General features: G+C 46.6%; 112 protein-coding genes, 3 rRNA genes, 1 pseudogene and 1 riboswitch. Of the genes and pseudogenes, 93 read left to right on the forward strand and 23 right to left on the reverse strand.

The genetic code is table 11. From position 1 onward, the window contains the following. The first annotated feature begins 383 nt into the window (after positions 1-383). The 7 genes from coxB to MKY92_RS03000 all read left to right on the forward strand — a co-directional run bounded on the left by coxB (position 384) and on the right by MKY92_RS03000 (position 6,350). Positions 384-1,436 (forward strand): cytochrome c oxidase subunit II, encoded by a 1,053-nt coding sequence (gene coxB / locus MKY92_RS02970; protein WP_047840266.1) that lies wholly within the window; start codon positions 384-386, stop codon positions 1,434-1,436. A gap of 32 nt (positions 1,437-1,468) precedes the next feature. Next, positions 1,469-3,358: a cytochrome c oxidase subunit I gene (gene ctaD, locus MKY92_RS02975; protein ID WP_047840265.1), complete on the forward strand. Its 1,890-nt coding sequence runs from the start codon at positions 1,469-1,471 to the stop codon at positions 3,356-3,358. Continuing rightward, the gene (locus MKY92_RS02980; protein ID WP_047840264.1) at positions 3,355-3,981 is read left to right on the forward strand and encodes a cytochrome c oxidase subunit 3; all 627 of its coding nucleotides are present in this window, start codon (positions 3,355-3,357) and stop codon (positions 3,979-3,981) included. Before ctaD ends, MKY92_RS02980 begins: the two co-directional genes overlap by 4 nt. A gap of 3 nt (positions 3,982-3,984) precedes the next feature. After that, positions 3,985-4,305: a cytochrome C oxidase subunit IV family protein gene (locus MKY92_RS02985; protein ID WP_036613178.1), complete on the forward strand. Its 321-nt coding sequence runs from the start codon at positions 3,985-3,987 to the stop codon at positions 4,303-4,305. A gap of 108 nt (positions 4,306-4,413) precedes the next feature. Continuing rightward, complete coding sequence (gene ctaG, locus MKY92_RS02990) at positions 4,414-5,337, forward strand: cytochrome c oxidase assembly factor CtaG (RefSeq protein WP_339301664.1); 924 nt, start codon at positions 4,414-4,416, stop codon at positions 5,335-5,337. 35 nt (positions 5,338-5,372) lie between these two features. Continuing rightward, positions 5,373-5,837, forward strand: coding sequence for a DUF420 domain-containing protein (locus tag MKY92_RS02995; protein ID WP_105601398.1), 465 nt, complete (start codon positions 5,373-5,375; stop codon positions 5,835-5,837). A gap of 141 nt (positions 5,838-5,978) precedes the next feature. Then, positions 5,979-6,350 carry a hypothetical protein gene (locus MKY92_RS03000; RefSeq protein ID WP_339299073.1) on the forward strand — a complete coding sequence of 124 codons (372 nt, stop codon included), beginning with the start codon at positions 5,979-5,981 and terminating at the stop codon, positions 6,348-6,350. 111 nt (positions 6,351-6,461) lie between these two features. Here the strand turns inward: MKY92_RS03000 and MKY92_RS03005 are convergent, their stop codons facing one another. Next, positions 6,462-6,791 carry a hypothetical protein gene (locus MKY92_RS03005; RefSeq protein WP_339299075.1) on the reverse strand — a complete coding sequence of 110 codons (330 nt, stop codon included), beginning with the start codon at positions 6,789-6,791 and terminating at the stop codon, positions 6,462-6,464. A 232-nt stretch (positions 6,792-7,023) separates the two neighbouring features. Here MKY92_RS03005 and MKY92_RS03010 point away from each other — a divergent pair, with 232 nt between their 5' ends. The 10 genes from MKY92_RS03010 (at position 7,024) to rrf (ending at position 18,616) form a co-directional block, all read left to right on the forward strand. After that, entirely contained in the window at positions 7,024-7,737 is a 714-nt protein-coding gene (locus MKY92_RS03010) for a hypothetical protein (protein WP_339299076.1), read from the forward strand. A gap of 89 nt (positions 7,738-7,826) precedes the next feature. Continuing rightward, positions 7,827-8,216, forward strand: a complete 390-nt coding sequence (locus MKY92_RS03015; RefSeq protein ID WP_036613231.1) for a GntR family transcriptional regulator — start codon at positions 7,827-7,829, stop codon at positions 8,214-8,216. A gap of 15 nt (positions 8,217-8,231) precedes the next feature. Continuing rightward, positions 8,232-9,128, forward strand: a complete 897-nt coding sequence (locus tag MKY92_RS03020) for an ABC transporter ATP-binding protein (RefSeq protein WP_339299077.1) — start codon at positions 8,232-8,234, stop codon at positions 9,126-9,128. Positions 9,129-9,148: 20 nt separating this feature from the next. Continuing rightward, entirely contained in the window at positions 9,149-10,051 is a 903-nt protein-coding gene (locus MKY92_RS03025; RefSeq protein ID WP_036668607.1) for an ATP-binding cassette domain-containing protein, read from the forward strand. Beyond that, on the forward strand, positions 10,044-11,339 hold the full coding sequence (locus MKY92_RS03030; RefSeq protein ID WP_339299079.1) for an ABC transporter permease: 1,296 nt from the start codon (positions 10,044-10,046) through the stop codon (positions 11,337-11,339). Before MKY92_RS03025 ends, MKY92_RS03030 begins: the two co-directional genes overlap by 8 nt. 79 nt (positions 11,340-11,418) lie before the next feature. Continuing rightward, the gene (locus MKY92_RS03035; RefSeq protein WP_339299080.1) at positions 11,419-11,697 is read left to right on the forward strand and encodes a hypothetical protein; all 279 of its coding nucleotides are present in this window, start codon (positions 11,419-11,421) and stop codon (positions 11,695-11,697) included. Positions 11,698-11,879: 182 nt separating this feature from the next. Then, on the forward strand, positions 11,880-13,100 hold the full coding sequence (locus MKY92_RS03040) for a TraB/GumN family protein (protein ID WP_339299081.1): 1,221 nt from the start codon (positions 11,880-11,882) through the stop codon (positions 13,098-13,100). Between the two features lie 534 nt (positions 13,101-13,634). Then, a 16S ribosomal RNA gene (locus MKY92_RS03045) occupies positions 13,635-15,187 on the forward strand. Positions 15,188-15,496: 309 nt separating this feature from the next. Beyond that, a 23S ribosomal RNA gene (locus MKY92_RS03050) occupies positions 15,497-18,424 on the forward strand. A 75-nt stretch (positions 18,425-18,499) separates the two neighbouring features. Beyond that, positions 18,500-18,616 (forward strand): 5S ribosomal RNA (gene rrf / locus MKY92_RS03055). The 16S, 23S and 5S rRNA genes sit together here, the layout of an rRNA operon. 160 nt (positions 18,617-18,776) lie before the next feature. On the opposite strand, the gene MKY92_RS03060 is transcribed toward rrf, so the two are convergent. Together MKY92_RS03060 and MKY92_RS03065 are read right to left on the reverse strand one after the other, a co-directional pair. Next, positions 18,777-19,199: a hypothetical protein gene (locus MKY92_RS03060; protein WP_339299083.1), complete on the reverse strand. Its 423-nt coding sequence runs from the start codon at positions 19,197-19,199 to the stop codon at positions 18,777-18,779. A gap of 379 nt (positions 19,200-19,578) precedes the next feature. Next, positions 19,579-20,934, reverse strand: coding sequence for an MATE family efflux transporter (locus MKY92_RS03065; protein WP_339299084.1), 1,356 nt, complete (start codon positions 20,932-20,934; stop codon positions 19,579-19,581). 162 nt (positions 20,935-21,096) lie between these two features. Between MKY92_RS03065 and MKY92_RS03070 the strand changes: the two genes are divergently transcribed. The 8 genes from MKY92_RS03070 (at position 21,097) to MKY92_RS03105 (ending at position 28,618) form a co-directional block, all read left to right on the forward strand. Next, positions 21,097-21,831, forward strand: coding sequence for a class I SAM-dependent methyltransferase (locus MKY92_RS03070; RefSeq protein WP_339299086.1), 735 nt, complete (start codon positions 21,097-21,099; stop codon positions 21,829-21,831). A 230-nt stretch (positions 21,832-22,061) separates the two neighbouring features. Further along, positions 22,062-22,640: a sigma-70 family RNA polymerase sigma factor gene (locus tag MKY92_RS03075; protein WP_339299088.1), complete on the forward strand. Its 579-nt coding sequence runs from the start codon at positions 22,062-22,064 to the stop codon at positions 22,638-22,640. Beyond that, positions 22,637-23,920: a hypothetical protein gene (locus tag MKY92_RS03080; RefSeq protein WP_339299090.1), complete on the forward strand. Its 1,284-nt coding sequence runs from the start codon at positions 22,637-22,639 to the stop codon at positions 23,918-23,920. The genes MKY92_RS03075 and MKY92_RS03080 overlap by 4 nt, the downstream gene beginning before the upstream one ends. 59 nt (positions 23,921-23,979) lie before the next feature. Beyond that, positions 23,980-24,438: a DUF523 domain-containing protein gene (locus MKY92_RS03085; RefSeq protein ID WP_339299092.1), complete on the forward strand. Its 459-nt coding sequence runs from the start codon at positions 23,980-23,982 to the stop codon at positions 24,436-24,438. Between the two features lie 195 nt (positions 24,439-24,633). Beyond that, entirely contained in the window at positions 24,634-26,379 is a 1,746-nt protein-coding gene (locus MKY92_RS03090; RefSeq protein ID WP_339299094.1) for a methyl-accepting chemotaxis protein, read from the forward strand. Between the two features lie 209 nt (positions 26,380-26,588). Beyond that, positions 26,589-27,266: an NAD(P)H-dependent oxidoreductase gene (locus MKY92_RS03095; protein ID WP_339299096.1), complete on the forward strand. Its 678-nt coding sequence runs from the start codon at positions 26,589-26,591 to the stop codon at positions 27,264-27,266. A 160-nt stretch (positions 27,267-27,426) separates the two neighbouring features. After that, complete coding sequence (locus MKY92_RS03100) at positions 27,427-27,870, forward strand: MarR family transcriptional regulator (protein ID WP_339299098.1); 444 nt, start codon at positions 27,427-27,429, stop codon at positions 27,868-27,870. A gap of 166 nt (positions 27,871-28,036) precedes the next feature. Beyond that, positions 28,037-28,618: an NAD(P)H-dependent oxidoreductase gene (locus MKY92_RS03105; RefSeq protein WP_339299100.1), complete on the forward strand. Its 582-nt coding sequence runs from the start codon at positions 28,037-28,039 to the stop codon at positions 28,616-28,618. 235 nt (positions 28,619-28,853) lie between these two features. Here the strand turns inward: MKY92_RS03105 and MKY92_RS03110 are convergent, their stop codons facing one another. Together MKY92_RS03110 and MKY92_RS03115 are read right to left on the reverse strand one after the other, a co-directional pair. Beyond that, a complete protein-coding gene (locus MKY92_RS03110) occupies positions 28,854-29,765 on the reverse strand; it encodes a site-specific integrase (RefSeq protein WP_339299101.1) in 912 nt (303 codons plus the stop codon). Between the two features lie 79 nt (positions 29,766-29,844). Beyond that, entirely contained in the window at positions 29,845-30,147 is a 303-nt protein-coding gene (locus MKY92_RS03115; protein ID WP_339299103.1) for a hypothetical protein, read from the reverse strand. A gap of 65 nt (positions 30,148-30,212) precedes the next feature. On the opposite strand from MKY92_RS03115, the gene MKY92_RS03120 reads away from it, so the two are divergent. From MKY92_RS03120 to MKY92_RS03140, 5 genes are all read left to right on the forward strand, one after another. Continuing rightward, positions 30,213-30,527, forward strand: coding sequence for a DNA adenine methylase (locus MKY92_RS03120; RefSeq protein WP_339299105.1), 315 nt, complete (start codon positions 30,213-30,215; stop codon positions 30,525-30,527). A 180-nt stretch (positions 30,528-30,707) separates the two neighbouring features. Then, positions 30,708-31,007, forward strand: a complete 300-nt coding sequence (locus MKY92_RS03125) for a hypothetical protein (RefSeq protein WP_339301666.1) — start codon at positions 30,708-30,710, stop codon at positions 31,005-31,007. Positions 31,008-31,019: 12 nt separating this feature from the next. Continuing rightward, positions 31,020-31,340 carry a hypothetical protein gene (locus MKY92_RS03130; protein ID WP_339299107.1) on the forward strand — a complete coding sequence of 107 codons (321 nt, stop codon included), beginning with the start codon at positions 31,020-31,022 and terminating at the stop codon, positions 31,338-31,340. 10 nt (positions 31,341-31,350) lie between these two features. After that, on the forward strand, positions 31,351-31,536 hold the full coding sequence (locus tag MKY92_RS03135) for a LexA repressor (RefSeq protein ID WP_339299108.1): 186 nt from the start codon (positions 31,351-31,353) through the stop codon (positions 31,534-31,536). A 525-nt stretch (positions 31,537-32,061) separates the two neighbouring features. Beyond that, positions 32,062-32,553: a hypothetical protein gene (locus MKY92_RS03140; protein WP_339299109.1), complete on the forward strand. Its 492-nt coding sequence runs from the start codon at positions 32,062-32,064 to the stop codon at positions 32,551-32,553. Positions 32,554-32,678: 125 nt separating this feature from the next. Here the strand turns inward: MKY92_RS03140 and MKY92_RS03145 are convergent, their stop codons facing one another. From MKY92_RS03145 to MKY92_RS03155, 3 genes are read right to left on the reverse strand one after another with little or no spacing between them, the layout of a single operon-like run. Beyond that, positions 32,679-33,527 (reverse strand): hypothetical protein, encoded by an 849-nt coding sequence (locus MKY92_RS03145; protein WP_339299110.1) that lies wholly within the window; start codon positions 33,525-33,527, stop codon positions 32,679-32,681. 19 nt (positions 33,528-33,546) lie between these two features. After that, positions 33,547-34,107 carry a hypothetical protein gene (locus tag MKY92_RS03150; RefSeq protein WP_339299112.1) on the reverse strand — a complete coding sequence of 187 codons (561 nt, stop codon included), beginning with the start codon at positions 34,105-34,107 and terminating at the stop codon, positions 33,547-33,549. Between the two features lie 35 nt (positions 34,108-34,142). Next, positions 34,143-34,859: a hypothetical protein gene (locus MKY92_RS03155; protein ID WP_339299114.1), complete on the reverse strand. Its 717-nt coding sequence runs from the start codon at positions 34,857-34,859 to the stop codon at positions 34,143-34,145. Positions 34,860-35,286: 427 nt separating this feature from the next. Between MKY92_RS03155 and MKY92_RS03160 the strand changes: the two genes are divergently transcribed. The 12 genes and pseudogenes from MKY92_RS03160 to MKY92_RS03215 all read left to right on the forward strand — a co-directional run bounded on the left by MKY92_RS03160 (position 35,287) and on the right by MKY92_RS03215 (position 44,714). Beyond that, on the forward strand, positions 35,287-35,898 hold the full coding sequence (locus MKY92_RS03160) for a restriction endonuclease (RefSeq protein WP_339299116.1): 612 nt from the start codon (positions 35,287-35,289) through the stop codon (positions 35,896-35,898). Positions 35,899-36,358: 460 nt separating this feature from the next. Then, the gene (locus MKY92_RS03165; protein ID WP_339299118.1) at positions 36,359-36,778 is read left to right on the forward strand and encodes a hypothetical protein; all 420 of its coding nucleotides are present in this window, start codon (positions 36,359-36,361) and stop codon (positions 36,776-36,778) included. A gap of 92 nt (positions 36,779-36,870) precedes the next feature. Next, positions 36,871-37,092 carry a hypothetical protein gene (locus tag MKY92_RS03170; protein WP_339299120.1) on the forward strand — a complete coding sequence of 74 codons (222 nt, stop codon included), beginning with the start codon at positions 36,871-36,873 and terminating at the stop codon, positions 37,090-37,092. Between the two features lie 330 nt (positions 37,093-37,422). Continuing rightward, positions 37,423-37,680, forward strand: coding sequence for a hypothetical protein (locus MKY92_RS03175; protein WP_339299121.1), 258 nt, complete (start codon positions 37,423-37,425; stop codon positions 37,678-37,680). A gap of 622 nt (positions 37,681-38,302) precedes the next feature. Continuing rightward, complete coding sequence (locus MKY92_RS03180; protein ID WP_339299122.1) at positions 38,303-38,773, forward strand: hypothetical protein; 471 nt, start codon at positions 38,303-38,305, stop codon at positions 38,771-38,773. 84 nt (positions 38,774-38,857) lie between these two features. Continuing rightward, a pseudogene (locus MKY92_RS03185) lies at positions 38,858-40,038 on the forward strand (IS3 family transposase). A gap of 132 nt (positions 40,039-40,170) precedes the next feature. Next, the gene (locus tag MKY92_RS03190) at positions 40,171-40,590 is read left to right on the forward strand and encodes a hypothetical protein (protein WP_339299123.1); all 420 of its coding nucleotides are present in this window, start codon (positions 40,171-40,173) and stop codon (positions 40,588-40,590) included. Between the two features lie 88 nt (positions 40,591-40,678). Beyond that, the gene (locus tag MKY92_RS03195; RefSeq protein WP_339299124.1) at positions 40,679-40,990 is read left to right on the forward strand and encodes a hypothetical protein; all 312 of its coding nucleotides are present in this window, start codon (positions 40,679-40,681) and stop codon (positions 40,988-40,990) included. Then, positions 40,974-41,261, forward strand: a complete 288-nt coding sequence (locus MKY92_RS03200) for a hypothetical protein (RefSeq protein ID WP_339299125.1) — start codon at positions 40,974-40,976, stop codon at positions 41,259-41,261. The genes MKY92_RS03195 and MKY92_RS03200 overlap by 17 nt, the downstream gene beginning before the upstream one ends. 473 nt (positions 41,262-41,734) lie before the next feature. Then, complete coding sequence (locus tag MKY92_RS03205; protein WP_017690814.1) at positions 41,735-42,046, forward strand: helix-turn-helix transcriptional regulator; 312 nt, start codon at positions 41,735-41,737, stop codon at positions 42,044-42,046. A 164-nt stretch (positions 42,047-42,210) separates the two neighbouring features. Beyond that, complete coding sequence (locus MKY92_RS03210) at positions 42,211-43,245, forward strand: LLM class flavin-dependent oxidoreductase (RefSeq protein WP_051449565.1); 1,035 nt, start codon at positions 42,211-42,213, stop codon at positions 43,243-43,245. Between the two features lie 308 nt (positions 43,246-43,553). Further along, complete coding sequence (locus MKY92_RS03215) at positions 43,554-44,714, forward strand: AI-2E family transporter (protein WP_036614215.1); 1,161 nt, start codon at positions 43,554-43,556, stop codon at positions 44,712-44,714. Between the two features lie 151 nt (positions 44,715-44,865). Here the strand turns inward: MKY92_RS03215 and MKY92_RS03220 are convergent, their stop codons facing one another. Next, complete coding sequence (locus tag MKY92_RS03220) at positions 44,866-45,237, reverse strand: metalloregulator ArsR/SmtB family transcription factor (RefSeq protein WP_100526808.1); 372 nt, start codon at positions 45,235-45,237, stop codon at positions 44,866-44,868. 227 nt (positions 45,238-45,464) lie between these two features. On the opposite strand from MKY92_RS03220, the gene MKY92_RS03225 reads away from it, so the two are divergent. The 8 genes from MKY92_RS03225 to MKY92_RS03260 all read left to right on the forward strand — a co-directional run bounded on the left by MKY92_RS03225 (position 45,465) and on the right by MKY92_RS03260 (position 53,671). Next, positions 45,465-47,813, forward strand: coding sequence for a heavy metal translocating P-type ATPase (locus MKY92_RS03225; RefSeq protein ID WP_339299126.1), 2,349 nt, complete (start codon positions 45,465-45,467; stop codon positions 47,811-47,813). Between the two features lie 196 nt (positions 47,814-48,009). After that, on the forward strand, positions 48,010-48,366 hold the full coding sequence (locus MKY92_RS03230; protein WP_339181680.1) for an SdpI family protein: 357 nt from the start codon (positions 48,010-48,012) through the stop codon (positions 48,364-48,366). 190 nt (positions 48,367-48,556) lie between these two features. Continuing rightward, positions 48,557-49,009: a MerR family transcriptional regulator gene (locus MKY92_RS03235; RefSeq protein WP_339299127.1), complete on the forward strand. Its 453-nt coding sequence runs from the start codon at positions 48,557-48,559 to the stop codon at positions 49,007-49,009. Between the two features lie 229 nt (positions 49,010-49,238). Then, entirely contained in the window at positions 49,239-50,459 is a 1,221-nt protein-coding gene (locus MKY92_RS03240) for an MFS transporter (RefSeq protein WP_062837652.1), read from the forward strand. Positions 50,460-50,477: 18 nt separating this feature from the next. Then, on the forward strand, positions 50,478-50,900 hold the full coding sequence (locus MKY92_RS03245) for a universal stress protein (protein ID WP_339299129.1): 423 nt from the start codon (positions 50,478-50,480) through the stop codon (positions 50,898-50,900). A 162-nt stretch (positions 50,901-51,062) separates the two neighbouring features. Next, the gene (locus tag MKY92_RS03250) at positions 51,063-52,487 is read left to right on the forward strand and encodes an aldehyde dehydrogenase family protein (protein WP_339299131.1); all 1,425 of its coding nucleotides are present in this window, start codon (positions 51,063-51,065) and stop codon (positions 52,485-52,487) included. Between the two features lie 225 nt (positions 52,488-52,712). Then, complete coding sequence (locus MKY92_RS03255; RefSeq protein ID WP_339299133.1) at positions 52,713-52,901, forward strand: hypothetical protein; 189 nt, start codon at positions 52,713-52,715, stop codon at positions 52,899-52,901. Next, a complete protein-coding gene (locus tag MKY92_RS03260; protein WP_339299135.1) occupies positions 52,859-53,671 on the forward strand; it encodes a TipAS antibiotic-recognition domain-containing protein in 813 nt (270 codons plus the stop codon). Before MKY92_RS03255 ends, MKY92_RS03260 begins: the two co-directional genes overlap by 43 nt. A 151-nt stretch (positions 53,672-53,822) precedes the next feature. Here the strand turns inward: MKY92_RS03260 and MKY92_RS03265 are convergent, their stop codons facing one another. Beyond that, positions 53,823-54,320 carry a GAF domain-containing protein gene (locus MKY92_RS03265; RefSeq protein WP_036614172.1) on the reverse strand — a complete coding sequence of 166 codons (498 nt, stop codon included), beginning with the start codon at positions 54,318-54,320 and terminating at the stop codon, positions 53,823-53,825. Positions 54,321-54,505: 185 nt separating this feature from the next. On the opposite strand from MKY92_RS03265, the gene MKY92_RS03270 reads away from it, so the two are divergent. From MKY92_RS03270 to MKY92_RS03280, 3 genes are all read left to right on the forward strand, one after another. Next, positions 54,506-54,802: a hypothetical protein gene (locus MKY92_RS03270; protein ID WP_036614170.1), complete on the forward strand. Its 297-nt coding sequence runs from the start codon at positions 54,506-54,508 to the stop codon at positions 54,800-54,802. A 199-nt stretch (positions 54,803-55,001) separates the two neighbouring features. Further along, positions 55,002-55,574 (forward strand): GNAT family protein, encoded by a 573-nt coding sequence (locus MKY92_RS03275; protein WP_076254763.1) that lies wholly within the window; start codon positions 55,002-55,004, stop codon positions 55,572-55,574. A 272-nt stretch (positions 55,575-55,846) separates the two neighbouring features. Then, positions 55,847-57,352, forward strand: a complete 1,506-nt coding sequence (locus tag MKY92_RS03280; protein WP_339301668.1) for an MDR family MFS transporter — start codon at positions 55,847-55,849, stop codon at positions 57,350-57,352. A gap of 357 nt (positions 57,353-57,709) precedes the next feature. On the opposite strand, the gene MKY92_RS03285 is transcribed toward MKY92_RS03280, so the two are convergent. Further along, positions 57,710-58,171 carry a MarR family transcriptional regulator gene (locus MKY92_RS03285; RefSeq protein WP_017690799.1) on the reverse strand — a complete coding sequence of 154 codons (462 nt, stop codon included), beginning with the start codon at positions 58,169-58,171 and terminating at the stop codon, positions 57,710-57,712. Between the two features lie 345 nt (positions 58,172-58,516). On the opposite strand from MKY92_RS03285, the gene MKY92_RS03290 reads away from it, so the two are divergent. The 3 genes from MKY92_RS03290 (at position 58,517) to MKY92_RS03300 (ending at position 62,756) form a co-directional block, all read left to right on the forward strand. Then, positions 58,517-59,848 (forward strand): MFS transporter, encoded by a 1,332-nt coding sequence (locus tag MKY92_RS03290; protein WP_339299137.1) that lies wholly within the window; start codon positions 58,517-58,519, stop codon positions 59,846-59,848. A 207-nt stretch (positions 59,849-60,055) separates the two neighbouring features. Further along, complete coding sequence (locus MKY92_RS03295) at positions 60,056-61,405, forward strand: hypothetical protein (RefSeq protein WP_339299139.1); 1,350 nt, start codon at positions 60,056-60,058, stop codon at positions 61,403-61,405. A 49-nt stretch (positions 61,406-61,454) separates the two neighbouring features. Continuing rightward, positions 61,455-62,756 carry a hypothetical protein gene (locus MKY92_RS03300; RefSeq protein ID WP_339299141.1) on the forward strand — a complete coding sequence of 434 codons (1,302 nt, stop codon included), beginning with the start codon at positions 61,455-61,457 and terminating at the stop codon, positions 62,754-62,756. A gap of 71 nt (positions 62,757-62,827) precedes the next feature. Here MKY92_RS03300 and MKY92_RS03305 read toward each other — a convergent pair whose 3' ends face one another. Continuing rightward, positions 62,828-63,220 carry a type II toxin-antitoxin system death-on-curing family toxin gene (locus tag MKY92_RS03305; RefSeq protein WP_221818669.1) on the reverse strand — a complete coding sequence of 131 codons (393 nt, stop codon included), beginning with the start codon at positions 63,218-63,220 and terminating at the stop codon, positions 62,828-62,830. Position 63,221: 1 nt separating this feature from the next. After that, positions 63,222-63,515, reverse strand: a complete 294-nt coding sequence (locus tag MKY92_RS03310) for an AbrB/MazE/SpoVT family DNA-binding domain-containing protein (protein WP_105405851.1) — start codon at positions 63,513-63,515, stop codon at positions 63,222-63,224. A 194-nt stretch (positions 63,516-63,709) separates the two neighbouring features. On the opposite strand from MKY92_RS03310, the gene MKY92_RS03315 reads away from it, so the two are divergent. The 3 genes from MKY92_RS03315 (at position 63,710) to MKY92_RS03325 (ending at position 66,206) form a co-directional block, all read left to right on the forward strand. Further along, entirely contained in the window at positions 63,710-64,441 is a 732-nt protein-coding gene (locus MKY92_RS03315; protein WP_339299142.1) for an ABC transporter ATP-binding protein, read from the forward strand. A gap of 21 nt (positions 64,442-64,462) precedes the next feature. Then, complete coding sequence (locus MKY92_RS03320) at positions 64,463-65,710, forward strand: ABC transporter permease (RefSeq protein ID WP_339299143.1); 1,248 nt, start codon at positions 64,463-64,465, stop codon at positions 65,708-65,710. A 112-nt stretch (positions 65,711-65,822) separates the two neighbouring features. Further along, positions 65,823-66,206: a hypothetical protein gene (locus MKY92_RS03325; RefSeq protein ID WP_339299145.1), complete on the forward strand. Its 384-nt coding sequence runs from the start codon at positions 65,823-65,825 to the stop codon at positions 66,204-66,206. Positions 66,207-66,382: 176 nt separating this feature from the next. Here MKY92_RS03325 and MKY92_RS03330 read toward each other — a convergent pair whose 3' ends face one another. Beyond that, a complete protein-coding gene (locus MKY92_RS03330) occupies positions 66,383-67,651 on the reverse strand; it encodes an NAD(P)/FAD-dependent oxidoreductase (RefSeq protein WP_339299146.1) in 1,269 nt (422 codons plus the stop codon). Positions 67,652-67,846: 195 nt separating this feature from the next. On the opposite strand from MKY92_RS03330, the gene MKY92_RS03335 reads away from it, so the two are divergent. From MKY92_RS03335 to nadE, 3 genes are all read left to right on the forward strand, one after another. Beyond that, the gene (locus MKY92_RS03335; RefSeq protein ID WP_339299148.1) at positions 67,847-69,541 is read left to right on the forward strand and encodes an ATP-binding protein; all 1,695 of its coding nucleotides are present in this window, start codon (positions 67,847-67,849) and stop codon (positions 69,539-69,541) included. Positions 69,542-69,764: 223 nt separating this feature from the next. Continuing rightward, a complete protein-coding gene (locus MKY92_RS03340) occupies positions 69,765-70,199 on the forward strand; it encodes a BrxA/BrxB family bacilliredoxin (protein ID WP_017690788.1) in 435 nt (144 codons plus the stop codon). A 139-nt stretch (positions 70,200-70,338) separates the two neighbouring features. After that, positions 70,339-71,148, forward strand: a complete 810-nt coding sequence (nadE, locus tag MKY92_RS03345; RefSeq protein WP_221818675.1) for an ammonia-dependent NAD(+) synthetase — start codon at positions 70,339-70,341, stop codon at positions 71,146-71,148. Positions 71,149-71,308: 160 nt separating this feature from the next. On the opposite strand, the gene MKY92_RS03350 is transcribed toward nadE, so the two are convergent. Further along, the gene (locus tag MKY92_RS03350) at positions 71,309-72,124 is read right to left on the reverse strand and encodes an alpha/beta fold hydrolase (protein WP_339299150.1); all 816 of its coding nucleotides are present in this window, start codon (positions 72,122-72,124) and stop codon (positions 71,309-71,311) included. A 250-nt stretch (positions 72,125-72,374) separates the two neighbouring features. On the opposite strand from MKY92_RS03350, the gene acpS reads away from it, so the two are divergent. Both acpS and mutY read left to right on the forward strand, forming a co-directional pair. Further along, positions 72,375-72,773 carry a holo-ACP synthase gene (gene acpS, locus MKY92_RS03355; protein WP_339299151.1) on the forward strand — a complete coding sequence of 133 codons (399 nt, stop codon included), beginning with the start codon at positions 72,375-72,377 and terminating at the stop codon, positions 72,771-72,773. A gap of 29 nt (positions 72,774-72,802) precedes the next feature. Continuing rightward, complete coding sequence (gene mutY, locus MKY92_RS03360) at positions 72,803-74,170, forward strand: A/G-specific adenine glycosylase (protein ID WP_339299152.1); 1,368 nt, start codon at positions 72,803-72,805, stop codon at positions 74,168-74,170. A 266-nt stretch (positions 74,171-74,436) separates the two neighbouring features. On the opposite strand, the gene MKY92_RS03365 is transcribed toward mutY, so the two are convergent. Further along, positions 74,437-75,048 carry a superoxide dismutase gene (locus tag MKY92_RS03365; protein ID WP_150364015.1) on the reverse strand — a complete coding sequence of 204 codons (612 nt, stop codon included), beginning with the start codon at positions 75,046-75,048 and terminating at the stop codon, positions 74,437-74,439. A gap of 420 nt (positions 75,049-75,468) precedes the next feature. On the opposite strand from MKY92_RS03365, the gene MKY92_RS03370 reads away from it, so the two are divergent. The 8 genes from MKY92_RS03370 (at position 75,469) to MKY92_RS03405 (ending at position 82,384) form a co-directional block, all read left to right on the forward strand. Beyond that, a complete protein-coding gene (locus MKY92_RS03370; protein ID WP_017690782.1) occupies positions 75,469-75,894 on the forward strand; it encodes a GNAT family N-acetyltransferase in 426 nt (141 codons plus the stop codon). A gap of 347 nt (positions 75,895-76,241) precedes the next feature. Then, positions 76,242-76,826 carry a signal peptidase I gene (gene lepB, locus MKY92_RS03375; protein WP_339301669.1) on the forward strand — a complete coding sequence of 195 codons (585 nt, stop codon included), beginning with the start codon at positions 76,242-76,244 and terminating at the stop codon, positions 76,824-76,826. 171 nt (positions 76,827-76,997) lie between these two features. After that, complete coding sequence (gene queG, locus MKY92_RS03380; RefSeq protein ID WP_339299154.1) at positions 76,998-78,878, forward strand: tRNA epoxyqueuosine(34) reductase QueG; 1,881 nt, start codon at positions 76,998-77,000, stop codon at positions 78,876-78,878. 15 nt (positions 78,879-78,893) lie between these two features. Beyond that, positions 78,894-79,925, forward strand: a complete 1,032-nt coding sequence (locus tag MKY92_RS03385) for an HD domain-containing phosphohydrolase (protein ID WP_017690779.1) — start codon at positions 78,894-78,896, stop codon at positions 79,923-79,925. A gap of 165 nt (positions 79,926-80,090) precedes the next feature. Continuing rightward, positions 80,091-80,354 carry a YneF family protein gene (locus tag MKY92_RS03390; RefSeq protein ID WP_017690778.1) on the forward strand — a complete coding sequence of 88 codons (264 nt, stop codon included), beginning with the start codon at positions 80,091-80,093 and terminating at the stop codon, positions 80,352-80,354. 97 nt (positions 80,355-80,451) lie between these two features. After that, positions 80,452-81,045: a GTP cyclohydrolase I FolE gene (folE, locus tag MKY92_RS03395; protein ID WP_036668229.1), complete on the forward strand. Its 594-nt coding sequence runs from the start codon at positions 80,452-80,454 to the stop codon at positions 81,043-81,045. 189 nt (positions 81,046-81,234) lie between these two features. After that, positions 81,235-82,089 carry a lipoate--protein ligase family protein gene (locus MKY92_RS03400; protein ID WP_339299155.1) on the forward strand — a complete coding sequence of 285 codons (855 nt, stop codon included), beginning with the start codon at positions 81,235-81,237 and terminating at the stop codon, positions 82,087-82,089. A gap of 70 nt (positions 82,090-82,159) precedes the next feature. Beyond that, entirely contained in the window at positions 82,160-82,384 is a 225-nt protein-coding gene (locus MKY92_RS03405) for a hypothetical protein (RefSeq protein WP_036614132.1), read from the forward strand. 146 nt (positions 82,385-82,530) lie between these two features. On the opposite strand, the gene MKY92_RS03410 is transcribed toward MKY92_RS03405, so the two are convergent. Continuing rightward, complete coding sequence (locus MKY92_RS03410) at positions 82,531-83,811, reverse strand: Fe-Mn family superoxide dismutase (RefSeq protein WP_339299156.1); 1,281 nt, start codon at positions 83,809-83,811, stop codon at positions 82,531-82,533. A gap of 151 nt (positions 83,812-83,962) precedes the next feature. Next, positions 83,963-84,988, reverse strand: coding sequence for an alpha/beta hydrolase (locus tag MKY92_RS03415; protein WP_237178465.1), 1,026 nt, complete (start codon positions 84,986-84,988; stop codon positions 83,963-83,965). 359 nt (positions 84,989-85,347) lie between these two features. Here MKY92_RS03415 and MKY92_RS03420 point away from each other — a divergent pair, with 359 nt between their 5' ends. Both MKY92_RS03420 and thiC read left to right on the forward strand, forming a co-directional pair. Further along, a complete protein-coding gene (locus MKY92_RS03420; RefSeq protein WP_221818682.1) occupies positions 85,348-86,091 on the forward strand; it encodes an IclR family transcriptional regulator in 744 nt (247 codons plus the stop codon). A gap of 148 nt (positions 86,092-86,239) precedes the next feature. Next, a riboswitch (TPP riboswitch) is annotated at positions 86,240-86,353 on the forward strand. 390 nt (positions 86,354-86,743) lie between these two features. After that, complete coding sequence (gene thiC, locus MKY92_RS03425; protein WP_339299158.1) at positions 86,744-88,561, forward strand: phosphomethylpyrimidine synthase ThiC; 1,818 nt, start codon at positions 86,744-86,746, stop codon at positions 88,559-88,561. A 534-nt stretch (positions 88,562-89,095) separates the two neighbouring features. Here thiC and MKY92_RS03430 read toward each other — a convergent pair. The 4 genes from MKY92_RS03430 to MKY92_RS03445 all read right to left on the reverse strand — a co-directional run bounded on the left by MKY92_RS03430 (position 89,096) and on the right by MKY92_RS03445 (position 92,434). After that, positions 89,096-89,782: a hypothetical protein gene (locus tag MKY92_RS03430; protein ID WP_339299159.1), complete on the reverse strand. Its 687-nt coding sequence runs from the start codon at positions 89,780-89,782 to the stop codon at positions 89,096-89,098. A gap of 175 nt (positions 89,783-89,957) precedes the next feature. Next, on the reverse strand, positions 89,958-90,125 hold the full coding sequence (locus MKY92_RS03435) for a hypothetical protein (protein ID WP_221818684.1): 168 nt from the start codon (positions 90,123-90,125) through the stop codon (positions 89,958-89,960). 466 nt (positions 90,126-90,591) lie between these two features. Next, entirely contained in the window at positions 90,592-91,410 is an 819-nt protein-coding gene (locus MKY92_RS03440) for a zinc ribbon domain-containing protein (RefSeq protein WP_339299161.1), read from the reverse strand. Between the two features lie 73 nt (positions 91,411-91,483). Further along, entirely contained in the window at positions 91,484-92,434 is a 951-nt protein-coding gene (locus tag MKY92_RS03445; RefSeq protein WP_339299162.1) for a YafY family protein, read from the reverse strand. Between the two features lie 84 nt (positions 92,435-92,518). Between MKY92_RS03445 and MKY92_RS03450 the strand changes: the two genes are divergently transcribed. The 5 genes from MKY92_RS03450 to MKY92_RS03470 all read left to right on the forward strand — a co-directional run bounded on the left by MKY92_RS03450 (position 92,519) and on the right by MKY92_RS03470 (position 96,070). Beyond that, on the forward strand, positions 92,519-93,214 hold the full coding sequence (locus tag MKY92_RS03450) for a response regulator transcription factor (protein WP_339299164.1): 696 nt from the start codon (positions 92,519-92,521) through the stop codon (positions 93,212-93,214). Continuing rightward, complete coding sequence (locus MKY92_RS03455) at positions 93,207-94,295, forward strand: HAMP domain-containing sensor histidine kinase (RefSeq protein ID WP_339299165.1); 1,089 nt, start codon at positions 93,207-93,209, stop codon at positions 94,293-94,295. The genes MKY92_RS03450 and MKY92_RS03455 overlap by 8 nt, the downstream gene beginning before the upstream one ends. 99 nt (positions 94,296-94,394) lie before the next feature. Further along, the gene (locus tag MKY92_RS03460; RefSeq protein WP_339299166.1) at positions 94,395-95,258 is read left to right on the forward strand and encodes a M15 family metallopeptidase; all 864 of its coding nucleotides are present in this window, start codon (positions 94,395-94,397) and stop codon (positions 95,256-95,258) included. A gap of 28 nt (positions 95,259-95,286) precedes the next feature. Next, on the forward strand, positions 95,287-95,847 hold the full coding sequence (locus MKY92_RS03465; protein WP_339299167.1) for a VanZ family protein: 561 nt from the start codon (positions 95,287-95,289) through the stop codon (positions 95,845-95,847). Between the two features lie 13 nt (positions 95,848-95,860). Then, positions 95,861-96,070: a hypothetical protein gene (locus tag MKY92_RS03470; RefSeq protein ID WP_339299168.1), complete on the forward strand. Its 210-nt coding sequence runs from the start codon at positions 95,861-95,863 to the stop codon at positions 96,068-96,070. A 138-nt stretch (positions 96,071-96,208) separates the two neighbouring features. On the opposite strand, the gene acnA is transcribed toward MKY92_RS03470, so the two are convergent. After that, positions 96,209-98,923, reverse strand: a complete 2,715-nt coding sequence (gene acnA / locus MKY92_RS03475; protein WP_076216727.1) for an aconitate hydratase AcnA — start codon at positions 98,921-98,923, stop codon at positions 96,209-96,211. Positions 98,924-99,300: 377 nt separating this feature from the next. On the opposite strand from acnA, the gene MKY92_RS03480 reads away from it, so the two are divergent. The 14 genes from MKY92_RS03480 (at position 99,301) to MKY92_RS03545 (ending at position 115,289) form a co-directional block, all read left to right on the forward strand. Then, complete coding sequence (locus MKY92_RS03480; RefSeq protein ID WP_036614248.1) at positions 99,301-100,305, forward strand: amidase domain-containing protein; 1,005 nt, start codon at positions 99,301-99,303, stop codon at positions 100,303-100,305. Between the two features lie 137 nt (positions 100,306-100,442). Continuing rightward, complete coding sequence (locus MKY92_RS03485) at positions 100,443-101,543, forward strand: D-alanine--D-alanine ligase (RefSeq protein WP_036614110.1); 1,101 nt, start codon at positions 100,443-100,445, stop codon at positions 101,541-101,543. Between the two features lie 30 nt (positions 101,544-101,573). Beyond that, complete coding sequence (locus MKY92_RS03490) at positions 101,574-101,897, forward strand: hypothetical protein (RefSeq protein ID WP_036614107.1); 324 nt, start codon at positions 101,574-101,576, stop codon at positions 101,895-101,897. Between the two features lie 155 nt (positions 101,898-102,052). Continuing rightward, a complete protein-coding gene (uvsE, locus tag MKY92_RS03495) occupies positions 102,053-103,054 on the forward strand; it encodes a UV DNA damage repair endonuclease UvsE (protein ID WP_339299169.1) in 1,002 nt (333 codons plus the stop codon). A gap of 98 nt (positions 103,055-103,152) precedes the next feature. Beyond that, positions 103,153-104,025 (forward strand): inositol monophosphatase family protein, encoded by an 873-nt coding sequence (locus tag MKY92_RS03500; RefSeq protein WP_036614103.1) that lies wholly within the window; start codon positions 103,153-103,155, stop codon positions 104,023-104,025. 137 nt (positions 104,026-104,162) lie between these two features. Next, positions 104,163-104,453, forward strand: a complete 291-nt coding sequence (locus MKY92_RS03505; protein ID WP_338590718.1) for a hypothetical protein — start codon at positions 104,163-104,165, stop codon at positions 104,451-104,453. 203 nt (positions 104,454-104,656) lie between these two features. Next, positions 104,657-105,979 carry a stalk domain-containing protein gene (locus MKY92_RS03510; protein ID WP_339299171.1) on the forward strand — a complete coding sequence of 441 codons (1,323 nt, stop codon included), beginning with the start codon at positions 104,657-104,659 and terminating at the stop codon, positions 105,977-105,979. Between the two features lie 249 nt (positions 105,980-106,228). After that, a complete protein-coding gene (locus MKY92_RS03515; protein ID WP_339299173.1) occupies positions 106,229-108,016 on the forward strand; it encodes a histidine kinase in 1,788 nt (595 codons plus the stop codon). Next, entirely contained in the window at positions 107,991-109,544 is a 1,554-nt protein-coding gene (locus tag MKY92_RS03520; protein WP_339299174.1) for a response regulator, read from the forward strand. Before MKY92_RS03515 ends, MKY92_RS03520 begins: the two co-directional genes overlap by 26 nt. A 220-nt stretch (positions 109,545-109,764) precedes the next feature. After that, entirely contained in the window at positions 109,765-111,048 is a 1,284-nt protein-coding gene (locus tag MKY92_RS03525) for a sugar ABC transporter substrate-binding protein (RefSeq protein ID WP_339181754.1), read from the forward strand. A gap of 145 nt (positions 111,049-111,193) precedes the next feature. After that, entirely contained in the window at positions 111,194-112,096 is a 903-nt protein-coding gene (locus MKY92_RS03530) for a sugar ABC transporter permease (RefSeq protein ID WP_047841423.1), read from the forward strand. A gap of 2 nt (positions 112,097-112,098) precedes the next feature. Then, the gene (locus MKY92_RS03535) at positions 112,099-112,938 is read left to right on the forward strand and encodes a carbohydrate ABC transporter permease (RefSeq protein ID WP_091039044.1); all 840 of its coding nucleotides are present in this window, start codon (positions 112,099-112,101) and stop codon (positions 112,936-112,938) included. Between the two features lie 72 nt (positions 112,939-113,010). Beyond that, positions 113,011-114,252 (forward strand): rhamnogalacturonan acetylesterase, encoded by a 1,242-nt coding sequence (locus MKY92_RS03540; RefSeq protein ID WP_339299175.1) that lies wholly within the window; start codon positions 113,011-113,013, stop codon positions 114,250-114,252. Between the two features lie 620 nt (positions 114,253-114,872). Continuing rightward, on the forward strand, positions 114,873-115,289 hold the full coding sequence (locus MKY92_RS03545; protein WP_339299177.1) for a sensory rhodopsin transducer: 417 nt from the start codon (positions 114,873-114,875) through the stop codon (positions 115,287-115,289). The last annotated feature ends 54 nt before the right edge of the window (positions 115,290-115,343 follow it).

Below are 115,343 nucleotides of genomic sequence, written 5' to 3' on the forward strand. Positions count from 1 at the left end.
CACCAATAAATCGAGTTTTATCACCGAAATTTGGCAAAAATTTTCAAATGTAGAGTGTAATACTTTTGACTGAAATCGTTTGCAAATCAAGTTGCAGAGCGGTTTTTTACATAAAGTGAACAATTTGTGAACATGTGTCCAAAGATTGACAAAATCATACCCTCAACTTATATTTAATAAGTGATTGAAGCATATAGAATGAATTGGAAGAATGCGCAGACATGCCCTGAGCAGGAAATCACGGGAGTACTGGAAGCGTTATTTTTGGAAGCGTTCTGTATGATGAAGAGGATTATGCGTATCGTGCTGAAACGTACCTTTTGTTGCCTTTCTACCGAACGACAACGGTAATCTACGAAAACGTAAAAAAGTGGGGTAGATCAATGATGAAACAGTGGCAGGTTGCAAAGCGAATTCTCCCCTTGCTGGCGGTGTTCTCTTTGCTGCTATCCGCATGCGGGCGGGAAGACTTGTCGGTAATGAAACCTCAGGGTCCTGTAGCGCAAGGCCAATATGATCTGATGAAGTTATCCATCGCGATTATGATCGTGGTGCTCATCATTGTATTTGCCATAGCGGCCTATGTTCTGATCCGGTTTCGTAGACGAGCCGGGCAGACTGAGATGCCCGAACAGGTTGAAGGTAATTTCAAGCTGGAAGTAATATGGACAGCCATTCCGTTATTGCTGGTTATTGTTCTGGCAGTACCGACGGTCCAAACGATTTTTGCCCAAGGCGAAGATCTGTCCAATGACAAAAACGCACTTAAGGTCCAAGTCACCTCGCATCAGTACTGGTGGGAATTCACTTATCCTCAATATGACGTAACCACCGCTCAAGATCTCATCATCCCGACCGGAACCAAAATCGCATTCGAATTAAAAACCGCTGACGTGCTTCACTCCTTCTGGGTGCCGTCACTTGCGGGCAAAATGGACACAAACCCGGATGGAACACTTAACAAGTTCAGTTTCTCTGCACCGAATGAAGGCGTTTACCGCGGTAAATGTGCCGAGTTATGTGGCAGATCACATGCTTTCATGGAGTTTAAGGTAAAAGCAGTGAGTCAGGAATCGTTTGACAGATGGGTGAACCAGATGAAAGCACCCGCAGTCCTTCCTGAAGATACTCAATTGGCCGAAAAGTTCAAAACAAACTGCCTTTCTTGCCACGCTGTTGGTGACCAAGGTGGACCGGTTGCACCTAACCTGACGGGAATAGGCGGCAAGGAATCTGTCGCAGGCATTTTGCTGAATTCTCGCGAGGGACAGGAAGAAGGTAGTCCGGTACTGGATAACATGAAAGAATGGCTCCATGATCCACAATCCGTGAAGCCGGGCAATACCATGCCGAATCCCAAAGATCTTGGGTTGACGGATGAAGAAATCGACGGAATTGCCGAATATCTGGCCAACTACAAATTGGACTATGAATAGAACAGCAAGGACGAAGAAGGGGGTACACAACCTTGGCTCATGCGCATAGCGTCAAGAGGTACAGGGGCTTGATGGATTGGATCACCACCGTCGATCACAAAAAAATCGCCATTCTCTATTTGGTTGCGGGTGGATTTTTCTTTGGAATCGGCGGCATTGAAGCCATTTTGATTCGGATTCAACTGATGAAGCCTATGAATGATTTTGTATCGGCACAGGTCTTCAACGAATTGATTACAATGCATGGAACAACGATGATTTTCCTTGGTGTCATGCCACTTATTTTTGCCATTATGAATGCTGTCGTGCCTTTGCAGATCGGGGCACGGGACGTTGCTTTCCCGTTTCTTAACGCGCTGGGTTTCTGGACGTTCCTGTTTGGTGGATTGCTGCTGAACCTGAGCTGGGTTATGGGTGGAGCGCCGGATGCAGGCTGGACCTCATATACACCGCTTTCGGGCAGTGAGTACAGTGGAACGCATGGTGTGGATTTCTACACCATCGGCCTTCAGATCGCGGGTCTGGGAACGCTCATCGGGGGCATTAACTTTCTCGCAACGATTATTACAATGCGTGCTCCAGGCATGTCCTACATGCGGATGCCGATGTTTACATGGACAACATTTATTACATCTGCCATTATCCTTTTTGCTTTTCCTGCCATCACGGTAGGGCTTGTACTTTTGACGTTTGACCGTATACTGGGAGCGAATTTCTTCGATGTCGCAGGTGGCGGTAATCCCGTACTCTGGCAGCACATCTTCTGGATCTTCGGGCACCCGGAAGTATACATTCTGATTTTGCCGGCATTTGGTATTATCTCGGAGGTTATCCCGACCTTCTCGCGTAAACGGTTGTTCGGATACAGCTCCATGGTATTTGCCACCATCCTGATTGCCTTCCTGGGCTTCATGGTATGGGCGCATCACATGTTTACAACAGGTCTGGGTAATGTAGCCAACGCGCTTTTCTCCATCTCCACGATGTTGATTGCCGTACCTACCGGGATCAAAATCTTTAACTGGCTCTTTACGATGTGGGGTGGACAGATCCGCTTTACCGCGGCAAACCTGTTCGCAGTTGGATTCGTCCCAACCTTCGTTATGGGTGGTGTTACAGGCGTTATGCTGGCATCTGCTCCGGCAGACTTCCAGTTCCATGATACGTACTTTGTTGTAGCCCACTTCCACTACGTTATTGTAGGGGGACTCGTACTTGGATTGTTCTCAGGATTACATTACTGGTGGCCGAAGATGTTCGGACGTATTCTCAGTGAAACACTGGGCAAATGGACGTTCTGGACGTTTATGATCGGTTTCCAATTAACGTTCTTTGTACAGCATTTCCTCGGTCTGATGGGGATGCAGCGCCGGATCGTTACATATTTGCCGAATCAGGACTTTGACCTGCTCAATCTGGTCAGCTCCGTCGGTGCGTTTCTAATGGGTGTTGGGGTTATCATGTTCCTCGTGAACATCGTAATCACAATGAGAAAACCGGCTGGCGCGCCAAACGATCCATGGGAAGACGGCCGTACACTGGAATGGTCTATTCCATCTCCGCCGCCGGAATATAATTTCAAGCAGACGCCGCTGGTACGCGGAATTGATGCATATTGGAAGGAAAAAATGGCAGGACATACGGAGATGACACCGGCAGAACCTGTAGGTTCGATTCATATGCCTTCAGCAACGCCGTTGCCGTTTGTAATGTCAGTAGGTATCTTTATCGCCGGACTTGGCTTGATGTTCAGTAATGATGAATTTGGTAATGCATTTATGAACGTCATTTTTAACAATTATATTGTAGTTATTATTGGTCTCGTAATCACATTTGGTGCAATGGCACTTCGTTCACTTTATGATGATCATGGCTGGCATATTGAACCGGAGGATCAGGATGAGAAGGGGGCTAGAACATGACAACCTCACATGCCGAACCGGTGAACGACAAATTGCCGCATGAACCGGAGAAAGCAACGCTGGAAGGCCGTAACAAGCTTATCGCCTTCTGGTTGTTCCTTGGCGGCGAGACGGTACTGTTCGGTACACTCTTTGCTACCTTCCTGGCTCTTCGTGGCCAAACCAATGATGGACCTACGGCGAATGAACTGTTCCACCTGCCACTCGTAGCCGCTGCAACGTTCATTCTCCTGGTCAGTAGTTTGACGAGTGTATTTGCGATTCAAGCCATGCATAAGGGCAAGCGAGATGCACTGGCGTTGTGGCTTGGCATCACGGTAGTACTGGGTATGGGATTTCTCGCACTGGAAATTTACGAGTTCTACGAGTATGTGAAACATAAAGAATTTGGCATGACCACGAGTGCATTCAGTTCAGCATTCTATACACTGGTCGGATTCCACGGAGCCCACGTTGCTTTTGGTATTGTGTGGATCGGAATCATTATCGGTCAGCTGTTCAAAAAAGGATTGACGGTCGTAACCGCACCTAAAGTATACGTCTCCGCAATGTACTGGCACTTTATTGACGTGGTCTGGGTGTTCATCTTTACGGTCGTGTACCTGCTCGGAAAGGTGGGGTAACACATGTCGGCACAGGATAAGACAGATCAACAGCCTGTGAAACACCGTCACCGGACGGAAGGGCCACAGAAACACGTCGTGGTGTTTATCTTCTCCATTATTCTCACGCTGATTGCGTTTGCGGCTGCTTCTGCCGGAGGGGTCAACACAACCTTTATCATTATTATTTTGCTCGTTATGGCTATTCTTCAAGTATTCGTTCAATTGGGTTATTGGATGCACTTGAAGGACAAAGGGCACTTGATGCCGATTCTGTTCATGGCCTTTGGCTTTTTTGTAGCCTTTACGTGCATCATTATGGCACTTTATTGGGTCTGGTGGTAAAAGAGATGGCGGCGGCGCAATGCCGCCGTCTTTTCCCCTTTTTGGCGTATGAATCTTCACAAAGTAATGATGGCAACAACCAAATCAGGTCACGGGGAGGTTTCCCGTATGCTCGGGTTGCAATATTTTAGCTTCAACGACTTATGGAGTCCGCTTATATTGGCTTTATTTCTGATCATTGCTGCGGCTTATCTGGTGCTTGTGGGACCGTTAAGCGAGCAAATAAAGGATGCAGAACCTGCGACTGCTGCACAGAAAATCATGTTTATTACAGGGCTGTTTGTCCTGTATCTGGCTCAAGCTGGACCCTTTAATCTGCTTGGTCACGTGATGTTTAGCTTCCACATGGTAAGTATGGCGTTCTCCTATCTGGTAGCTCCGCCGCTGATGATGAAAGGTTTGCCGATCTGGGTATGGCGCAAAATCGTACGCTGGTTGCCTACACGCCAGCTATCGTTCCTCGCTCATCCGATCGTTGCGGCAGTGCTCTTTAACGGGCTGTTCTCGCTGTATCACCTGCCGATTGTACATGACTACGTTATGCTGAATTTTACCGTTCACCGGTTGTATTACATTGCACTGTTCATCACTTCCATGCTCATGTGGTGGACATTGCTGAATCCGTTACCAGAAGGCAGACAAGCATCGGGGTTATCCAAGATCGGTTTTATTTTCTTGAATATGGTGCTGCTTACGCCTGCGTGCGGATTGATTATCTTTGCGTCCGAGCCATTGTATCAGACGTACAGCAACCCGGCGGTATGGGCTGAGGCAATGCGGTATTGTGTGTCCGGAGATTCTACGGCATTACTTCGCTCATTCGGTGGGCCTGCCTTCTTCAACTTTTTGTCTTCGGCAAAGGAAGATCAGCAGGTTGGTGGCATTGTAATGAAGTTTATTCAGGAGGGAATCTTTGCCTCCATGCTGGCTTATGTCTTTTTCCAATGGTATCGGAAAGAGAAGCAGGAAGATGATGATGATTCTTATCCTGCTGGGGGCGTAGAGGGGCCACTCAATCCTGCTGCCAAATAATTAAGTCAATGTTCTGACAAGAGGGGGAACACACGATGGATATGTATTTTTGGCTACCAACGATCAGTACTTCTTTCATTGTGATTAGTGCAGTACTGGTGGGGATCGGATGGGTACTGATTATTCAGGGGAAACGTGAGGCTCATCAGTCCGCCATGGTAGCAGGTGCGATTGCAGCTCTGATCTTCTTTGTGATCTATATGTCTCGCACGGTGTTCGTAGGTAATACGGCTTGGGGCGGGGACCCGGATCTGGAGATCTTTTATCGGATATTTCTGATCTTTCATATTATCCTGGCTACCGTGGCAGCGATATTCGGCATCTCCACACTGGTGCTGGGGTTCAAAAAGAAGTTCGGAACACATCGCCGCTGGGGTAAGTTCACGTCCATGATCTGGTTCGGGTCAGCGCTAACAGGTGTTGTCGTGTATGTTCTTCTATATCTCTTATATCCTGGTGGTCATACACGTCCGGTATGGGAAGTTATCCTCGGCGTATAAAAGTATAGATATAACCTCCGGTTACTTGGGCGGCATCACTACTCTCTTCTGAAAATATGAAAATGGACGAATCTAGCAGATCATTCGTCCACGCTTTCCCTCTCATTCGTTCATAGAATGAGTTCGAGAGGGGGAAAAAAAATGAAAAAAATAGTCAACGTCAGTCAAACGTATCCACGTCTTACCGTGTATTCAGAAGAGAATTACAGAGGGAGAAGCCGCATCTATCGTGGCAACACGGGTCTTCGTAACCTGGACAATATTTTGGATGGGGTGGAGAGCCTGCGCTTTTTCTCAACAAGTTCCAATGCAACACTGGTTGTGTTTACACGTCCTAACTTCCAAGGTGGATTCCGGGTCTTCCGAGGCAACACCAACTTGAGAGATTTGGATGATCTGATCCGTGGCAATGACGTGGAATCCCTGATCTCTACGAATCAGCGGTTAACGCTGGCTCAGATTCGTGCAATCCGCAGGGATCGCAGTCTGCCTAGTGGCTACAACCTCGTTTAATCGTAAGACCTCTTCTGTAAACAGGTGCTAGAGAACGGCAAAGGGCTGTACCCGAATTGTGTTTACACAATAATGGGTACAGCCCTTCTTTTGTGTTTTGCCGAATGAAGTCTAATCACCGCCACCTCCACTGTCTCCGCCACCGCTATCTCCACTGCTGTCGTTGCTGCTACCACTATCGCTGTTGTGATGAGAATGTGTGCCTGATGAAGAATCCGAATCATGATGTTTGAGATCCGATGTGTGTCTGGCATGTCGATCGTAGGAGTCATCTCCCATAATGACCGGATATCCCGAAGCAGAGTCCGTATAACCGTTGTTACGGCGAATGCGGTGTCTGCCTTTTTTGGCAGAATGACGATGAGGTTCATCCCGGAGGACCAACCAGATAACGACAATAAGGAAAAGGAGGACAAATCCGATCTCTACCAACCAATCCATAGCTGTAACCTTCCTTTCTTTGATTCGTTACTATAGTTTATTTTAACGTAAATTTGAAAAGTGTCCCATCCCATCTTCCTGATTCAGGAAATTTAGGGGTTGACGGGATGAGAATTTGGTCTGTATACTGTGTATATTGATATATACAGTAAACACAGTGAACACAGTGAACACAGTGAACACAGTAAGGCAAGATGAGTGAGTGAATGACAGGTGAAAGGCAGGCATGCATATGAACGAATGGAAGCAGGCGTGGTGGTTGACCCGTAGCCAGACGAGTAAGGATAAGCTCCAATGGCTATGGTCTGCATTATTCATGATATACACTGGCAGCATGAGCGGTGTGATGTTTTTAGGACAACAACAGACAGATATCATTAATCCAGTAGTGGATTCCTTCTTTTTAATCATGTTGCCATTTCAAGGGTTCATGTTCTGCAGGCGCTCCTTCCGATACATACAGGAGGATTCTTATACGCAGATGCTGGCCTACTATCGTAGAATTCCCATCCCTGAACAAGTGGTGATGTGGTCCAGGCTACAGCAGTCTCTGATGGCGTTTACGTACAATGGAATCTTTTTCTACGGATCGTTATACGTGGTTAACTTTCATGCCGAAGGATTCCGATGGGATCAGTACCTGGCCTTTAGCCTTACCTGTACAGGTTATGGCCTTTTGGTAACAGGATTGTATATTTACGGAGAGTTCCTGAACAGTGGCAAGAAATACTTGCTTCTCAGTACGCTTTTTATACCCATCGCCATTGGTATATCCATACTGATTCGAATGTCAGGCAGTTACGGATTGCGGATTGTAATGGATGGAAGTAAATCATGGGGGCTGCTTTCCCCGATCATGTGGATTGCTCTGGTGGCTGGCGTAGCGGGATTATGGCTGTTTAGTCGCTTGACGCTGAAGAAGCTGGTTCATCGGGATTTGAATTAAAATGAGAATTGAGCTTATGTACGAATACAGGATGAAACCGGCACGGTCAGGTAACAGACTGGAGTGTACCGGAGGGCGAGGTGCAAGATGTGAAAATACCCATTCAAATTAATGAAAATAGCGCTGAACCTTTATACCACCAAATTGAAAATCAGTTAAGATCGTTAATAATTACGGGTCAGTTGGGGGAGGGAACACATTTGCCGTCCATTCGTGAGTTCGCCGGAGCACTGAATTGCAGTGTTATTACGGTTAGACGGGTCTATCAGGATCTGGAGAATGAAGGCTTGCTTCGTACGAAGCAGGGGACAGGTACATTTGTGGCCCAAGTAGAAGCCGGCGATAGAGAAAATTATAGATTAAAGGCCGCACAAGAAGCGATGCAGGCAGCGGTGCAGTCCGGGAAATCGGTAGGCTGTACGGAAGAAGAGATGGAGAGCCTGTTCCGGGAAGTCCTGAAGGCTATTTACGTGAAGTAAGGGAGTGATTCATACGTGGAACCCATAGCAATCCAGTTGAATGGCGTATCCAAAATGCGAAAGCGCAGAGTTATTGGCCCAATTGATCTGACCATCCCGGAAGGGTATATAGTGGCTATTCTCGGTCACAACGGTTCAGGCAAAAGCACTCTTCTTAACATGTTACAGCAAGTGGTGCTGCCAGATGCTGGGCAGATTATATGGTTTGGTCAGGAACATGATGGGCCACTTCCCATTGAACTGAGACAACAGATTGGTTTTGTGGCAGATAACGCTGGTTCAGAAGAGAACCGGATAACAGCACAAGAAGCAGCTTATTTCCGGGCGTACTGGTACCCGCGTTGGGATATGAAGTTGTTCGACCAACTGATTCGTGATATGGAAGTACCTGTTGATGTGAAGCTGAACAAGATGTCCAAGGGAGAACGGCGCAAATTTGAGATTGCAGCTGCAATTGCAGCTCGCCCAAGACTATTACTTTTGGATGAGCCTTCATCAGGACTGGACCCCTTTGCCTGGAAAGTGATGGTTGAGCAGTTCCGTACCTTCATGGCGGGGGGAGACACCACGATTCTGATTGCCACACATATTGCGGACGAAGTCAAAAGACTTGCGGATTACATCGTATTGATGCACCGTGGTCAGTCACTGGGAATGGCCGAGAAAGATATGGTGCTCGATCAGTGGAAGGAAGTCTGGTATGAAGGAGACTTAAGGCCAGAGAGCATCCCTGGTGTTGTGGAATCTTCTTTGGAAGAGGGCGGTCTGGTTCGCGTAATTACAACCCGGGTCAGCGAAGCGCAGGAAAGGCTGGAGCTGTCGAATAACCGAGTATTGAAAATCCGTAACTTGGAATTGGATGAAGTGCTGGCATTCTGGATTGCCGGGTATGCACCCGTACAGTGGAAATAACCGAAGGGAGACGATAAATGATGAATCGATTGGAATTGAAGCAAGTCGTCAAGCAATATGCAGACAAAACAGCCGTTAATGGAGTCACGCTCAATGTAAAAGAGGGGGAGATTTACGGATTGCTCGGAGCCAATGGTGCAGGTAAAACAACAACAATGCGCATGGTGCTCGGACTGATTCACCCGGACGGAGGGAATATCCTTTACAACGGCAAGCCCTATAATACGGAGCTGCAACAGATTATGGGTTATCTTCCGGAAGAGCGCGGATTGTACCCGAAGGTGAAAGTCAGCGAACAGATTAATTACCTGGCACGACTTCGTGGCATGAATGGTAAGGACGCAGATCAGAGCCTCAAGTACTGGCTGAATCGGTTTGAGGTACCTGAGTATTACGATAAGAAGATCGAGGAGTTATCCAAAGGTAATCAGCAGAAAATGGGCTTTATCGCAGCGGTAGTGCATAGACCGCAGATTCTCATTCTGGATGAAGCGTTCAGTGGACTGGATCCTGTAAACGTGGAATTACTCAAGTCCACCGTCAAAGAATTGCGTGACGAAGGTACAGCAATCCTGTTCTCAACACACCGTATGGAGCACGTTGAAGAGTTGTGTCGTCAGATTACTATTCTGCATCGTTCCAACACGGTCGTACAAGGAGAGATCAAGGAGATCAAGAGTCGGTATCCGCGTGAACAGGTATTCCTGGGTACGATTGGTAGTGTGGAAGGACTCGAACAGTTGTCTGGTGTGAAGAAAGTCGAGCGGAATGAGCGCGGTTACCTGATACATATTAGTCAGGTGGAAGCGGCTCAAGAGATTCTGAGAACAGCGATGACTCAAACGACAGTGGAACACTTTGAACTGAAGGAACCAACGCTTAACCAAATCTTTATTCGTGAGGTAGGTGAGTCGAATGAATAAAATGGGAACGATTACGGGTTTTACATTTAAAAACAAAGTTAAAACGAAATCATTCATGGTGACGACCATTGTACTTGCACTTTTAATCTCAATCGGACTCAATGTCCCGTATTTCATTACCTTATTTAATGGGGGTTCCATTGGTGGAACTTCAAGCAGTAATCCTGTAAATATCGGTCTTCTGAGCACAGGGCAGCCTGAAGTTTCGGAGAAACTGGAGAGCTTCTCTGCGGCTCAAGGAGATCAGGCCTATCGATTCATTGCCAGTGGTGACAAAGATGAGGCGGCTCTCAAAGCCGATGCGGAAGCTGGAGTTACTGATGGCTATCTGAAGTTTGAAGCTGTTGCTGGGCAGGAGTTCCCTCAGCCGATTCTATATTCAGCGGAAGACGTATCACCTCAGATCATTGCATCCATTGAAGCGGCATTACAGAGTGTGAAGCTGGATGTGGTTGTGAAGGATGTACTCACAGCGGAGCAGAAGGAACTGATTACAACACCTGTGAAGCTCACGGAGCAAAGTTTGAGTACAGATGAGAGCGGAGCAGGTACTGAGTCTGAAGGTGCAATGAGCCCGATTAACTATATTGTGGTGTACTTGCTGATCATCCTGCTGTTTACCTCAACGATGATGACAGGTAACATGATTGCCTCCGAGATCACAGCTGAGAAGAGCTCACGTATTATGGAGATTCTGATTACGAGTGTATCACCGCTCAGTCAGATGTTTGGTAAAATCATCGGGATTTTCATGGTGGGGATGCTGCAAATCGGGATCTTCGGAGCGGTGGTTGCCGGAAATATCTTGCTGCCGCATAACCGTGCAGTATTAGGTGATTTCAATATGAGTGTAAGTGATGTGAATATTGCGGTTATTGTGTACGGACTCATATTCTACATTCTGGGTTACTTCCTGTATGCCGTGTTGTTTGCTGCCATTGGTTCAATGGTAAGCCGTACTGAAGAACTCGGTCAGGCTGTTCTGCCGATTACGATGTTGTCGCTTGTTTCCTTCTATATTGCGATCTTCAGTATTTCTACGCCGAACATTCTGTTGTTGAAAATCGCAAGCTTCATTCCATTCACGTCGCCGACAGCGATTCTGGTACGGATCGGCGCAGGAGTTGCGCCAACTTGGGAGATTCTAACGTCCTTAGCGATTCTCATTGTATCCATTATCATCTTCGGATGGCTTGCAGCCAAAATCTATCGCACAGGTGTGTTGATGTACGGTAAACGTCCAACCTTTAAGGAATTGTTCAAAGCCATGAAGGCTTATAAGATCTAGGTTGAGTGTTTGAAGGTAGGTAGTGTGTGATGTGTCGGTGGTGTTATATTAAATCGAGTTCAGGAGAGGGTTGACGATCATGCAGCAGTTAAAAGGGTTCTATATACAGTTTTTGAGGGAACCTCTGTGGTTTAAAGCATTGATCCTGACTACACTGCTACTTTCCATTGTATTTAGTAGTTCAGCCTTTTCAGAGCAGGGCTATTACCAAAGCATCGCTAAATTAGCTATCGCTATTTTCTTCGTCGCATATGGAGTGAAGCTACGGGGTAATCGGAAGATTGCTATAGCGTTCTTTTTCCTGGCACTGATCAGTATCTATTTATCATGGAATAGCTTGGATTTTACGAATATCTAACATCAAACATATATGACGGTTTCGTATGTATTGTTTCTTATCTAATGAGTGTAATGCAGGGATAAAGTGCTGCTCCGTTTTTGGAGTGGCACCAATTCCCATCTTTAACCGTAGTATCTAAGTATGTCCATTCTATTAAATGTTGGATTGGCAACTATATTCAATAAAGGAGATTACATAATATGAAGAATTGGAAACGCATGCTCTTATCTCTCACAATCTCTGTAGGTTTGCTCGCATCTTCAGTACCAGCTATGGCTGCTCCACAAGGAACTTCCGTCAAGGTTAATGATCAAGCTGTGAAATATGCTACAGGAGCACCAATCCTGGAGAAAGGTACAACACTGGTTCCACTGCGGACTACGCTGGATGCTATGGACGTGAAGCTAACAACTGCGACAGATGATACGATCACGGCTGTAGTAGATGGCAAAACGATTACACTCAAAAGCAAGCTTACACGGATCAACGGTGTAACGTATGCGCCAATCCGTATCGTTGGTGATGCTGCGGGTTATGAAGTTCGCTGGGATGCTGCAACGCGCACGGTGCTGTTGGTATCCAAAGGTGGAGCAACCGAAACTGCTCAAACCGGTGGACGTGGATTCATGTGGGAAGTTGAAAGTAATGGCAACACGGTCTATCTGGTAGGGTCCATGCATATTGCGGATGAGAGCTTCTATCCATTGCGTCCGGAGTTTGAAGAAGCCTTTGCGGAAGCTGATTATCTCGGGGTAGAGATTGATATTAGCAAAGCCGCTGACGAAGAGCAGCAAAAGCTGGTTCTAAGTCTGGGTTCGTATCAAGATGGAACAACACTGAAAGACCACATTTCCAGTGAAACGTATAGTAAGCTGGGTGATGTATTGAAGAAAAATGGTCTGGAGTCTAACGCCTTGGATGCATTTAAGCCTTGGGTAGTAGAGAGCACACTTGCAAGTTTGAAGTCCACAACGGCAGGATACGAAGCGTCAGCAGGAGTGGATCTGTATTTCATCCAGAAAGCGATCGAGCGCAAACTTCCAGTTATTGAGTTAGAGAGTTATCAATCTCAACTTGGCATGTTTAACGACTTTTCCAAAGAAACACAAGAGGAAACACTGAAAGCAACAATCGAAAACTTCGACGTGTTGGATAACAGTGTGAAAGAAATGGCTGAGATGTGGAAAACGGGTAATGACGAGCAACTGCTTGAACTGACAAACAGCTTCTCCACTAACGAGGAATATAACAAAGCGATGCTGGTTGATCGTAACATTGGTATGGCGGACAAAATCGATGGTTACTTGAAAAACGGCAAAAGTGAGGAATATTTCATTGTTGTTGGTGCGGCACATTACTTGGGTGATCACGGCATCGTGAAACTGCTTGAGGATAAAGGATATAAAGTAGAACGTAAATAAATATAGATTACTATAGAAGGTAACCCTTTTGTCTCGAATATAAGAGTTGAGAGGGTTACCTTCATATATAGAACAAAGACAGATTAAATAAAGAAGATCAAGCTGCAGGTTAATACAATTGAACTTAAGAGTTCATTGTAGATTGAAGGTCCTTAATATGGTTAGATCGTGGATTCGATATATTTTGAAATTAACTCTTTACAAGTGTATGTTCTACATGGTATATTCTATTTCCGGCCAAAAAAACACGAGATACACGGTGCGGCAAGCGAATAAAATAAGCTTCGAAAGAAACTTAAAAAAAGAGCTTGCAAAGTTGGTTCGGACATGATATTATATAAGAGTTGCTGAAGAGAACAATATTCGGTAACGAAACAAGTTTGATCTTTGAAAACTGAACAACGAGTGAGTAAACATTCTGCTTGCAGAATGAACGCAAAAGTCGAGACAAGCCTTGGCTTGAATCGACTGGAGCATAAATGAGATTTTTAATCTCGTCAGATTCAAAATGAGCTTATCGCTCTTTTCAATACTTTATTGGAGAGTTTGATCCTGGCTCAGGACGAACGCTGGCGGCATGCCTAATACATGCAAGTCGAGCGGAGTTGATAGGAAGCTTGCTTCCTTGATACTTAGCGGCGGACGGGTGAGTAACACGTAGGCAACCTGCCCTCAAGTTTGGGACAACTACCGGAAACGGTAGCTAATACCGAATAATTGTTTTCTTCGCCTGAAGGAAACTGGAAAGACGGAGCAATCTGTCACTTGGGGATGGGCCTGCGGCGCATTAGCTAGTTGGTGAGGTAACGGCTCACCAAGGCGACGATGCGTAGCCGACCTGAGAGGGTGATCGGCCACACTGGGACTGAGACACGGCCCAGACTCCTACGGGAGGCAGCAGTAGGGAATCTTCCGCAATGGGCGAAAGCCTGACGGAGCAATGCCGCGTGAGTGATGAAGGTTTTCGGATCGTAAAGCTCTGTTGCCAGGGAAGAACGCTTGGGAGAGTAACTGCTCTCAAGGTGACGGTACCTGAGAAGAAAGCCCCGGCTAACTACGTGCCAGCAGCCGCGGTAATACGTAGGGGGCAAGCGTTGTCCGGAATTATTGGGCGTAAAGCGCGCGCAGGCGGTCATTTAAGTCTGGTGTTTAATCCCGGGGCTCAACCCCGGATCGCACTGGAAACTGGGTGACTTGAGTGCAGAAGAGGAGAGTGGAATTCCACGTGTAGCGGTGAAATGCGTAGATATGTGGAGGAACACCAGTGGCGAAGGCGACTCTCTGGGCTGTAACTGACGCTGAGGCGCGAAAGCGTGGGGAGCAAACAGGATTAGATACCCTGGTAGTCCACGCCGTAAACGATGAGTGCTAGGTGTTAGGGGTTTCGATACCCTTGGTGCCGAAGTTAACACATTAAGCACTCCGCCTGGGGAGTACGGTCGCAAGACTGAAACTCAAAGGAATTGACGGGGACCCGCACAAGCAGTGGAGTATGTGGTTTAATTCGAAGCAACGCGAAGAACCTTACCAGGTCTTGACATCCCTCTGACCGGTACAGAGATGTACCTTTCCTTCGGGACAGAGGAGACAGGTGGTGCATGGTTGTCGTCAGCTCGTGTCGTGAGATGTTGGGTTAAGTCCCGCAACGAGCGCAACCCTTATATTTAGTTGCCAGCACTTCGGGTGGGCACTCTAGATAGACTGCCGGTGACAAACCGGAGGAAGGTGGGGATGACGTCAAATCATCATGCCCCTTATGACCTGGGCTACACACGTACTACAATGGCCGGTACAACGGGCTGCGAAATCGCGAGATGGAGCCAATCCCAACAAAGCCGGTCTCAGTTCGGATTGCAGGCTGCAACTCGCCTGCATGAAGTCGGAATTGCTAGTAATCGCGGATCAGCATGCCGCGGTGAATACGTTCCCGGGTCTTGTACACACCGCCCGTCACACCACGAGAGTTTATAACACCCGAAGTCGGTGGGGTAACCGCAAGGAGCCAGCCGCCGAAGGTGGGATAGATGATTGGGGTGAAGTCGTAACAAGGTAGCCGTATCGGAAGGTGCGGCTGGATCACCTCCTTTCTATGGAGAATCGTTTCCTGCAACGGAAACATTCAAATACGCAGCTTAGCTGCAAAACTACTCACTCGTTGCTCAGTTTTGAGAGCTCAAACTCTCAAACAGCTTGCTTTTGCATGGAGCTTGTTCTTTGAAAACTAGATATCGAAACGAAACAAACGCGAATTAGAACATTCCTTTTTAGCTGAACTTGTGTTAAACAAGTTTCAATAAAAACGGTAGATTGCTGGAGCGAGTGATCGAAATGGAGCGACTTTTGGATTTGGACGTAGTCCAAACCAAGCGGAGCGACAGCTCGAACACGAGCGCAATGGTTAAGCTACTAAGAGCACACGGAGGATGCCTAGGCGCTAGGAGCCGATGAAGGACGTGGCGAACAACGAAACTGCCTCGGGGAGCTGTAAGCAAGCTTTGATCCGGGGGTGTCCGAATGGGGAAACCCAGCTGGGGTAATTTCCAGTTACACCTAACTGAATACATAGGTTAGTGTGAGGCATACCAGGGGAACTGAAACATCTAAGTACCCTGAGGAAGAGAAAACAATAGTGATTCCGTCAGTAGCGGCGAGCGAACGCGGAGAAGCCCAAACCAGAGAGCTTGCTCTTTGGGGTTGTGGGACGTCTCACATGGAGTTACAAAGGAACCGGTTAAGCGAAGAGGTCTGGAAAGGCCCGCCAAAGAAGGTAAAAGCCCTGTAGTTGAAAGTCTGTTCCCTCCGAGACGGATCCCGAGTAGTGCGGGGCACGTGAAACCCCGTATGAATCCGGCAGGACCATCTGCCAAGGCTAAATACTTCCTAGCGACCGATAGTGAAGCAGTACCGTGAGGGAAAGGTGAAAAGCACCCCGGAAGGGGAGTGAAATAGAACCTGAAACCGTGTGCTTACAAAAAGTCAGAGCCCGTTTTAGGGGTGATGGCGTGCCTTTTGTAGAATGAACCGGCGAGTTACGTTCCCGTGCAAGGTTAAGGTGAAGAGCCGGAGCCGCAGCGAAAGCGAGTCTGAATAGGGCGATGTAGTACGTGGACGTAGACCCGAAACCGGGTGATCTACCCCTGTCCAGGGTGAAGGTGCGGTAACACGCACTGGAGGCCCGAACCCACGCATGTTGAAAAATGCGGGGATGAGGTGGGGGTAGCGGAGAAATTCCAATCGAACTCGGAGATAGCTGGTTCTCCCCGAAATAGCTTTAGGGCTAGCCTCGGAAAACAGAGTCGTGGAGGTAGAGCACTGATTGGGTGCGGGGCCCGCAAGGGTTACCAAGCTCAGTCAAACTCCGAATGCCATAGACTTACTTCCGGGAGTCAGACAGTGAGTGCTAAGATCCATTGTCAAAAGGGAAACAGCCCAGACCATCAGCTAAGGTCCCCAAGTGTGTGTTAAGTGGGAAAGGATGTGGAGTTGCACAGACAACCAGGATGTTGGCTTAGAAGCAGCCACCATTGAAAGAGTGCGTAATAGCTCACTGGTCGAGTGACTCTGCGCCGAAAATGTAACGGGGCTAAACACACCACCGAAGCTATGGCTTGATGCTTTGCATCAGGGGTAGGGGAGCGTTGTATAAGGGTTGAAGGTGTACCGTAAGGAGCGCTGGACATTATACAAGTGAGAATGCCGGTATGAGTAACGAAAAGATCAGTGAGAATCTGATCCGCCGAAAGCCTAAGGGTTCCTGAGGAAGGCTCGTCCGCTCAGGGTAAGTCGGGACCTAAGGCGAGGCCGAAAGGCGTAGTCGAAGGACAACAGGTCGAAATTCCTGTACCACCGTAAGCCGTTATGAGCAATGGGGGGACGCAGTAGGGTAGTGACGCGGACTGATGGATGTCCGTCTAAGCAGTGAGGCTGATGTGTAGGCAAATCCGCACATTGTAAGGCTGAGCTGTGATGGGGAGCGAAAATTATAGTAGCGAAGGTCATGATCTCACACTGCCAAGAAAAGCCTCTAGCCAGGTGATGGTGCCCGTACCGCAAACCGACACAGGTAGGCGAGAAGAGTATTCTAAGGCGCGCGGAAGAACTCTCGTTAAGGAACTCGGCAAAATGACCCCGTAACTTCGGGAGAAGGGGTGCCCCGGTAGTGTGAATAGCACGAGGGGGCCGCAGTGAAAAGGCCCAAGCGACTGTTTAGCAAAAACACAGGTCTGTGCGAAGCCGTAAGGCGAAGTATACGGGCTGACGCCTGCCCGGTGCTGGAAGGTTAAGGGGAGTGGTTAGGGAGTAATCCCGAAGCTGTGAACCGAAGCCCCAGTAAACGGCGGCCGTAACTATAACGGTCCTAAGGTAGCGAAATTCCTTGTCAGGTAAATTCTGACCCGCACGAATGGCGTAACGACTTGGGCGCTGTCTCAACGAGAGATCCGGTGAAATTTTAATACCTGTGAAGATGCAGGTTACCCGCGACAAGACGGAAAGACCCCATGGAGCTTTACTGCAGCTTGATATTGAATTTGGGTACGATCTGTACAGGATAGGTGGGAGCCTTTGAAGCATGAGCGCCAGCTTGTGTGGAGGCAACGTTGGGATACCACCCTGATCGTATCTAGGTTCTAACCTGGTACCGTAATCCGGTGCGGGGACAGTGTCAGGTGGGCAGTTTGACTGGGGCGGTCGCCTCCTAAAGAGTAACGGAGGCGCCCAAAGGTTCCCTCAGAATGGTTGGAAATCATTCGAAGAGTGCAAAGGCATAAGGGAGCTTGACTGCGAGACCTACAAGTCGAGCAGGGACGAAAGTCGGGCTTAGTGATCCGGTGGTACCGCATGGAAGGGCCATCGCTCAACGGATAAAAGCTACCCTGGGGATAACAGGCTTATCTCCCCCAAGAGTCCACATCGACGGGGAGGTTTGGCACCTCGATGTCGGCTCATCGCATCCTGGGGCTGAAGTAGGTCCCAAGGGTTGGGCTGTTCGCCCATTAAAGCGGTACGCGAGCTGGGTTCAGAACGTCGTGAGACAGTTCGGTCCCTATCTGTCGTGGGCGTAGGAAATTTGAGAGGAGCTGTCCTTAGTACGAGAGGACCGGGATGGACGTACCGCTGGTGTACCAGTTGTTCCGCCAGGAGCACCGCTGGGTAGCTATGTACGGACGGGATAAACGCTGAAAGCATCTAAGCGTGAAGCCCCCCTCAAGATGAGATTTCCCAGTATGTAAGACCCCTTGAAGACGACGAGGTAGATAGGCTGGGGGTGGAAGTGCAGCAATGCATGGAGCTGACCAGTACTAATCGGTCGAGGGCTTATCCAATAGCAAGTGATAATTCGCATGTTTCGTTTCGAATCTAGTTTTCAGAGAACAACACTCTGAAATGTAAGCTACGCGTTTGGTGGCGATGGCGGAGGGGTTCCACACGTACCCATCCCGAACACGACCGTTAAGCCCTCTAGCGCCGATGGTACTTGGACCGCAGGGTCCTGGGAGAGTAGGACGCCGCCAAGCAATAGGAAGACACACTTGATGATATCGAGTGTGTCTTTTTTGTGTTACTATTTTATACATTGCATATAAAGAATTGAGTGAAAGCCGATAGGTCTTCCCTGCGTTGTATGACATTCCGTAAGTAAACAAATACAGTGTGATTCCTACGACTTAGTATATTTTAATATTGAATTTGGTAATCTCCTCCGCCACCATTAGGTGAGTACCCTACGATTTTATGGTAACCATACAGATTCCCTAAAGTGATGTTTTTCGTTCTCAAGTCTGATGCGATTACTCGTCCACTTCCCTTCAAATTTCCACTCATATCAACAACATTAAATACATATTCCCCAGTCGAACGAGGAAGAAAAGAAAACGTGACATTTCCACTCAAATAGATATCCGTTGAGTAACCTCCATCGAAATACTCTACTATAAGGTTTTGGGCAAAGATAGCAGCTTCTTGTTCCTGTTTTATCTGAGCATCTTGTGAAGGGATTATAGGCATAGACGTTTCATCAGCAAATACTGGTGAAACAGATGCTAGGAGCAAAGCCATGGAAGAGAGAGCTGAAATTGCAGTTTTTTGATATTTCTTCACAATCGAACATCTCCTTTTCATATATAAAAGTCGAGATTGATCATACTCACAGTAGCTTTCCTCACAGTCATTTCCTAGGATAAAAGTGAGGGGAGGTCTGGCGCCGTATATAGTTTGACAAGACAACCATACTCCAATTAACAAATATATACAATTATTTAAAGATAGTTTTATATCCTATTTTTGTTAAATATACACTTTATTCATACATCATTCACATTTTCTATAGCTATAGTGCTCAAGCAACCGTTAATAGCAATGGACGATACGATATTTGGTTCTGATTATATTTGCTTCAAGCATAACAAAGCCCTGCCCGATCTATGTAGACCGAGCAGGGCTTTATCTTTTCTCTATACGTTCATTTAATCCATTATGGCTACTCAGGACGCAACGCGTTTATTCGATCCGTAAGGGATCGTTTTCTATAGTACAGGGCTATGGTTGCGAGAACCAGCATTTCAGACAGCGGTACGGCAAGCCACACACCCGTGACACCAAAGAATGAAGGGAGAATTGCAATCAACGCAATCATGATGATCATTTCACGCGCAGCTGTGATCCAAATGGCCATTTTGGCATTGCCTACAGATTGGAAATAGGTGCTCATGACAAAGTTAACACCCATAAACACATAGGCAAATGTAAATATACGTAATCCGTAAACGGCATTATCCGTTACGCCACTACTGAAGTTTCCAAAGATTTGCACGAAATAAGGTGCACCGATCTGAACAACAACCAGTAACAGCAGACCGCATGCCAGAGCTGTTTTAGTGGCTAAACGTATCGTTTGTTGTACCCGTTTAATCTGGTTGGCACCGTGATAATAGCTTATCAGAGGCTGGGCAGCAGATGCCAGACCCAGGAAAGCCAACAATACAACACCATGAATATAGTTCAATACGGTAAAGGATGCTACACCATCCGTGCCCGCAATGCGGTCCATGGAGATATTGTGAGAGACAGAGAAGACCGACATGCCGAGTTCAGCCAGAAAGCTGGGGAAACCAATGAGTAGAAGGGAAGCCAGCAGTTTGTTGTTCCATTTGAATCGGGTGAATGTGAGATTATTTGTTTTTTTGAAAAAGTGAGTGAACAGGACAAGTAGCGCAAGAGACGCTGATATAATAGTACCGATGGCCACACCGCGTACACCCCATTCGAGTACATACAATGTTATATAATTGATGATGATATTGGCTACAGCAAACGTAATCTGAGCGTACATGGACGTGTTGGGATTACCATCGTTTCGTACAAAGATAGAGAGTGCATTCTCAATCGTGAAAACGAACCCGAACAATAACATGATATTCATATAGTCCGAAGCAAACGGGAATGTCTCAGCGTTAGCACCGAGGGAGTATACTAGCTTGTCTTTGAACGTAAATGCAGTATATCCAATGGCTATCGTAACTAGCATAATCAGCATAATGGATTTTGTGAAAATTTGTTTGGCTGATGTGATATCTTTTCTACCCATAGCGTTTGAGTACAAGGTTGCCCCGCCCATACCGATCCACAACGACATAGCAACAAAAAGTGTGTAAACAGGTGAGGCAATGCCGATTCCCGCCATCGCGGTAGAACCCAGTTTGTGTCCAACCATAATGCCGTCGATAATAAAATTAAAAGCAACTACCAGCATCCCCAATACAGAAGGCACGAGGTAGCTTATAAAAGCTTTACCTACAGATTGCCCTTCCAAGGGATGCGTCCAATTCGTATTCATAATGACCTCCGTTAGTATACTGAATGTTCATTTTGCATTTAATAATACTGAACGTTCGTTCTGTATGATAACACGTCGTGAATTCTCTTGGCAACTTTTGCGTTTAAATATCGTTTATGTGGTAGAGTAGGTGGATATTTATAAAGCGGGAGGATTCTCTTGATGAAACAAAATAAATACGATGAATCTGAATTTTTCAATAACTATAGTAAGATGGCACGTTCCGTTCAAGGGCTGGATGCAGCGGGGGAGTGGCATGAACTGCAGACTCTTTTGCCTGATTTGAAGGACAAGCGTGTGCTGGATTTGGGATGTGGTTTTGGCTGGCACTGCCGGTATGCGCGAGAGCAGCAAGCGAGTTCAGTGATCGGAGTAGATTTGTCTGAAAATATGCTTCAGCGTGCTCGTGAAATGACGGACGATCCGCAGATCCGGTACGAGCAGCTGGCGATTGAAGATATTGATTTTGCACCGGGACAATTCGACGTTGTGATCAGTTCACTTGCTTTGCATTATATTGAAAGGTTAGACACGGTGTACGCTAAGATCAATGATTGTCTCGTAGAAGGGGGCACATTTGTACTATCTACCGAACATCCCATCTTCACCGCTCGTGCTGCGCAGGATTGGCATTACGGACCCACAGGTGAGACTCTTCACTGGCCCGTGGATGATTACCACGATGAAGGGGAACGTGTGGCGAACTTTTTGAATCAGGATGTGGTCAAATATCATCGCACACTGGCAACATATCTCAATGAACTGATTAAGGCGGGGTTTGCTATTCAAAAAGTGGCTGAATCCAAACCATCACCGGAGATGATTGAACAGGTTCCTGGCATGCGAGACGAGAATCGGAGACCGATGTTTCTGATGATTGCTGCGGTTAAAGTATAACGAAGAAAATGATACGTTAGACTAGAGGGCAGAAAGTAACTGAGGAAGTGGTGCGTTCGCCAAAAGCTTACTGATAGAGATTTCAAAATTAGCAAAATTTGAAGGAATCAGCGTGTTCAGCGATGTTGAACATGCTGGTTTTTTATTTTGCTACAATAATAAGAAATAATGTCCAAAACAGGGAACCAAACCACATTAGACTCAGTCATATTAAGTGAGGTGAACAACAGTTGGATGATCAATTACTGGCACAGGCTCAGACCATAGACAATTACACACTTAGCAGCATAATGGATGACTACGGAAATGACGTGTGGAATTACGCTTATTTTCAGACCAAAAGTGCCGAACAGGCAGACGAATTGTCACAGGAGGTATTTATTCGGGCGTACTCGGGGATCGCTCTTTATCGTGGGGATTGCTCACTGAAAACATGGCTGTTGACGATTACTAGGAACACGACTTTTACATATCGAAAATCCAGATTCTTTCGTAGTAGCCTGTGGGGAGAGACGTTACCCATTGAGACAGAGCGTGGGGATTCGAGCCAAAGAGTCATGATTGCAGAGCAGCCTGCACATCCTTCGGCCGAGATGGAAGTGATGCGTAAGGAGCATATCCATGAAATCTGGGATATTGTTCTGGCGTTGCCGAAGAAGTTCCGGGAGATTCTTTTGCTGAATCTGAAATATGAGCTTACGACGAGTGAGATTGCTGAGATATTGAAAATCAGCTCAGGCACAGTAAAATCCAGACTTTCCCGAGGTAAGGACAAGGTACGGAAACAATGGGAGGAGCGAAGCAAATGAGACACAAGGATGAGCAATGGGAGAAGGAAATCCGGAAGGGACCGTTTGCTTCGTCTCCTTTTACGGAGGATCACAAGCGAAAGGTGCTTCAACAGGTGGAGTGGATGAAGAAGTCGGAAGAGGGGAGCAAGGGAGATAGGTCAGAGGACAGTTCCAGGGCATCCAGGCCGTTTAGACCGCAAGTAGGTAACGTGTCACGCAAGCGTCACCCTAGAAGAGGGACTCTTGTTGCCGGCATGGGTGCGTTGGTTATTGCTGCTGGATTGTTCCTATGGATCTGGGATGATGGACAGCTGGTAAAACCCATGATCGAGCAGGTCTATCCGACAGCAGCGTTACAGTTATCCGATGGTTTTAACACGAATCTGCTAACCGACAAAATGAAAAGAAATGTTGCGACTACGATGCGAGATGATCTGGGTAAACAGCTGAAGATTAAGAAAGTGGAAGACTTGCCTGTGTCCGGCAGAATATATGTAGAGGCTGGAAATGAAAGCGAGAAGGAGTATGCACAGATATGGCTTGATGCGACAACAGGAAATCTGCGTGAAGTACAGATGAGACGTGAGATGCAGCCAAGCGAGCTGGAGCACCGTTATCTGCGTCAAGTTCCATCTCTTTTGCAAAGTATAGGCAGCACTCCAACGCTTAAACCTGCATCAGTCCAACGTTCTGTGAGTATGAAGCAAGGGGAATTGGAGCCGATATCACATACGACATTAGCGTTAGAAAATGAGACTGGTAATGGTTATGGGGAGATTGTATGGCAGCAGGACAAGGCTGTATCGATAACAGGCGACCTTAGACCTGATCAAATATCACAGGCAGCGCTGGCGGATGCCAGAAAAGCGATTGAGGCTCTGTCTGGTAAAGCCAATCTTGATCTGGTAAGAGCAAGCCGAAGCAAAGATGATGAACTCGGCAAGGATACAGTCTCCTTTTCCTTTAAAGATAACTACTTTGTCCAGATGACCGAAGGAAAAGAGGGCTTGGGTTATACGGTTGGGGATGCTAATCATTATGAGCAAGACTTTGCAGACTGGGAAGAAATAGAGGCTTATTATCAGGAACTATATAACATACAGGAGTCTCTTCTTAGAGGAGAGGTAGAACCTATAATTAAAAAAATATTTAAAATGGATCTTCAAGCGTATAAACTTCACCGTGATCCTGACCATCCAGGCATGGTCACATTTGAACTGGAGTCGAGCACGGATGTTTTTCAGGTTGAATACAGGGAAGATGGACGGATCAAGATGATCACCAGAGGTGAGTTATAGGGCTTGATCTTATATGTTACAATTTACTTCATAGATGGGATGAGTATAAGGAGATAACGATGAAATATTTGGTAAGTTCATGTCTGGCGGGGGTAGCTTGCCGTTACAATGGAACAGCGAGCCTGGATGTGAAGATTCAGGAGCTTGTGGAGCAGGAGCAGGCTAAGATGGTATGCCCAGAGCTGCTTGGCGGCTTCTCCACTCCACGGGAACCGGCTGAAATTATTGGTGGCACAGGCAAGGACGTGCTGGCAGGCACTGCAAAAGTGATCGAGAAAAGTGGCAAGGACGTCACAGAGCTGTATATCAAGGGAGCCTATCAGACGCTCGAATGGGCGCGAGAATTGAATGTATCGTGTGTGGTACTGAAGGAGTTTAGTCCGTCCTGTGGTACACAGATGATCTATGATGGGAATTTTGCCAATAAAAAGGTAGCTGGAGAAGGTGTCACCTCAGCATTGCTGAGACAAGAAGGATATACCGTTATTTCTGAAAATGAATTTATGGAGCAACTATAGGTCGCACAGATATCGTTTCATATTCACAGAAAAGCCGCTGGATTATATTCTGGCGGCTTTTCTGTTGTCTCCCATTTCTTTTCTCATTAAAAGAATAAAGTCAATTTTCCTGAAATGCTAACAAACAATATGGATACATACGATATAGATATAAGATATATAAGGCTATCTACTATTTAAAGTGGGGGAATAATCATGTCAATTCAGTCTAAGCCAAAATATAAGAAAGGAAATAAACTCAAAAATATGAAATTAACAACAACGATGGTCATCATGACTGTGATTAGTCTAATCGGCTTGTTTACTGTTTTTCTGATTGGAATTTTGGGAATGAACGAAGCAAAAACGGGACAAGGTATCCTCTACAATGACCGTTTCCAGCATCAAACCAATGTTCTTGAATTGAAAAGTAATTTCTATAATATGCGCGCCAATTATACAAAGGTTCTTGATAATGCAGAGTACACCGACAAACAGTACGATCAGGTTCAAAAAGGTAAGAAGAGTATCACGGATGGCTTGAATGAATTTTCAGCAAGAACATTGGATGCCAAAGAAAAAGAGATATTTGCAAATTTGGTAGCAAAGATGGATACATATTATCAGGATATTGAGCAAATCATGGATACCAAAAAGATGTCGGGCACCTACGATAGTGAAGAGAGAGGAAGAATTAACAAAAGCAGTACAGCGATTGTGGAGACGATCACCCTTTTGAGTGCGTATAACGAAGAAGAGTCAGCCAAGCTCTATGCGGATACACAGGAAGTGATTCAGCAGCGAGCATTGGTGCTCGGTTCGGTTCTTTTGCTTTCACTTGCAGCGCTCATTCTGATTTCATTTGTAATGATTCGCAGTATACGTCAACGAATGAAAGCAATTACCCGTTATTGTGAAGAAATAACAAAAGGCAACTTAACGGCATCCTTAGATCCGCATCTAACACAGGGAAATAATGAGATAAGTGTCATCGCACGAGCTATTGGTACAATGACCGATTCCACAACAGATGTCATTCGTGGTGTAATTCAGGAATCTCATCATATCAACCAAGTTAGCGATCTTACCAACCAGAACATGGCTGGTCTGAATGAACGAATTCGTGAAGTATCAGCTACAGTTGAGGAGCTCTCGGCTGCAATGGAAGAGGCTTCAGCCCATACGGAAAATATGAATCATTCGGCTAATGAGATGCAACAGGGGGCTGAATATATATCGGAACGGACATCTAAACAAGCAGAATCCGCCTATGTGACCAGCACGAAGGCTGAAAAGTTGAAGCAGGAAGCCCGCGAATCAAGCAGAGCAGCCATAGACATGGTTGATCATACGAGTAAGAAGATGACAGAAGCACTGGAACGTGCAACAGCTGTAGATCAGATTGGTATATTATCTCAGTCTATTTTGGATGTTACAGCGCAGACTAATCTGCTTGCACTCAATGCCTCCATTGAAGCTGCAAGAGCTGGAGAAGCAGGCAGGGGTTTTGCGGTTGTAGCAAGCGAGATTCGAAAGTTGGCTGATGATTCCAGACAGGCTGCCGATCAAATACAGCAGGTCACGGAAGAAGTTATGCAATCTGTAACCAATCTGTCCTCGAATGCCAAAGAGTTGCTATCCTTTATGTTCAATCAGGTTGGCAAAGATTATAAATTATTGGAGGATACAGCTGAACAGTATTATGTCGATTCCCTTGATCATGCCAATGCCGTTAAAGATCTCAATGCAACCTCACAACAAGTGACTGCGAATATCAAAATACTAGTTGGCTCCATTCACGAGATTGCATCAGCCAGTGAACAATCAGCCGCATCAAGTCAGGAAATCGCAGGACACATGGTCGCTTCTGCTGCGCAATCTGTGGAAGTAGTTAAACAATCTGATCAAGTGAAAGATAGTGCATTAAATCTGAATAAGCTGGTTCAAGATTTCAAGATTTAAAAGGAAAGAGTCGTAGATAATCCACTAGGCCATGTAAGTGCCTAGTGGATTATTGCTGTCTTTCATCCAATACTTACTTTTATAAACCAAGAAACAATAATGTGCGTACTTTTAATTTATACACATAGGACCTAAACTAATACTTGAGATGAAGCTACTTAAACATTATTGTTCAACATAAAAAATATATAAAAAGGACGTGGAGCTCCATGGAAGTTACAGCAAAGTCAAAGACAAAGGAAGACATCTTAAAGGCGTATCATTTCCGGCATGCAACAAAGATATTTGATGATACCCGCAAAATCACGGATGAGGATTTCCAATTTATATTGGAAACAGGCAGATTATCTCCAAGTTCCATTGGTCTTGAGCCGTGGAAGTTTCTGATTGTACAAAATCCGAACCTGCGTAAGCGTCTGTCCGAAGTCTCTTCCGGCGCTCAAAAGCAATTGGCTACAGCAAGCCATTTTGTTGTTATTTTGGCCCGATCAGATGCCAGTTATAATTCTCCTTATGCGGAGTACATGTTGAAGGAAACAAAGGGAATGCCAAATAACGTATATGAGCTAACAAGTGAGGCTTATGGAAAGTTCCAAAATAACCAGAAAATTCTGGATAATCCACGATCATTATTTGACTGGGCATCTAAACAAACTTATATTGCACTCGGCAACATGATGACGGCGGCAGCTCAGATCGAGATTGATTCTTGTCCAATCGAAGGTTTCAGCCGTGAGGGCGTCCACCGTATTATGGAAGAAGAGGGCTTGCTCGAAAATGGCACATGGGGCGTCTCCATGATGGCAGCCTTCGGTTATCGGGCAGAGGAGCCCCAGCGTGAAAAGTCACGACAATCCGTTGAGAAAATCACACAATGGATTAACTGAATTCAGCATGAATCCAACATGAATTCAAAAATAATTAGCTAAGATCTAACATTATAGATAAGGATCAAAGTAGTATCGAAACAGCCCGATATTTTCCACCTGTTAGAAGCATGGAAAGGGCTGTTTTTCTTTTTATAAAAAAGAACTTGATTATACATAGATGTCTATGTATAATGAGGTCATGCCTAAATACAACGCAATTGCACTGATTGCAAGAATCAGGGACCATGTCAACAAACGGATTGTACACGAATTGGAACAGCATGAGGTAACAGGGATTGTTCCTTCTCATGGAGATGTATTGATGTTCTTGTACCGGGAAGAGACGCTGTCGATCAAGATGTTGGCTGAACGTGTTCAACGCACGCAACCAACGGTAACAGTACTGGTCAACAAGCTGGAGAAGCTTGGCTATGTTGAACGTAGCAAGAGTGCCGAAGATAGCCGAGTGACGATGATTCGCCTAACCGAACAGGGGAAGCGACTCGAACCGATCTTTCATCAGGTATCAGAGCATATTAATGACATCATCTATAGTGGCTTGTCCGATGAACAGTCGGAGCAATTGGAGAGCTTGTTATCCATTATTGTCCGAAAGTTATAATGAATGAACTCTTCTGTCTGCAACCCTTCCAGATTTGACTGGGGTGGAGGCAGAGGAGCCCAAATATTTTTTTACTCATATACATAGATATCTATATATATGAGGACGTATCAATGTAATTTATTTTCGCAACCTAACTCAAACCAAACCTGAAGGGATTCACACTATGAAACATCTTATCGTATATGCTCACCCGCACACAGACAGCTTGAATAACGCAATCCTCAATACTGCTGTAGAAGCTCTCGAAGCTCAAGGCCATGAAGTAGTCGTTCGTGACTTATATAAGCTTGGATTCCAACCCGTACTGACTGAAGCCGATACAGCTTCCATGCGCGCAGGACAGACACCACAGGATATCGCTACGGAACAAGAGTTTGTTACGAATGCAGAAGCTATTACATTCATCTATCCGATCTGGTGGACAGGCCTTCCTGCCATTATGAAAGGGTACGTTGACCGTGTATTCGCCTATGGTTTTGCATATGCAGCGGGTGAAGCGGGAATCGAGAAATTGCTGACAGGCAAAAAAGGACTTATCATCAACACACATGGTACACCAAGTGAAATTTATGATCAGATTGGTATGACTGCTGGGTTGAAAGTTACCTCAGACGTAGGTATTTTCGATTTTGTAGGTATTGAAGCCGTAGATCATCTGCTCTTCGGTAGTATTGGATACCTGGATGCACCCGCATATCAAGCCATGTTGGATCAGGTTAAACAGACGGTTACGACCAAATTCTAATGTGGAAGTAGATGTAGATGTAGATTCCAGATTCGCATTCCATATGATACCAGACCGACTCAATTATGAGTCGGTTTGTTTGTTTCGTATGTTTGCAAAATGAATGAAAGGGGGTATAATCGTACCCATAAAACCTCTTTGAAGCGAAAACATGAGTAAAACCAAGTGTTATAAGGATATCCTCGCGCTTATCGAAAGTAGAAAATCACATAAAAATCACATTCTCTGCAAAATGCTATATTTGAAGGACATCTGAGAAATGTTTCATAATTCTTTCCGTCGCATTTTTCTTCATATTTTTCGTAACATGAGTATATATCTTTAGAGTAGTTTTTGCATCATCATGCCCAACTCTCTCCATGATTGTCTTCAAATCTACTTCGGCTTCAGCCAGCATTGAAATATGCGTGTGACGAAAAATATGAGGAGTAGCCCTTTTTGTAATTGATGTTTTTAATAGGAGTCTGTCCATACGTTTGAGAATTTTTTTAGTGATAAAGGGGTAACCATCGCTTCGAGCAAAAACAAAATTTTCATCATGATAATTATCCATAAGTTTCTTAGCAGCTATTCTCTTTGAACGCATACGTTCTAAATGACGTGCAATTCCTCGCATTACATCCTCAATCACATCAAACCTTCGAATCGATCCTTTTGTTTTTGGTGGGGTTAACATATAGTTCTTCACGTTGTTTTTGGGGCAGTATAAAGTTTTTGTCACACGGAGTTCGTTAGTTTCTAAAAAGAAATCTGTATCCTTTAAAGCGCATAATTCCCCAGATCTCAGGCCGCTGAATGCCAACAAATGAAATATTTCCAGATCCATAGGAAGACCTTGCTCTCTAACCGCCAGAAGAAACTCTGCTAATTCATGTTTCTCCAGAATCTTTTCCGCAATAGAGTCGCTTTCTATTTCTTCAACCGTCAAAAGTTTCACTGGAATTACAGTATCAGCAAACGGATTATCTGCTATCATCTTATGTTTAATCGGATACTTAATTATCATTTTAGCTGTCACATCTACGCCCTGGAGTGAGCTTTGAGAGTATCCCTCCTTAAACATTTGATTGAGCATATTCTGATGATGATTATGAGTCAGTTTATTTATTTTAACTTTAGCGTAATATCGTAGCTGTCTAATTATCATTCATATAGCAGTAGCCCCGGTCAATCGTTTGCCGGGGTGACCAAATGCATTCAATAAACAGAACATATGTACTAAATCTTTAATCTTCAGTGAGCTTCAAGTCAATAGTATGTCTACAGTTGGGACATTTTTTTGTAGCAGTGTAAGTTTTCTTTTGATTGATTTCGAGAAGCGAGAGTAGCTGGATTAACAAACTGGGTAGTGAGGCAAACGCAAGTAACAACGTAACGGTGCTCATAGCTGCGGTATCAATTAATGCTTTTTTGTCTTGGAGCATTCCAGTAATAAAGAAGCCTAGTACTATTACAAACACTACAACAAAAGCTATGTACGTTAGCCCCCAGGTAATCTTTAACCATTTCAATAGTTTATTTATTTTCATATTTTCACCTCATTATTTAATACGTATTTTTTTTATAAATAGACTCAATTTAAGGAGGGGCCTACTTGAAGACACCGAGAATATTACACTATCCCGGTAGCAAGTGGAGCATGGCGGAATGGATTATCAACCACATGCCGCCACATACAACCTATTTGGAGCCATTCTTTGGTTCTGGAGCAGTTCTATTCACGAAGGAGCGCAGCCTGATCGAAACCGTGAACGACTTGGATGGTGAAGCTGTCAATCTGTTTCGCATAACCGAGAACGTCCGGAAGACCTGGCACATGCAATCCGATGGACTCCACACTCGAGGCAGGAATATTACGAGAGTTATTACGACTCTGATGATGACCTTGAACGTGCGCGCCGTTTGGTAGTCAGACTCTGGCAAGGTAGGGGAGGTAAACGGCACACCGGACAGGCTGGCGTAGCATGATTGAACCGAATGGTCCTATGCCAGCTAAAGAGTGGATTGAGTTTCCAAACAAAATCAATTGCTGAACGTCTACAGGGGGTGCAAATTGAGTGCCAGCCTGCAGCAGAGTTGCTACTGAGATATCAACGTCCAAAACGTATTGATTTATGCTGATCCGCCTTACATGCATAGCACACGGACAATAACTAGTTATCGGTACGAAATGACGGACCTAGAACATGGAGAACTTCTGGATGTATTGGACGATCATCCAGGTCCGGTTTTACTCAGTGGGTACGCTCATCCATTATACGACGAACGTTTAAAGTACTGGCAGCGTGAGACACGCCGTGCAAAGGCTGAGGGCGGGGCAATCAGGGAGGAATTCCTCTGGATCAATCCTGTCGCTGCCGGACAAGTTGGACAAATGCAATTATTCTGAGGAGCTGATGGGATGGCAATTTCGACGGAAGTTATCTGGCTAATCGATCAGAAGCTTGCAACTTTGATCCGGTCCGGTTGCCGCATCGATCAGATCAAAATGGTATGTGCTGCAGGTACGGAACTGGTAAAACAAGGATCAGTTGAAACGGGTTTTGGCAAGTTGCGGATAGAGCCGAGTAATTTTGTGCCACAGGGTAAGTCATATCTGATCGAAGATCGGTACAGAGGATTTACATGGGTACGAAGTTCAAAAGACAAGGAGAGGAAGCACAGTGACAACGAAAGCAACATTAGAGAAGACCCTCAGCCGTCGGCAAAAGGATGTATATGACTATGTACGGATGTTCATTGAAGACAACGGGTACGGTCCCACGATCCGCGAAATTGTAGATGGGATTATGTTGTCATCTGCTTCAACGGTCCACTCACACATTAATTCACTTATTCGCAAAGGGTATCTGACCCATTCTTCCGGTGGGGTTAGCACCCTGGCACTGACCAAGAAGGGTAAACGGCCAAAGGTCTGACCCAATCAGGTATCCTGAAATGGATCTCTGACCAAGGGATTGAAGAAACTCATGACGCCACGGTATATACGCTGTTGTCAGATTACAGGAAGGCATTCAATCGGGGAGGATCTGCTGTTGATCGATTATCACAAAGTGAAAACAGTAGTGTGGACACCGGAGCTACTCGCTAATCACTTGAAGGCAATAGGGCTGAGCATCCACCTAAACGGCCTGACAAGCTGCAAAAGGCGTTACTGCTCCACAACAGCATAACGGCAACAGTAGGTACTACAAACCTTGAGGTGAATGGTAGGTTTGCAAAGAGATCATAGAGCATTACTTCTAAAGTATGGTTATCTGGAAAACTTGGTAAGAGGCTGGAGCGTAGAGGATTGCGCAGCCGAATGGGATGAATTTTGCAGCAAAGTGATTCTTGAATAATAAATATCCCCCGCAAGCTTGGCGGCCAGGCGGGGGATGTAGTGGATGTTATTTCCTCATTCCTCTTATTATTATATCACAGGATAAAGGGGAATAAGGGGAATGGCGATGGCATGGGGACAAGGGGAACTCTTTGCAAAAGCATCTAAACAGGAAATCCAGCAGACAAAGTTCCTGCTCGATAAATATACAGATATGGTCTCCTTGATGAGAGACTTTGAGCAATTCGAGCAGGATATGCAACAAGTAGGCATCGATGGCGAAGCCGCTCGCCGCATTGATCAAACAGATCTCCATGCGGACAAAACGGCTAACGCTACAATTCTGATTGAAAAGCAACGCTGGGTATATAAAAGATATCAATTTTACATGCACCAGCTTGAGAGGGCTCAACGACTGATTAAAGACGAAGAAGCCCGGAAGGCGGTTGAGTACAGATTCATTCAAGGGTATTCTTACAAAGAGACATTATTATTCTTTCGCCACGGCTTAAGTAGTAGTACAGTCCGCCGTAAACTATTGGAAGGTAGTGAGAGTATAGCCAACACACTTAAGCTTATAGGATTTTTTGAACAAGATGTTACGGAGTTCTAAGAAGTGCAAAGCAAAAGGCGGCAAACCAAGACGAATAATGAGTCTTAGTTTGCCGCCTTCAATTGTAATGATATGCTTCTGTTATTGAATTTAAAAGGATTTTGAGTTCAGAAATTCATCATTTATTAAAAACTATATAATTCTCCGAAGCCTTTAAATGTTGTTATGGTATCCTTACTATTTTCGATAGTGAATTTGATGTAGCAATTAGTGGCTTTTAGCGTTTTCCCAAAAATCTCAACTTTAAAACCAGTTCCTTTTTTTTCTCCATATACATCAGCGTATCCCCAAAGATTATCTCCAAAAAACTTGCTCTCAAAGATTTCATACTTTATAAGAGGCTCAATTTTATCTTTATGATCATTATACTGCTGTAGATTTAAAGTTGCTCTATGGTCAGTAGTGGACAAATTAAATTTACTGCAGAGAGAGGTGAATGTCCGCCCATCTACTCTCTCTGAGAAGCTCCATGTACATTTAGTACTAGGTTGTGGAACAGCTAGTGATTGATTGTTTTGAATTATTACGTTATCATCAGCCTGCTCAATTATTCTGTAACCTTGTTGTTCATTAACTGGCTGTGTTGTAATAATTACTTTCCAAATTCCGTTTATATATTGTATGTGTATAGGAAGACTTATCGTTTCTTTATCTGGAAACTCCAATTCCACAGTATAATTATATTCCTCGTCACTAACCTTTTGTTGATCAATTACTTTGAACGAAAGAGGAATATCTGAAGGGTTTTCGAGAGAAGACTTATATTCTTGTTTCTTCTCTTCTAGACTTGTATAACGTTGATCCTCTGTTAACTGACTAAGTTTGTCATAGTCACTGTTTACTGAAGCTTCAAAGTATTCATTCAATACAGAGTCTGGAGTTTGGTTTGAAGATATATCCGCATATGCTGAATCAGAGTTCATTATCCCCAGAAACAGTATACATGCTAAACTGAAAATTTTCATAACTTGCAAGTGTAATTCTCCTCTCTTATTATCTACTAATTTGTTTTAACATTTCTCTGGTTTCAAAAAGGCAAGCCTCAACCTTTTTATTAGTGATTATTCCGCACTTATCCATGGAGCTATAATATTCAACTGCGCCATCCAATAAATGGTGGAGAAATTCACTCTCCTCTACATGAAAACGCTGAATGACCTCTTCTTCGCTCATATAGTCATAGTCAATTCTCAGAATAATTTCCATTGTCCCCATAGTATCTTTCTTAAAACAAACAAGTATAGGCTCCGATCCATACAGTGATTCCCCATATATGCAACTACTCTTTAGATACTTGTGCATGACAGATAGGTAGCTTCCCCATAAGTCTAGACCCCAGTTTTCAAATCCTATCAATTGCTCCTGACCTCTCTGAATAACAACAGCCATATTAATATCATTACTTTTCAAAGGGCCTACAGTATCAAGGGAGTATCGTTTTGTAAACTGTTCAAGAGTAATAAACAATTTTGTAAACTGTTCTGTTCCATTAGCGGCATAAACTTGTGGAAGAGATTGTTTTGGTGAAATAAGATATGTACGAATGGATGTCATATACCCTCCTGCAATTAAGTTTGTCTCGAGTTAAATTATTCTGATTCAGCGATATTCCAGCCATATGGGTAAAGAGTAACCACTTCATAGTCGCTGTTTACAACCAGTCTATATTTTTTACCATCATATAATCCATCAACTGCAACAGGCCCGCTGGTATTGGCTCGGATTGCTTTTTTATTAGATTCACTATAATTTGCTACAGTTGCAATAATACTTACAATATCTCTCATGCTAGTAGTCTCATAGAAAAAGGAATTTTGCTGGACTGCTTTGTAACCCAATCCAGTCCAATATTTAGGATGATGTTTAGACATTATATGTTCCATTCCGCCGTCTTGAGTTCCAAATTTCAATTCAATATAATCACTTGTTCCAATCAGCCATATATCCTTAATTGTTGAATATCTTGTAACCAAAAATGGAAGCTCGGCCTCAAACTCATTTTCTATCGCTTTCTCAACATAAGCTTCTGTAACTTTGGCATATGTTTTCGAAGTACCATAGAGTAATCTAGCAGCTTGCATAATAATTCTAAAGATATTTGCTGGACGGACTTCGTTTTGAGGTTGAACATTATTTGACTCACGGGAATTTTCAAGTATTTCCAAAGTATCATTCTTTATTTCTTCTGTCACTATTCTTTCTTTTTTGAGATTTTGATCCTCAACACCGCTAGCAAATGCTTGTGGAACAGAAACTGTGAACAATGTAACACAAAGTAGTACTGATAAGAATTTTTTTCTAAACAAGTTATTCTCCTCCTATATGTTTTTCATTTGGGTTATTTACTAAATATCCCTTTGAATATATTACCATCTATAACAAAAATGTAAATATGTAAAGAAGTATATATATATACATTAAATTACTTAATAATCTATTTACACATTGTATTATTAATTTCGGAATAAGTATAAAAAGTGAAATCATAGATTGATTTATTTGGCAGAAAACGAGCGTAACCTGAACACAGATTGACCTTATATTGAGCACCACATGAAGGTTTTTCCGTGATACATTAGGAGTATAGAAAAAGGCGCGAATGAAACGCACGGCTGCACAATGCGGCATATGACTGGGGCGTTCCTCTTCTCGCTTTTTCCTATTCATTGCAGGGAATTAGTCCCAAGTGTCGAAATGTGATTAGGACAATATACATACTTGGGGGAAGAAATAATGGCAAGAAGAAAAAGTAAGGCTAAGCAGGAAGAAGAGTTGTTCCAAGGATTAGCTGGTATGGCGATGTTGGGAGGAATTATTGGAACCTATTCGGTAACAAGATCATGGCAAGTATCATTGGTTGTCGGCTTGCTGGGTGTCGTTGGAGTTATTGTGTTAATGGTCAGCATTCAACGTAAACGAGCTGAACGATTGAAAAGGTCAGGCATAGCTGAAATCGACCAGATGGATGGATTGCAGTTCGAACATTACCTTGGACATTTGTTTCGATCACAAGGATATAAGGCAGAAGTGACAAAAGCTGCAGGTGATTATGGGGCTGATCTGGTCATTTCAAAAGATGGGAAACGGATTGTTGTGCAAGCTAAACGGTATAAGAAGAATGTTGGTTTAAAAGCTGTTCAAGAAGTACAAGGAGCTCGGGCACATTACAAAGCAAATGGAGCATGGGTTGTCACAAACAGTAATTATACTGAACAAGCATATCAACTCGCTAAATCAAACGGGGTAAGACTTATTGCTCGAGATGAATTGGTTGAAATGTTGCTCGCAATGAAAGAAAAATTATCCGCTTCAAAGAAAACGGAAAATGTAAAGACGATCGCATAATAGATTTAACGAGGAATTAAGAGCAAAGTATTTGTTAATTGTGGATATAGAAAGAAAGAGACAATTAGGAACTTTGACTTCAATTTGGGTGCTTCAGTAAAATGGTCTTGTTCTTCCTCTATAGTTACATAGTACGTATGCATTTAAAGCAAATAGCAAGGCGTTTTTGCGGCGACCGTTTCGGGCGCATGCTTTTAGGACGTAACACCAACTTCACACATATCACATTTAAAGTCGTTCCTTCATGGATCGGCTTATTTTCATTGGAGGAATTGAAGTGACCAGCAGAAGACGGAAGAAGATACGCACTCGCCCCAATAAGCAGCCTGAGAAATGCAAAGGTTGTATATGGGGTAGATGGGATGGAGTGAAACAGTTTTGCCCTAAACCTCCTGATTGTTTCGTAAGAAAGGGAAAATCTTCCTAAATGTCGAATTATTAAGAGACTGGGGGGAGTGCTTTGAAAATTAGTGATGTTATAGATTATTCATTAGAATCTATAGCCGGCAGGATCAAGAATGCACCAAGTCAAAAAATCGCTGAACTTGCAAGTAACAATGTCCTAAGAAGTACGTTTGCGATCACAAGTACATTTGCTATTTTAACTGAGGAGTTAAAGAAAGAATTAATATACTTAATTCAGGAAATTTCTCAGACCGAAGTTAGAAAAAAAGATATATCTGCTCTGCGGGTTAAACTCAATGAGTTTATTCTGTCTGAACTTAAGGAGCATGAGAGACATTTGACAAGTTTGAACATCTTCACTAAATTCGCAAGTCCGGAGATCATCAAATTTATTAATAAAGAAATTGATGACACTAAGTCATCAGTGGAACTGAAGCTCAGAGAAAACGACAGTGGCAAATTTATTGGGATTTAACTAAAATAGCACTTTCCGCAATAATAGGCGGTGTTATAGGAGCATATATCAAAAGTGCAATCGGATCCTAGGCGAAGGGAGGTGCAAGAGTTATGGTAAAAGTTAATGCAAATCTTCAAGAAGCAGATGGAAGTTTTGATGAGTACAGCAGTAGAACGTATGATTTGAATGAAGCTCAAGTAACAGCTTTGCTAAACTCAGATATTGTTACATATCCACGTAGTCATGGGAGTAAGAGCAGGAGTTCAGTTAAGACACGAATTGTACAAAAGAATTTTTCATTGTTCGACCCAGAAAAACCAGTTTTGAAATAGTTTTCCAGGTGATTGAATAGGCATCCTTCGGGGTGCTTTTCCTTTATCTCAACCGAATACAAATAGTTCGCAACCAAAATCTCCCAAGCGCGTATATCTTCTCTAGCACTTATTTTGATTGTTAGGGGAGTTAGAGTATGGGAGATACCGTTGAAGTAATCAGTAGAACATCAGCTAATTATCTTCAAATAGCTGTTAATGAATGGATTAACGAGAATCTGGAAGTCACAATAAAGTTGATCCAGTATCAGCTTTCTGGGAATCAGCATGCAGCACTTATCTGGTAACGAATAAGCAAACATATCATACTTAACTAGAAAGGAGTTTTATATGTCTGAGCGCGATATCGTTTATGAGATTCTTAAGATCATTCAATCTGGCAAAGAACCATTCAAGGAAGACATTGGAGCGGATAAAGAGTCCTTCGAAGAATGGATGGAACAAATCCATGATGATAGACTCGCTACCAATATTTCTGTTTATAAGGGTGGCAGAGGCAATAAAATAAGAATGGTCAATGCCAAAGGATCAGAGTTAACCAAAGCAGGTCGTCAGTTAATTGAGCTCAAAGAAGAAGGCAAGATTTAAGGTTGAGGAGGTTATAAAATGGACTTAAAGTACCGAACTTTGATTTACCAGATTTCAAAGTAATCAAACCTGTTAACACGCCAGCAGAAAATACAGCGAGTGAGTTTTACAAGAAAATCGTTAGGATGTTGGTTCTTCCGGTTCTTTTCTCTGCATTGCAGTAAGCAAGAAACTGATTTGAGTAACATGCTGTACTAGATGCACAGGGTCACCATTCTCTAAAATTCCGCTGAACATTATTAAGCTAGGATTTTCATAACTTACATCTGTGATATGGAATGTAAGTGCTTGACCATAAGAAACTAACCTTACCCCTACTTCTTTTGAATCGTCCAAACTCTGATCAGAGACAGATTGGATTAATACCACAGCACCTTAACGGGTGTTTTTCTTTTGCCTTCATATGACAGAATGTGAGCCGCTCTAAGTATCTTAATATAGGAACGTACGTTTGCATGGATCAACCCATTGAAGAGCGGAGAACAGCATCTGAGTGAGCGTACACATGCATATGGTGGTCACCCAAACGTTGAAACTAAATCAACACAAAATAAGGCTACTATAGTTTCAAATTTCTAGCTTTTATGCCGATATGATAATGAGATAGGAGAGGACTAAAAAGATGTTTAGTAAAAATAAAAAAAAAAATGAAGATACTTACCTAGAGAAATATGAAAGATTTAAAAAAAGACACAGAAACAGAACTCTTGACGAATTAAGAACTTTAAAAACTAGAGTTGAAACAAAGGAGAATAGTAATTCAGTTTTGCCATTAATGGTAGGTATACTTTCAGCTGGATTAATTGTTTCTATAGGTTCGGCAGTTTACAAAAGTGAGTATGATGCGTTTTTACTATCACATGATACAGAAAGGTTTCTGAGAGGTGCGGGGCCAATAATATTAGTTATTATAATTGGAATCGGGTTTCTTTATTGGTTATTAGGATTCTTGAACTCAAGGGTAAATAAAGAAAAGTTGATGTTTGTTCGATTAATTGAAGAGAGAGAGCAAAATAAGAAGAAAATTACCGATAATAGACTACAAAAATTAAAAGAAAAATATGAAAATAAAATTAAAAAAACTACCATATAGTGGTATTATCCCCTTTAAGTAGACACTTAAAAAAACCTTCATGTTATCATGGAGGTTCAAGTGATACTTGGAGGGGATATTTTTATGGCGAAAAAAGGGCAAACATTTCAGACGTATACGGAAGAATTCAAATTGAATGCAGTTAGATCCTATATCGAAGGTTCTTCAAGTTACAAAGTAGTCGCTGAACGCGAAGGAATTCGCAACTGTTCACAACTGAAGGTGTGGGTGAAAAAGTGGAAAAACGGGGAAGCGTTCGATGAACGAAAAAACAGTGTGCCCAATCCACTGAAGGGACGTCCCCGTACAGCCTTTGGCAGCGTGGAGGAAGAACGAGACTATCTTCAAGCACAGGTGGATTATTTAAAAAAGCGGTATCCAAATCTAGTAAAGGAGAAGCGCTGAGCCAACGGGAGAACTACGATATCATCGATGAATTGCGCTGCTCGCATGGCATTACACGCCTACTATCGATTACAGGAATACCCCGATCCAGTTACTATAAATGGCGAGCAACCCAGCCGCAGCGAGACGCAAGACAAGATCGTGACCGTGAGATCAAAGAACACATGATGGCTATTCATTTTGAAAACCGAGAGTTTGGTTATCCTCGCATGACAACGGCGCTCTGGGAGGCTGGTCTGAACGTGAATCACAAGAAAGTATGGCGAATCATGCGGGAACTATCGATCCAATCAGTGATTCGCAAGAAGCGGAAGAAGTCCAGCTATACGCCATCTGTGATCTATCCGAATCGCCTGAAGCGCCAATTTCACGCTACAGCACCCCAGCAAAAAATGGTAACGGATATTACCTATATTTCGGATGGGAGCGCATTCGTTTACCTGTCTGTCATTCAAGACTTGTTCAACAACGAGATTGTAGCTTGGCAGTTATCTAAACGGAACGATGTTCAGCTCGTATTGGATACGGTGGAACAATGGACACAAAAAAGAGACGTTTCGGAAGCCGTGCTCCATTCGGATCAGGGCTTCCAGTACACGTCTCAGGCGTACAACTCACGATTAGAAGCATTCGGCGTCAAAGGCAGCCACTCTCGCAAAGCAACCTGCCTGGATAACGCATGCATCGAATCTTTCTTTTCGCATCTCAAGACAGAGAAGCTGTACCTTAACCAGTGTAATTCAGAAGCAGAGATTCGACAAGCCGTGGAAGATTACATTTACAATTACAACTACCGACGCTTTCAAGCCAAACTCAAACAGCGCGCACCGATTGAATATCGATGCGCACTGGCAGCATAGCTTTTTTCATCTGTCTACTTGACAGGGGTATGACCAATAGGTAGTTTTTTAATTTTTTATTGCGGGTGGTGATGAATGGAGAAGGCTAGCTAGATAAAGAAATTTACATTGTAACAGAATGGAGGTATAAACTTGTCCGTTAAAAGCTATCAGAAGATTATTCCGGCTACGGCCATTCAGTTCGAGGGAAACAGCTCGACACATACAGATGAGATTTTCGCTTTTTTTCAGGTGCCAATTTCGATTGACCTTGCGGGTGGCACTGTAAAGCTTCGAGTGATCGTCGATCATTTTGACATTAGGAAAAAAGGACAACCAATAAGAGTATCAGTAAAAAAAAGAGAGGTTTTTGAATCTATTGAAAATACAATCAAGAATATAACAACAAAAGAGCTATTTGAAAGAATATCCAGTGGTAATATGAGGTATGCTCTTGAATTTTTCGATACTATGGTCACCTCTGGACATACAAATTTAGAGGTTAGTGGAATCGCAACACAAGATGCTCCAAAGTTACTTTACCATTGGGAAGTGTTGAAAGGGGTCATATGAAATATACGATAGTGAAAAATCTATAGTAACTAATTTGTTTAGCAAATTTGACGATGGATTCTATAGTCACTTTGTACTCTTCAGAATATTGGAAACGCTGGATAGACAACAGGGAACTGTTTACAATCAAGATGTTGGGAAAGGCTATGTACCTATTGAGAAGTTATATGTAGAAATAACTCCATTTTGTAAAAATGAAAAAGCCTTAAGACAATGTCTAATCCCTTTATTATCGAGCTATTTAATAGATAGCGATATAGGCTGCAGAAGACCAGGGGATGAGAACTATTATGACAAGGTGAGACTTGTGAAAATAACACCTGCCGGTAAGTACTATATTTCGGAACTTGCAGGTACTTTTGAGTATCTAGAGATTATAGTACATGATACCTATTCATAACGAAGCAACTCACTCTGGAATGCTTCAAAATATCAATAGAGTAAAGAGGACTCACTTTGAAAATTTATCAGATAAATGGGAGATGAGATTTCAAATTGTGGAGCAGTTTCTTGCCTATTTAGAAGAAGAAGAGGGGAGAGATGGTAGCTATTTTGCTACCTTAGGAGTCACTAAGTGGGGGAAAATAATACCTGTACTGAGACAGATCTATGATAGGGATAAAGCTGAAATCATAAGAAGGTTAAACCTCCCGATTAGGACGAGAGTTTAGGACATTACTGAAGATTGAATCCTTCGTAGCAAAAAAATATTAAGAACCAAATGGCTTGGCGGCGCTCCTCACAAATATTCTTCATGAGTGAGCAAATAGCAGAGATTATAAAAGCAAGTATTCAAATTAAGAAGAGACCTGATTCGTCTGACCGGTCTCTTTTCTTATGATTCTTCTTCTGAAAGTGATTAGCTATAGGTATCTGAATGCGAAAATGTTCATACTCAATATTTAGTACTCCACCCAAAAATAGCGCCCTAGAAGGTTGCGAAGCTATTTGATATAATTCATACTAGACCAGGCGAAGTTATGACTGCTTTACAGAAAACAAGACATCACCAAAAATTACAAGAAAATCACAATCTCTGCGAACGTTGGCGGATGAAAATGTTAAAACTTATCCAAAAATGGCTATGAGTATAGGCAAACGAACTTAGACGAACACAGACGAATGGAGGTGGGACATCGTACCCATGGAACCTATACTAATATTCAAGGCTTTATCGAACGAGACACGTAGACAAATTCTGTTGTGGCTCAAAAACCCGGAGCAACACTTTCCACCGCTGGAACTATCTCAGCATCCAGATGGTGGCAAGAACGGGATCTGTGTCGGTACGATTCAACTGAAGGCTGGACTGGCTCAGTCGGTTATATCCAGTTATCTGCTGACTATGCTCAAGGCAGGGTTGCTGCTCTCCGAGCGCAGAGGACAATGGACGTATTATCGGCGCAACGAGGAGACGATACGTCAGTTTGCCGAGTACGTACAGAACGAGTTATAAGCCGGATGCCGGAACGGAAGCTAGGATGCATATGCAGGCAGGGATTCCGTCCGGATGTAAACGGCTAGTTTATGAACACATCACATCACCATATCCAATTGCGATTTAATAAATCTATATATCTGGATATACAAAAATATAATCATCGAGGAGATTAAACGATAATGACTACAGAAAATACGGCTTCATCCCATAAAGAACACATTAACGACGTTAAGCTTTCCATCTTGGATCTGGCTCCTGTCGTTGTGGGTGCAACACCCGCTGATGCACTGCGCAACAGTCTCGATCTGGCACAGCATGCAGAGCGTTGGGGATACCACCGTTACTGGGTAGCTGAACATCACAACATGCCGGGTATTGCTTCATCCGCAACTTCGGTTGTTATTGGATATCTGGCTGGTGGAACCAAAACGATTCGTTTGGGTTCAGGAGGCATCATGTTGCCTAACCATGCACCGCTTGTCATCGCTGAGCAGTTCGGCACATTGGAATCCTTGTATCCTGGCAGAATTGACCTGGGACTGGGTCGCGCACCAGGTAGTGACCGCCGTACATCGCTTGCACTACGCAAAGATCTGAACAGTGGGGAAGATTTCCCTGAGTTGTTGGCAGAGCTTAGAGCATACTTTGATGCTTCGGCGACGTCTTATCATGCACCTGTTCGCGCAGTTCCTGGAGAAGGATTGAATATTCCAATTTACCTCTTGGGGTCCAGTGATTTCAGTGCACGTCTGGCAGGTCAGCTGGGATTACCGTTTGCTTTTGCCAGCCACTTCTCGCCCGATTACACCCGTATTGCACTAGAGACGTATCGAAACAACTTCCAACCATCTGATAGCTTGAAGGAGCCACATGTGATTGTTGGTGTTAACGCAGTTGTTGCGGATACAGACGAGGAAGCAGCATGGCTGGGTACAACGATGCAACAGCAATTCCTGAACATTATTCGTGGCACAACTGGATTGGTACAGCCTCCGGCAGAGATGGAAGGCAAATGGACGGACCGCGAGAAGGCTGGTGTTGAGCAGACGCTGAAAGCAGCTGTTAACGGTTCTCCAGAAACGGTACGTGGACAGCTGGAATCCTTCATTCGGCAGACGCAGGCAGATGAGCTGATTATTACGTCGATGATCTATGATCATAAGGCACGTCTGCATTCCTATGAATTAATTGCACAATTGGCGGGAAAAGCTTAATCTCCATTTTCAGCGTTAAAGCTGGCTTAATCGTAGGGTATAGCTATAAATTTACGGTTCGTCTCCCAGTGAGGCGAGCCGTTTTTGAATAGGGAGAATTTGCAAATGATTCGTGTGGGGCAGAAGATTCATTTTGGGGTAAAATGACTTTACCGGTTTAATTTGAAACGGTTAAACAGCACCATACGTATAAATCCAGAGTGTTATACATATGTTGGCTTGTACAAGGTATTTTTTTCGTGTGTGGGCATTTATTTAGCTTTATAGTTTAGTTTTGATTAAGGGTCATAAGAGAGGACGACACGCCTATGGAGCAACCTGAGCAACCCCGCGTTTGGCCGGAGCGGTTCAAGCGATTTTTTCTTAACAACAAGTTTGTCCTGTTTCTACTGATTCTGCTGTTGGTGGGACTGAACGTGATGGTTCTGACCAAAGTATCTTTTGTTCTTCATCCGCTCGCGGTACTCATCAAAACCATTGTGTTACCTATTATTCTGTCAGGCATACTCTATTATCTGCTGAATCCGATTGTGGATGTGATGGAGAGGTGGAAGATTAAGCGTGGCTGGTCCATTCTGATCCTGTATCTTGCGATTGGAGGCATTCTGACGGTCGTTGTGCTGGCAGTCATTCCAGTTGTGCGTAACCAGATTGTAGGACTAATTGAAAACTTTCCAACGTACAGTGAGACGGTAAAACAGCAGTTTGAGGAGCTTACGGGCAGTAAATTGTTCGGTCAGTTCCAGGAGACGGTGAATCTGAATTCGCAGGACTGGTGGGGAACAATCTCCCAAAAGGCTACTGAAATTCTGAACTCGACCTGGACCAAATTGGGCGGATTCCTCGGAGCTTTCACGGAGACCGTGCTGTCCATCGTAACGGTTCCGTTCATTCTGTTCTATCTGCTGAAAGACGGCAAGAAGCTGCCAGCGAAAATTCTGTCTTTCCTGCCGATCAAGAGCCGTACGGGCGCAATGCATGTGCTGGAAGATATCAATCACCAGATCAGTTCATTCATTCGTGGACAGATTATCGTCAGCTTCTGCATCGGTATTCTGCTCTACATCGGTTATATGGTCATTGGTCTGGATTATGCACTGATTCTTGCAATTATCGCCTCATTCACGAGTGTTGTTCCGTATCTGGGACCTGCAATTGCGATTACACCAGCATTGATCGTGGCACTCGTCACTTCCCCGGTGATGCTGCTGAAAATGGTTGCCGTATGGACGATCGTACAGTTAATTGAAGGTAAATTCATCTCACCACAGATCATGGGTAAAACGCTGAAAATCCATCCTATCACGATTATCTTTGTCATTCTGACTTCGGGTAATCTGTTTGGAGTCGTGGGCATTCTGCTCGCTGTTCCAGGATACGCGGTGCTGAAAGTATGTGTATCGCATATCTTCAACTGGTTCAAGGACAGATCGGGCCTTTACGATCCAAACAAGAACAATCTTTTATAACCAAAGTGGCAAGTTCCAATGGATAGTTAATCAGAAGATTTAGTCACTTTTTATTTTGTACAAAACGGTACCCTTACCAAGAAGAACCCCCGTCCATCGGCAAATAGCCGAGAGGCGGGGGTTCTTCTTCATGAACAAGCTTGGCTGCTGCCTAGCTGTGTTTAATATGCTGGAGCGTTTGCAGGAAAATCTGCTCAATATGAGTATCATCCAGAGAGTAGTACACCGTCTTGCCTTCCTTGCGCCGCTTGACGATCCGCATATTGCGGAGAGAACGCAGCTGATGTGAAATGGCCGACTGTCCCATGTCGAGCAGAACCGTCAGGTCATGAACACATAATTCCTTCTGTAACAGCGCATCAATAATACGTAGACGTGTGGGGTCGCTGAATGCCTTGAACCAATCTGCCATCTCGGAAGAGGTCTCCCGATCTATGAGTGAAGTGCGAATCGTCTGCACGTCGGCTTCAGTACCTGAGCAGGCTGCATCACATTCGCTTGGTGCTTTAACCGGTTGTTCCATTTCCTATCACCGCCTATGTTAACAACTATAGCTCTATTATATCCAAAACCCGCCTAAAGCGAAATGATTACTATTAGCATAATCTGTATGGAAAATCAACAATGATTGTTGACACTCATGTTTAGGCGTGCATATAATAGGGGTAACCAAACATATGAATGAGTGCTCATATATTGAACACAATTGAAATATAACATCGTTTTTGTACTGCAAAGGGGAGAATTCACATGGGAACCGGACAGGAACAGGTGAAAAGGGAACTGCTGCTTGATGGACTGGATTGTGCGAACTGCGCATTAAAAATCGAGAATGGCGTCAAAAAAATTAAGGGCATTAACGAATGCTCTGTCAATTTTGTTACCAAGACATTATCGTTACACACCACTTCCGACATGGATGAACAGGTAGTGGAAGAAGCAAAACGCAAAGTGCTTCGGCTGGAGCCGCATATTCGCGTTTCGGAAAAAGGAAAACACGTGAATGGACATGTGCAATCCCATACAGGGAGTGCAGCTGGTGCGCATAATCACAGTCATGACCATACCGGACATGATCATGGACATTCACATTCACATGGCAAACACTCGCATACTCATGATCACTCAGATTCAGAGGAACACACACATGGTCATGTGCATGAGCACGGAAGTCATGCTGGACATGATCACAGCCATACCCATGATGATGCCCATGCAGGCCACTCGCATGAACATGGTGCAGGACAGACAAAAGTGTTGCTTGCTCGTCTTGCTGCAGGTTCTGTGTTGCTCGCAGCCGCAATCTGGTCGCCGCTGGAGGGCTGGGCACAGTTTACTTTATATGCGCTCGCTTATCTGATCGCCGGGGGAGATATCGTGCTCCAGGCGTCCAAAAACATCATCCGCGGTCAGGTGTTCGATGAATACTTCCTGATGTCCGTCGCTACCTTGGGTGCCTTTGCGATTGGAGAATATCCCGAAGGGGTAGCGGTCATGCTCTTTTATCAGCTCGGGGAGCTGTTTCAGGGCATGGCGGTTAATCGGTCACGCAAGTCGATTCAGTCACTGATGGACATTCGCCCGGACTACGCGAATATCCTGACGGGTTCGGGTGACGAAACCCAACGTGTATCTCCGGAAGACGTAAGGATTGGTGATCGTATTGTCGTGAAAGCAGGAGAGCGAGTACCGCTGGATGGTATCGTTAGAGCTGGGCGTTCCATGGTGGACACTTCTGCTCTGACAGGTGAATCGGTACCTCGTGAGCTGGAGCCCGGAAGTGATGTACTGAGTGGATTTGTGAACAAAAATGGTATGTTGACGATTGAAGTTACCAAAACGTTTGGTGAATCAACGGTATCCAAAATTTTGGACCTGGTGCAGAACGCGAGCAGCCGGAAAGCGAAAACAGAACATTTTATTAGTAAATTCGCCCGATATTACACACCAGTTGTTGTTATCCTTGCAGCCGTGATTGCATTTGTTCCGCCGTTAATACTTAGTGGTGCAACATTTGCCGATTGGATCTATCGTGCATTGGTCTTCCTGGTTATCTCATGTCCTTGTGCGCTGGTGGTCTCTATTCCACTTGGATTCTTTGGCGGCATCGGAGCAGCTTCACGTAACGGTATTCTCGTCAAAGGTAGTAACTACCTTGAAGCGTTGAACGATGTGAAAGTTGTTGTTTTTGATAAAACGGGTACACTAACCAAAGGTGTATTCAAAGTAACAGCCATTCGTCCCGAAGTTGGACGTACGGAAGATGAACTGATGAAGCTGGCAGCCATAGCGGAAGCCAATTCCAATCATCCGATTGCCGAATCCATTCGTGCAGCTTGGGCCAAAGCCATTCCCACGCAAGGTGTGGAAGGTTATGATGAAGTTGCTGGACACGGGATCAAGGTAAGTGTGGATGGTCGGGAAGTGCTTGCAGGCAACGCCAAATTAATGGTGCAGGCAGGTATATCCTATACCACACCAGAGTCGACAGGAACGATTGTCCACGTGGCTGAAGCTGGCACGTATGTTGGTCATCTGATCATTGCCGATGAAGTGAAGGATGACGCAGCCGCGGCCATTCAGGCGCTGAAGAAGCTTGGCATTCGCAAAACGGTCATGCTGACAGGTGATGCCAAAGCCGTAGGTGAAGCGGTTGGCCGCGAGCTTGGTGTGGATGAGGTCTACGCTGAATTGTTGCCACAGGATAAAGTCGAACGACTGGAGCAACTGGACGCTGCCAAATCTCCGAAGGAAAAAATGGTGTTTGTCGGTGACGGCATCAACGATACACCTGTACTGGCGCGCGCCGATGTGGGCGTGGCCATGGGTGGACTTGGTTCAGATGCTGCGATTGAAGCGGCAGATGTGGTCATCATGACCGATGAACCGTCGAAACTAGCGAGTGCAATCCGCATTGCAAAGCGTACACGAATGATTGTATGGCAAAATATCGCGTTTGCTTTGGGGGTTAAAGCGATCTTCCTGCTACTCGGTGTGTTCGGCATAGCTACCATGTGGGAAGCGGTATTCTCCGATGTGGGTGTCACAGTGCTGGCTGTACTGAACGCCATGCGTGTACTTCGAGTGAAGAATATCTAAGTTTACGAAACGATCCAGGCGGCTCTTCGTATATACGTAGAGCCGTTTTTATATTTTTATGTAGATAAGTCTAACTAGACATTTACACGAGAACGGAGAGGACAGAGATAACCTGAAGAAGCGAAGCTGGTTATTCTGTCATTGGAGTGTCAGTGTAAGCAGGTCTATGGAAGACAACAGTGAAGGGGAGAACGTTTTGACAGGAGCAATAGTTGGGATCATCATTGGAGTATGCTATTTCATTCTGGGGTTCATGGTGTTCAAAAAACCACCGAAAATGATTAACGGGATATATGGGTATCGGACTCCGCGCGCAATGAGTAATCCCGAGTTGTGGGACGAAGCGCAAAGTTATAGCGCCAATCTGATGATGCAATTTGGTGTGATCATTACGATATTTGGCATTATCGGTTTCTGGCTTACAGATGTACGAGCGTTGGTGCTGAGTCTGGTGGCTACAGGATTCTACACGTTCAGACTGTTTACCAGAGTTGAAGGCCGATTGAAGCAAATGCAGCGTGCTCAACAGCAACAGAATGAGCAGAACGTTTAAGGTAAAGAGAATGAATAGTGTACAGAGGAAGATCTGCGTGTGAAGCGGGTCTTTTTTTGTTGAAATAGAAAATTGTAGAGGATGTTAAACTTGCTAAGACATCATATCCGAAATCTAACGTTGACGTTAACGTTAATATTATATATAATTATGTACATAATATTATAGACATATGGAAGAGGTGAGGGAAATGAGTTTATATAAAATCGACGACGTAGCCAAGGAATGCGGTTTGACCAAGCGAACCATTCGGTATTATGAAGAGATTGGTGTCATGCCTTCACCTCAGCGGACAGATGGCGGAACGCGGTTGTACACTCGGGAGGATATCGATTATCTGAAGAAGGTGGTTCGCGCCAAAGAGGTACTTGGATTCTCCCTTCAGGAGCTACATACCTATGTGGCAACGGCAGATGCCTTGAACGAACAACGTTTTGACTACCAGCAGACGACCGAAGTGAGAGAACGGATTGAGAAGCTCACCGCGATGGAAACAACGCTGGATGGTCAGTTACAACTGATTGAGCAGAAATTGCAGAGCATACATGCCGTACAGACTGAACTGGAAGAACTGCGTGAACGCGTTCGGAGCGGTATTCAGAGGTTGCAGGCACATGATCCGCAGAATGATGAAGACGGCTAAACCGATTAGCATCCAATATTTAATAAACAAAACTGTATACACATAATCGCTACATGGAGTGAGCACCATAGTACCTGTGGCGATCCTGTACAAACACCGGAGTTTCGGTGTCATTTGTGCCGTTTTGTTACCTCTATTCATGAAAATGAACGCAATATTTTCATCGTTTTCACTGCTATTTTCAAATAAAAAGTTTCACCACATAAATTATTCACAGGAGGAATTACGTATGAAAAGAGAGCCATCATTACCGGACGAATTGCCGTCATCACGTGGGGGCCTGTTATCTCAGCCGCGAGCGGTATGGGCGGTTGCCTTTGCATGTATCATATCCTTTATGGGTCTGGGTCTGGTTGACCCGATTCTGCCCGCAATTGCAGATCAGCTGCATGCATCGAAAAGCCAAGTGTCACTGCTATTTACCAGTTATAACGCTGTAACCGGGGTAGCGATGCTGATTACAGGTGTGGTATCCAGCCGCATTGGTGTGAAGTGGACGTTGCTCAGCGGGATATTGCTGATTATTATCTTCTCGTTCCTTGGCGGTACCTCAGACACGGTAGGTGCACTGGTCGGTTACCGTGGCGGTTGGGGACTGGGTAATGCCTTATTCATCGCAACGGCGTTATCCGCCATTGTGGGACTGTCCACGTCGGGGACAGCCAAAGCGATTATTTTGTACGAAGCAGCGCTAGGTCTCGGGATTGCGGTTGGACCGTTGCTTGGTGGTGAGCTGGGTTCCATCTCTTGGCGTGGTCCGTTCTATGGGGTGGCTGTCCTAATGGCGATTGCCTTTATCAGCATTACATTTATGTTGCCCAAGATGGCCAAACCGAAAACACGCAGTTCTTTGTCCGATCCATTCAAAGCATTAAGTTATCCTTCATTGAAAACATTGGCGATTACCGCCTTCCTGTATAACTTTGGTTTCTTTACCTTGATGGCTTATTCACCATATGTCATGAATCTGGATGAGCACGGCTTGGGTTATGTATTCTTTGGCTGGGGACTGATGCTGGCGATTACGTCTGTATTCGTCGCACCAAGATTACAACGCCGATTCGGATCGGTTCCGTCCATGAGTGTCATGCTTACATTGTTCGCGATTGATCTGGTTGTTATGGCAGTAGGTACGGTGATGGGTTCACCAACTACCGTTATTGTTGCAGTTATTGTAGCCGGGATTTTCCTTGGCATTAACAACACATTGATTACAACGGCTGTTATGGAAGCTGCACCTGTGGAGCGTTCTGTTGCTTCTGCTGCATACAGCTTCGTTCGTTTCCTGGGTGGTGCACTTGCTCCATGGCTTGCTGGTAAATTGTCGGAGTGGTTCCTGCCGGAAACGCCGTTTTATTTTGGCGCATTAATGGTTCTGATTGGTGTCGTGGTACTGCTGGTACGCCGTCATCATCTGCGGGATATCGATTCTGCCATTACATCTCATTAATTCACAGGAGGAATTGCAATGCTGAAACATATATTGGTTGCTGTTGATGGTTCGGATCATGCGCACAAAGCTTTGGAGCAAGCACTGATTCTGGCTGAAGATATGAAACAACCCCCAAGTCTGTTGATCGTGCATGTTAATCCGGCTATCTCTATCAATGAACCTGCATTGGGTGTTGATCTGGAAGCTCGGATTGCCGAAGAAGGGCAGCATATCATAGAGCCAGTGACCAGACAGTTGTCTGGGCGGGACGTTCCATATGAGACATTGCTAATTGCGGGCGATCCCGTTAATGAGATCTGCCGTGTGGCGCGCGAACGAGATTGTGGAATGATCGTGATGGGTACAGGCGGGAAAGGCATGCTCGCAGAGATGATCGTAGGCAGTGTCAGCCATGGCGTGTTAAAACATGCAGAGTGCCCCGTCCTGACGGTTAAATAGGTTGTGAATTCCTTTATAATGCAATAGCTCAAGATCGCGACAATGGCTCATCAGGTACGTTACAAGCTATGATTGCCGAATACCGTAGTGGGTTAATGGCACTGAAATAGTGTATAAATAGATTAAGTTCAATAGGCTCTAAAAGGATGGAGGATGCAGCATATGAAAAAACAACATCTGTTTATCGGGGGCAAACCGACCGAATCCGTAGATTATAAAACACTTCAAGCACCATACTCCGGGGAAACGCTGGCAGAAGTCTCTTCGGCTTCGGCAGAGGAAGCGGAGGCTGCTGTTGCAGCTGCGGTTCAAGCCGGGAAGGCAATGCGCCAGATGCCTGCACATCAGCGTGCAGATATTCTGTACAAGTTGTCCTCCATGCTTGAAGAACGCAAAGAAGAAGCAGCGCGAATCATTACGCTTGAAGCGGCAAAGCCAATTACCGCAGCACTGGCAGAGGTTGACCGGACGGTGGAAACGTATCGTTTTGCCGCTGAAGAAGCCAAGCGACTGACCGGAGAGACGGTTCCGATGGATGCAGCCAAAGGTGGGGAAGGACGTATCGGATATACGATGCGGCAACCTCTAGGTGTCATCGGTGCGATTACACCGTTTAATTTTCCAATGAATCTGGTAGCCCACAAGGTAGGCCCAGCGCTGGCAGCAGGCAATACGATTGTTCTCAAACCTGCGGAGCAGACGCCTCTGTCATCCTACTACATCGCTAATCTGCTTCAGGAAGCCGGATTGCCGGATGGTGCATTGAACGTGGTGAGCGGTGATGGCAAAACCATTGGTGATGTGCTTGTGGAGCACCCCCGTGTTGCTCATATTACGTTTACAGGCAGTCCAGCGGTAGGCACGAGCATTCGTAGCAAAGCAGGACTCAAACGCGTGACACTGGAGCTTGGGTCAAATGCAGCGGTGATCGTGGATAAGGACGCAGACCTGGACAAAGTGGTTCCTCGATGTGTGACCGGTGCTTTCACGTATCAGGGACAGGTATGTATCTCGCTACAGCGAATCTACGTACATCGTGACATCTCGGAAGAATTCATCCGACGTTTCGCTGAAGCGGCCAAACAAGTGGTGGTCGGAGACCCGCTGAGCCCGGATACGGTGGTCTCTGCGCTGATTACCTCCAAGGATGTACAGCGTACACTCAATTGGATTGAAGAAGCCAAACAGGCAGGAGCTGAGGTGGTAGCAGGCGGTCAAGCTGAAGGAGGCATTCTGCGTCCAACGGTACTGATTAACGTTCCGCGTGATGCCAAGGTATCCTGTCAAGAAGTGTTTGCACCCATCGTTGTGATCAATACGGTAGATTCCGTTGAAGAGGGTATTGAACATGTTAACGATTCGATATACGGGCTTCAGGCAGGCGTATTTACAAACGATATCCATACCGCCCTCCATGCTGTCGATCAGATCGAAGCAGGCGGAGTCATGATTAACGATATTCCGACGTTCCGAGTGGATCACATGCCCTATGGCGGGGTGAAACAAAGTGGGATTGGGCGTGAAGGCGTAAAATATGCTGTAGAGGAAATGACGGAATTGAAGTTTGTTATGTTTAACAAAGGGTGATTTTCTTCCATTCTTTACTCAATATACCGTATGCCAATGAAAACATAACCACACACCTCCTGTGCCAGAATAATGGCACAGTTTTTTTATATGAAGATCATGGAAAAAGTTTCAAAAATACATGTGGATTCTTCACTGACTGCGGGTTCACATCTGATGAGACGGGTATAACATAGTTAACATACCGCAACATAACTGACTAAACGCCGCTCATATCACCGAAGCATGATGTACCCATCCATCCAGAGCACGAGCGGAATGAAGCGGTACAGCATTGCCGAAAGTCTTATATTCTCTCACTATTCAAATAAAATGCAGTATGAATTAAGCCTGAACTCTGGAGTTGCAGGACAGGCAGGAGGTGTATTCAAATGGCGTATTCCATGGTGGACGTATCGGGAATGTCAGGCGTAAGTCTGAACGAACTGAGCCAGTATGCAGAGACAGGTCTTCTGAATCCGGCCTTTGGGGATGTAGAAGAGGACATCTATTATGAAAAGCAGGAATTGCTGAGACTCCAGCAAATCCTTTTCTGTAAGGAAGTTGGTATGAAGGAGAATGAGATTGGACCGATGCTCCGGGATCATCCTCAGGATGTCATACGCATCATGAAGCAGCATCGGATTGACATGCTGGAGAAGGCACTCCGTCTGCATGGATTGATTCAGACACTGGACAAAACGATCTCTCATTTGCAAGGTGAACAGGAACTTGATGAACATGAGCTGTATATCGGTTTTGTAAATAAGGGACGTCACCAGTTGCTGAATGAATCGGGTTCTGACCCTGTAGTCACTAATGATATGAACCATGTGCAGACAGAAGGTACTCAGAGGTCTGACATCCAATCTTCCAATACATCCACATTGCCTGAAAATCAGGAGTTGAAGTCAAAAGAAGATTATCTGGATTCCCAGGCGAGAATTGACCAGGTTCATCTGGACTTGCAACAGGCCATTGAGGATGGATTGGAACCCGGTAGTGCAAAAGTACAACGGATTATTGGCAGGCATCTTGAATGGATCAAAGGTTATTATACACCCACCGCTGAGATCTATCGGGATTTGGCCAATCTGTATGTAGAGCATAAAAATTTCCGTCAGATGTACGATGGTTATCACCCGAAATTGGCTGAATTCCTGCGGGATGGGATGATGATTAAAGCGGAACATGATTTATCCTAGATGCATAAAGTAACATGGGCGAGCAAGAACATGGGTGTGAATCATAAAGGATAACAAAGAGCGCAGACCTCTGAGAGGACTGCGCTCTTTGTTATTACGGGTTCTTCATCATCGTGTGTGATGAGACTCCGATCCTCTTGTTCATCATTTCCTAAAGGGGTATGGTTGCTTCCAACTGCTCTGTGAGCAGGCTTACGGCTTTCTCCAGGAAGACGCGGTCTTCGTCGTCAAAACGATTTTTGATCGGGCTGTCGATATCCAGCACCCCGTACAGTTCGCCGTTTTTGATAATCGGTACGACAATCTCACTGTTCGATGCTGCATCACAGGCAATGTGGCCTGGGAAGGCATGAACATCATCAACGACCAGGGTACGCTTTTCCGCAGCAGATGTGCCGCATACACCACGTCCCAGTGGAATTCGGATACAGGCAGGCAGTCCTTGGAATGGCCCGAGGACCAGTTCTTTTCCATCATACAGATAGAAGCCGACCCAATTGGTGTCGGTCATAAATACATTGAGCAGCGCAGCAGCGTTTGCCAGATTGGCAATCGCACTAGGTTCATCGCGGATCAGAGCACTTAACTGTCCCAGGACGGCGGTGTGCTGCTCACTTCGTGTTCCTTCATAGGAAACAGCTTGAAACATGGTAAATCACCCTCCCGAGCAAAATGGTACTTATTTTCAAGATAGTGCAGAGGATGCGGTTAGTCAAGCGGAGGATTTCGGAAAGGGAAGGGAATACCTGAAGAATCCTCCTGTTTCTCAGCTTCTTGCGTGGGGTAATTACTTAGCAACCACGGAGGGCTATAACCCGGGAAGGAGCTTGGCTTATGCATGCAGAGGTACAGAATCTTTTTGTACGGATTCATCTACTATATTTCGCGCAAAATCAGGATTTGAACGTTAGCGAGGCACTGCCCCTATTGGAAGAACGGGGATATCGCGTTGGAGAGCGGGAGATCAAGCAGGAGCTTGAACACCTGACACAGGAGAATTTCCTGACCGCCCACGGGGACCAATGGAGCCTAACCGGGACTGGCATCGAAGAATTCAAGGAAATCACGGCTGTGTTTGGCCGGGTTAGCGATGAATTACTGGGGAAGGGCAAGAAAACGTCCAAAGCTTAAAATTCATTGGACAAGCCATGATTCCGTAATTCACTCAAACTTTGAATTGTTCCATACGTACAACAAGACCGGGAGCGAAATTGGCCCGGTTTTTTGACATGTGTCCATGACTGAATAGTTGCCATTCGGCGCAGGTTATGATTAGATGACTAGTGAATATTATGGTCTGCGGAGATAGATCGGATCGGAGTGTCTTTATATGTATAAATGCAAAGGAAGAATTCCCGAAATGGAGACTGCGCGGCTTCGTCTGCGTAAAATGCGTCGCCGGGATGCGGCCCAGATGTTCGCATGCTGGTCAGATCGGGAGGTGACCCGTTACATGAATCTTGCGCCCATGATTGGGACAAGCGAAGCGGCAGACATGATTGGACTGCTCAACCAAATGGCAGGAGAAGAGGATGCGATCCGGTGGGGGATCGAACTCAAAGAAACAGGCAAGCTCATTGGTAGCTGTGGCTTTAACACATGGCAGCTTGAAGGCGCATTCCGGGGTGAGATCGGTTATGAGCTAGGACGTGACTATTGGCGCCACGGTTATATGACAGAGGCTTTCTCGGCATTGCTGCCCTTCGGGTATGAGACCATGGGTCTTAATCGAATTGAAGCGCTGGTTGATCCGCGTAATCTGGCTTCCGGCGAGTTCTTGACAAACCGTGGCTTCACGCGAGAAGGGTTGCTACGACAGGTGCAACATACGTCCACCGGATACAAGGATATGGTGATGTATTCGATGCTGTATGATGAGTTCCTTCGTAAGAAAGGCAAATAAAAGAGACAATAGATAATTGCTTTTAAATTACACGTAAACGAAGAAACAGAACAAAGCTGGAGAAGCGAAGCGTTCGCCTTTAAAGCTTTCTGAAAGAAAGCTACATCGGAAGCATACGCTATCACCGGATTTCTCCTTTAGAGAGGAGAAGAAAAAATCTGGGGATAACAGCGATCGGAAGCTTGTTCTGGTTCGTAGTAGATGTGTAAATTAACGTACCAATTATATAGAGAAACGAAGAGAGAAGGGTTTGTGTGAATGCAACTGGAGGTTTGAAGCGCAGTTTCATCTTGACGGGGCTGTTGCTCGCGACATTTCTGTCAGCGATTGAAGGCACCGTAATTGGTCCGGCAGGGCCGACCATTGTCAGTGAGCTGGGGAGTGTACAGCTGCTGAGCTGGATTTTCACCGCATATCTGTTGACGATGGCTGTGAGTACGCCCATTTTTGGCAAAATCAGTGACTTGTATGGACGAAAGCCTGTATTTCTGATTGGCTGTGCCTTATTTTTACTGGGTTCACTTTTGTGCTGCCTGTCGCAGAACATGGAGCAGTTGATTATTTTTCGTGCAATACAAGGGATCGGTGCGGGTGCGGTAGTTCCTGTTACATTTACGATTATCGGGGACATCTACGCCATTGAAGAACGTGGCAAAATCCAGGGCTGGATTAGCTCCGTGTGGGGTATTTCCTCTCTGGCTGGACCGCTGCTTGGCGGTTATTTTGTTGATAATCTGGGCTGGCAGTGGATCTTTGGTTTTAATGTGCCGTTTGGTCTGCTTGCGATGTGGTTTGTATTTCGTTATCTGAAGGAAGATATCTCGCCGCGTACGGCCAAAATTGACTATGTCGGTGCACTGACCTTCACGGTGGGCATTACTGCATTGTTATTCGTCCTGTCGGCGGGTGGGCAGTATTATGCCTGGAGTTCTCCGTTGATTGTTGTGCTGAGTGTGGTCGCCGCTCTGTTTATCATTTTATTTTTCGTGGTGGAAAAAAGAGCTCAGGCCCCTATGGTTCCACTACATTTGTTCCGAATTCGGGACATCCGTGTGGCGAATATCGCCGGACTGCTGACCAGTACTTTGATGATCGGCCTGACCAGTTATTTGCCGCTCTGGGTGCAGGGGGTTCGGGGAGGTAATGCGACGGAATCCGGGTTGCTGCTCGCGCCGATGTCAGTGGGTTGGCTCATTGGTAGTGTGTTGGCAGGCCGCCTGTTGATGAAGATTGGATCACGTATGACCGCATTGATTGGATTAACCGGAATTGCGATTGGGTCGGGTGGACTCTTTCTGGTGGGCGGGACATCCCCGCAGGCTGTGCTATTTATATTGACCTTTATTTATGGTCTCGGCTTCGGATTTGCGTTCACGATCTTCACCATTATTGCGCAGTCTTCTGTAGGGTATAAGGAGCGTGGCTCCTCTACCGCACTGCATACGTTCATGCGTACATTGGGACAGACGATTGGTGCAGCGGCTTTTGGTACCTGGTTGAACTATCGGATCTCCACGTTATCGAATGAACAGAATCTGGCTGAGGCTGGAATATCGGAGAATGATCTGAATGAACTGTTAGCACCGCATACGGATGCAGCGCTATCTGATGATAAATGGGCGCTACTGCGTAACGTGCTGGAAGGAAGCTTGCATTCCCTGTTTGTGATTATGTTTGTCATTGCACTGGTCTCGTGGGTAACGACGCTTGCTCTACGCAAACGTTTAATTGTACCCGAAGATGCAGATGCTCCACCGCAGCCACAAGGCTCAAAGTAAAAGTGGATGTATACGAAAAACCGGATTCGCCGATGTCAGGCAAATCCGGTTATTTTTGTTGGCACATGTGCAGTGGACTAGAGTGCAGCTTCCAACTCAGGCAAGTGATATCTTATTTGACCTTCTGCTCCTCTTTTTAAATTGTAAGGAACATGAGACACGTTATTTCCCGAAATCACCTGAAAACACGTTGTAGAAGGCTGTTTATTCAAAGATAGCGTTTGTCAGATTCTTTAAAATGCTGCGAGTACTTTAAACCCCTGAATAAGACGTCACAGGTTCGTTAGCGCTCCCGCTTCATATCTGCTCCAGAACATTCAGTTACGCTATGGCTTTCGGCAGGTTTAAGGATACGCTCTAGCTGCTTGCTGATAAACGGTCTGCGGAATGTGCAAGCCTTCCCAAGAGTTCGGACAGCAATTCCTTGTCTTCCTCACTTAGTCCACTTACAGCCCGATCAATCTTCAACGCATAGCCTGGATAGATATCATCCATGGTGCGCTGTCCTTCTTCGGTCAATTCCACAAAGATGATACGTCTGTCTTGCGGACAATGTTTGCGGTGTAACAATCCTTTTTGCTCCAGCTTATCGATCACATAGGTCACATTACCACTTTGCAGCAGAAGTTGTGCGCCAACCTGTTGAATCGGCTGAGCTCCTTTCATATATAACACTTCGAGCACCCCGTATGCGGTGGGGTTGAAGCCATGCACTTTGCTTCCGGATACAGCGTGTTCATTCACGCTTTTGAATGTCTGGGCCAAGGTGCGGTACAGATGAAGTGAACGTTCGGTTCCGATTTCTTGTAATTCCAGCATGCTGATCCCGCCTTTTCAGATTAGTTATAAGTTGAAATGATGAAGAGGGGTTCTCTCCGTTATGCTGTTCATGTAAAAGAGTATTTCAACTTATATAAGTTGGTTAGTTATGTTTGACGATTCAGGTTGTCGCCATGGTTTAATTGTAAACTTCTATTTCTACGAAAAACATGCGATATGTCACAAGATTTGCATTTTTAGCATTTAAAATTTGATCATTCATCATGCTAAAAAATCATCCTTCAGATGTCGCTTTTTCTCCGCCTCTGGCAGGAGGTCGAGTCAAGGGCTGCTCTATATAATGAGTTCATACTATGAATTGGAAGATAATGGAGGAGAAGAAGGATGACAAGTGATTTAACGTTTGAAGGACAACGACCGCTGAAGAATAACCGATCTTTTGTAACATTGATGGTGGCACAGGCCATTTCCAATCTGGGTGATTGGCTGCATCTGCTCGCAATCCTGACCCTCGTGGGTATCCACTGGAATGCAACGCCATGGGAGATCACATTTGTCACACTTTCCGCAGCAATACCCATTCTGTTGACAGGGCCATTTGCAGGCACACTTGCAGATCGCCTGAACCGAAAATGGCTGATGATTGTAGCCGATGGTGCACGGATCATCATCGTGGGTGCGTTAATTTTTGCTGACCAGATCTGGCACATCTACATACTGCTGGTCCTCAAATCCCTGTTCGATGTCATGTTCTCTCCGGCCAAAAACGGAAAGCTGAAGGAGATTGTACCTCACGAACAACTTGCGCAAGCTGTATCCATCAGCTCGATCATTGAACAGATGTCCAAAATTATTGGTCCAGCGCTTGGTGGACTGCTGGTAGCCGCTTTTGGCATCACCTGGTGTTTTGTTATCGATTCAGCGTCTTTTTTGATCTCCGGCATCATTTTATTGTGGATTCCTGGAACTCGGGTGATCCAATCTGCAATTCATAACGTAACAGAAATAAATGAAGAGACAGCTGGGGGTGTTCGTAACCGCTCAAAAGGCTCTTTTTGGAAGGAAACACAGGAGGGCATTCGCATGCTTGCATCTCTCCCTCACGTAGGAGCGTCTCTGATTTTGCTTGCTTCAGCCATACTTTTTCTGCAATTTGCCGATTCACAGACTGTGGTGTTATTCAGACAACTTCCAGGAATTTCAAGTGATCTACTGGGATGGTGCGTGGCAGCAAGTGGTGTAGGTACATTAATTGCAGCGATGAGTGTACGGAAGTGGAAGCATGCAGGGCATATTTTGAAAATGGGTCTGGGTACCATACTCATGGGTCTGGTTATCGGCGGAGCCGGAGTTATTGTTGGGGTTTGGCCGCATGCCGGGCTAGGTGCCAATCTGTTGTTAGTATCCCTTTTTACCCTGGCAGGTGTCGGAATTGGGTTTGCGATTGTACCCTTTCAGATCCTGTTGCAGGAACAGACACCTGAGGCGATGACAGGCAGGGTATTTGGAACGGTAGGTAGCGTGATGACTGCCAGTAATATTATGGGCCCGGTGGTAGGCGGATTTATGGTCACCTCATTTGGTGTAGTGCCGGCTTTTGTCTGTTCAGGCATTTTGATGACCCTGCTTGGTTTGATTTATTTGATGAAACGTAATGGGGAAAAAGCCGATCTGAATGGTTCCATTGCAGCCAAAACAATGATTGCAGGCGACTAAAAACAGGCCGGATCTGCTCAGGTTAGAACAGTTGAAATGAAGGTTTGAATTTACTTCAAATTTTAAGTTTTTGATTAAAAAGCGTTTGAGTAAACGCCTTCACGTTTAATGAGGAACAGGCAGAAATCCCTGTATTCTAATTATTCCTAGGGGAAAACTCATATCCCTTGTCCCACCAACGCATTAGCGGAAAGGGGGTGAAGCAACTTGAATGTAAAGTTACCAAAATCTATAGTACGTCTGGGAAGCATCCCACTGGTTATACTCGCCGGGACTTTGATGCTGGAGTTTGGATCGTCACATGTATACGCAGAAGAGGCTCAAGTATCTTCTGAAAAACCGTCCAGCGGATTGTCGCTGAATTTGTTTTCACGTGATTCGGATGGCGGGTTGAATCTGACTCCGTCGGTATCGGTATCCACACCACTACTGGATGTTGAAGTTCCATCGATCAAAGCGAATGAATCGACAGGTAAGCTGAGTGTATCTGAGCTGAACGTAGATACGCCGCTTGGATCGGCCGGAACATCAGAGATTGGGATTGATGCGAAGAAGGGAACCGTCGAACTGCCGTCTGTACAGGCGGATACACCGGTGATCAGAGCCAATGTATCAAGCAGTCAGGTGAACCTCAACGAAGGTACTGCTTCCTTGCCTGGCGTTACCGCAGAGGTACCCGAGGTGATCAAGGCAGAGACGTCTGCTGTGAAAACAGACCTTCGGCAGGGCAAGGTTGAATTACCTTCCGTGAAGGTGGATGTGCCTGAGGTTACTTCCATCAATATCTCTTCATCCCGAGTGGATCTGAGTAAGGGAAATGTCCAGCTTCCTTCTGTGAGAGCAGAAGTTCCAGTTGCAGACGTATCCGCTGAACTTAATCCTGATCAGGAAAAGGTGGAGATTCCAAGTGTGAAGCCGGAACCGCCTGTAGTCACTCCGGAAAAGTCGACGGTTGTCACAACACCGAATGTTGAAACTTCCAATACGAGTGCACTCGCAGATCCTGTTTCACCACAGAACACTGAGGAAGGACAGGACGCAGTACAGGTTACGGGCAAAGTGGTGGAGGTCACCACGGAACCAGAAGTACGTCCAGAACAACCTGCTGTCCCGCAGGCATTGCCTGTGGAAGGAACCGATCTGAAGAAGGATTCCGATGTTAATGCAGGTTTGTCAGATAACGAGTTATTCCTCGTAGATCAGACATCTGCTGAATCAGCTGTCACTGAACAAGTGCAGAGTAACCAGGAAGCCGATCTGAAACAAGATGATGCTGATGCAACATCTCCATTGCAGCCTCGCACAGAACGACCAACCAGTTGGTCTGTTGCAGCAAATTCTCCCGGCGCAGCTAATGCTTCAGCAGGGACAAGCTCCGGTTCGTCCGGTGTAACTGGAGGTGGAGCAATCGCACCAGCCGCTGCACTTCCGGGAGCAACAACGGGTCTGGTTACCCCAGATTACGATTATGCCTTCCGAATGGAACGGCTCGATGGGTTCAGTCAATGGTCACAGGCACCGCCTGGGCGGCCGCCGCAATATACCTCTTTCTCTTAGACAACAATGGCGTTAATTCAACCAAAATTGAGAAGGAGTGTATATCATCATGAAAAAAGTGAATCGTTGGGTAAAATTGTCGGTATTGTCGGGTACGTTGGTAGCTGGATTGCTGGGAGCTTCGCAGGCAACTTACGCAGATAGCTATAGCAATAACAGCAGTGGCAATCTGGATCTGAATGCAGGTTTGCGCCTGGAGCTGGGATCTCTTCTGTCAGGACACCGTGACACAGGTTACGGTAGCCATGGGAGCTACGGAGGTTCATCCAGTGCAAGCGGAGCATTAAATCTGGATCTTGGCCTTAATGCCGGCTTATCTTCCGAGAGTATGAACCGTTACAATGATCGTTCTTCCGAGCACACAGTTGAGCATAGCAGTTCTGGCAAGCTGGGCCTTGGCCTCAATGCCAATGTGTCGGGAGAAGGTACAACGATGAGCGACTATTCAAGAGGCGGCGATGATCGGAACGTAAACAGCAGCTATGCGAGTGAAAGTCGTGGCGTACTGGATCTGGGTCTGAACGCGAAAGCGGAAGGAGAGAGTGCAACAATGGCTCAATCCGAACGCACTAACAGCGTGAAAGACAGCGAGCGTAACGTAAATAGCAGCTATGCGAGTGAAAGTCGCGGCGTACTGGATCTGGGTCTGAACGCGAAAGCAGAAGGAGAGAGTGCAACGATGGCTCAATCCGAACGCAACAACAGCGTGAAAGACGGTGAACGTAACACGAGCAGTAGCTACGCGAGCGAAAGCCGCGGCGCACTGGATCTGGGTCTGAACGCCAAAGCGGAAGGAGAGAGTGCAACAATGGCTCAATCCGAACGTACTAACAGCGTGAAAGACAGTGAGCGTAACGTGAACAGTAGCTACGCGAGCGAAAGCCGCGGCGCACTGGATCTGGGTCTGAACGCCAAAGCAGAAGGAGAGAGTGCAACAATGGCTCAATCCGAACGTACTAACAGCGTGAAAGACAGTGAGCGTAACACGAACAGTAGCTACGCGAGCGAAAGCCGCGGCGCACTGGATGTGGGTCTGAACGTGAATGCAGAAGGAGAGAGTGAAACGATGGCTCAATCCGAACGTACTAACAGCGTGAAAGACAGTGAGCGTAACACGAACAGTAGCTACGCGAGCGAAAGTCCTGGCGCACTGGATCTGGGTCTGAACGCCAAAGCAGAAGGAGAGAGTGCAACAATGGCTCAATCCGAACGCAATAACAGCGTGAATGACCGTGAGCGTAACGTGAACAGCAGCTATGCGAACGAAAGCCGTGGCGCTTTGGATCTGGATCTGAATGTGAATGCAGATGCAGAGAGTGAAACTACTTCTGTGGTGGAGACAAATCGGTAATATGAGATTTTCATTGTAATATGAAGAAGCAGGGGATCCGGAACCCCTGCTTCTTTTTTACATTTTATGAGCTAGCGTTCTTCTGAATGTTCTTCTAATAAGCGTACTATCTTTTCAAATGTATACTCGCCTTCGGCAATCTTGACCATAAATTCAACTGCATATTTACGTTCCATCTGCAAATGGTAGCCATTCACTCGCAGAAAGGACTTGGTTACAAGATAAGCTGTACGTTTATTTCCGTTATAGAAACAGTGGTTTTTAACCAATGACTCTAATAAGGCAGTAGCTTTATCAAATATGGAAGGGTAGGCATCCTCTCCAAACAAACTTTGGAGAGGTCTATTTATCGCAGAATCCAACAAAGCAGAATCCTTAACCCCAGCTTGTGCTGTATCATTCATCTTCTTCATCATAAAATGGTGAGCGGCTACTACTTCTTCAATGGTAAGGAATATGGTCATCTTAACGATCCCTTAAATCATTAAGGATATCCTCATCTTCTTCGAAAACGTCGAAGAAAGCTTCCAGTACTTCGGGTCTTACATTTTCGGGTATTTTCATTTGTTTAACCTTTTTTAGTACAATTTCTCCCTGACTGTTTTCAATAAATTCAATCTCATCGCCCTGAGAAACATGGAGCTTATCAATTAAAACCTTGGGCAAGCTAATGCCCAAGCTGTTTCCCATTTTGCCTATTTTGCGAGAAAGAATTTTTCTTTTGGAATGCTCTTCTTTCATCTGAGCCCCACCATTCATGATATATTCCTCCTATAGTATGATCCAACTTATGAAAGTAATACATTTGTATGTATTAATGTTAGTATGTAATAACATTATAACATGGTTTGTACTTCAAAATGCTCAGAATGATCAAACAAACAGCCCGTAACTCGATTACAATAAAACTAAAGAATGAAATAAACGCCTGATTAGAACAGGGAGTGAATGATATGGGAACGGAATATAACAGTGCGGAAGTACAGGAGTCCATATTGGACGTACATATTACAGAGGCAGGATACGAGCCGGGACAATCGACCATCCGTAATATTCGAATGAATGTGGCGCGAGGAGAACTGGTAGGTATTATCGGACCAAATGGTGCGGGCAAAAGTACCACAATCAAAACGCTTCTTGGTCTGCTGGAACATGCGAACTATGAAGTGACGATTGGGGGAGATGGTCGTTATGCCTATATCCCGGAGCAACCGGTTTTTTATGAATATATGACTTTATGGGAACATCTTGATCTGGCTGCAGCGGCGTATGAAATGGAGGAAGAAGCTTTTGTTGCCCGAGCGGAGGAACTGTTGGTTCGTTTCGGTATGGACCATGTTCGGAATGACCTTCCAGCCAGTTTTTCAAAGGGCATGCGGCAGAAAATGATGCTGATGATCGGATTTCTGTCTTCACCTGATATCTATATTGTGGACGAGCCTTTCATCGGACTGGACCCTCGTGCAACCAAGGATTTCCTAAAATTACTGGATGATGAACGTCGCCGCGGCGCGGGTGTGCTCATGTCTACGCATGTACTGGATACCGCTGAACGAATCTGCGATCGGTTTATTCTGATTGCTTCGGGCAGATCGGCTGCCGAGGGAACATTGGATGAGATTCGTGAAGCGGCAGGATTGCCGGAAGCTTCTTTGTTTGACTGTTTCGATGTACTGACGTCTTAGATAGAGAGAGGGTGAGAGAGAATGGAGACTTCCCAGCGTTATACCCCACTTCGTTTATACAGACGAAGACGCAAAGAACATTTCAAGGAACAGATGAAAAATCTCAGACTCGTCGTGGATTGGACAGTGTGGGTATACCTGCTTGTTCCCGGTGTGCTCTATCTGATTGGATGGTACACGAGTCTGTGGACCAAACCGCTGCCTGCATGGGCCACAGGATTACCGCTCCCCGTACTGACTGGGCTGATCGACGTGGTTATGCTTACCGGTGGTGTGTTGATATTTGTGGAGGAAGCGGATGTATTGTTTCTGAAATCAAGGCCGTTATGGATACGAACGTTAATGAGGCATGGGCTCTACCGATCCTGTCTGCAACATCTGGGCAAAATGATCCTGATTACAGCGCTGACCGCACCCCTGTGGTCCCGTGTCTATGAGATGTCGAATCTCCAGATTGCACTTATGGCTGTCTGGTTTGGTGCAGTAGCTTCATTCCAAGCCATAACACTACATATGACGAAGGTTCGACATACAGGATGGCGGCGCTGGATTCAGATGATCCCTCTCGTCATTGGCATAGGTTACATGACCATTCATGCGAAATCATGGATGTATGGACAGACGTGGAAAATCAGCTTTGGAATCGTAATTATCATGCTTCTTCTAATTACAGTTGGACAGATGAGGCTATTGATGAAGGGAACGTTTGAAGGTGATGTGCGGGAGGATCTGCGGAGCAGGCTGCAGCTTACAGCTCTAATGTTAAGCCGGGCGGTGAGCAAGCCGAAAGCCCCACGAACACGGTCCATCATCTTCCGCAAACCGCGTAAACTGTTACGCAATCGTTCCATTGCGAATCGGACAGCGGAGATTGCATTCAAGGCATTTTTCAGGAACTCGGCCACGATGAAATTATATCTGCAGCTTGGCGGACTATCCATCGCAGCAGTTGCATTACCACCTTTTCCGGTCAATGTCATTGTGTGTGCGTTATTAATCATCATGTTGACGGTGATGTTTTATCGTTCCTGGGATGTTTTTGCCACGTCCGACTATGTTCAGCTTATAACATATGACTCGGAGGCGCTGCATCTTGCAGGTTCAATGATGGTTCGGATGTTGTTTGTCCCGATTGGTATTCTTATGGGATTCACGCTGGGATTGGCCTGGCTCGGCTGGATGGTCGGTATTCTGACAGCTGTAGGTGCGGTGGCCTTTGGACTCTGTGTGTTATCTATTGCCGGATGGGTTCGGCTGACCAGGGCCTAAAGGAATTACTTTCTAAGTCAGAGCATATCACGCGCTATAACTGACCATGCTATAGAAGAATAATCTCATCTATGGATGATGAGAGATTAGCTGTAGCAAGGAGGAAGAAACGATGATGGATAATAGCGAACTACAGGTGCACTTTTCAGACGATTCAGCGTTGAATGCCGCCAGGGCAACCTTGGAGGAATTGGGATATAAGCCGTATCAATCCGGCCCGCTGGAACTGTACATCCCCACAGATCGCCAAGATCCTCAGTCTGCCGTAGAGATTGTACAATCCCATGGAGGAAGTGCCGTATTTGCCGCGCAAACGGAAGAGCTGGATCAGTTTCAGAATATATCAATTCCGGCTCATCTTGTGAATGAAGACTGGAATGAGGGTTATGCGAACGGAACCCAGGGAAGTCAGACGGAGCAAGGCAGACATAACTATAGCGATGACCCGACATACGATGATTCGGCTGATGGATTTTCAGGCAGTGTGAAAGCATAGAAGCATCACAAGCTAAGAGCAGTTCGAGCCAATTTTTCTAAAATGGAACAATACCCAAAACCCCCGATCGTCCACAGATAGTGGATATCGGGGGTTTTGGCATCTGAAGCAATTCTCGCTGATGATGCCACTAGGCATGATTCGTAATCAAAAGCGAACTTTTTGAACAACCTCTATTATAGTTTAGCGTGTTTATATTCAGCCGCATGCATGCCAGCCGTATATCCCGTGGAGAAAGCAGCGGTGATATTATACCCTCCGGTGTAGCCGTGAATATCCAAAACTTCACCGCAGAAGAATAGTCCAGGCAGCAGCTTGGATTCCATTGTTTTTGGGTATATCTCCTTTAAGTGGATTCCTCCCCCAGTAACAAAGGCTTCTTTGAGCGATCTCGTTCCGTCTGCTCGGAAGGTAAAAGCTTTCATTAGCCCGCACAAGGTGCTTAACATACCTTTGGGAAAATGGTGGAACGTAAGGTCATCGCTGATCTCTGCCCGTTTCATCATTAAGGGAATCATGCGCTCAGGAACCCATGTTTTTAAAATGTTTTTGACAGCCTTGCGGGACTCTTGTTCCAATACCTGTTGCACCTGTGCTTCCAATGCACCCAAGGACAGCTCCGGGAACAGATCAATGCTCATAATGACCTGTGGGTTTCCAGACTTCATCTGAACCTTGCGGATAAATTGGCTGCAACGCAGTGCGACGGGTCCGGATACTCCAAAATGCGTGAAGATCATATCCCCGCGATGGGAGATGACCGTTTTTCCTTTGGCATCCACTACGGATAGAGCGATATCCCTCAAAGACAAACCTTGCAGTTCTTTGGATTGAATCCAACTCTCCCCAGACACAATGGGCACTTCGGTTGGATATAACTCTGTAATGGTGTGACCCGCAGCCTCAGCCCAAGGATAACCGTCTCCGGTTGATCCGGTTTGGGGTACGGATTTGCCGCCGGTAGCGATGATGACAGAGCGCCCAAGAATGGTTTTACCGGATATCAATTTAACACCCTGTACCTGCTGACCGTTCTGAATAATTTCCTTGACCGGTTCTTTGGTGCGAATCTCAACGCCGAGGGAAACAATCTTTCCTACCAGCGCATCCACGACTGTTTTCGCTTTATCGGTTACAGGGAACATTCTGCCGTTGTCTTCTTCTTTCAGGGCAATTCCGAGATTTTCGAAGAAACGCATGATTCCCTGGTTGTCCAGATTCTGAAACGAACTATATAAAAAGCGTCCATTACCCGGAATATGTCGGATGAGTTCATCCGTTTCCTTGGCATTGGTTACATTGCATCGACCTCCGCCAGAGATGCCAAGTTTACGACCCAGTTGATCTCCTTTATCCAGCAGAAGCACGGAGGCTCCATGCTCGGCAGCAGCTACGCAAGCCATCAGACCCGCAGATCCGCCACCAATTACAATGACATCATACATATGTTATTACCCTCTTTTTTCATTGATTTTGTCTGTTTTACGTAAAATGTGTCTACTCCTGGCTTTTTCTGAAATATAATGGAGTTATGAGTAGTTCTATTATGGAGTCTCAAGGGATATATTGTAATATACTGTCGCCTATGTTTTAATCAGAAATACATGAGGGAATGTGCAGGCAGAGGAGGAGATGGCATTGTGGTTGCGTTAAAGGACATTCTTTTACAAGTACTGCTGGCGGGGTCGGCGGTATACCTGATTCCCTTATTCCATCTGGGGCTCTCCAAGCGGGCTGTGGCCAAGTTGGAACAGGCCGGAATGTTGCAGACCGTTTTTGCTGTGACGAGTGTCGTGAGCACGCTATTGTGTTTGCTGTTCGCGCTTCACGGGAGTCCAGGGGCTGTACCCATATCACTAAGCATCGTACCTGTAATACTTGTTATTTTGTATTGTAAGTCCGTTATAGGCTTAACGCTGTCCATACTACATATTCTCTTCTATTTCCTTTTTGCGCATTCCTATGATCTGTACGGATTTCTCCTTCATACGGGCATTCTTCTCTATCCTATTGTATGGTTGTCTGCCAAACGATTCAAGCATAATACACCTTCGCACAAAATGACGATCCTCATCATCCTGATTACAATGGAACTGGTTGTAACGAGTTTGTTATGGATCGCATCCCTCCAGAATGAATCCACGTACTCTGCGACCTACATAATACTTACAGCACTTGGGTATACCACTGGAGCCATTGTTGCGGGTAGTCTGAGTCTGCTATGGCTGGAACGGATGAAGCACTATCGCGGGCTGGAGCAGCATCTCTCGGAAGTCCACCATCGATACATAGCCGAAACGGAGAAACTTCATCAGATTCTGAACGCAGTGCCTCTCTCCATTGCCACCGTAGATAAACAAGGCACAGTGATATTTGTCAATGAGATGATGGAGCAAACCGCAAGGGAGCAGCTGCCATGTACGTCCACGCCTGATCTCATTGGACAGCCTGCCAGTCAATTTGTTGAACAAGGTCAGGCGGACAAGATGGATAAAAGCATTCGCAGAGCCATCGTTCATGGTGAGATTAGTGGGTTGACCGTTCGTTACGGTGCACACGTATTTCAGTCCCGAACCGTACCGATTTATGCCTTTTCAACAGAGTCTGCGAGTGAAGTTACAGGAGCCATGCTGATCATTCAGGATATCACGGAGCTTGAGATGTTGCGAAGTGAACTGGATAATGTGGATCGTCTCAGTCTGGTGGGGCAGATGGCTGCAAGCATTACGCATGAAGTGCGTAATCCAATGGCGGTTGTGCGTGGTTTTCTTCAACTCATGCAGGAAAAGAGTCCTGATTCCCTCGATCACTATTACCGGATCGTTCTGGAAGAGCTGGACCGGGCGAATAGTATCATTAATGATTTTCTATCGCTGGCCCAGGATCGGATTGCGGAAAAAGAGGAATCCCAGCTGCATGATATCATTCATGAACTCAGTCCATTGTTGTGGGCCGATGCGAACCTGCGTGGTCAGAGTATTGAACTCATGCTGGACCATAATGTACCGAAGTTGCACCTCAATCCAAAGGAAATCAAACAGGTGGTACTCAATCTGGCCCGTAACGGGATGGAAGCCATGAATGAGAAGGGCGTGCTTACGCTGGAGACGCGGATAGTCGATGACAAAGTGGAACTGTGTGTACGTGACACAGGGCCTGGTCTACCCAGAGTGAAGAAGGAAAAGCTGTTTGAACCTTTCTATACCACAAAAGCCAAGGGAACCGGACTTGGATTGTCCATGTGCCTAAGTATTGTGGAACGACATAATGGAACCATTACTGTGGAATCGGAGGAAGGACAGGGCACGACCTTCAAAGTGGCATTTGAACGTTAGGTCATTCAGCATATTTTGCCAGACATTGAGACATAATATTATGGAAGAAGCCTTTCCGCAGGCGGTTTCTGAATCTTGCTTTCATTGCTTATGGATGTATAATAGGAATAGCACATCATTACATCCATAATGTTCGATATGAATGTAACGTTGTTTTGGAGAGTTTATTGGCCTTTAATTTTATCGAGATCATAGAACAACCATTTATAAGGAGTGAAACCGAATGTCGATGTCATTTGATCAATACATGAAAGATATGGTTCAACCGATGCGGGATGATTTAACTCGTCTAGGAATCCAGGAGCTGCGTACTCCTGAAGAAGTGGAAGCAAGTCTTCCTGATGCAAAAGGAACAGCGCTGGTTGTCATTAACTCTGTATGCGGATGTGCCGCAGGTCAATGTCGTCCAGGTGTGTCCCAAGCACTGCAGCACGATATTACACCGGATCACCTGTACACTGTATTTGCTGGTCAGGACAAAGAAGCAACTGCAAAAGCACGTGAATTCTTTGCACCGTATCCTCCATCTTCACCGTCCATCGCTCTGATGAAAGACGGCGAACTCGTTCACTTTATCGAGCGTCATCAAGTGGAAGACCGTTCTGCAGAGGATATTGCGGCTGATCTCAAAAGTGCATTTGATCGTTACTGCCGTTAATTCGCTCCAATAGAACGCCCCGCCCTTCGGATCACCGATGCCGGGGCGTTTCATTTTGGATAGATAAGGTTATTGAACCATTCGGACCTTTCAAGCTGGACATCAAATTTCATTCATTTAGAAACGGGGTGTGTGAACGATGAGTTTGCAACAACAGATCATCGCTGAATTGAAGGTTAAACCAAGCATTAATGAAGAAGAGGAAGTACGCAAGCGTGTTGATTTTCTGAAGACGTATGTGAAAAATGCGGGTGCCAAGGGTTTGCTGATTGCGATCAGCGGCGGTATTGACAGTGCAGTGGCTACGGCGCTTTGCAAAAAAGCGACGGACGAGCTTACGCAAGAGAACAACCAAGAGTACAAAACGCTTGGTGTGTTCCAACCTTATGGTGAACAATCCGATATCGACCACAGCTACGCTGTAGCCAAAGCATACGATCTGAAGCATGTCGTGGAAACCAATATCGAAGATGCAGTGAACGAGATTGCGCTGGAAGTGGAGCAAGGTTTCAAATCCTTGGGAAGCCCACGCCATATGACTCACCAAGGCAAAGGTAATGTCAAGGCGAGAACTCGTATGGTTATGCAATACGCGCTTTCGTTTGAAGAGAACCTGCTCGTTGTAGGTACGGATCATGCGTCCGAAGCCATCACGGGTTTCTATACCAAATGGGGCGACGGTGCTGTGGATATCACACCACTGAGCACTCTGAACAAACGTCAGGTACGCCAGCTGGCAGCATATCTGAATGTGCCACAGGCTATTTTGGACAAAGCACCATCGGCAGGACTGTGGGAAGGTCAGACGGACGAAGATGAGCTGGGAATTTCGTATGAAGCGAACAGTGACTATCTCGAAGGCAAACAGATCGATCCGGCTGCACAAGAGCGCCTCGAAGCGTTCTATAAACGCACACATCACAAACGCAATGCCATTCCTGGTATCTAATGTGGATGGATAAGCATGCTGGTTATAAGCTGTTAACACCAACATTGAAATAACTCCCTTTTAGGGAATGCAAAAAGAGTCACTGCTCACGCAGTGACTCTTTTTGTTATGTGGAACGAGAAACCGCAAAAATCCAGGTGATTACTATCTTAAAGATGAGTTAGCTATTCCAGTCTTTGATCTGTTGCAGGGTTAGGGTGATGGCTTGCTCCAGTTGCGGAGTGGTTTCGTTAAATGGATGTACGGTATTAAAGGTATGATTCCCATCAGGAATCTGGTGCCAGGGGATATCAGGACGGGCTTGAACCAGCGCGGCAGAACCGTCTCTCAGACGTTGACCATCTGCTGTTCCCTGAATCAGTGCTACGCGCACAGAGGAAGAAGCCAAGCGGTCAATGATAGCGTAACGTTCGCTATGCTTGTCCAGGTCTTCCAGGATAGATACGTCCAGTGGCATCTGTTGGCCTGTACGTCCGTTAACGACATGGCTCCGGCCATGTGTGCGCATTTCTTCTTTTTGCTCCGCTGTAAAAAGATCCAGGTTGGTTATACCATTCCAGGAGATGACACCTGCCACCTGCTCGGGATGATCCAGTGCATAGACGAGACTTACGCCCGCACCGCGGCTATGACCAACCAGGTATACAGGAAGTCCTGTGAGTTCAGGTTGTGTAGCTACATGCTCCAGTACCAGGGCCAGATCGGCAAGCTCCCGGCTGTAGGTATTCACTGCGAACTTTTCAAGTTCTGAGAATTGCTCCAGATATTCGCCGATACCGTTGTGAGAGAAATTAAAGGTCAGCACATGATGCGTCTGGCTTAGCTGTGAAGCTGCATAGGGGAACATGCCCCAGTCTTTGAAGCCTTTGTATCCGTGAGACAGAATGATGACACCTTGAGCGGATTGTTGTGCAGGAAAAAAGTCTCCGCGAATGATCGCATCTACGTCAGTGGGCAATTCAAAAGTTATGGGCATGATTCAGACCTCCTAAGAATTTCAGACGATTCCTGATTCATATTTTAGCATATATGGTAATGCGGATAGGTACTCGCTTCTGTGCGCCCCTCCTGCTACAATAGAATACGTGTTCGGAGAGTTACGGATCATGTGATTGAATGGAGATCTTTTACAATGCATGTTCAAAAAGAGCGGTTTTCAGTACCAAGAAGATGGGACTTTTTGAATAACCTCTTACAGTATAAAATATTAAGCGGGTGAAGCGTTGATGATATATGGCATAGGTAATGATGTGCTGGAGATTGGACGTATGCGCAAGCTATTGTCCGGTCGCCATGCGGAAGCTTTTCTGAAACGAATTTTAACACCAGCAGAGCGGGAGATCGCGGCTCAACGGGGAAAGCGGATGACGGAGTTTGTATCCGGTCGATTTGCAGCGAAAGAAGCGGTGTCCAAGGCATTTGGCTGCGGTATTGGTGGCGTTATGGGTTTCACTGACATTGAGGTGCTGCCGGATGGGACAGGACGTCCAGTGGCCTCGTTGTCCAGTCAAGCCTGGGAACGTCTGCAACTGCCATATGATAAGCAATATGACATTCATTTGAGTATTACGCATCAGACGGAATTGGCAGCGGCCTTTGCAATCGTGGAGCAGATGGAAAAGTAGTTAGCTTGGCAATAGGAGAGGACGGAAATATGGGTTTACAGGAACAGAAACAACATTTCAGCGTGAATTTGCTGGACTGGTATATGATCAACCGACGGGATTTGCCGTGGCGTCGCCACAACAATCCGTATTTCACATGGGTATCGGAGATTATGCTTCAGCAGACTCGGGTTGATACGGTAATTCCGTATTTTAATCGTTTTATCGGGAATTTCCCGACCGTGCAGGCGTTGGCGGAAGCACCCGAAGAGGATGTGTTGAAAAATTGGGAGGGACTCGGTTATTACTCCCGTGCACGTAATCTTCAGGCCGCCGCGAGACAAGTCATGGAGCTGCACGGAGGCGAGATGCCGCAGGACAAGCAGGCTGTCTTTGCATTAAAAGGGGTGGGCCCGTATACTGCCGGGGCCATACTCAGCATTGCCTTCAACCAGCCGCAGCCTGCGGTAGATGGCAATGTCATGCGGGTACTGTCCCGATACTTCCTCATCGATGAGGACATTATGAAGGGCAGCACCCGGGTGTTGATGGAAGAGCTCGCAGGAGAGCTCATTCCGGAAGGGCGAGCGCGTGATTTCAATCAGGCGCTGATGGAGCTTGGCGCGTTGGTGTGTACACCCAAAGCGCCGCACTGCCTGACTTGCCCGGTCATGGAGCAATGTTCCGGCCGCATCGCCGGAAGAGAGCTTACACTGCCGGTCAAGACCAAGGCGAAGCCGCCGCGCCCTGAGCAGCGGCTGGTCGCGATTGTGGAGGGCCACGGTGCTCATCGCGGCCAAGTGCTTGTGCGCCAGCGCCCAGACACGGGCCTATTGGCCCGCATGTGGGAGCTGCCGCATGTGCTCGCGGCGCCCGCCGCAGCCAGCAAGAAGGCGGCGCCGCTGGCGGATGAGCCGGCCATGGCATTGCTGGCCGGCAGTCTGTGGGCGGAAGGCTTCGCTGCTCGCCCGGAAGGGCTGGCTACCCATGCGGAGCATGTGTTCAGCCACATTGTCTGGAGCCTGCAGGTGTACAAGTGTACCGAGCAGGACCAGAGCAGTGAGCTTCCGCTGATCGCAGCGGAAGCCAGAGCCGCCTACGATGCACAGGCGGCAACAAGGGAGGGCACAGCCTCATCAGCAGCTGTGTCTCCTGAGTCAGACACAACGCATTCATCGGTGCCAGGCACGCCTCATGCGCAGAACCTCTCAACATCGCTTAACGATGGAGAGAGGTTGATGTCATCATCTGACGTTAGTGACCTAGCACTGAGTACTACGACACTGACAGGTAAAGGCGATGGCTTGACCTACCGCTGGATCAGTCCGGAAGATATGGACAAGATGGCATTCCCGAATATATTTCTGAAGCTGATCAGCAGTTATTTTGCGGGAGCTTATGATCAAGTGAATGATTAAATGGGGGAGCTAACGAACCTGAGTGACGTTATCATAGCCAAATCAACCCAAGTTTCCGCATCAAAGCCCGTATTTGGGGAAATAGCTACTCTGAGATTCGTTATGTTCGCGATACGATAAAATATGGAGCAATAGCGTGTCCTGGGTTCGTTAGAAACAAAACACCCTTTAACTATAACTATAGCGATAGCAAAAAAGAGAGCCTGATCACGGTCATAACGACCGAATCAGGCTCTCTTTTATGTTAACTGTCCATACTAACAGTCTTATTTTGCAGAAGCGTAGCGTTTGTTCACTTCATCCCAGTTGATTACATTCCAGAAAGCACCGATATAATCAGGACGTTTGTTTTGATATTTCAGGTAGTAAGCGTGCTCCCATACATCCAGACCCAGAACCGGAGTCAGGCCTTCGAAGAGAGGGCTGTCTTGGTTAGGTGTGCTAGTGATGGACAACTTGCCATCTTTGCCAACTACGAGCCAAGCCCAGCCGGAACCGAAACGAGTTGTAGCTGCTTTAGCGAAATCTTCTTTGAATTTGTCAAAGCCACCCAGTTCGCTATCGATTGCTGCTGCGATATCGCCTGTAGGAGCGCCGCCGCCGTTAGGTCCGATGATTTCCCAGAACAGGCTGTGGTTAGCATGTCCACCACCATTGTTGCGAACCGCTGTGCGGATGCCTTCAGGTACGCTGTCAAGGTTAGCAATCAGATCTTCCAAACTTTTTTCTTGCAGTTCAGGAGCACTTTCCAGAGCTGCGTTCAAGTTGGTTACATAAGTATTGTGATGGCGATCGTGGTGGATTTCCATCGTTTGTGCATCGATATGTGGTTCCAGTGCGTCGTTAGCGTAAGGAAGTGCCGGTAATTGAAAAGCCATAATGAAATACCTCCTGAGATTTTAGGTTTTTTTGAAAACAGGTACATATGTAATAATACCCTTGCCACTATTATTAAACCGCATTCGGGCTAATTAAGCAACATTTTTGTTTATTAAGTCCCCCGAGGCGTTGATCTAATGATGGGCCAGAGATAACAAACATATTTTACCCTTTATGCAACTATTTATGTGTTTTCAGGCGTTAAAATGGATGTAAAGTTTAATATTCGTATGTAAACGGTTACAATTAAGCGCTTTCAAAAGAAAATGCGTGTTTTATGGAGAAAAGTATGGTTTAATTGACGAAGAAGCGGTATTTTCTCGTTTTTTGTCATTATATGAACATTGGGTTTTTGGTAAAAAGGGATTCCCTTTTTATAAAAAACCTCATCTAAGCTAACGAAAAGGGAGATTTAAGACATGCACGTTCGTTCCTTTCAGTTGAGTGATGCAAGCCAGATGACGGAGCTTCTCCAGGTTGCACTATCGGAAGAGTGTTATGAGAACACGATGGGCCCGTTTGCCCGTCAATTGTCATGGGATTCTGACCTGATCATGGTTGCGGAAGAAGAGGGAGACCTCGTAGGCGCTTTGATCGGTACGATTGATCACAACCAGGGTTGTATCTACCGTATTGCGGTTCATCCAGACTATCGTCGCCGTGGAGTCGGCAAAACACTTGTTGAGGCTATGGAACAGCGGTTCCAGCAGCGTAAAGTCAGCCAAGTATGGGTGGCGGGTGATGAGCACAACAAAGTAGCCATGCCTCTATATGAAGCAATGGGTTACGGTGCCAATCAGATTATGAGCGCTTTCCAGACTCTTAGTATTTTGTCCAAAGCTTAGTTTGCATGTTTAAAAAGAAATAAAAAAAAGATTTTCATTTCATATTAGGCATATCTCTTTAACGTGTAAGAACGTGAGGGATGTGCCTTTCTATTTATATGAGTGTTCTTCACATCATATTCCTCTGGTTTCCTCATTTTATGAACATGCTTCGGAGTCTCTGAATTCTATTTAAATCACCTTGACTATCCCGGCTGTATTCACGATAACGAAGGTATTGGTGCTCATAACCAATTGTTTCACTCTCCCAAATGAAGTAGACTGAAAGGGAGTATGGTCACCAGGTTACAAGTTTAATTCAACTATTTAATAAATGAGGTGTCCCTTTGAATTCCAATAATCATTCAATGGAACATGTGACTTCCGAGCAACGAAATGAACCGTCAAAGCCTGAACAACCGGGGAAATCCTGGGCTGTCGAGCTGTGGGACTGGGTCAAAACGATTGTTGTTGCTTTTGTAATCATGATGCTGCTGAACCTGTTTGTGTTCAATCTGTCGATGGTCAAGGGACAGTCCATGCAGCCGACACTGGTTGAGCGAGATCGCCTTTTCGTCAACAAAATTGTATACCATCTGGGTACTCCTTCCCGATCAGATGTGATCGTACTTCGTGATCCAAGTGAAGGTGTAGAGAAGAAAGATTTTCTGGTGAAACGGATCGTTGGACTTCCGGGAGATACAATTGAAGTTAGGGATCACCATCTATATGTGAACGGCGAGCAACAAGCGGAAACGTACACCGATATTGAGGTGCAGGACCCGGATTTTGGCCCAATCACACTGGAGCCGGATCATTTCTTCGTGATGGGGGATAATCGTCATGAAGGCAAAAGTAAGGATAGCCGAGTGTTTGGCAGTATTACATCCGATCAGATTGTAGGCAAGGCTGAATTTATTTTCTGGCCGTTTTCTGAATTGAAGAAATTGTAAAATGCTGACAGGACAACAACTTCAGACTGCATTTTGCGTTAAACCATATAGACTCGTTCCGTTTGAATTCAAGTATGTAAGGCATATATAGAAATTAACGCCTGTCCTCTTACCGTGAGGCGGGCGTTCACTATTTACGGAATAAGTGTCGGAAGAAGAGAGGGAAGAGGAATGACGAGCGTACAGACCGGGGCAGCACAGGATGCCTCCGTATGGGAGAAGTTAAAACAGGAGATCAAGGCAGCTGGCCCCGGACTGGGCATTGATGATATCGGTTTTGCTTCGGCTGATCCCTTTGTTTCCCTGAAGTCGCTGCTGGAGCAGTCGCGGGATAAGGGGTATGCTTCAGGTTTTGAAGAGCCGGATATTGAAAAAAGGGTGCACCCTGCCTTAAAAGATGGCGAGCCCGCTTCACTTATTGCAATAGCCGTGGCATACCCATCCAAAATGGTGAATCCGCCGAAATCGGAGCCTGGTGCATATCGGGGCATTTTTGCCCGTTCGGCTTGGGGTCAGGATTATCATCAGGTCCTGCGTGCAGCGATGGACAAGCTGGTAAATTTTATACGTGAACGTGTACCTGAGGCCATGATCGAAAGCATGGTAGACACGGGAGCACTGGTGGATCGTGCGGTGTCCCAGCGTGCGGGAATTGGTTTTAGCGCCAAAAACTGTGCCATTATATCGCCCAAATTCGGTTCATGGATTTTTCTCGGAGAACTGGTAACGAATATTCCTTTTCAACCAGACACACCTGTGACCGAAGACTGCGGCGAATGTACAAAATGTATTGATGCCTGTCCTACAGGAGCATTGGTGGGGCCGGGGCAGTTGAATTCACAGCGTTGTATTTCTTTTGTAACCCAGACAAAAGGGTTCGTGGATGAAGAATTTATGCTGAAAATAGGCAACCGTCTGTACGGTTGTGACACGTGTCAGATTGTCTGTCCGAAGAACCGGGGCAAGAACTGGGATCACCATCCCGAGTTTCATCCCGATCCGGAGATTGTGAAGCCACTCCTGTTGCCGCTACTGGACATTGGTAACCGGGAATTCAAGGAACGTTTCGGTCAGAGTTCCGCCGCTTGGCGGGGCAAGAAGCCGATTCAACGCAACGCCGTTATTGCCCTGGGCAATTTCAAAGACAAAAGTGCTGTACCCAAACTTACAGAAGTACTAAAACGTGATCCGCGCCCCGAGTTGCGGGGAACCGCAGCTTGGGCGTTAAGCAGAATTGGAGGAGAAGACGCCATGAGAGCAATTGGGGAAGCTGCCGCTAACGAACAAGATGGGAACGTACTAAGCATGCTGCAGAAGGCCGAGGAGCGACTGAGTTCGTCCGAGACCTTACCCAAACAGCCACAGGCTGGGCAAGTGAGTGAGAAGCAGCCAGAGGAACAGAACAACGAGAACAATGCCTTACGAGCGTTACAACAGGATTTGAAAATGGAAGCTGGGATTGAACCGGGTAATGAGCAGTCTGCACAACCTGTCACACCGGAAGCCGCAGCGTGGAAACCTTCAGCCGTTACGGGTCTTCATGGCAAGCCCGTATACTACGATGAGATACTGACACCGATTGGTACTCTTACGTTATGCGCGACGGATGAAGGACTGTGTCACATTGATTTTGGCGCCTTCCACGTGCGCGAAGCTCATCTGCAACAATGGGCCCGCATCTGGATTGGCGAGTATCGATATGAGAAGAATGAAGAGAAGCTCAGTGAAGCTGCAAAGCAGTTACAGGAGTATTTTGCAGGGGAGAGAAAAACGTTCGACCTGCAGCTTGATCGGCTTGGAACACCATTCCAGCTACAAGTATGGCAGGTTCTGTCCGATATATCTTATGGAGAGGCCTCATCACACCAACAGGTTGCGGAAATCATCGGCAGACCCAAGGCTGTTCGTGCAGTTCTGGACGCCATCAGCAAGAATCCGATTCCGATTATTATTCCCTGTCACCGTATCAGTGGTAAAGACGGTACCCTGGTGGGTTATGTAGGCGGTCTGCAAACCAAGGAGCAATTGCTCGCATTGGAGCAGCTATCGTAAGAGCGGGGGACGTTCATGAAGTATGTAAACGTGGAGAGCGTGGAAGCGGGGGAGCTTCTGGGCAAGACGGTATATTCCAGTAACGGCACGGTATTGCTGTCTGCCGGAGTCCAGCTCACCGTATACATGGTCAATACGCTGAAGCGTATTGGCGTGACCATGTTATACATCCAGGATGAAGCGTATAAAGATGTGGATGCAGAAGACATTCTGGATGAAACCACGAAACGGGCAATAATTAACGAAATGAGTGTCACACTCGAATCCATTCGATCCGGGAAAGACTGGAGTCCGAGGAAAGTTGCCCTCAGTATAGAGAAGTTGCTGAATGATGTACTGAACGGGCGTGAAATGCTTGTGCAGCTCACCGATATTCGTACCAAAGACAATGCACAGTATGTTCATGCGATGAATGTATGTTTGTTGTCTTCGGTCATCGGACTGAATATGGGACTCAATTATAATCAACTGAAGGACCTTGCTGTGGGGGCATTATTGCATGATATTGGCAAAGTGGGGGAACCTCCTGGCAGTGGCTCTGCGGCAAATTCTTCGCTGCACCATACATGGCGTGGATTCGAAGTGATTAAGAACAAACGGGAGTTTAGTCTGTTGGTCGCCCATACAGCCCTGCAGCATCATGAGCATGTAGATGGTACAGGCATGCCGAGAGGGATCAAGGGAAGTGACATCCATCTGTTTGCGAGAATCGTTAGTGTGGCTAATATCTATGATAATCTCATTAATGGTTTATCCAAGGACAGTTTGATGCCACATGAGGCCTGTGAAGAGATGATGGCATTGTCTGGTACAAAACTGGATCGGGATATTCTGATTGAGTTCAACAAGAGTGTATCCGTGTATCCCAATGGCACAGCGGTGCGACTGTCCACCAAAGAGACTGGAGTCATTGTGCGTCAACATCGGGGATTGCCCGGCAGACCTGTAATCAGGGTGGCGCGCGGAAGTACGCGTTATTCTCTGGATGTGGTTGAAATCGATCTGGCTCAGCATACAACCGTTTTCATTGAAGCTGTCATGACGTAGCTTGTGTGCGGTTCAACTGGAAAATCCGTTTGCTCAAGGCGTGCGGAAATGCTATGATACTTTCAGGAAATCCGGTCTGTGTCAGGCTTGCAACATATGTGTGGAACAACATGAAGTGACACGGATTATCAGGCTTTTTAGAATGCATACAGAGGTGTCTAAGAGATGGATATTGTTATACCGATTATTACATTGATTGTTGGTCTGGTCGGGGGATTTTTCATCGGGGTGTTCTACTTGCGTAAACAACTTGAGAAAATGCAAAGCAATCCGGACATGCTTCAGAAAATGGCGAAGCAAATGGGCTACAACCTGAATGGCAAGCAAATGCAGCGTGCCCAGCAGATGATGAAGAATCAGCAGCCAGGAGCAAAAATGCCTCAGCCGCAACAGCATCCTGCGCGTAAAAGTTCGGGCCGCCGAAAATAATAGCAGGGAATAACTGCTTAAAAGTGCGTGTTCAAAAAGTTGGGTTGTACTTTTGAACAACCTCTTACAGTAGTGGTTCGAAAGGAGGCGTTTGGCAGTGGCTGGCGTTAAAGATTATTTGAATTCAAAAGTATCCGACAATCGGGAAAAGATCGAGTATCATGTAGAGCAGATCCTGAAATTGATCGGAGAAGATAGTACACGTGAGGGGCTGCTTGAAACGCCTGCACGTGTGACCCGAATGTATGAAGAAATTTTTGGTGGATATGAAGTAGACCCGCGCGATGTGCTCGGTGTCACGTTTGACGAGAATCACGAAGAACTGGTTATCGTCAAGGATATTGTCTACTACAGTCAATGTGAGCATCATATGGCGCCGTTCTTCGGCAAGGTGCACATTGGATATGTACCAAGCGGCAAGATCGTTGGTCTGAGCAAAATGGCTCGTCTGGTGGAAGCCGTAACACGTCGCCTGCAAGTTCAGGAACGTATTACGTCACAGATCGCTGACATTCTGACAGAGGCCGTTGAACCTCATGGAGTTATGGTCGTTGTGGAAGGCGAGCACTTGTGCATGTGTTCCCGCGGCGTGAAGAAACCGGGAAGCAAGACGGTAACGTCTGCTGTACGTGGTTCTTTCCGTGAGAATCCGGCACAACGTGCGGAGTTCTTGTCTTTGGTAAAAGATTAAGATCAGGTATGTCCACTCGTTGGACAAGCCGGATGTGTAAGTTCCTTTGGTTTTGGAAGCAGCAGTTTCTAAGCCATAGGATGTGATATAAATAAGCCGTGTTCCCTGGGAACCGGCTTATTTATATATGCGTTGTCATTCCTATATACTGGATACATATGAATTCGTTAAGCCGGAGGTAATGGAACGATGAGTGTACCTTCCCATTCAGATCAACCGGTTCAGCCGGAAAAGGGACTACAGGCAGATCAACAGGCTTCATTGCGTCTGCAAATCTGGGAGACACCACTCATGCGACAAGGTAGTAGTGTACTCGAAGCTTTTGCTTGGGAAGAAGTTATGTGCAGGCGGGTTGAGGCAGGGCATCTACCTGTTGCACATATATGGAGACACCCAGATGCCTTTGTAGCAGGTCTGCGTGACCGCAGGTTGCCACAGGCTGTAGAAGCGATGGAACAGATTAGAAGCCAAGGGACAGCGGTCTGTGTTCGGCCTTCCGGTGGAGCGGCAGTACCCTTGAACCCAGGGGTAGTTAATGTGTCACTGATTCTGCCTAATCCCGGACATGCCATCAATATTCATGATGATTTCCGGGAAATGGCTTCCATTATTGCCGAGTCGCTAACGCCGTGGTCGAGTCAGGCGCAAACTGGTGAGGTTCAGGGTGCTTTTTGCCCGGGAGATTATGATGTCAGTGTAGGTGGATTGAAATTCTGTGGTATTGCCCAGCGCAGACAGGCAAAGGCGTATATTATTACTGCTTTTATCATCGTGGACGGTCAGGGTGATCAATTGGCAGCAGATGTGCGACAATTCTATCAGCATGCAGCAGGTGGGGCGAGTGAAGGATATCCCGATGTTCAGCCTGGCACGATGGCAAGTCTGAAAGAATTGGCAGGTGTACCTTCAGCGGCGGCATATACGGCGGCTTTGGTTCGAACACTGCGCGATCGCTATCCACAGGCGGAGACCAGCAGGGTGCTTAGCGTTGGCTCTGAAGAAATACGCCTGACAGCTGAGCAGATGAAGCTGCGCTACGATTAACACTTTTTACTAGGGCTTGGAATTGGTTAATAGAGATGATATGATGTGATTTCGGAAGGAGAGTGTTAGGATGGACACATTGAGATATACGTATTTATATGAGGTTGTATCAACAGGCGAAAAATCCGAGTTCAGCCAAATGGCAACAAGCAAGGAAGAGGCTGCTGCACTGATCGTTGCACGTATAGCCGATCTGGAGTTTACAGATGAGTCTGATATCAAGCTGGGCGATCTGATCTCCATTAGCAAACAGGTTGGCGACAACTATGTGGCGTGCGAGGGCTGCGCTTCTTAAGTGAACACTTAGAAATAGGAAGTCTCTCAAAATACAAGCAAGTCTCTTTTACAGGAGGCTTGCTTTTTTGTATACACCAAAAGAGATATCTTTCAGTCATTCGGCTGGAGATATCTCTTTTTTCTCTAAACCATCTAACCCCAAGTTTAATAAGGCGGCCACAACAACTTGCGTGCCGTTTCGTAACGCTCAGCCACAGCGGGCCAGTAGACAACGTTCCACCAATCCTCGATATATTTCTTGCGTTCATTCTGATGTTTCAGATAGTAGGCATGTTCCCACACATCCAGGGGCAGGAGAGGGACGATATCGGACTGGGACAGGTTCTGGTGTTTTTCCGCCTGCAAAATCTCCAAACGATGTGCTCTCGGGCTCCAGACAAGCATCGCCCAGCCACTGCCCTCCACCTTGTTCGCAGCTTCCGTGAATTGATTCTTAAACGCTTCATAACTTCCGAAATCCCGCTTGATCTGCTCTGCCAGCATACCGGAAGGTTTGCCGCCGCCAGCAGGATTCATAGTTGTCCAGAAGATCGTATGCAGGTAGTGGCCTGCCCCGTTGAAGGCGAGTTCACGTTCCCAATGTTTGATGAGTTCAAAGTTATTCTTTTTTCGCGATTCCGCCAGCTTCTTCTCTGCTACATTTAGTCCGTCCACATAAGATTGATGGTGTTTGTCATGATGGATACGCATCGTCAGCTCATCAATATGTGGCTCCAGCGCATTGTACGCATAGGGAAGGGGAGGCAGTGTGTGTCCTCCAATGGGAACTGGCTTTTCTTTTACAGGAGGTGCTGTAGAGCTGGGTGTGGCTTGTGTTGTTCCGGTAGAAGGCGGTTGAACGGTTGCGGATTGGATCTGAGCTGATGCGGCAGGCGCATTTACATTCCCCTCTGGAGAAGTTGGAGCTTCTGAAGCTTGGCGATGGATGCTTCCTGGCCCTGACGTATGCAGCGCATTTTCCAGAAAAAGTGATGGCTCCGAATCCGTTTCGTGCAAGATGACAGGTTGGCCAAGCGTATCCAATACGCCCAGGAAATACTCCGACTCGCGGATAAAATGCAGAATGAGTACTTTGGCAAGCGGAACAGCTTGCACAGCAGCACTTTGCTCCAAAAGAACGTATAGCTGTTTGATGAACTCTCTCGATTGCTGCCGAGCTGCCAACACAAGTTGATCGATACAACGAACCATGTAGGGAGCAGGCGGATGGGTTCCAGGCAATAGTTGTTTTAAAAGCTGATTGGCTACTCGCTCACTGTTTGCAAAGGTAACCTCCCATTCCTCCAGTAGCTTGACGTATGGGGGCTCCAGATCAGGAACCAGGGCACGAATGACGAGTGTATGTTCTTTCTCCTGCTCTTTCCAGAAACGGATTTCCTCCAATGTCCGCAGAGGCAGCAGGTGACCATATCCATACCAGTTCATCTTTATTTTGAACCTCCTTCAGATGGAATTCATTACATGCAGACCGTCTGTTCATGCGTCCCAAGAGTATATTCCGCGAGCTTGTTGTCCTATGAGTGCAAAAAAAGAGCCCTGAGGGCTCTGGAAAAAAATTCGAATGATTGGAATTTGGTTATTCTCCACTATTTGTGTTTTGCACATCGTCACTGCTTGTTTTCGTTACATGACTCAGGAAAGTTGAGACACGGCGCAGATATTCCTTTGGATGCTCCCGGAAGATCAACTCATGATGCGCATCCTGGACAATCCATTCATCGGAGTATGGATTGGTCTGGTTGGCGGCGAGTTGCTCCGCAATTGGATAAGGCGCCTTCTCGTCCTCTGTGCCATGGATGAAGAAAATCGGGAACGGATAATCTTCCTTTTTCACTTCCTGGTATGGAATCTGTTGTAATCCGGTACCATTCAGAACAGGGAATAACAGATTCATGATCTCGAGTGTAGGCTGACGCGGGAGATCGATCTGGTTATGAATGTTGTGGTACAGCGTATCAGGCTCAAGCAGGAACGTACTGTCAAGAATCATCGCATCCACTTCCTGGGTAATCAGTCCGGTTTGAAGCGCCGTACCGGCACCCATGGAGAAACCCCAGACAACCAGTTCCTGCGCACCTCGCTGCTTGGCGAACTGGATGGCACCCAGCAATTGCTGTGACTCAGCTTTGCCACCTGTGGCTACGGCTTTGTTCACCTGTGAGGCGAAGCCATAATCGAACATGACCACGTTGAACCCAAGTTGATGGGCATAGTGTGCCAGGTCATACATGGGTACCCATGTTTCTTCACGATTGGCACCATAGCCGTGACTAAAAATAATCGTTTTGCTTGCAGCATTGTCAGCAGGTATATACCATCCCTGCATCGTCCGGCTGCCATCTGCTGCCGGGAACGTGATGTCTTCGTACTTCATGTTCTTGGCCTGCATTGGATTGGAGAAGACCGGTGCTACCGTTGGATTGGATAATACCCATGCGATGTAACCATGCAGTGCAATAAAACAAAACAGTAGAAAAAATACAACGGAGAGCAGCAACGCTACGATAATATGTTTGAACCGAATCAGCCTCGGTGATAGGGAAGAGGGCAGATCGGACACTTTTGTTTGCAGCGGGGCTTCGCTCTGGGATGTTGGATACATGAATGCCCCTCCTTTGAAGTTCAGTTGAAGATAACAACGACATGAAAAGAGAATTGCGTCGATTTCAGAGCCTGCTTCAGAGCGATATCTTAATGTAATATATCTTTATCGTATGTTCCCGTATAGTCAAAGTCAATTGATTGAGGGCATTTGTTACGCAATTGTTATATAGTTCTTAAGATATATGGGTAACATTACCTTAGTGTGTAAATTACAGGGGATTAAGTCTTATAAAAAGGAAAAATTTACATGTTGGCTTATTTCGATTTTGGCTCTTTTTGGTTTACAGATGAGACCGTTTCTCATATAATTTATGTAACCAAGTTTCATGTGATGAAACATGAGGAGGGCATTATGCCATGGAAGATCGCAAGTTAACCGTCCGGGCTGTGGAACGGGCGCTGGATATATTATTATGTTTTACCACACGAAGTGATCTGGGACTCACCGAAATCGCCAGCCAGATCGGCCTGCACAAAAGTACAGTGCACCGTTTGATGGCTACGCTGGAGGATCGAGGGTTCGTAATCCGCGATGCAGCAACAGAGAAGTACCGCCTTGGCATCCGAATCTGGGAGCTGTCAGCTCATATGTCCCGCAGTGATGATCCCGCTATTCTGCTGCTGCCTGCGATGGAGCGACTGAGGGATCGATTGGGGGAGACCGTGAGTCTGTACCTGCGTGATGGCAGTGAACGGATTCGGATTCAGGCTGTGCAAAGTGATCAGGCGATTCGCCGAGTTGCTCCCGTTGGTGTTAGACTCCCGCTGTCTGTGGGCGCTTCCAGCAAAGTTTTGATGGCGTTTGCCACGGACGAGGATCGTGAAGAATTGATGAATGGTCCTGAATGGCCGGTATTTATCGATCCAGCGGTGTATTTGGCGCAAATGGTAGACATTCGGGATAACGGATATGCGACGAGTTATGAGGAACGTGAGCCGGGAGCTGCCGCGGTATCGGTACCGATTATGGATCGCAGAGGCAATATTGCAGCTGCCCTCTCGGTCTCAGGGCCTGTCAGTCGACTCTCGCAAGAGACTTTGCACGAATACGCACCTGTGCTAAAGGAAGCTGCTACGCAGATGGGGCTCATGTTATCCTGATGTCGATGTAAGGTCTGTCACCAATTAAGTTAGTAATCTGGAATATAAAGGTTGTTTTTATGTTCCGGTTGCGCTACTCTGTAATGGACGGCCCATCGGGGCCAGCTTCATTGAATATGAACTGCGGCATGTGTATGCCGCAACTTGTTAACGTTACTGGGGGAGTCCGAATTGTCCGGACTGAGACGGAATCGCATGAGATTCCGGACCCTTTGCACCTGATCTGGATCATACCAGCGTAGGGAAGTAATCGGCGATATGACCACAACCACCACATGATGTGACCCTTGTAGGGCTCCGTTAAGGAGCTGCATAAAGGTGCATTATTGGTGATGGACATTAAAAGTCGGTTCCTTCGGGGACCGGCTTTTTTATATACAGTGAACAGGCGATATAGCGAGGATTCTATGGGCTTCTTTTTCAATAACCTGCGAAAGTGGGCTTGGATGAGGAGGGAAGTCACCATAGATCCATGATCTGCGGCAGCCTTCGGTCTGTTGTGAACTGTACATAAATAATGTCTCCCCTGGTCTGGTGTAGGATCGCTCTTTCTTCTCTGCATTGCGCATGATTTGGGACAGGTACGTAAGCGAGCTAATGATGATGCCAACCCAAAAACAAGCGAACGAACAATGAGGAGGAGACAAGTGACATGAGTACAGAAAATCAAACGGGACAACAAGCGATGGAACAGCAACATAACGGTCAGCAGGTGGAAAAGGAAACAAGCGCGGCCGGACGGGTTCAGCCCTTTCCGGGCAGCCGCAAAGTCTACATTCAGGGCTCACGGCCGGACATTGCAGTACCGGAACGTGAGATAGCCCTTCATGACACGAATACTCCCCAAGGGGTGGAGCATAACGAACCGCTGCGTGTCTACGATACGAGCGGCCCTATGACCGATCCCGGATTTCACGCCGATATCCGTGCAGGTCTGCCAGCCCTGCGTACCCTCTGGATCACAGAGCGTGGCGATGTCGAGGCTTACCAGGGCCGTACGGTTAAACCGGAGGATAACGGACTGAAGCCCGGAGGGAAGAGAGCCGGTGCCGAAGAGTATCCCGGATTACGTGGCAAACCCTTGCGGGCACAGCCAGGACGCTGTGTGACCCAGATGCACTACGCGAGACAGGGAGTCATTACGGCAGAGATGGAATTCGCTGCCATTCGTGAAGGTGTGGAGCCGGAATTTGTAAGGCAGGAGCTGGCGAGTGGACGGGCCATCCTGCCGTCTAACATCAATCACCCGGAGAGTGAGCCGATGTTGATCGGTCGCCATTTTCATGTGAAGATCAATGCCAACATTGGCAACTCTGCTGTATCTTCTTCCATCGAGGAAGAGGTTGAGAAGATGACCTGGGCGGTACGCTGGGGATCGGATACCGTAATGGATCTGTCCACAGGCAAAAACATTCATACCACCCGGGAATGGATTATCCGCAATTCACCTGTGCCGATTGGTACGGTGCCGCTGTATCAGGCGCTGGAGAAGGTGAATGGCGAAGCGGAAGCGCTGACCTGGGAGTTATACCGTGACACACTCATTGAGCAGGCAGAGCAGGGTGTGGACTACTTTACGATTCATGCAGGTGTACTGCTGCGTTATATCCCGATGACGGCCAAGCGGATGACAGGCATTGTGTCTCGCGGTGGGTCCATTATGGCAGCATGGTGCCTTGCGCATCATCAGGAGAATTTTTTGTACACTCATTTTGAAGAAATCTGCGAGATTATGAAAAGGTATGATGTGGCGTTTTCGCTGGGAGATGGACTCCGTCCAGGTAGTATCTACGATGCCAATGACGAAGCTCAGATGGCGGAACTGGCTACGCTGGGGGAACTGACGCAGATTGCGTGGAAGCATGATGTGCAGGTGATGATCGAAGGTCCGGGGCATGTGCCGATGCACAAGATCAAGGAGAATGTGGATATGCAGATGGAGATATGTAAAGAGGCACCGTTCTATACGCTGGGGCCGCTGACGACCGACATTGCCCCGGGATACGATCACATCACATCCGCCATTGGTGCGGCCATGATTGGCTGGTTCGGCACGTCCATGCTCTGTTATGTTACGCCAAAAGAACATTTGGGCCTGCCCAACAAGGATGATGTGCGGGAAGGCGTCATCGCCTACAAGATCGCGGCCCACGCTGCCGATCTGGCGAAAGGCCATCCGCGTGCTCAACGCCGCGATGATGCATTGTCCAAGGCACGTTTCGAGTTCCGTTGGCGTGACCAGTTTAACCTGTCACTGGACCCTGAACGTGCGCTGTCCTACCATGATGAGACGCTGCCAGCAGAAGGGGCCAAAGAAGCTCATTTCTGCTCGATGTGCGGACCGAAGTTCTGTAGCATGCGCATCACGCAGGACATTCGGGCCTTTGCCGCGGATAAAGGATTGTCCGAGAATGAGGCTGTAGCTGCCGGGATGCAGGAAAAGGCCGAGGAATATCGGACACGTTCCTAGGCGCCGATACAGCGCAAGCTGGGCAGTCTGACATCATTTGCAGGTGAGAATACTGCTATCATGTCGTCTTTTTCATCTTATTGATCAGCTTCCTGATACTTTTTATCAGCATTATGGTTGATTGTCTAGCAGATGTTTAATAAAATGAATGTAGGTAAACACCAATAAGAGTAGCCAGGCCAATGGCTACTCCTGCACAGCATTTGCGGTGGGTATTCCTCCGAGTGCAGCAAGTTCAGATGAAGTGACCCGTCAGGCCGTCAACCTGTGGCGGGTCACTTCTTTTTACGATCGATGTATGTCAGGAGCGCAATAATTAACATCGCGAACACGATTACGTCGTTAAAAGAGAAGTTCATAGGATCACCTCCCACTGGAGGCAAACCTATTTCCCACCACAAATTGGCTGTACAAAGTGATTATACCATTTGAAATGCTCTTGTTCGAGAGCATTTTTATTTTGCAAAAGAAGTCAATATAGTAGTTTTCACATGTTTTTAGTGATTGTAATATTTCACTTCAAATCCGCTACTACTATCGAGCCACACCCAAATTCTTCTCCAAATATGCCGCAAGCAATGCCAACGGACTATGGATCGGAATACCGCGATCTATTGTAACCTGTGCAGCTGCTGGAGCCATAGAGAGTTGGGCTGCCACTACCGTTTTACCCGGATGCCGCTTAGCAATCTGCTGTAAGCCTTCACGTACCGCTTCGAGATACCCTTGCTGATCTCCACGCATAATCAACTCAAATGTCCCAGGGATGCACACGGCATCTGTCTGAGATGTCTTGGCAACGTGTAGTTGCACATTCTCATCCTCTTGCTGTAATGCCTGATTCACCCGTGCCATCGTTCCTTCAATCGTTGCCGGGTTGGTGAATGCGATTATGTAATCTCCTGGTACTCGCCGTATCTCCTGCAATAACGGATCATCTATGCCGATCACAGGCACAGGGACCTGTGTCGCTTCCTGCTCCAGTACTGTCGCAAAGAGGGTACACGTGACCAGAATGGCATCGGCATGACATTCGGCGATCCATTGGAGCGTCTGGGCTACTTTCTCGTGAATGACGACCTCGTTAAAGTCAGCGTCATGTTTAAGACGATCCAGACCTGGATCGACGTAATGGACCAATTCAACTTCATAAGGAGCAAGCGTTTCTTCGATTAAGGCGATGTTGGAATAATGAGCGTGAAAACAACCAATGGTGATCATGTGCTAAGTCCCCTTTTACAGTTCGTATATGTCATGGATCTTGTAGATATTTAAACCATTATAGAAACACACCTGAGGACTGTACAGTTGTTTGTTACTCAACGCCAATAACCGCCCTTCCGCCAAACTGCGGAAAGACGGTTGATAACCGTACTAATTGGTTCTGGTGTCCATTTTATCGAAGGGAAGGAGAAGCGCTCTTCTTCGCCATTTTTTGCTGCAGAATTTCATGAAAGGATAGACCTTGAGTGTTCTCATTCTCCTTTTTAGGAGCAGTGGTCGCCGTGTTGCGCGGATATTGGTGGTGGTACGGGATCATTTGCTGAATAGGCATGCGGATCATCTTGGTTCCTCCTTTAATGCATTTTTTTAAAATTATGTATTTCGACTGGTTATGTTGCCAGGTGCACATATAGGTACATATGACTTGTTAGACGAAATAAATGACTTTAGAATATAAATCCAATTGGATTGTAGTGATTTTACCCGGTTTTAAGGAGATGTAAACGGTTTTAGGGAAATTCAGGAGTAAAGAACCTGATATGAGAGGTTTGATATGGGAGGATCGAATCGGTTGTTATGTGAATAGTCCCAATTCTAAGGAAGTCAATGGTACCGACATATGAGGCATATTATCTGGTTAAATGATGCAAAGCATGCTAACTAACTTGGTACCATGGTCGGGTTGTTTAGGTGGTTACGTAGTTCCGGATATAACAAAAAACTGCCGAGCGAACCCGGCAGCTTGCGTAATATGAAGAAGGATGCGAGGAAACTTTGATCCTGTCTGAGGTGGCATTGTGTTGGTTTTATCTATTTTGATGAACAGCGATGTATATATCTACTTGTACACTTTCGGGATTCAGGCTGCGTTCATCATACAATTCAAAATCCCCGGTGAACGTACGATCGCTTTGTTTGTCCCATGCCCACACGGCTCCCCAAGCTTCGCCAACAACCTCTGCCATCGGTCCTTTTCTGGAAGTGAATACGGCGTAAGTTGCAGGAGGGAGTAGAATGTCATCCAATCCTTCAGGCAATGATTCGTTCGGACTGACCTCATGCCCTACCAGTATGGTGTATTCTCCGGTTATGCCATCGGTGTAATCCGTGTAACAGCCATAGCGAACAACTTCAGGTGCAGGGAGGTGCTCTGAGGCAAAATAATTGTTCCAGAGTCCCTGAATACAGCCTTTGCCACTGATCTCAATGGCGTTGGTTGTGCGGGCGGATACGCCGGCAAGACGTTTGCCTGGGAGCGTGACATAACGAACGGGCTGGGCAGAGAACGAATGATCTGTTGTTGCCTGACCAGGATTAGCAGAAGCAGTAGAGTTTTCAGCGAGAGATTCTGCATGTTGATCCGTTGTATTCGTGCGCCAACGCTTCAAAAAAGGAAGCTGGTTACGCAGCATCGAACGAGCGGATTCCTCATCCATGCCCTCGTCCTTCAGAATGGCAGTGCACATCTCCGTCATGCCTTCGAGTGAAATACCGGGCTGCTCGAACTTACCCTCTTTGTAACAATAAATACAGTACTCACGGGTTGTGCTTCCATCTGCTTCCGTTCCGAAGTGGGCAGGTGCTGTGAGCGGCATGCCGCAGCTTTGACATACAGTAACGTTCATGATTGGTTCCTCCTTGTATATGTACACATTGAATATATCTGAAGTATACGGGGAGGAACTGGACAGCTGTCTGTCAGGTTTGAGTCGGGGGGATATAATTTTGTACAATTTGCTCCGCGATGCGGCAGATCTCGTCTCGAATATGCTGCGGTTCCAATACTTCAATGTCCGCGCCGAAGCCCAGAATGAACCCATATAACCAGTTATCCTCGGGAAAAGCAACTTGGCTAATATAATACCCAGTCCCATCAGGCATGACGTTCTCGATCCCAAACCATTCTTCCGCAATATGACGGACGCGAGCATGGAATTTCAAGGTTAACCTAGCTTGATTGTCCGGATGGCTCCATTCCTGTTGCCAGGGTCTGTCCTGTGGGTTGATGACTTTACGCTTGAAGTGCTCATTAGCAAGCGTGACATCTTGCATACGCACAAGCTTGAACATGCGAAATTGATTCCGCTCGTGGCAAAAAGCATACAGATACCAGGAATGTTTCTTGAGTACGATGGTATGAGGGTCGGCAGTTCGGTGAGTCTGGATACCTTCCGCACTGCAGTAGGTAAAGGTTACGGGTCGTAATTGATCCATACCCTGTTCGATAAGTTCAAGCTTGATTTTCAGCGCTTCGGGATGCGTCCAGGTTGAATAATCCACGATGAATCGATTGGTATTGGCCTGAAAATCATCATTTTTGGATTCAGGTACGATACTGCTGAGTTTTTCGACCAGAAGCTCACGCGCCGCATTGGCATGGGAAGTGGATACACTGCGCAGTGCAGTGACGATGGAAGCGAGGTCCTTGTCTGTTAATACGTTTCGATCCAGACGGTAACCCTCTGCCAGACCAATCCCGCCGCTTGCTCCCTGATACGTCACCACTGGGATACCTGCTTGACCCAATGTATCGATGTCTCGGTAGATGGTCCGGATCGATACTTCGAACATATCTGCCAAGTCTTTGGCTTGTACCCGTCCACGATTGATTAGCAGCACTACGATGGCTAACAAACGCTCCAGTTTCATATGTATGGATTCCTTTCATTGGTTTATCTGTTGGATTCAAATATGTTATAATGCCCAGCATCACACATAGGAGTGGAATAAGCAATGAAGCGAATTACGATTCTGATCGCAGACGATGAAGTTGAGATCGCTGATCTGGTTGCTTTACATTTACAAAAAGAAGGATATCACATCATCAAGGCCTTTGACGGGAAGGCGGCGGTTCAAGCTGTTCAGACCCAAGCGATAGATTTGGCGATTCTGGACATTATGATGCCTGGCATGGATGGGTATGAGGTGACCCGCAAAATTCGGGAGCAGCATCATTTACCGATCATTTTCCTGAGTGCCAAAACGTCAGATATGGACAAAATTACGGGACTTGTGATGGGCGCGGACGATTATATGACCAAACCGTTCAATCCGATGGAGCTTGTTGCCCGGGTTAACTCCCAGTTGCGTCGTTCTCTGCAATTCAGCCAGTCTGTGCCTGTTCAGAGGTCCATTCTGGAGAAGGGTGGGCTCATCATCACGCCAGATCAACATCGCGTTACACTCTACGGCAAACCAGTGGAACTAACACCGAAGGAGTTCGACATTTTGTATCTGCTCGCGAGCCACCCCAAGCAGGTGTTCAGTGCAGAAAGCATTTTTGAACAGGTGTGGGGAGAAGCCTATTACGAGAGTGGGAATACCGTGATGGTCCATATTAGGACCCTGCGCAAAAAGCTGGGGGAAGATGTGAACAAGAACAAGTTTATCAAAACGATCTGGGGTGTGGGGTACACGTTTAATGACTAAACGAAGAAGTTTTCGCACAACCATGATTATGTTGTTAGGGTTAAGCATGCTTGCCTCTGGCGCAATCACCTATGGGATTTATAAGCTTATGCAAGCCTATTATTCGGGTGTCCGTGCAGAAGATCAGCTCGCTGAATATCGTCATTTTATGAAAAGTATCGGAGATATTTATTTCTTCCTGATTTTATTTATCCCACTGGCCATTCTGTTTTTCTTCTGGTTTACCAAGCCTTACGCGACGTATTTCAAGGACATTTCTACAGGAATCCGACATTTGGCCAATGGCGACTTTCAGCATCGTGTGCAGATCTCCTCGAAAGACGAGTTAGGTACGATTGCAGAGGATGTGAACCTGGCAAGTGAGAAGTTAAGGGAAGCGGTGGAACGAGGGGATTTTGCTGAAAATAGTAAGGACCAGCTTGTTGTCAATCTGGCGCATGACCTGCGAACACCGCTGACGTCTGTGCTTGGATATTTGGATCTGCTCATGAAGGATGATCAGCTAACGGAGGAGCAGGTACGGCACTTTACGTCGATTGCATTCACCAAATCACAGCGTCTGGAGAAGCTGATTGATGATTTGTTCGAAATTACCCGCATGAATTATGGCATGCTGCCTATAAACAAGACACGGCTGGATCTTAGCGAACTGCTGAAGCAGATGAACGAAGAGCTCTATCCTGTATTTGAAAAGAACCAACTAGTCGCCCGTCTAAAAATAGACACTGACCTTACGGTCTCCGGTGATGGCGAGCTGCTGGCTCGTGTGTTCGAGAATCTGCTAATTAACGCTGCACGGCATGGCAAGGATGGCATGTACGTAGATATTAATGGATATCAGGATGCAGAACAGGTTATCATTCAGGTGGTTAACTATGGTGGACATATTCGCGCAGAGGAATTGCCGCATATCTTCGATATGTATTACACCGGAGATCGCGCTCGGACCCCCCAGGAGGGGGGGACAGGCCTCGGCCTATTTATTGCACGCAATATAGTGGAACAGCATGACGGTACAATCTCGGCCCAGAGCGATGTGGTACGGACGCAATTTGAAGTTCGTTTGCCCGTATTTCAATGAGGTCTAACGTCAAATTTAAGAAAAACTTTAAAATTGCCCTGCTTTTTCTTTAACTTGTGTTGTCTATCCTTGATGTATGAGGTAAAAGGAGGAACAAGTATGAAAAAGTGGGGCTTTTTGATATGTATCGTTTTGATCGGATATATCGTTACGCAATCACCGGGATGGATTCAGCAGAAGGATGAATTGCCCATCGAGATTCAGAATACGCGTGAAAATCCCGCAGGTTATACGGTATCCGTCACGGGAAATATTCAGGATCAGGTACATAAGGGGAACTTGTTACTGGTTAATAAGCAATACCCCATTGGCGCGGAAGGGGTTAAATCCGATATTGTATATATAGCGGATGAAGATGAGCTGCTTCGTGGATATGGAATCATGGATCAGAAAATCATGTTATCCCGGCAGGTGGCGCAGGAGTTTCAGAAGATGGTGGAAGCAGCAGGCGAAGAGGGAGTCAGATATTTTCTCGTCAGCAGCGGGTACAGGGACTTTACGAAGCAGGACGAGCTATATCAGGAAAAGGGTTCAGACTATGCACTTCCTGCGGGTCACAGTGAGCACAATCTTGGTTTATCGCTGGATATTGGCTCGAGCTTGGCTGCGATGAATGAAGCACCAGAGGGTGCATGGCTGGAGAAGAATGCATGGAAATACGGATTTATTTTACGTTACCCAAAGGATAAAGTGCGCATCACCGGTATTCAGTATGAACCATGGCACTTTCGATATGTAGGGCTGCCGCACAGTGCTGTCATGTATAAGAATAATCTGGTGCTGGAAGAGTATCTCGATATGCTTAAAGAGAAAGAGAACATTACTGTGGAAGTAGAGGAAGAGGAGTATCACATCCGCTATTATCGAGCCATCCGAGACACAACCGTTTACATACCAGAGCAAGGCCAGACTGAAATATCGGGTGATAACATGGATGGCGTCATCGTCACCGTAAAGAAATAACAGGGCAACACAAGGGAGGCGAAACAACATGAAGCACAACAACCAGAAGAAAAGCAAACATTATATCCTTTGGATTGCCGTTTTCATTATCTATTTATATCTGCTGACTAAGCTGATCCTGTTCAAAGGAAGCCCGGTCGATTTTGGCATCGTGAAGGTTCGACTGATGGCGTTCTTGCAACAACCGGATCTGATCCATACGCGAACCGTCAACCTGATACCTTTTCAGGAAATCTCACGAGACTGGAACAGTCTGTCGTTACATCGTCCGGGCACCGCAATCCATCTGGTAGGCAATATACTGGCCTTTATCCCTCTGGGCATCTTCATCCCTGTGTTGACGGGCAACAAGTTATTCTCTGGAGTAAAGGTAATCTTGCTGTCTCTGCTGCTCAGTCTGGGCTATGAAGTGACACAGTTAGTGACTGGTATGGGCATATTTGATGTGGATGATCTGATGCTTAATACACTAGGCGGCTTCATTGGATATATTGTTTTCACTATGGCTATGGGTCTGAAAAAGGTGTTGTCGGGAGGAAAATCCCGCGTGACGACGAAAAAGTTAAATTCTAAGGAAAGTCACGTGTAAGGAGGAGAAGAACTTGATTATAATGGCTGTACTGTTCATTAGCGCAGGGCTAATGTTTCTCTTGTATCCACACAAGGTAACGGATGCTTCGGAAAAACAGATTGCGGAGCGAGTGATCATGTCGAGATGGGTTGGCGGCTCGTTAATTGCTCTGTCATGTCTGTTTCTGATCATGGGTACGATTCAACTGTTAGATCAAGCCTCACATCACATTGGGCATTAAAAGGTAATTGGCCTTGAAGATTGATTTTAAACGTATCCCGATTATAAAAAACAAAGCCAAAAAGCTCCCCGCCACGTGCTGATTGCACGTGGCAGGGAGCTTTTTTGTATAACTTCATCACATTAATGATTTATATCATTAAGCTTTTTTCATCATTTGACGCAATACAGTTTGCAGGATACCGCCGTTATGGTAGTAATCCACGTCAACCATGCTGTCCAGACGAGCGATAACAGGGAAGTCGAACTGTGTACCGTCTTCACGAGTTACGGTAACTTTCAACTCTTGTCCTGGCTTCACATCATTGCTGAGGCCAGTAATGTCATACGTTTCACGTCCGTTCAGGCCGAGACTGGACCAGCCGTGACCTTCCTGGAATTGCAATGGCATTACGCCCATGCCGACCAGGTTACTACGGTGAATCCGCTCGAAGCTTTCTGCGATAACGGCTTTGACGCCGAGCAAGAATGTTCCTTTTGCCGCCCAGTCACGGGAGCTTCCTGTACCATACTCTTTACCAGCAATAACGATCAGGTTCTGTCCTTCATCCTGATACTTCATGGAAGCATCGTAGATGGACATTTCTTCGTCCGTTGGCAGGTACTTCGTGATGCCGCCCTCGGTGCCCGGAGCCACCTGGTTACGAATACGAATGTTGGCAAATGTACCACGCATCATGACTTCATGGTTACCACGGCGTGAACCGTAGGAGTTGAAGTCTTTGCGCTCTACGCCATGTTCTTTCAGGTACAATCCAGCCGGGCTGGAAGGTGCAATATTACCTGCTGGCGAGATGTGATCCGTTGTTACGGAATCCGCAAGCAATGCCATAACACGTGCAGAACGGATATCTGCGATATCGTTCAACTTGTCACCAAGCTCTTGGAAGAATGGAGGGTTCTGAATGTACGTGGAGTTCGGGTCCCACTCGTACAATTCGCCTTCCGGTACAGAAATTGAATTCCAACGCTCATTGGCTGTAAATACATTCTCGTACTTGTTGCGGAACATCTGAGCGTTCAGGGAACTTGCGATGGTATCCTTGATTTCCTCGGATGTAGGCCAGAGGTCTTTCAGGAATACAGGCTCATTGTTCGTATCATAACCGATTGGATCGGTTTCAAAGTCAATATTTACGGTACCCGCAAGTGCATATGCCACAACGAGTGGTGGTGATGCCAGGTAGTTGGCTTTAACCTGTGCATGTACACGGCCTTCGAAGTTACGGTTACCGGACAATACAGCCGCTACGGTCATATCGTTCTCAGCAATAGCTTCGCTTACTTCGTCCGGCAGTGGACCGGAGTTACCGATACATGTTGCACAACCGTAGCCCGCAACGTTGAATCCGAGTTTGTCGAGATACGTGATCAGACCTGCTTTTTCCAGGTACTCGGTAACCACAAGGGAACCTGGTGTCAGACTGCTTTTCACATATCCTGGTTTGGTCAGGCCGCGTTCAACTGCTTTTTTCGCCAGTAGTCCCGCTCCAACCATAACACTTGGATTCGAAGTGTTCGTACAACTTGTGATCGCCGCGATCACAACAGCGCCTGCCTTCAGTTCACTGTTGGAACCGTCCGGATGCTTCACAGGTACGGATTGCTCGATTTTCTCATCGCTCAGACCGTAGCCGCCTTTATCTACAGGTGTGCGAATGATGCTGTTGAAGCTTTCTTTCATTTGTGTCAGCTCGATGCGATCCTGTGGACGTTTTGGTCCGGCAAGACTTGGTACAACAGAGCCGAGATCCAGTTCAATCACATCTGTGAATTCAGGATCAACGGTGCTGGAAGTACGGAACATGCCTTGAGCTTTGTAATAAGCTTCAACCAATTCTACCTGCTCGTCAGGACGGCCAGTGTTACGCAGATAGTTCAATGTTTCACTATCAACAGGGAAGAAGCCGATCGTTGCGCCATATTCTGGTGCCATGTTGGCTACTGTTGCACGGTCAGCCAGACCGATGTTGGCAAGACCTGGTCCGTAGAACTCAACGAATTTACCAACAACGCCTTTTTTACGAAGCAATTGGGTAACGGTCAGTGCCAGATCCGTTGCTGTTGCGCCTTCACTCAGGCTGCCTGTCAGTTTGAAACCAATAACGTCCGGTGTTACAAAATAAAGCGGTTGGCCCAGCATGCCTGCTTCGGCCTCGATTCCACCAACACCCCAACCAACAACGCCAAGTCCGTTGATCATGGTGGTGTGGGAGTCTGTACCTACGAGGGAATCTGGGAAAACAACAGTTTCGCCGTCAACGGTTTTTGTTGCTGCCACGGAAGCCAGATACTCCAGGTTAACCTGGTGAACGATCCCTGTGGATGGTGGAACGGCACGGAAGTTGTTGAATGCCGTTTGGGCCCAACGCAAGAAGCGGTAACGCTCTTCATTACGCTCAAACTCGACTTTGATATTGTAATCAAGTGCATCGTTGGTACCAAAAGCATCAACCATAACGGAGTGGTCGATAACGAGATCGACAGGTACGAGCGGGTTGATCTGTTTTGGATCGCCGCCTGCTTTTTTTACAGTATCACGCATTGCAGCGAGGTCAACGACAACCGGTACACCGGTGAAATCCTGCAGAACAATACGTGCAGGGATGAATGGAATTTCCTTGTTATTGTCACGGCCATCTGCCCAGCCGGTCAGTTGTTTTACGTGTTCTTCGGTGATGGCACGTCCGTCGAATTGACGAATTGCTGCTTCAAGCAACACTTTAATGGAGAAAGGGAGCCTGGAAAGATCGCCGTGGCCGTTTTCCTGAAGAGCATCGAGACTGTAGTAGCGGTAAGACTTGCCTCCAACCTCAAGACTGCGAGCTGCGGAGAAATGATTCTTTGCTGACATACATGTACCTCCTTGGGATGTGTCGGTGAGATGAAGAAAACGTTCATTTAGGTGAAGAACAGGCCTTCATCGTTCCGTGTTCTTGTGTGTTAGTTTCATCAGATGAAACGTAATTTCATAATCATAACTTTAGTTTTAAGTATACCGTTTTCACCTCCGTACGTAAAGGTCTTTTTGCCTGATCAAGCAAGCTTTTGGACCGATGAAGGCGTTTTCGTGAAGTGAGCAGGAATAAGATATCTCGTGTACCTGTATTTGCCGAATTTCGGATCTCCCTCCTGAGCCGTGTACATACAACCGAAGACCCTTTCATATGAATAGTAGGAGTTTATATATGCAATGAAATATTCCAGACAGAACTCATGCCAAAGGGGGACATAGGCTTGGAACGGGAATGGAAGAGTGCCTTATATACTTACGTGAACCAGTACAATCGCTGTGAGATCGACTACCGTCCACAGACCAGCGAACGGATTGTTACCGATCCTGACTTCGTGGTGGAACGGGGAGAGCGTATGGCAAGGCTGGACGAATGGTATCGTAAGCGGCGCGCCGTGCCTCTTCGCAGCGAGACCAGCGCCAAGCTTGTGCGCACGCTTATGGATGGACAGGAAGAAGCGGTGGTGGATGTACAATTGTACAGCAGGCTGTTCTACGAGAAGAGCGGGATCACCCACCGGGAGGACCGGATTGAGCGGGAGCGGTTAACCTTTCTGCGGCAGAGTGGTGGATGGATCATTGGACGGGTCGAGCGAGAAGTGCCGGAGCGTCGCCCTGCTGGGGAAGGACGTCCGTTTCAACAAGCTGATTTTGTACAGGCGATGAATCGGCCGCTGTTGAATCGGGAAGTGCTGGGTCAAGGAAGAAGCTCACGTCAACAGTCATATCGCAGAGATCTGGCGGTTGCCTATGCAGATCGGTGGTGGAATGCGGGGAATCCGGCATTTGAGGAATTTGATGTGGATTGTACCAATTACGTGTCCCAATGTCTCTTTGCAGGGGGCGCACCCATCCACTATACTGGTAGAAGAGAAGCCGGCTGGTGGTATAAAGGGTATGTGAACGGCTCCGAAATGTGGAGTTACAGTTGGGCAGTTTCTAACAGTCTGGAGCGTTATTTATCAGGCAGCAGCTGGGGTCTGACCGCGACAGAAGTGGAGCGTCCTGAGCAGCTGATGCTCGGCGATGTTATTCTCTACGATTGGGATGGAGATGGACGATTTCAGCACAGCACCGTTGTGACCGCGTTTGATGCGGGCGGTATGCCGCTGGTTAACGCACATACGGTTAGCAGCCGTCACCGCTTTTGGGATTACCGGGATTCTTACGCTTGGACGGAGCGGACGGTATACCGGCTTTTTCATATTGCAGATGAGTTTTGATGACGAAAGATTTTCGGGATGCGGTGACGCAGACATCCAGTTCCGTGTAAAATAAGACCAGATAATGCAAGCAGAATAACAAGGGTGCTGAGCATGCAAACATGACAGCATCAGGCACAGATAATCGGAGGGTACACATGAGTATGGATAAATTAAAAGTAGGCGTCGTGTACGGCGGAAAATCGGGCGAGCATGAGGTATCGCTGCAAACGGCGTTTGCTGTAACAAACGCATTTGATTATGAAAAGTATGAACTGGTTCCTTTTTATATCTCCAAGCAGGGTACGTGGAAAAAAGGACCTGTCATGCATGCGCCGTTCGCGCAGATTGAAGATTTGAAGCTGGAGCAATCGGCGGGTGGAACGCAGGATGCGCTGAACGCCCTGTTTGGCCGTTTGTATGGCGGGGCGGAAGCGCTGGACGTGATGTTCCCTCTGCTGCATGGTACGTTTGGAGAGGATGGCACCATTCAGGGCATGTTCGAGATGGCGGATATGCCATATGTAGGTGCAGGTGTACTGGCTTCAGCTGGCGGCATGGACAAAGTGGTCATGAAAAAGCTGTTTGCACAGGCCGGCATTGACCAATGTGCTTTTACGTATTTTAACGCGACACAATGGAAGCAGACAGAGCACGAAATGATCGTACAGGTCGAAGATCAGCTGGGGTATCCATGTTTTATCAAACCGGCGAATCTGGGCTCCAGTGTAGGCATCTCCAAAGCACGTAACCGCGATGAACTGAAGACAGCTGTCGAGTTCGCACTTCGGTATGATACGAAGGTTGTCATTGAGGAGTTCGTTGAAGCCCGCGAAGTTGAGGTCAGCGTCCTCGGCAATGACGAGCCCATGGCTTCCGTTCCAGGTGAGATCGTATCCTCCGGTGAGTATTATGACTATGCAGCCAAGTATATTGATGGTCAATCACAGATGCTGATTCCAGCTCCACTGGACCCAGAGGCCGCAGATCGCATTCGCGAGGCAGCTTTGCAGGCGTTCCGTGCGATTGAAGGTAACGGCATTTCACGTGCGGACTTCTTCATTCGGAAAAATGACGGCGCCTTGCTTATTAATGAAGTCAACACCATGCCTGGTTTCACACCATACAGCATGTATCCACTTCTTTGGCGTGAGACAGGTGTATCGTATGCCGAACTGCTGGATCGCATGATTGAGCTGGCACTGGAGCGTTACAACCGCAAGCAGGCACTGAATTACGAGAACGGCGTACAGGCGTAGCCTGCGACCACAAGATCAGGAGGGATATGCATGGGATTTCAGACTGAATTCAATTCCGTATGCAAGTTCAAGAATGAGCAGGAGCTGTTCGAACTGCTTGAATACGGACGCGGCAAAATGGTCAAACAGGGCTTCCGGGTATTTCCTACCGGCCAGAAAGTGATTGCATACACACCGGATAACGTGGCTGTAGCCATCGTCAAGATCGTGGTTTCCATTGCGGAGATCAACTTCCAGGGGCAAGAGGTAACCGAGGTGGAGATGCAACTCATCCGCAAATTGACTGAGGAAGAATCACGCATTCAGACTGCCCTTGCGGATGAGATGTTCTTTGGAGAGCAAGCACAGGAGTAGTTGTTGACTGTAAGTGCGGGTCGGATAGACTGATTTGTCAGAATACGATTATGGTCACTCTTTTAGGGTAAAACTTGGTTATATACAGTGACGGTACATCCTGATGGCTGAATATGCCGTGCGGGTTTCCCGCCCTAATAGAGAGGAAGAGATTCATGCTCGTACGCTTTGGTTACGTGGCAATGTCCGTGCTTATAGAGAACGCCTCGCCTTCCCGGACCATGACCATGTCGAGTTTTAACAAAATCGATGACAGGGAAGCAGCGATCCGCAAGCTCGAACGGATTGCAGCCGAGAACCTGCACAATACATTACGTTTGCTCAGGCACAACAAGGGTAGCCATATTCATGTATATCGCTTCTCTTCCAAATTGATTCCATTGGCAACACACGAGGACCTGAATGACTGGGACCCGTTCCCGGTACTGAAGCAGGACTTTGCGGCCATTGGTGATTTTGTGAAGGAAAACCATATGCGTGTGTCCTTTCATCCGGATCATTTTACCGTACTTAGTACCCCCCGCGAGCAAGTTCTGCACAACTCGATTCGCGACCTTCGTCATCATGTTCGGATGCTGGATGCCATGGGGCTGAATGCCACTGCCAAGAACAATATACATATTGGTGGTGCATACGGGGACAAGCCTTCGGCGGCGCTTCGTTTTGAAGAAAACTTTTTGAAGCTGGATCGGGACATTCAGGAGCGGCTCACACTCGAAAATGATGACAAAACGTTCAATGCGCCTGAGACACTAGCCGTGTGCCAGCGCTTGGGATTGCCCATGGTACTGGATATCCATCACCATTGGGTGAACAACGAAGGAGAACAGGCATGGGATCTGTGGCCTGATATTCTAAAGACTTGGCAGTCGCCGCTTGCCCAGGCAGATTCACCGGCTGATCAGCCATTGCCACCCAAAATCCATGTCTCCAGTCCAAAGAGTGAGAAGGATCTGCGAGGTCACGCCGATGGTGTAGAGGTAGAGCCGGTGCTCGACTTCTTGCGTCATATCGCAGCAGATACCCCAAGGCTTGACGTGATGATCGAGGCTAAACGCAAAGATGAGGCACTTGTACAACTGATGCAGAAGCTGGCATTCTATCACGAAGAGGGTGTGGAGTGGGTGGACGAGTCTACCGTCATCATTCATCCGTAGTGCCAAAAGGGGCCTGGGCAACGAGAAACTTTACGACCTGTGGGGCGTATACTTTTAACAAGTATTTCAACTTTTCGTAGATTGATATAGAAAGTAGAGTGAACGCTTTGAATGAGAAGGAAAAGACACCTTATGTCGTGACAAGCAAAAGCTATACTGCCGTTGCCATTAATGCAGCTTCCAAAGCTGGTGAATGGATCAAAAGCCGTCTTGGGACGGTAGCTGAACTTGGCACCAAATATTCACCCCAAGATCTGGTGACCGAAGTGGATAAAGGAGCGGAGCAGATGATCCGCCGCCTGATTCTCACACATTTTCCCCACCATGCCATTCTGGGTGAAGAAGGCGTCGAACCGGGACCGGAAGCTTCGGCAAAAGCACTGAAAGAGGCTGAGGAAGAAGAATTTCTGTGGATTGTTGATCCTGTGGATGGAACGACGAACTTTGTACACGGATTCCCGTTTTATTCGGTGTCCATCGCATTGGCTCACAATGGTGAAGTCATTGTCGGCGTGATCTACGATCCTTCCCGTGATGAGATGTTTGTTGCGGAAAAAGGGAAAGGAGCATATGTTCACGGAAACCGGATGCTTGTATCTGGTGAACAGGAACTGGCTCAGAGCCTGATTGCGGTTGGATTCCCGGCAGACACAACCTTTGCGTTGCCACTGAATATGGCCGCTGTGCAGGCGCTTGCTCCGCAAGTTCGTAACTTGCGTGCTGGTGGATCAGCCGCCCTGCATCTGGCTTACGTTGCCGCCGGACGTCTCAGCGCTTACACCGAAGTTGGATTGAAACCGTGGGATATTGCCGCAGGTGCGCTGCTGGTTGAAGAATCAGGTGGCAAGGTGACGGATACCATCGGAACGCCTTACCAACTGTCTGTGAACCATGTCGTTGCCAGCAATGGCAAAATCCATGATGCACTGACGGATGTACTGAAGGAAGCGAAAGCAACCGGTCTGGAGTGAGTTTATTCAACTCATCCATGCTTTAATTACCTTTAATTGTACATTAACGGACGGGACAGAAAGCATCTGAAGAAGCGAAGTGGACGTCCAATAGTATGGTTAACGCATGTATGACTTTAATTAAAGGAGCGAGAACAATGGATGAATCCAAAGAACTGGAACGACGGCTCAGTGATATGCTGACGGAAGGGGACATGGAAGAGTCCGGCGACACCGATCAGCGTGAACGCCAGCTGATTCCTCCCAAATATGAAGTGCGAATCCAGACGGAACGTGATCCAATTGTCGAGGAAACGTTAAAGTATCGGAAGATGGCACGCGAAGTGGATGATCGTTATGATCGGTATCTGGAGCGAGCTACCGGGAACAAACCGGAGAGCGACAAGGGTCATTCGATCGCTGAAGATTCGAATAAGCCGCAATCTTAACGAATCACTGAAGTTCATAGCTGAGCTTAACCAGTAACAGGCTCCCCTCCAGGGAGTCTGTTATTTCATGTGTGCTCTTAGTAGAGAGGACAACAACTACTTTAAAATGATAGAATAGAGTAACATCAACTGATGTCATTGGAATGACCAATGTACTATAAAATAGTGTAATTATAGATTCGCGAGAAGGAGTGTTACCTTGAATGAAGCGTAAACGTATATGGGAAAATACAGCTGCCGGTTTAACGGCAAGCATGTTGGCAGGAATGCTGCTCTTCACATCTTCTGCACTGCCTGCACACGCGGCTGACACCAAAACCGGTGTATTGCCAGCAGGTACAAACGAGGCTTCGCTGACTGCGAAGAAAGATGCAGTAGCCGTAACCAAGGAGTTCCGTATCGTCACATTGGGAGATTCCATAACGGTAGGTTATGAGCCCAACACAAAAGAATTGCCTTATGGTTATGTAGAACGTTTGCATGAGCAAGGTTTGCTGCATGGACGTACACAGGTGGACAACTACGGGATTGCCGGTTTGAAAACCAGTGGCCTGAAAAACTTCACTACTGCAATTAAGGATGGCAAAACGCTGACTTCTGAAGCGATTCAACCAAGTCTTCCTGATCCAAGAGCGGGACAAATCGGAGCCAATGCTGCTTCGATCCGTGAGAGTGTAGCACAGGCCAATCTGGTTGCAATTACCATTGGAGGAAATGATGTATCGGAGCTTCTCGGTACAGCAGACAAACTGAGTGATCAGGAACTGCAAGCGAAGGTAAAAGAATTACTCGCAACCTATACAGCCAATGTTAGTGCAACGATTAATGATATCCATGAAATCAATCCGACAGCTACAATTGTCATCGCCGACCAGTATCAACCGATGCCAGAAGTAGCAGGCAAGGCATTGTATGCCAAACTGATGGAGGCATCCCAAGGTTTCACACAGACCATTGATGGCATTGCAGCACAATTCACTGCTCAGGGTACCGATGTCAAAGTCGCCCACGTCGCCAAGGAGTTTGTTGGTGGTGAAGGCACGATGACGCATATGATCAAAGATCGTGATTTCCACCCGAACCAATTTGGATATGCGGCCATTGCTGAAGTATTTGCCAAAACGATTTGGGGAGATTACACCAAGTTGACTGCACCTGCCACAGGTGAACCAATGAATATTATCGTGAGTGGCAAAACACTAAATACACCGTACAAACCGATTATCCGTAACGGCAAAAACTTTGTGGCGATTCAAGACATCGTAAACGCTGTAGGTGCTACTACGGTGTGGGATAACAAAACTTCAACCGCAACCATTACATATGGAGACCGAAAGGTTGCTGTGAAGATTGGTGCCAATGCTGTGAAGGTAAATGGAGCATCAGTTACTGTGGATACACCTGCATTCCTGAACAAGGTAGGCAAAGAGTCCAAAACATATGTACCACTTGCCATGGTGGCTGAAGGTCTTGGCTTTGATGTGCAATATGTAGCGAAGCTGAAAACTGTTTTTGTTAATCCGTAAATTGTATTTCATGCTTTAACATGATGTTATTTAACGGCCAGAATGCCTTGATCTGTTCAAGGTATTCTGGCCGTTTTGTGTTCTTTTTGCGTTGCTGACACAGATGTATACCTTCTCTAATGACCTGAAATGTTGCATAAATATATCTTGTCAGATGACCAATGGATGTGTAAATATGAAAATAACTTACAATAAAACCACTAACGCATCGTATGACAGCACCCTTCGCAAGCCAAAGGAGCGCTTAGGATGAACAAAATTAAGAACGCTTTCACAACACTACCGATTCATCACAAAACGATTCTTCTCATCGGACTTTTGATGTTGATCAGCTTTACGTTTTATGCGTCCGTACTGCGATATGTGTTCAGTATCTATGACCGTCAGATCTATGAGAAATCCTCGCAGGTCCTCAATATGTCTTCGGTAGGTATTGAGAATCAACTTCGTGAAATTTCTAATCTTTCCTTCAAGGTAATGTCGGACGAGCCGCTTCAGCAATATCTGCTCCAACTGAAAAAGGCCGAAACGGGTTACGAGAAAAATGGGTTACGTAAAAAAATTACCAACAGGTTAGTCGCTTATGCCGGTTCCGAAAAATACGTCTATTCCATGCTATTTATCGATAATGATAATAACGTTATGGCCGCAGGCAATCGGGAGGGAATTTCGGAGTCGAAGCAAAAGGAACTGGTTGCACTGGGACAGCAATACTCGGGCTCCAATGCCTGGCATACCAGTGGGGATAAACAGTCCAGGCTTTTGTCGGTCCGACAGGTGAAATCCTTTATTGGCGGAGCTTTTACATTGGAGGAACTCGGCACACTGATCATCCGCGTCCGGCTGGACCGAATTGTACAGGACCAGATGCAAGAACCGGCTGAGGACTCCCAATTACTCATTACGGATGGAAAAGAAGTGATCTATCCAACAGAATCAGCTGTCAGTGAAGCCGAGATTGAGTCTGAACTGAAGCGCACCCAGCCCTACGGAATTGCCATGTTTGAGCATGGGAGACACTTTGTAGCTCGTGCGCATTCTTCCTATACGGATTGGACCTATCTGTACACAACCCCGTTTGACCAGATGTTTAAACAGATCCAGTTTGTCAAACAGTTGGTCACGGTGATCTTCATCATGATCTTTCTGGCGGCGCTTATCATTGGAGCGAGATTCTCTCGCAGTATTACCCATCCGATTGCGCAGTTGATCAAAAAGATGCGTAATATCGAAAAAGGTGATCTGGATAAGCTGGAGGAGGCAGCCCTTGGCAATGTTCCGATATCTCCACAGAATGAGGTTGGGCTGCTGCATCGCACATTCAAGATGATGCTTCAACGAATACGTGAATTGATTGATGAGAATTATGCCAAGCAATTGGTGATTCGTGAGACTGAGTTGAAAGCGCTTCAGGCGCAGATTAATCCACATTTTCTATACAACACGCTTGAATCCATTAACTGGCTGGCTAAAGTACAGAAGCAACGACAGATCTCGGAAATGGTTGAGGCTCTCGGATTTCTGCTGCGTAGCTCTGTGAATATGTCCGAGAAGTGGATCACGCTGGAAAGAGAGCTGGACATTGTCCGCAGTTACGTGACGATTCAACGCACACGTTTTGAGGAAAGACTGGATTTCGACATGGAAATTGCCCCAGAGGTAGGAACGGCGCGGATACCGAAGTTAACATTACAGCCTTTGGTGGAGAACGCCATACACTATGCACTCGAACCAAGCATTGACCCTTGCCGGATTCGGATCCGGGCGAGAGCAGAGGGAGATAAGGTGATTATTGAAGTCGAGGACGACGGTCCGGGGATGACACCGGAATTTCTGGAACAACTACACGAAGGACGTATTCAGACAAGAGGACAGGGCATTGGGTTATCTAACATCCAGGAACGAATCAGGCTGACCTTCGGCGATGAAGGTGGAATGGTGATGAGCAGCAAGCCCGGATCAGGAACTGTAGTATCGATCAGCATACCTTGGATCAGAGAGGACGATGACGATGTACAAAGTGATGCTCGTAGATGACGAACGTGTCATTCTGGAGGGGATTTCCCAAGTGGTCGATTGGGCCGCAGCAGGTACGGAATTGGTGGGTACGGCGAGGAACGGGATCGAAGCATTGGACAAAATTGGGCAGTCGAGACCCGATATTATTATTACGGATATTTCCATGCCAGGTCTGGATGGTCTCGGACTCATAGAGAAGGCATCCGAAGCATACCCGGGAGTACGTTTCATTATGTTATCCGGCTACAAGGAGTTCGAATATGCCCGCAGAGCGATGCAATATGGTGTGAAGCATTATTTGCTCAAACCCTGCAATGAGAATCAGATCCATGATGCGTTAATTGAATTGTTGCAGGAGCATCAGGATGCCCAGGTGAAGGAGCATGTTGCGGGTGAGATGAAACAGCGATTGCAGCGTGTCCTTCCACATGTGAAGGAGCAATTTCTGCTGGAGTTCATGACCAACCGAACCTATGGGCCGGTTGATCTGGAGTATTATCAGGAGCTGTTTGATCTGGAGCTTGAAGAGAACGCAGTTCGGTTACTGCTGTTCCGAATTGTAGATGAACATGATTACAGTCATTTATTTGCGATCAAAAACATTGCCAGTGACCTGCTCCCGCATGTCCTGTTAAGCACGACCATTGAAGGCAAACTCCTCATTCTGCTCGCGGATTCAGCTGATCCGGCCGGACTGAAAGAAAGTATTGAAGAGGTTCGTGCTGCATTCACCAGACTATATAAATTGGAAGTGACCGCTGCGCTGAGTGAAGCAGATCGAATGATTCAGTCCCGGCGGTTGTTTCGTGAGGCATTGCAGTATCTGAACCATCGCTTTTTTATCGGTGAAGGCAAGCTGATCACGAAGAATGATTTGGTACTGGCGGGAGAATGCGACGGCGTGCACGTAGAGCAGGATGCGGAGCAACTGTGTCAGTTGATCAAATCGGGCAATACCGAGGAAACAGCGGTAGAGGTGGATCGTCTGTTTGATCTATTATCACGTCAGCAGCTGGAAATTGAAGTGACTCGCTCTTACGTAGTGCAGCTGTACTCGGCGATGGTTCATGTCTGTCCACCTGAGGAGGCAACGGAATTCACCCAGCGTATGGCAGAACTGCCGCATATCGATACGTTATCTGGTTTGAAGTCTTTTGTTGCAAGCAGTGCAGCCCGATTAACTTCCGGTTATTACAAAAACCATATCAGTCGCCAGTCTTCTGCCGTGGAGAAGATGATGGATATCGTGGATCGTCATTTTGGAGAGGCAGATCTCTCGCTTAATGGAGTCGCCCATCAGATGTTGTATATGAATCCGGATTATCTGGGCAAGATTTTCAAAAAAGTCACAGGCGAGAACTTCTCCAACTACGTGAATCGTCTGCGTATTGAACGCGCATGTGACCATATTCGCAGAGGCGGGGATGTGAAAGTATTCGAGCTTGCTGAATTGTTCGGATTCGGCGGGAATTCACAATATTTCAGTCAGGTGTTCAAAAAGTGGACTGGTATGACACCTACGGAATTCCGCAGGATCGGCATATAACAATGGACTACCAATCATGTAATTCATGTCTGGGGAGGACGAACAGCGCCGAGAGGAGGCTGTTGTCCTCCTCTGTTTTTTGAACCAACAAGACGGTTTTGTGTATTCAACTATGGTCGTACATTTGCGAAAATGACATTAACAAGTTTGTGAAAGCGTTATCAGAAATAAAAGGATAACTCGTTCACACAACCATATCAACATAAAAGGGGAGATTGGCATGGTGAAAAAGGCAATATTCCTGATGATGGCTGCTTTGCTCGTGTTTACAGCGGCATGTAGCTCAGGTGGAGGAACTGAAGGAGCATCTGGAGATGACTCAGTTACCCTGCGGATCGCTTGGTGGGGCTCGGATGCACGGCATGAATATACACAGAAGGTCATCGACCTGTACAAATCGAAAAACCCGAATGTCAAAATCGACGTGGAATATGCTTCATTTGATGACTACTGGAAAAAGCTCGCACCACAAGCAGCTGCAAATCAGTTGCCTGACATCGTTCAGATGGATATTTCCTACATCAGCCAATATGCACAGAATGGTCAGCTTGAGGATCTAGCGCCTTATCTGGGCAATCAGATCAAAGTGGACGATGTGTCCGAGAACGTTATTAGCACAGGTGTAATTAACGGTAAACAATACGGCGTACCTGCCGGTGTTAATGTTCTGGGCTTCCAATATGACCCTGCTTTGCTTCAAAAAGCGGGAGCAGAAGCTATGCCTGAAAATATGACATGGGAATCATACGAAGCACTGGGTAAACAAGCCGCAGAGAAAGGCCTGTATTTGGATGGAGGGGTAGCTCCTGATATCTTCTTCCATTACTTCCTGCGTACCAAAGGACATTCGCTTTACAATGCAGAAGGAACTGGCCTTGGTTATGATGATGACCAATTGTTTGTGGAGTTCTTCGGACTTATGCGCCGCATGATCGAGCAGGGTGCAGCACCTACGCCGGATGTAGCCAACCAAACCAAAGGCATTATTGAGGAATCAGATCTCGTGAAGGAAAAGGGAATTGGCGTATGGCAATGGTCCAACCAGTTCGTAGCCTTGCAACAGGTGGCGAACCGTCCACTCGAAATCGCTCCAATGCCAGGACCGGATATGGAAAAAGGACTATATATGCAACCAAGTATGTATTGGGGTGTAACGTCCAACTCCAAAGTGAAGGAAGAAGCGGCTAAATTCATTGATTTCTGGGTGAATGACGTGGAAGCGAACAAACTGATCAAAGGTGAGCGCGGTGTGCCAATTTCAGGAGCAATCAAAGAAGCCATCGCACCTGAGCTGAGTGACGCAACAAAACAGGTCTTTGAATTCGTAGCAGCCATGGAGCCAAAGGCTTCACCAATGAGTTCTCCGCCACCGGTTGGTTCACCTGAAGTAATCTCTGCTCTGGCAGATGTGGCTGAAGAGTTGAACTTTGGCAAAATTACACCTGAACAGGCAGCAGAAACATTCCGCAAGAACGCCGAATCTGTACTTGCGAACAATAAATAACAGTTGAATTGAATGATGGCTTGCTCGTCCCACTTCAGGGATGGTCGGGAATGGGGCTACTCGCGAATGCGAGGGCCTTTCCCCGTCCAGATAACCCGAAGCAAGGATGAGGGAGCAAGCTGATCCATGAAGGAGGTTCGTTCCATTGAGGCAGTATTCGTCGTTACGTAGAAACTTAACTGGATATGCGTTCATAAGCCCGTTTATTATTGGATTCCTGGGCTTCACACTCATCCCCATGTTTGTGTCCTTATATATGTCGTTCACGAGTTATAACTTGTTCACTTCTCCACGGTGGATTGGGCTTGATAACTACACCAAAATGTTTTTTGATGACCCGAAATATTGGAACTCGGTCAAAGTGACGTTTCTGTATGTATTCATTGGGGTACCGTTAAGGTTGATCTTTGCCCTCTTCGTAGCGATGGTCCTAAACACTGGCTCTCGTATGATTGGAACGTACCGGACGCTGTATTACCTGCCATCCATAATCGGTGGTAGTGTGGCCGTATCCATTATGTGGCGTAACCTCTTCAGTAATGAGGGTGTTATCAACAGTGCTCTTACGGCAATCGGGATCGGGCCTATAAGCTGGTTTGGTGACCCGAATGCGTCCCTGGTTATGCTCATCTCACTGTCTGTGTGGCAGTTTGGTTCGTCCATGCTGATCTTCCTGGCTGGTCTCAAAAATATCCCTACTGAGATGTACGAGGCAGCAGGTGTGGATGGCGCGAATCCTATACGGAAATTTTTCAGCATCACCTTGCCACTGCTTAGCCCGATCGTCCTGTTCAATATGATTATGCAGACGATTGGAGCATTCATGACGTTTGTACCTGCCTATATTATCTCCAAAGGCGAAGGCGGTCCAATGGACGGTACGATGCTGTACTCCCTGTATCTGTTCCGTCAGGCGTTTATGTTTAACAACATGGGTTATGCTTCGGCAATGGCCTGGATCATGCTCATCATGATCGGTATACTCACGGTAGCTGTCTTCCTGACATCCAAGTACTGGGTGTTCTACGAATCTGAAGGAGGGAAGTAACGATGGTTTGGAGAAATGTAAAGTGGCCCGTTTATCACCTGTTCGTTGCAGCTCTTGCCCTCCTGATGCTCTATCCGGTCCTATGGATGCTATTCAGTTCATTCAAGGAAAGCCGTACGATCTTTGTCACAGCGGATACCCTGTTTCCTGCGGAGTGGATCTGGAGCAACTATGTGGATGGCTGGAAAGGCACAGCTGGAAGACCATTTATGGATTACATCACCAACTCACTTGTAATCGTAGTGATATCTACCATCGGTGCTGTGATATCGTCATCGCTGATCGCTTTCGGTTTTGCCAGACTTAACTTCAAGGGACGTACATTCTGGTTCTCCTTGATGATGTTAACACTGATGTTGCCACATGACGTGGTATTGGTTCCTCAGTACATTATCTTCACGAAGCTCGGCTGGCTGAATACAATTCTTCCAATCGTTGTCCCTACATTCTTCGGAATGCCGTTTTTCATCTTCCTGATGGTACAGTTCATTCGAACGATTCCGAAGGAGCTGGATGAGGCTGCAACCATCGATGGATGTAACAAATTCAGACTGTATATCCAGATTATTATGCCGCTCATCAAGTCTTCTCTGGCGACTGCAGCCATCTTCTCCTTCTACTGGAGATGGGAGGATCTGCTTGGCCCGGTATTGTACCTGAACTCGCCTGATAAATACACTGTGTCGATGGCGCTGAAAATGTTCCTCGATAGCGAATCTGCTTCCAACTGGGGCGCAATGTTTGCGATGTCCATCGTCAGTCTGGTTCCGGTTGTAGCTGTGTTCTTCATCTTCCAGAAACAAATTGTTCAAGGGATGAGCACCAGCGGATTGAAAGGATAAGCCAGATTACTGTATCTTCGTATCTTCGCCCGAATGAACGTTTACAAAAGTTAACCAAGGAGGGTATCGCTTTTGAATAAAGCTCAGGGTAGTCAGGCCGTTGCCATGGAGGCAGCGGCAGAGGGCCAGGCAGTGTCCGTGACCAGCTGGAAGTTTAACTTTGGACCAGACTCGGGAAGAGCAGATGAGACAGGGGATTATCTGAAAGTAACTGCAACAACCGCATATGAGGAACGCGGAGGATACGGATTCGAGGCAGGATCTCTGGTGTATGAGAAACAACGCATTCGTGATGACGATGTGTCGGATCCCACAAAACAACATCATATCAATCCGGGGCAGACAACCATGTCTGCCCGATTGCGTTCAGGCTTCTGTATTCCGCTCAAAGCATCGTTCATCGTGGATGTTCCCGACGGAACTTACCAAGTATTACTTGTTGCAGGGGATGAATTGGCTGAGACAGTGACCCGCGTGAAAGCTGGTGAAGGCAGGCTTGTACTGCCAACCATTCGCACACTTCCTGGACAATGCGCAGAGGTAAGATTCTCGGTTGTTGTTCGCGGCGGCAGACTTCGTCTGTCATTCTCCGGTCCTGCACCGAGAATCAATGCGTTAGAGATTACTCTTGCGAATCAGACCATGACCGTATTTCTTGCGGGGGATTCAACCGTAACAGATCAGCCGGAAAGCGGATATCCGTATTGCGGTTGGGGCCAGTTATTGCCAGCACAGTTCAAACATGATGTGGCAGTGGATAATCACGCCCAGTCAGGGCGCAGTTCTCGCAGCTTTATTAATGAAGGCAGATTAAGCGCCATTCTGGAGCGAATGAAGCCAGAGGATTTTTTATTTATTCAATTTGGACATAACGATGAGAAGCCGGACCCTGAACGTGGGACGGACCCATTCACAACATATAAGGAATATTTGAAAAAGTATATCGACGCTGCACGCGAAGCCAAGGCTCGTCCGGTGCTCATCACCCCGGTGCATCGTCGCTATTTTGCGGATGATGGCACATTGACCGATACGCACGGCGATTATATCATCGCCGTTCGTGAGCTGGCGGAAGAGGAAGATGTTCCGCTGATCGATCTGGCTGAGCGCAGCCGTCTTCTGTTCGAGCAAGCGGGTGTTGAAGGCACTAAGGATGACTTTATGTGGGTACTGCCAGGCGAGTATGTGAACTTCCCCTCAGGCGTGGAGGATAACACGCATTTTCAGGAACGCGGCGCCCGCCGCCTTGCCCAGCAGGTGGCAGAAGCCATCCGCGAGTTGCAATTGCAACCGTTGCAGATGTATCTGCGGTAGAAAGTATCAGTAGAGGATCTAATTTTATTGCCCTAGGAGATAAGCTACCGCAGAATTTTAAGTCCTGTGCGTCTGTATTTACTCGAAGCGAGTTAAACGAAATAACGAGCGAAACAAAGTTGCCCAGCGAAGAGCGAAGGCAATAATCTTTAAAAAACAGGCGAGCGTAGCAGCGGAGGAGGGCGGAATCGGGTAGAGGGAGCGAAGCGTCCGCCTTTGGAGCGGGATTTCCCCTGCTGAGGGGGAATGAATGGAAATCCCGAGCCAACAGCGGCCCACAGCCCGATCCGCCCGTCGAAGCGACTGCCCTGCGAGCTATTCAGGGTTTAAAAGCTGTAGCGAGTTAAACGAAGTAACGAGCCAGCAAAAGTTGCCCAGCGAAGAGCGAAGGCAATAACCTTTTAAAAAACAGGCGAGCGTAGCAGCGGAGGAGGACGGAATCGGGTAGAGGGAGCGAAGCGTCCGCCTTTGGAGCGGGATTTCCCCTGCTGAGGGGGAATAGAAGAAATCCCGAGCCAACAGCGGCCTGTAGCCCGATCCGCCCGCCGAAGCGACTGCCCCGCGAGCCCACGGATTTTTAACCTATATTGCATTCGCAAAAAAAAGGAGGAGGTATTTCAATGACACCTGACCAGACAGAATTAGGCACATCTGCCCGGAAGAATGTTTCAGCAGCTACAGGTCACACCTACTGGGTCATTCCGGATGGTTACATTCCCCCGGAGAGCCGGGGCACATTGGAGAGTCATGAGAGCATCTGTGTACTGAACACCAGTGCCGCGGATGCGGAGCTGCACATCACGATTTATTTTGAAGACAGAGAACCACTCGAAGGTATGGTCGCTGAAGTGCCAGCAAGAAGGACGAAGCATATTCGGACTGCATCGCTACGATCCAGGGAGCAGTCTATTCCGCCGGGCGTGCCTTATGCGATTACGGTTTCGAGCAACATCCCCGTTATCGTCCAGTACAGCCGTTTGGACACGACCCAGCCTGAATTGGCTTTGATGAGTGTCATGGCGTATCCATTAGGATAACTTCCCTAATCGACAGCATAGTTGGAGATGGCAAGAAGCCCCGTAACCTTGCAT

This window comes from Paenibacillus sp. FSL R5-0623 (genome assembly GCF_037974265.1).
Lineage (GTDB): Bacteria > Bacillota > Bacilli > Paenibacillales > Paenibacillaceae > Paenibacillus.

Bases quoted from the DNA above. Each gene is read 5' to 3' on its own strand.
- MKY92_RS03300 (WP_339299141.1), top strand. From the start codon at position 61,455: ATGAAAAAAGTGAATCGTTGGGTAAAATTGTCGGTATTGTCGGGTACG.
- MKY92_RS03440 (WP_339299161.1), bottom strand. From the start codon at position 91,410: ATGAACGTTACTGTATGTCAAAGCTGCGGCATGCCGCTCACAGCACCT.
- MKY92_RS03205 (WP_017690814.1), top strand. From the start codon at position 41,735: ATGGAACCTATACTAATATTCAAGGCTTTATCGAACGAGACACGTAGA.
- MKY92_RS03035 (WP_339299080.1), top strand. From the start codon at position 11,419: ATGCAGCAGTTAAAAGGGTTCTATATACAGTTTTTGAGGGAACCTCTG.
- MKY92_RS03260 (WP_339299135.1), top strand. From the start codon at position 52,859: ATGGCGTATTCCATGGTGGACGTATCGGGAATGTCAGGCGTAAGTCTG.
- MKY92_RS03460 (WP_339299166.1), top strand. From the start codon at position 94,395: ATGAAAAAGTGGGGCTTTTTGATATGTATCGTTTTGATCGGATATATC.
- MKY92_RS03115 (WP_339299103.1), bottom strand. From the start codon at position 30,147: ATGAAAATAAATAAACTATTGAAATGGTTAAAGATTACCTGGGGGCTA.
- MKY92_RS02985 (WP_036613178.1), top strand. From the start codon at position 3,985: ATGTCGGCACAGGATAAGACAGATCAACAGCCTGTGAAACACCGTCAC.
- MKY92_RS03330 (WP_339299146.1), bottom strand. From the start codon at position 67,651: ATGTATGATGTCATTGTAATTGGTGGCGGATCTGCGGGTCTGATGGCT.
- MKY92_RS03085 (WP_339299092.1), top strand. From the start codon at position 23,980: ATGAAATATTTGGTAAGTTCATGTCTGGCGGGGGTAGCTTGCCGTTAC.
- MKY92_RS03215 (WP_036614215.1), top strand. From the start codon at position 43,554: ATGGAGCAACCTGAGCAACCCCGCGTTTGGCCGGAGCGGTTCAAGCGA.
- MKY92_RS03465 (WP_339299167.1), top strand. From the start codon at position 95,287: ATGAAGCACAACAACCAGAAGAAAAGCAAACATTATATCCTTTGGATT.
- nadE (WP_221818675.1), top strand. From the start codon at position 70,339: ATGAGTTTGCAACAACAGATCATCGCTGAATTGAAGGTTAAACCAAGC.
- ctaG (WP_339301664.1), top strand. From the start codon at position 4,414: ATGCTCGGGTTGCAATATTTTAGCTTCAACGACTTATGGAGTCCGCTT.
- MKY92_RS03320 (WP_339299143.1), top strand. From the start codon at position 64,463: ATGGAGACTTCCCAGCGTTATACCCCACTTCGTTTATACAGACGAAGA.
- MKY92_RS03290 (WP_339299137.1), top strand. From the start codon at position 58,517: ATGACAAGTGATTTAACGTTTGAAGGACAACGACCGCTGAAGAATAAC.
- MKY92_RS03510 (WP_339299171.1), top strand. From the start codon at position 104,657: ATGAAGCGTAAACGTATATGGGAAAATACAGCTGCCGGTTTAACGGCA.
- thiC (WP_339299158.1), top strand. From the start codon at position 86,744: ATGAGTACAGAAAATCAAACGGGACAACAAGCGATGGAACAGCAACAT.
- MKY92_RS03065 (WP_339299084.1), bottom strand. From the start codon at position 20,934: ATGAATACGAATTGGACGCATCCCTTGGAAGGGCAATCTGTAGGTAAA.
- acpS (WP_339299151.1), top strand. From the start codon at position 72,375: ATGATATATGGCATAGGTAATGATGTGCTGGAGATTGGACGTATGCGC.
- MKY92_RS03515 (WP_339299173.1), top strand. From the start codon at position 106,229: ATGAACAAAATTAAGAACGCTTTCACAACACTACCGATTCATCACAAA.
- MKY92_RS03520 (WP_339299174.1), top strand. From the start codon at position 107,991: ATGTACAAAGTGATGCTCGTAGATGACGAACGTGTCATTCTGGAGGGG.
- MKY92_RS03505 (WP_338590718.1), top strand. From the start codon at position 104,163: ATGGATGAATCCAAAGAACTGGAACGACGGCTCAGTGATATGCTGACG.
- MKY92_RS03225 (WP_339299126.1), top strand. From the start codon at position 45,465: ATGGGAACCGGACAGGAACAGGTGAAAAGGGAACTGCTGCTTGATGGA.
- MKY92_RS03090 (WP_339299094.1), top strand. From the start codon at position 24,634: ATGTCAATTCAGTCTAAGCCAAAATATAAGAAAGGAAATAAACTCAAA.
- MKY92_RS03110 (WP_339299101.1), bottom strand. From the start codon at position 29,765: ATGATAATTAGACAGCTACGATATTACGCTAAAGTTAAAATAAATAAA.
- MKY92_RS03080 (WP_339299090.1), top strand. From the start codon at position 22,637: ATGAGACACAAGGATGAGCAATGGGAGAAGGAAATCCGGAAGGGACCG.
- MKY92_RS03220 (WP_100526808.1), bottom strand. From the start codon at position 45,237: ATGGAACAACCGGTTAAAGCACCAAGCGAATGTGATGCAGCCTGCTCA.
- MKY92_RS03370 (WP_017690782.1), top strand. From the start codon at position 75,469: ATGCACGTTCGTTCCTTTCAGTTGAGTGATGCAAGCCAGATGACGGAG.
- MKY92_RS03240 (WP_062837652.1), top strand. From the start codon at position 49,239: ATGAAAAGAGAGCCATCATTACCGGACGAATTGCCGTCATCACGTGGG.
- MKY92_RS03140 (WP_339299109.1), top strand. From the start codon at position 32,062: ATGGCGATGGCATGGGGACAAGGGGAACTCTTTGCAAAAGCATCTAAA.
- MKY92_RS03535 (WP_091039044.1), top strand. From the start codon at position 112,099: ATGGTTTGGAGAAATGTAAAGTGGCCCGTTTATCACCTGTTCGTTGCA.
- MKY92_RS03405 (WP_036614132.1), top strand. From the start codon at position 82,160: ATGGACACATTGAGATATACGTATTTATATGAGGTTGTATCAACAGGC.
- MKY92_RS03175 (WP_339299121.1), top strand. From the start codon at position 37,423: ATGTCTGAGCGCGATATCGTTTATGAGATTCTTAAGATCATTCAATCT.
- MKY92_RS03305 (WP_221818669.1), bottom strand. From the start codon at position 63,220: ATGACCATATTCCTTACCATTGAAGAAGTAGTAGCCGCTCACCATTTT.
- MKY92_RS03525 (WP_339181754.1), top strand. From the start codon at position 109,765: ATGGTGAAAAAGGCAATATTCCTGATGATGGCTGCTTTGCTCGTGTTT.
- MKY92_RS03040 (WP_339299081.1), top strand. From the start codon at position 11,880: ATGAAGAATTGGAAACGCATGCTCTTATCTCTCACAATCTCTGTAGGT.
- MKY92_RS03545 (WP_339299177.1), top strand. From the start codon at position 114,873: ATGACACCTGACCAGACAGAATTAGGCACATCTGCCCGGAAGAATGTT.
- MKY92_RS03135 (WP_339299108.1), top strand. From the start codon at position 31,351: ATGTTCATTGAAGACAACGGGTACGGTCCCACGATCCGCGAAATTGTA.
- MKY92_RS03490 (WP_036614107.1), top strand. From the start codon at position 101,574: ATGGGATTTCAGACTGAATTCAATTCCGTATGCAAGTTCAAGAATGAG.
- MKY92_RS03350 (WP_339299150.1), bottom strand. From the start codon at position 72,124: ATGCCCATAACTTTTGAATTGCCCACTGACGTAGATGCGATCATTCGC.
- MKY92_RS03170 (WP_339299120.1), top strand. From the start codon at position 36,871: ATGGTAAAAGTTAATGCAAATCTTCAAGAAGCAGATGGAAGTTTTGAT.
- MKY92_RS03365 (WP_150364015.1), bottom strand. From the start codon at position 75,048: ATGGCTTTTCAATTACCGGCACTTCCTTACGCTAACGACGCACTGGAA.
- uvsE (WP_339299169.1), top strand. From the start codon at position 102,053: ATGCTCGTACGCTTTGGTTACGTGGCAATGTCCGTGCTTATAGAGAAC.
- coxB (WP_047840266.1), top strand. From the start codon at position 384: ATGATGAAACAGTGGCAGGTTGCAAAGCGAATTCTCCCCTTGCTGGCG.
- MKY92_RS03070 (WP_339299086.1), top strand. From the start codon at position 21,097: ATGAAACAAAATAAATACGATGAATCTGAATTTTTCAATAACTATAGT.
- MKY92_RS03025 (WP_036668607.1), top strand. From the start codon at position 9,149: ATGAATCGATTGGAATTGAAGCAAGTCGTCAAGCAATATGCAGACAAA.
- mutY (WP_339299152.1), top strand. From the start codon at position 72,803: ATGGGTTTACAGGAACAGAAACAACATTTCAGCGTGAATTTGCTGGAC.
- MKY92_RS03000 (WP_339299073.1), top strand. From the start codon at position 5,979: ATGAAAAAAATAGTCAACGTCAGTCAAACGTATCCACGTCTTACCGTG.
- MKY92_RS03285 (WP_017690799.1), bottom strand. From the start codon at position 58,171: ATGCTGGAATTACAAGAAATCGGAACCGAACGTTCACTTCATCTGTAC.
- MKY92_RS03390 (WP_017690778.1), top strand. From the start codon at position 80,091: ATGGATATTGTTATACCGATTATTACATTGATTGTTGGTCTGGTCGGG.
- MKY92_RS03100 (WP_339299098.1), top strand. From the start codon at position 27,427: ATGTCTATGTATAATGAGGTCATGCCTAAATACAACGCAATTGCACTG.
- MKY92_RS03095 (WP_339299096.1), top strand. From the start codon at position 26,589: ATGGAAGTTACAGCAAAGTCAAAGACAAAGGAAGACATCTTAAAGGCG.
- MKY92_RS03420 (WP_221818682.1), top strand. From the start codon at position 85,348: ATGGAAGATCGCAAGTTAACCGTCCGGGCTGTGGAACGGGCGCTGGAT.
- MKY92_RS02995 (WP_105601398.1), top strand. From the start codon at position 5,373: ATGGATATGTATTTTTGGCTACCAACGATCAGTACTTCTTTCATTGTG.
- MKY92_RS03435 (WP_221818684.1), bottom strand. From the start codon at position 90,125: ATGATCCGCATGCCTATTCAGCAAATGATCCCGTACCACCACCAATAT.
- MKY92_RS03275 (WP_076254763.1), top strand. From the start codon at position 55,002: ATGTATAAATGCAAAGGAAGAATTCCCGAAATGGAGACTGCGCGGCTT.
- MKY92_RS03265 (WP_036614172.1), bottom strand. From the start codon at position 54,320: ATGTTTCAAGCTGTTTCCTATGAAGGAACACGAAGTGAGCAGCACACC.
- MKY92_RS03410 (WP_339299156.1), bottom strand. From the start codon at position 83,811: ATGAACTGGTATGGATATGGTCACCTGCTGCCTCTGCGGACATTGGAG.
- MKY92_RS03325 (WP_339299145.1), top strand. From the start codon at position 65,823: ATGATGGATAATAGCGAACTACAGGTGCACTTTTCAGACGATTCAGCG.
- MKY92_RS03400 (WP_339299155.1), top strand. From the start codon at position 81,235: ATGAGTGTACCTTCCCATTCAGATCAACCGGTTCAGCCGGAAAAGGGA.
- lepB (WP_339301669.1), top strand. From the start codon at position 76,242: ATGGAACATGTGACTTCCGAGCAACGAAATGAACCGTCAAAGCCTGAA.
- MKY92_RS03200 (WP_339299125.1), top strand. From the start codon at position 40,974: ATGATACCTATTCATAACGAAGCAACTCACTCTGGAATGCTTCAAAAT.
- MKY92_RS03270 (WP_036614170.1), top strand. From the start codon at position 54,506: ATGCATGCAGAGGTACAGAATCTTTTTGTACGGATTCATCTACTATAT.
- MKY92_RS03010 (WP_339299076.1), top strand. From the start codon at position 7,024: ATGAACGAATGGAAGCAGGCGTGGTGGTTGACCCGTAGCCAGACGAGT.
- MKY92_RS03315 (WP_339299142.1), top strand. From the start codon at position 63,710: ATGGGAACGGAATATAACAGTGCGGAAGTACAGGAGTCCATATTGGAC.
- MKY92_RS03485 (WP_036614110.1), top strand. From the start codon at position 100,443: ATGAGTATGGATAAATTAAAAGTAGGCGTCGTGTACGGCGGAAAATCG.
- MKY92_RS03310 (WP_105405851.1), bottom strand. From the start codon at position 63,515: ATGAATGGTGGGGCTCAGATGAAAGAAGAGCATTCCAAAAGAAAAATT.
- MKY92_RS03415 (WP_237178465.1), bottom strand. From the start codon at position 84,988: ATGTATCCAACATCCCAGAGCGAAGCCCCGCTGCAAACAAAAGTGTCC.
- MKY92_RS03030 (WP_339299079.1), top strand. From the start codon at position 10,044: ATGAATAAAATGGGAACGATTACGGGTTTTACATTTAAAAACAAAGTT.
- MKY92_RS03250 (WP_339299131.1), top strand. From the start codon at position 51,063: ATGAAAAAACAACATCTGTTTATCGGGGGCAAACCGACCGAATCCGTA.
- MKY92_RS03455 (WP_339299165.1), top strand. From the start codon at position 93,207: ATGACTAAACGAAGAAGTTTTCGCACAACCATGATTATGTTGTTAGGG.
- queG (WP_339299154.1), top strand. From the start codon at position 76,998: ATGACGAGCGTACAGACCGGGGCAGCACAGGATGCCTCCGTATGGGAG.
- MKY92_RS03340 (WP_017690788.1), top strand. From the start codon at position 69,765: ATGTCGATGTCATTTGATCAATACATGAAAGATATGGTTCAACCGATG.
- MKY92_RS03430 (WP_339299159.1), bottom strand. From the start codon at position 89,782: ATGATCACCATTGGTTGTTTTCACGCTCATTATTCCAACATCGCCTTA.
- MKY92_RS03445 (WP_339299162.1), bottom strand. From the start codon at position 92,434: ATGAAACTGGAGCGTTTGTTAGCCATCGTAGTGCTGCTAATCAATCGT.
- MKY92_RS02980 (WP_047840264.1), top strand. From the start codon at position 3,355: ATGACAACCTCACATGCCGAACCGGTGAACGACAAATTGCCGCATGAA.
- MKY92_RS03150 (WP_339299112.1), bottom strand. From the start codon at position 34,107: ATGACATCCATTCGTACATATCTTATTTCACCAAAACAATCTCTTCCA.
- MKY92_RS03130 (WP_339299107.1), top strand. From the start codon at position 31,020: ATGGCAATTTCGACGGAAGTTATCTGGCTAATCGATCAGAAGCTTGCA.
- MKY92_RS03255 (WP_339299133.1), top strand. From the start codon at position 52,713: ATGATGTACCCATCCATCCAGAGCACGAGCGGAATGAAGCGGTACAGC.
- MKY92_RS03385 (WP_017690779.1), top strand. From the start codon at position 78,894: ATGAAGTATGTAAACGTGGAGAGCGTGGAAGCGGGGGAGCTTCTGGGC.
- MKY92_RS03180 (WP_339299122.1), top strand. From the start codon at position 38,303: ATGTTTAGTAAAAATAAAAAAAAAAATGAAGATACTTACCTAGAGAAA.
- MKY92_RS03105 (WP_339299100.1), top strand. From the start codon at position 28,037: ATGAAACATCTTATCGTATATGCTCACCCGCACACAGACAGCTTGAAT.
- MKY92_RS03005 (WP_339299075.1), bottom strand. From the start codon at position 6,791: ATGGATTGGTTGGTAGAGATCGGATTTGTCCTCCTTTTCCTTATTGTC.
- acnA (WP_076216727.1), bottom strand. From the start codon at position 98,923: ATGTCAGCAAAGAATCATTTCTCCGCAGCTCGCAGTCTTGAGGTTGGA.
- MKY92_RS03245 (WP_339299129.1), top strand. From the start codon at position 50,478: ATGCTGAAACATATATTGGTTGCTGTTGATGGTTCGGATCATGCGCAC.
- MKY92_RS03160 (WP_339299116.1), top strand. From the start codon at position 35,287: ATGGCAAGAAGAAAAAGTAAGGCTAAGCAGGAAGAAGAGTTGTTCCAA.
- MKY92_RS03235 (WP_339299127.1), top strand. From the start codon at position 48,557: ATGAGTTTATATAAAATCGACGACGTAGCCAAGGAATGCGGTTTGACC.
- MKY92_RS03210 (WP_051449565.1), top strand. From the start codon at position 42,211: ATGACTACAGAAAATACGGCTTCATCCCATAAAGAACACATTAACGAC.
- MKY92_RS03450 (WP_339299164.1), top strand. From the start codon at position 92,519: ATGAAGCGAATTACGATTCTGATCGCAGACGATGAAGTTGAGATCGCT.